The organism is Stenotrophomonas sp., from assembly GCF_035634915.1.
Classification (GTDB): Bacteria; Pseudomonadota; Gammaproteobacteria; order Xanthomonadales; family Xanthomonadaceae; genus Stenotrophomonas.
This window is the reverse complement of the sequence record NZ_DASQCB010000014.1, coordinates 1-110,748: the sequence shown is the minus strand read 5'-3', so window position 1 is coordinate 110,748 and position 110,748 is coordinate 1. Positions and strand designations below refer to the sequence as shown.

Annotated in this window: 101 protein-coding genes and 1 tRNA gene; 51 read left to right on the top strand and 51 right to left on the bottom strand. The window is 68.2% G+C overall.

The window, feature by feature from the left end:
* The first annotated feature begins 409 nt into the window (after window positions 1–409).
* The 3 genes from tilS to VER16_RS11950 are packed head-to-tail and all read left to right on the top strand — an operon-like array spanning window position 410 to window position 2,861.
* Window positions 410–1,696, top strand: coding sequence for a tRNA lysidine(34) synthetase TilS (gene tilS / locus VER16_RS11960; RefSeq protein ID WP_324808406.1), 1,287 nt, complete (start codon window positions 410–412; stop codon window positions 1,694–1,696).
* 36 nt (window positions 1,697–1,732) lie between these two features.
* On the top strand, window positions 1,733–1,993 hold the full coding sequence (locus VER16_RS11955) for an exodeoxyribonuclease VII small subunit (protein ID WP_006381978.1): 261 nt from the start codon (window positions 1,733–1,735) through the stop codon (window positions 1,991–1,993).
* Window positions 1,983–2,861, top strand: a complete 879-nt coding sequence (locus VER16_RS11950; RefSeq protein WP_324808404.1) for a farnesyl diphosphate synthase — start codon at window positions 1,983–1,985, stop codon at window positions 2,859–2,861. The genes VER16_RS11955 and VER16_RS11950 overlap by 11 nt, the downstream gene beginning before the upstream one ends.
* Before the next feature lie 69 nt (window positions 2,862–2,930).
* Here the strand turns inward: VER16_RS11950 and VER16_RS11945 are convergent, their stop codons facing one another.
* Window positions 2,931–3,293, bottom strand: coding sequence for a DUF4870 domain-containing protein (locus VER16_RS11945; RefSeq protein ID WP_324808402.1), 363 nt, complete (start codon window positions 3,291–3,293; stop codon window positions 2,931–2,933).
* Window positions 3,294–3,380: 87 nt separating this feature from the next.
* A complete protein-coding gene (gene pmbA / locus VER16_RS11940) occupies window positions 3,381–4,748 on the bottom strand; it encodes a metalloprotease PmbA (RefSeq protein WP_324808400.1) in 1,368 nt (455 codons plus the stop codon).
* 68 nt (window positions 4,749–4,816) lie between these two features.
* On the opposite strand from pmbA, the gene yjgA reads away from it, so the two are divergent.
* Window positions 4,817–5,404, top strand: a complete 588-nt coding sequence (gene yjgA, locus VER16_RS11935; RefSeq protein WP_324808398.1) for a ribosome biogenesis factor YjgA — start codon at window positions 4,817–4,819, stop codon at window positions 5,402–5,404.
* A gap of 41 nt (window positions 5,405–5,445) precedes the next feature.
* Here yjgA and tldD read toward each other — a convergent pair whose 3' ends face one another.
* The 4 genes from tldD to VER16_RS11915 all read right to left on the bottom strand — a co-directional run bounded on the left by tldD (window position 5,446) and on the right by VER16_RS11915 (window position 12,944).
* Entirely contained in the window at window positions 5,446–6,891 is a 1,446-nt protein-coding gene (tldD, locus tag VER16_RS11930) for a metalloprotease TldD (protein WP_324808395.1), read from the bottom strand.
* 64 nt (window positions 6,892–6,955) lie between these two features.
* A complete protein-coding gene (locus tag VER16_RS11925) occupies window positions 6,956–10,825 on the bottom strand; it encodes a YhdP family protein (protein ID WP_324808393.1) in 3,870 nt (1,289 codons plus the stop codon).
* Between the two features lie 30 nt (window positions 10,826–10,855).
* On the bottom strand, window positions 10,856–12,343 hold the full coding sequence (gene rng / locus VER16_RS11920; protein ID WP_324808391.1) for a ribonuclease G: 1,488 nt from the start codon (window positions 12,341–12,343) through the stop codon (window positions 10,856–10,858).
* A complete protein-coding gene (locus VER16_RS11915) occupies window positions 12,336–12,944 on the bottom strand; it encodes a Maf family nucleotide pyrophosphatase (RefSeq protein ID WP_324808388.1) in 609 nt (202 codons plus the stop codon). The genes rng and VER16_RS11915 overlap by 8 nt, the downstream gene beginning before the upstream one ends.
* 129 nt (window positions 12,945–13,073) lie before the next feature.
* Here VER16_RS11915 and VER16_RS11910 point away from each other — a divergent pair, with 129 nt between their 5' ends.
* The 4 genes from VER16_RS11910 (at window position 13,074) to arcD (ending at window position 19,285) form a co-directional block, all read left to right on the top strand.
* Window positions 13,074–13,811, top strand: a complete 738-nt coding sequence (locus VER16_RS11910) for an SIMPL domain-containing protein (protein WP_324808386.1) — start codon at window positions 13,074–13,076, stop codon at window positions 13,809–13,811.
* A 293-nt stretch (window positions 13,812–14,104) separates the two neighbouring features.
* The gene (locus VER16_RS11905) at window positions 14,105–14,764 is read left to right on the top strand and encodes a TonB family protein (RefSeq protein WP_324808384.1); all 660 of its coding nucleotides are present in this window, start codon (window positions 14,105–14,107) and stop codon (window positions 14,762–14,764) included.
* Between the two features lie 207 nt (window positions 14,765–14,971).
* Window positions 14,972–17,761: a TonB-dependent receptor gene (locus tag VER16_RS11900; RefSeq protein WP_324808382.1), complete on the top strand. Its 2,790-nt coding sequence runs from the start codon at window positions 14,972–14,974 to the stop codon at window positions 17,759–17,761.
* A gap of 102 nt (window positions 17,762–17,863) precedes the next feature.
* Window positions 17,864–19,285, top strand: coding sequence for an arginine-ornithine antiporter (arcD, locus tag VER16_RS11895; protein WP_324808380.1), 1,422 nt, complete (start codon window positions 17,864–17,866; stop codon window positions 19,283–19,285).
* Between the two features lie 115 nt (window positions 19,286–19,400).
* On the opposite strand, the gene VER16_RS11890 is transcribed toward arcD, so the two are convergent.
* From VER16_RS11890 to VER16_RS11855, 8 genes are all read right to left on the bottom strand, one after another.
* Window positions 19,401–19,477, bottom strand: a tRNA-Asn gene (locus VER16_RS11890).
* A 22-nt stretch (window positions 19,478–19,499) separates the two neighbouring features.
* On the bottom strand, window positions 19,500–19,970 hold the full coding sequence (gene rlmH / locus VER16_RS11885; RefSeq protein WP_324808378.1) for a 23S rRNA (pseudouridine(1915)-N(3))-methyltransferase RlmH: 471 nt from the start codon (window positions 19,968–19,970) through the stop codon (window positions 19,500–19,502).
* Between the two features lie 63 nt (window positions 19,971–20,033).
* The gene (gene rsfS, locus VER16_RS11880) at window positions 20,034–20,444 is read right to left on the bottom strand and encodes a ribosome silencing factor (protein WP_324808376.1); all 411 of its coding nucleotides are present in this window, start codon (window positions 20,442–20,444) and stop codon (window positions 20,034–20,036) included.
* Window positions 20,445–20,514: 70 nt separating this feature from the next.
* Window positions 20,515–21,183 carry a nicotinate-nucleotide adenylyltransferase gene (gene nadD, locus VER16_RS11875; RefSeq protein ID WP_414716045.1) on the bottom strand — a complete coding sequence of 223 codons (669 nt, stop codon included), beginning with the start codon at window positions 21,181–21,183 and terminating at the stop codon, window positions 20,515–20,517.
* Window positions 21,184–22,221, bottom strand: coding sequence for a DNA polymerase III subunit delta (gene holA, locus VER16_RS11870; RefSeq protein ID WP_324808372.1), 1,038 nt, complete (start codon window positions 22,219–22,221; stop codon window positions 21,184–21,186).
* Between the two features lie 13 nt (window positions 22,222–22,234).
* Entirely contained in the window at window positions 22,235–22,819 is a 585-nt protein-coding gene (gene lptE / locus VER16_RS11865) for an LPS assembly lipoprotein LptE (RefSeq protein ID WP_324808370.1), read from the bottom strand.
* 133 nt (window positions 22,820–22,952) lie between these two features.
* Window positions 22,953–25,595: a leucine--tRNA ligase gene (gene leuS, locus VER16_RS11860; RefSeq protein WP_324808369.1), complete on the bottom strand. Its 2,643-nt coding sequence runs from the start codon at window positions 25,593–25,595 to the stop codon at window positions 22,953–22,955.
* A gap of 105 nt (window positions 25,596–25,700) precedes the next feature.
* The gene (locus VER16_RS11855) at window positions 25,701–26,300 is read right to left on the bottom strand and encodes a DUF998 domain-containing protein (RefSeq protein ID WP_324808367.1); all 600 of its coding nucleotides are present in this window, start codon (window positions 26,298–26,300) and stop codon (window positions 25,701–25,703) included.
* Window positions 26,301–26,462: 162 nt separating this feature from the next.
* On the opposite strand from VER16_RS11855, the gene trxA reads away from it, so the two are divergent.
* From trxA to VER16_RS11835, 4 genes are all read left to right on the top strand, one after another.
* Window positions 26,463–27,323 (top strand): thioredoxin, encoded by an 861-nt coding sequence (gene trxA, locus VER16_RS11850; RefSeq protein ID WP_324808365.1) that lies wholly within the window; start codon window positions 26,463–26,465, stop codon window positions 27,321–27,323.
* 106 nt (window positions 27,324–27,429) lie between these two features.
* Window positions 27,430–29,130: a FecR family protein gene (locus VER16_RS11845; RefSeq protein ID WP_324808363.1), complete on the top strand. Its 1,701-nt coding sequence runs from the start codon at window positions 27,430–27,432 to the stop codon at window positions 29,128–29,130.
* Complete coding sequence (locus VER16_RS11840) at window positions 29,127–30,752, top strand: CHASE2 domain-containing protein (RefSeq protein ID WP_324808361.1); 1,626 nt, start codon at window positions 29,127–29,129, stop codon at window positions 30,750–30,752. The genes VER16_RS11845 and VER16_RS11840 overlap by 4 nt, the downstream gene beginning before the upstream one ends.
* Window positions 30,753–30,933: 181 nt before the next feature.
* Window positions 30,934–31,398 carry a DUF4442 domain-containing protein gene (locus VER16_RS11835; RefSeq protein ID WP_324808358.1) on the top strand — a complete coding sequence of 155 codons (465 nt, stop codon included), beginning with the start codon at window positions 30,934–30,936 and terminating at the stop codon, window positions 31,396–31,398.
* 1 nt (window position 31,399) lies between these two features.
* Here the strand turns inward: VER16_RS11835 and VER16_RS11830 are convergent, their stop codons facing one another.
* On the bottom strand, window positions 31,400–32,677 hold the full coding sequence (locus VER16_RS11830) for a hypothetical protein (protein WP_414716044.1): 1,278 nt from the start codon (window positions 32,675–32,677) through the stop codon (window positions 31,400–31,402).
* A gap of 75 nt (window positions 32,678–32,752) precedes the next feature.
* On the opposite strand from VER16_RS11830, the gene VER16_RS11825 reads away from it, so the two are divergent.
* From VER16_RS11825 to VER16_RS11785, 9 genes are all read left to right on the top strand, one after another.
* Window positions 32,753–33,436: a DUF502 domain-containing protein gene (locus VER16_RS11825; protein WP_324808355.1), complete on the top strand. Its 684-nt coding sequence runs from the start codon at window positions 32,753–32,755 to the stop codon at window positions 33,434–33,436.
* Complete coding sequence (locus tag VER16_RS11820; RefSeq protein WP_324808353.1) at window positions 33,433–34,227, top strand: queuosine precursor transporter; 795 nt, start codon at window positions 33,433–33,435, stop codon at window positions 34,225–34,227. The genes VER16_RS11825 and VER16_RS11820 overlap by 4 nt, the downstream gene beginning before the upstream one ends.
* Window positions 34,228–34,321: 94 nt before the next feature.
* Window positions 34,322–36,265, top strand: a complete 1,944-nt coding sequence (locus tag VER16_RS11815) for a DUF885 domain-containing protein (protein ID WP_324808351.1) — start codon at window positions 34,322–34,324, stop codon at window positions 36,263–36,265.
* Window positions 36,262–36,669: a VOC family protein gene (locus VER16_RS11810; RefSeq protein ID WP_324808349.1), complete on the top strand. Its 408-nt coding sequence runs from the start codon at window positions 36,262–36,264 to the stop codon at window positions 36,667–36,669. The genes VER16_RS11815 and VER16_RS11810 overlap by 4 nt, the downstream gene beginning before the upstream one ends.
* A gap of 276 nt (window positions 36,670–36,945) precedes the next feature.
* Window positions 36,946–37,395, top strand: a complete 450-nt coding sequence (locus tag VER16_RS11805) for a DUF2147 domain-containing protein (RefSeq protein WP_108750662.1) — start codon at window positions 36,946–36,948, stop codon at window positions 37,393–37,395.
* A gap of 102 nt (window positions 37,396–37,497) precedes the next feature.
* The gene (gene metG, locus VER16_RS11800; protein ID WP_324808346.1) at window positions 37,498–39,579 is read left to right on the top strand and encodes a methionine--tRNA ligase; all 2,082 of its coding nucleotides are present in this window, start codon (window positions 37,498–37,500) and stop codon (window positions 39,577–39,579) included.
* 76 nt (window positions 39,580–39,655) lie between these two features.
* Window positions 39,656–40,246, top strand: coding sequence for an HAD family hydrolase (locus VER16_RS11795; RefSeq protein ID WP_324808418.1), 591 nt, complete (start codon window positions 39,656–39,658; stop codon window positions 40,244–40,246).
* 23 nt (window positions 40,247–40,269) lie between these two features.
* Window positions 40,270–40,683, top strand: a complete 414-nt coding sequence (rnfB, locus tag VER16_RS11790) for an Rnf electron transport complex subunit RnfB (RefSeq protein WP_324808344.1) — start codon at window positions 40,270–40,272, stop codon at window positions 40,681–40,683.
* Window positions 40,684–41,144: 461 nt separating this feature from the next.
* On the top strand, window positions 41,145–41,513 hold the full coding sequence (locus tag VER16_RS11785) for a hypothetical protein (protein WP_324808342.1): 369 nt from the start codon (window positions 41,145–41,147) through the stop codon (window positions 41,511–41,513).
* A gap of 54 nt (window positions 41,514–41,567) precedes the next feature.
* Here the strand turns inward: VER16_RS11785 and VER16_RS11780 are convergent, their stop codons facing one another.
* Window positions 41,568–41,915 carry a RidA family protein gene (locus VER16_RS11780; protein WP_313442627.1) on the bottom strand — a complete coding sequence of 116 codons (348 nt, stop codon included), beginning with the start codon at window positions 41,913–41,915 and terminating at the stop codon, window positions 41,568–41,570.
* Window positions 41,916–42,109: 194 nt separating this feature from the next.
* Here VER16_RS11780 and mprF point away from each other — a divergent pair, with 194 nt between their 5' ends.
* Window positions 42,110–44,674, top strand: coding sequence for a bifunctional lysylphosphatidylglycerol flippase/synthetase MprF (mprF, locus tag VER16_RS11775; protein ID WP_324808338.1), 2,565 nt, complete (start codon window positions 42,110–42,112; stop codon window positions 44,672–44,674).
* A gap of 79 nt (window positions 44,675–44,753) precedes the next feature.
* Here the strand turns inward: mprF and VER16_RS11770 are convergent, their stop codons facing one another.
* The 4 genes from VER16_RS11770 to VER16_RS11755 form a co-directional block, all read right to left on the bottom strand.
* Entirely contained in the window at window positions 44,754–46,100 is a 1,347-nt protein-coding gene (locus VER16_RS11770) for a virulence factor family protein (protein ID WP_324808336.1), read from the bottom strand.
* Between the two features lie 78 nt (window positions 46,101–46,178).
* Entirely contained in the window at window positions 46,179–46,796 is a 618-nt protein-coding gene (locus tag VER16_RS11765; RefSeq protein ID WP_324808334.1) for a DUF998 domain-containing protein, read from the bottom strand.
* Window positions 46,793–46,972, bottom strand: a complete 180-nt coding sequence (locus VER16_RS11760) for an oxidoreductase-like domain-containing protein (protein ID WP_324808332.1) — start codon at window positions 46,970–46,972, stop codon at window positions 46,793–46,795. The genes VER16_RS11765 and VER16_RS11760 overlap by 4 nt, the downstream gene beginning before the upstream one ends.
* 58 nt (window positions 46,973–47,030) lie before the next feature.
* Window positions 47,031–47,633, bottom strand: coding sequence for a hypothetical protein (locus tag VER16_RS11755; protein ID WP_324808330.1), 603 nt, complete (start codon window positions 47,631–47,633; stop codon window positions 47,031–47,033).
* Between the two features lie 228 nt (window positions 47,634–47,861).
* Here VER16_RS11755 and VER16_RS11750 point away from each other — a divergent pair, with 228 nt between their 5' ends.
* Window positions 47,862–49,013 carry a transglutaminase domain-containing protein gene (locus VER16_RS11750; RefSeq protein ID WP_324808328.1) on the top strand — a complete coding sequence of 384 codons (1,152 nt, stop codon included), beginning with the start codon at window positions 47,862–47,864 and terminating at the stop codon, window positions 49,011–49,013.
* Window positions 49,014–49,020: 7 nt separating this feature from the next.
* Here the strand turns inward: VER16_RS11750 and VER16_RS11745 are convergent, their stop codons facing one another.
* On the bottom strand, window positions 49,021–49,356 hold the full coding sequence (locus VER16_RS11745) for a zinc ribbon domain-containing protein YjdM (protein WP_324808326.1): 336 nt from the start codon (window positions 49,354–49,356) through the stop codon (window positions 49,021–49,023).
* A gap of 582 nt (window positions 49,357–49,938) precedes the next feature.
* On the opposite strand from VER16_RS11745, the gene VER16_RS11740 reads away from it, so the two are divergent.
* From VER16_RS11740 to VER16_RS11730, 3 genes are all read left to right on the top strand, one after another.
* Entirely contained in the window at window positions 49,939–51,300 is a 1,362-nt protein-coding gene (locus tag VER16_RS11740; RefSeq protein ID WP_324808323.1) for an Hsp70 family protein, read from the top strand.
* A gap of 229 nt (window positions 51,301–51,529) precedes the next feature.
* Window positions 51,530–51,823 (top strand): YkgJ family cysteine cluster protein, encoded by a 294-nt coding sequence (locus VER16_RS11735; protein ID WP_108747862.1) that lies wholly within the window; start codon window positions 51,530–51,532, stop codon window positions 51,821–51,823.
* A gap of 11 nt (window positions 51,824–51,834) precedes the next feature.
* The gene (locus VER16_RS11730; protein WP_108765867.1) at window positions 51,835–52,017 is read left to right on the top strand and encodes a hypothetical protein; all 183 of its coding nucleotides are present in this window, start codon (window positions 51,835–51,837) and stop codon (window positions 52,015–52,017) included.
* A gap of 48 nt (window positions 52,018–52,065) precedes the next feature.
* Here the strand turns inward: VER16_RS11730 and VER16_RS11725 are convergent, their stop codons facing one another.
* From VER16_RS11725 to VER16_RS11715, 3 genes are read right to left on the bottom strand one after another with little or no spacing between them, the layout of a single operon-like run.
* Window positions 52,066–52,944: a DUF4097 family beta strand repeat-containing protein gene (locus tag VER16_RS11725; protein ID WP_324808321.1), complete on the bottom strand. Its 879-nt coding sequence runs from the start codon at window positions 52,942–52,944 to the stop codon at window positions 52,066–52,068.
* Window positions 52,945–52,955: 11 nt separating this feature from the next.
* On the bottom strand, window positions 52,956–53,498 hold the full coding sequence (locus VER16_RS11720; RefSeq protein ID WP_324808319.1) for a hypothetical protein: 543 nt from the start codon (window positions 53,496–53,498) through the stop codon (window positions 52,956–52,958).
* Window positions 53,495–54,073: an RNA polymerase sigma factor gene (locus VER16_RS11715; RefSeq protein WP_324808317.1), complete on the bottom strand. Its 579-nt coding sequence runs from the start codon at window positions 54,071–54,073 to the stop codon at window positions 53,495–53,497. Before VER16_RS11715 ends, VER16_RS11720 begins: the two co-directional genes overlap by 4 nt.
* 122 nt (window positions 54,074–54,195) lie before the next feature.
* On the opposite strand from VER16_RS11715, the gene VER16_RS11710 reads away from it, so the two are divergent.
* On the top strand, window positions 54,196–54,375 hold the full coding sequence (locus VER16_RS11710) for a hypothetical protein (RefSeq protein ID WP_324808315.1): 180 nt from the start codon (window positions 54,196–54,198) through the stop codon (window positions 54,373–54,375).
* A gap of 35 nt (window positions 54,376–54,410) precedes the next feature.
* Window positions 54,411–55,004 (top strand): mechanosensitive ion channel family protein, encoded by a 594-nt coding sequence (locus VER16_RS11705; RefSeq protein ID WP_324808313.1) that lies wholly within the window; start codon window positions 54,411–54,413, stop codon window positions 55,002–55,004.
* A gap of 507 nt (window positions 55,005–55,511) precedes the next feature.
* Here VER16_RS11705 and VER16_RS11700 read toward each other — a convergent pair.
* Together VER16_RS11700 and VER16_RS11695 are read right to left on the bottom strand one after the other, a co-directional pair.
* Window positions 55,512–55,778, bottom strand: a complete 267-nt coding sequence (locus tag VER16_RS11700; protein WP_324808311.1) for a DksA/TraR family C4-type zinc finger protein — start codon at window positions 55,776–55,778, stop codon at window positions 55,512–55,514.
* Between the two features lie 87 nt (window positions 55,779–55,865).
* Window positions 55,866–56,423, bottom strand: coding sequence for a DUF2058 domain-containing protein (locus VER16_RS11695; RefSeq protein WP_324808309.1), 558 nt, complete (start codon window positions 56,421–56,423; stop codon window positions 55,866–55,868).
* 62 nt (window positions 56,424–56,485) lie between these two features.
* On the opposite strand from VER16_RS11695, the gene VER16_RS11690 reads away from it, so the two are divergent.
* The 3 genes from VER16_RS11690 to VER16_RS11680 all read left to right on the top strand — a co-directional run bounded on the left by VER16_RS11690 (window position 56,486) and on the right by VER16_RS11680 (window position 59,358).
* A complete protein-coding gene (locus tag VER16_RS11690) occupies window positions 56,486–56,986 on the top strand; it encodes a M48 family metallopeptidase (protein ID WP_324808307.1) in 501 nt (166 codons plus the stop codon).
* 47 nt (window positions 56,987–57,033) lie between these two features.
* Window positions 57,034–57,732 carry an RNA pseudouridine synthase gene (locus VER16_RS11685; RefSeq protein ID WP_324808305.1) on the top strand — a complete coding sequence of 233 codons (699 nt, stop codon included), beginning with the start codon at window positions 57,034–57,036 and terminating at the stop codon, window positions 57,730–57,732.
* Between the two features lie 81 nt (window positions 57,733–57,813).
* Window positions 57,814–59,358: a phospholipase D family protein gene (locus VER16_RS11680; RefSeq protein ID WP_324808303.1), complete on the top strand. Its 1,545-nt coding sequence runs from the start codon at window positions 57,814–57,816 to the stop codon at window positions 59,356–59,358.
* A gap of 3 nt (window positions 59,359–59,361) precedes the next feature.
* Here the strand turns inward: VER16_RS11680 and VER16_RS11675 are convergent, their stop codons facing one another.
* On the bottom strand, window positions 59,362–60,441 hold the full coding sequence (locus tag VER16_RS11675; RefSeq protein WP_324808301.1) for an HDOD domain-containing protein: 1,080 nt from the start codon (window positions 60,439–60,441) through the stop codon (window positions 59,362–59,364).
* Window positions 60,442–60,715: 274 nt separating this feature from the next.
* Between VER16_RS11675 and VER16_RS11670 the strand changes: the two genes are divergently transcribed.
* On the top strand, window positions 60,716–61,813 hold the full coding sequence (locus tag VER16_RS11670) for a Glu/Leu/Phe/Val dehydrogenase dimerization domain-containing protein (protein ID WP_324808299.1): 1,098 nt from the start codon (window positions 60,716–60,718) through the stop codon (window positions 61,811–61,813).
* A 68-nt stretch (window positions 61,814–61,881) separates the two neighbouring features.
* Here the strand turns inward: VER16_RS11670 and VER16_RS11665 are convergent, their stop codons facing one another.
* Window positions 61,882–64,728: a S8 family serine peptidase gene (locus VER16_RS11665; RefSeq protein ID WP_324808297.1), complete on the bottom strand. Its 2,847-nt coding sequence runs from the start codon at window positions 64,726–64,728 to the stop codon at window positions 61,882–61,884.
* Window positions 64,729–64,910: 182 nt separating this feature from the next.
* On the opposite strand from VER16_RS11665, the gene VER16_RS11660 reads away from it, so the two are divergent.
* The 3 genes from VER16_RS11660 to VER16_RS11650 all read left to right on the top strand — a co-directional run bounded on the left by VER16_RS11660 (window position 64,911) and on the right by VER16_RS11650 (window position 67,110).
* Window positions 64,911–66,086, top strand: coding sequence for a thiolase family protein (locus VER16_RS11660; RefSeq protein WP_324808295.1), 1,176 nt, complete (start codon window positions 64,911–64,913; stop codon window positions 66,084–66,086).
* Window positions 66,087–66,208: 122 nt separating this feature from the next.
* Window positions 66,209–66,550, top strand: a complete 342-nt coding sequence (locus VER16_RS11655) for a hypothetical protein (protein ID WP_108769575.1) — start codon at window positions 66,209–66,211, stop codon at window positions 66,548–66,550.
* Window positions 66,551–66,699: 149 nt separating this feature from the next.
* On the top strand, window positions 66,700–67,110 hold the full coding sequence (locus VER16_RS11650) for a hypothetical protein (RefSeq protein ID WP_324808292.1): 411 nt from the start codon (window positions 66,700–66,702) through the stop codon (window positions 67,108–67,110).
* A 279-nt stretch (window positions 67,111–67,389) separates the two neighbouring features.
* Here the strand turns inward: VER16_RS11650 and VER16_RS11645 are convergent, their stop codons facing one another.
* Window positions 67,390–69,030, bottom strand: a complete 1,641-nt coding sequence (locus tag VER16_RS11645) for an acyl-CoA dehydrogenase family protein (RefSeq protein ID WP_324808290.1) — start codon at window positions 69,028–69,030, stop codon at window positions 67,390–67,392.
* 113 nt (window positions 69,031–69,143) lie between these two features.
* Here VER16_RS11645 and VER16_RS11640 point away from each other — a divergent pair, with 113 nt between their 5' ends.
* The 4 genes from VER16_RS11640 to pdeM are packed head-to-tail and all read left to right on the top strand — an operon-like array spanning window position 69,144 to window position 74,833.
* Window positions 69,144–70,142 (top strand): ligase-associated DNA damage response exonuclease, encoded by a 999-nt coding sequence (locus VER16_RS11640; protein WP_324808288.1) that lies wholly within the window; start codon window positions 69,144–69,146, stop codon window positions 70,140–70,142.
* On the top strand, window positions 70,139–71,746 hold the full coding sequence (locus VER16_RS11635) for an ATP-dependent DNA ligase (RefSeq protein ID WP_324808286.1): 1,608 nt from the start codon (window positions 70,139–70,141) through the stop codon (window positions 71,744–71,746). The genes VER16_RS11640 and VER16_RS11635 overlap by 4 nt, the downstream gene beginning before the upstream one ends.
* Complete coding sequence (locus VER16_RS11630; RefSeq protein ID WP_324808284.1) at window positions 71,743–74,202, top strand: ligase-associated DNA damage response DEXH box helicase; 2,460 nt, start codon at window positions 71,743–71,745, stop codon at window positions 74,200–74,202. Before VER16_RS11635 ends, VER16_RS11630 begins: the two co-directional genes overlap by 4 nt.
* Window positions 74,192–74,833 carry a ligase-associated DNA damage response endonuclease PdeM gene (gene pdeM, locus VER16_RS11625; protein WP_324808282.1) on the top strand — a complete coding sequence of 214 codons (642 nt, stop codon included), beginning with the start codon at window positions 74,192–74,194 and terminating at the stop codon, window positions 74,831–74,833. Before VER16_RS11630 ends, pdeM begins: the two co-directional genes overlap by 11 nt.
* Window positions 74,834–74,860: 27 nt before the next feature.
* Here the strand turns inward: pdeM and VER16_RS11620 are convergent, their stop codons facing one another.
* The 8 genes from VER16_RS11620 to VER16_RS11585 form a co-directional block, all read right to left on the bottom strand.
* Window positions 74,861–75,130: a hypothetical protein gene (locus tag VER16_RS11620; RefSeq protein WP_324808280.1), complete on the bottom strand. Its 270-nt coding sequence runs from the start codon at window positions 75,128–75,130 to the stop codon at window positions 74,861–74,863.
* Window positions 75,131–75,306: 176 nt separating this feature from the next.
* Window positions 75,307–76,575 carry an NAD(P)/FAD-dependent oxidoreductase gene (locus VER16_RS11615; protein WP_324808278.1) on the bottom strand — a complete coding sequence of 423 codons (1,269 nt, stop codon included), beginning with the start codon at window positions 76,573–76,575 and terminating at the stop codon, window positions 75,307–75,309.
* A gap of 82 nt (window positions 76,576–76,657) precedes the next feature.
* Entirely contained in the window at window positions 76,658–76,864 is a 207-nt protein-coding gene (locus VER16_RS11610) for a cold-shock protein (RefSeq protein WP_005410590.1), read from the bottom strand.
* Window positions 76,865–76,950: 86 nt separating this feature from the next.
* Entirely contained in the window at window positions 76,951–77,697 is a 747-nt protein-coding gene (locus VER16_RS11605) for an S-methyl-5'-thioinosine phosphorylase (protein ID WP_324808276.1), read from the bottom strand.
* A gap of 91 nt (window positions 77,698–77,788) precedes the next feature.
* A complete protein-coding gene (locus VER16_RS11600; protein ID WP_079222740.1) occupies window positions 77,789–78,343 on the bottom strand; it encodes a hypoxanthine-guanine phosphoribosyltransferase in 555 nt (184 codons plus the stop codon).
* Window positions 78,343–79,350 (bottom strand): beta-N-acetylhexosaminidase, encoded by a 1,008-nt coding sequence (gene nagZ, locus VER16_RS11595; protein ID WP_324808273.1) that lies wholly within the window; start codon window positions 79,348–79,350, stop codon window positions 78,343–78,345. Before nagZ ends, VER16_RS11600 begins: the two co-directional genes overlap by 1 nt.
* A gap of 159 nt (window positions 79,351–79,509) precedes the next feature.
* The gene (locus tag VER16_RS11590) at window positions 79,510–80,196 is read right to left on the bottom strand and encodes a DsbA family oxidoreductase (RefSeq protein WP_324808272.1); all 687 of its coding nucleotides are present in this window, start codon (window positions 80,194–80,196) and stop codon (window positions 79,510–79,512) included.
* 96 nt (window positions 80,197–80,292) lie between these two features.
* Window positions 80,293–80,778, bottom strand: coding sequence for a CYTH domain-containing protein (locus tag VER16_RS11585; protein ID WP_324808271.1), 486 nt, complete (start codon window positions 80,776–80,778; stop codon window positions 80,293–80,295).
* A gap of 92 nt (window positions 80,779–80,870) precedes the next feature.
* Here VER16_RS11585 and VER16_RS11580 point away from each other — a divergent pair, with 92 nt between their 5' ends.
* Entirely contained in the window at window positions 80,871–81,464 is a 594-nt protein-coding gene (locus VER16_RS11580) for a hypothetical protein (protein ID WP_324808268.1), read from the top strand.
* Window position 81,465: 1 nt separating this feature from the next.
* Here VER16_RS11580 and rlmD read toward each other — a convergent pair whose 3' ends face one another.
* On the bottom strand, window positions 81,466–82,800 hold the full coding sequence (gene rlmD, locus VER16_RS11575) for a 23S rRNA (uracil(1939)-C(5))-methyltransferase RlmD (RefSeq protein WP_324808266.1): 1,335 nt from the start codon (window positions 82,798–82,800) through the stop codon (window positions 81,466–81,468).
* A 128-nt stretch (window positions 82,801–82,928) separates the two neighbouring features.
* Between rlmD and VER16_RS11570 the strand changes: the two genes are divergently transcribed.
* Window positions 82,929–83,651: a response regulator gene (locus tag VER16_RS11570; protein WP_324808414.1), complete on the top strand. Its 723-nt coding sequence runs from the start codon at window positions 82,929–82,931 to the stop codon at window positions 83,649–83,651.
* Between the two features lie 483 nt (window positions 83,652–84,134).
* On the opposite strand, the gene recO is transcribed toward VER16_RS11570, so the two are convergent.
* From recO to rpoE, 9 genes are all read right to left on the bottom strand, one after another.
* Window positions 84,135–84,854: a DNA repair protein RecO gene (gene recO / locus VER16_RS11565; protein ID WP_324808265.1), complete on the bottom strand. Its 720-nt coding sequence runs from the start codon at window positions 84,852–84,854 to the stop codon at window positions 84,135–84,137.
* An 18-nt stretch (window positions 84,855–84,872) separates the two neighbouring features.
* A complete protein-coding gene (gene era, locus VER16_RS11560; protein ID WP_108765895.1) occupies window positions 84,873–85,769 on the bottom strand; it encodes a GTPase Era in 897 nt (298 codons plus the stop codon).
* Window positions 85,766–86,446 carry a ribonuclease III gene (gene rnc / locus VER16_RS11555; protein ID WP_324808262.1) on the bottom strand — a complete coding sequence of 227 codons (681 nt, stop codon included), beginning with the start codon at window positions 86,444–86,446 and terminating at the stop codon, window positions 85,766–85,768. The genes era and rnc overlap by 4 nt, the downstream gene beginning before the upstream one ends.
* Window positions 86,436–86,819 carry a DUF4845 domain-containing protein gene (locus VER16_RS11550; RefSeq protein ID WP_324808261.1) on the bottom strand — a complete coding sequence of 128 codons (384 nt, stop codon included), beginning with the start codon at window positions 86,817–86,819 and terminating at the stop codon, window positions 86,436–86,438. The genes rnc and VER16_RS11550 overlap by 11 nt, the downstream gene beginning before the upstream one ends.
* 33 nt (window positions 86,820–86,852) lie before the next feature.
* Window positions 86,853–87,647, bottom strand: coding sequence for a signal peptidase I (lepB, locus tag VER16_RS11545; protein ID WP_324808260.1), 795 nt, complete (start codon window positions 87,645–87,647; stop codon window positions 86,853–86,855).
* A gap of 55 nt (window positions 87,648–87,702) precedes the next feature.
* Entirely contained in the window at window positions 87,703–89,496 is a 1,794-nt protein-coding gene (gene lepA, locus VER16_RS11540) for a translation elongation factor 4 (RefSeq protein WP_324808412.1), read from the bottom strand.
* A gap of 181 nt (window positions 89,497–89,677) precedes the next feature.
* On the bottom strand, window positions 89,678–91,216 hold the full coding sequence (locus VER16_RS11535; RefSeq protein WP_324808259.1) for a DegQ family serine endoprotease: 1,539 nt from the start codon (window positions 91,214–91,216) through the stop codon (window positions 89,678–89,680).
* Window positions 91,217–91,290: 74 nt separating this feature from the next.
* A complete protein-coding gene (locus VER16_RS11530; RefSeq protein ID WP_324808257.1) occupies window positions 91,291–92,163 on the bottom strand; it encodes a sigma-E factor negative regulatory protein in 873 nt (290 codons plus the stop codon).
* Window positions 92,160–92,780, bottom strand: coding sequence for an RNA polymerase sigma factor RpoE (gene rpoE / locus VER16_RS11525; protein WP_079222753.1), 621 nt, complete (start codon window positions 92,778–92,780; stop codon window positions 92,160–92,162). The genes VER16_RS11530 and rpoE overlap by 4 nt, the downstream gene beginning before the upstream one ends.
* Window positions 92,781–93,015: 235 nt before the next feature.
* Between rpoE and VER16_RS11520 the strand changes: the two genes are divergently transcribed.
* The 4 genes from VER16_RS11520 (at window position 93,016) to VER16_RS11505 (ending at window position 98,047) form a co-directional block, all read left to right on the top strand.
* Window positions 93,016–95,079, top strand: coding sequence for a 3-hydroxyacyl-CoA dehydrogenase NAD-binding domain-containing protein (locus VER16_RS11520; protein WP_324808255.1), 2,064 nt, complete (start codon window positions 93,016–93,018; stop codon window positions 95,077–95,079).
* Window positions 95,080–95,697: 618 nt separating this feature from the next.
* Complete coding sequence (locus tag VER16_RS11515) at window positions 95,698–96,561, top strand: pirin family protein (RefSeq protein WP_324808410.1); 864 nt, start codon at window positions 95,698–95,700, stop codon at window positions 96,559–96,561.
* A gap of 111 nt (window positions 96,562–96,672) precedes the next feature.
* On the top strand, window positions 96,673–97,392 hold the full coding sequence (gene aqpZ, locus VER16_RS11510) for an aquaporin Z (protein WP_324808254.1): 720 nt from the start codon (window positions 96,673–96,675) through the stop codon (window positions 97,390–97,392).
* Between the two features lie 196 nt (window positions 97,393–97,588).
* Window positions 97,589–98,047, top strand: coding sequence for a hypothetical protein (locus VER16_RS11505; RefSeq protein ID WP_324808251.1), 459 nt, complete (start codon window positions 97,589–97,591; stop codon window positions 98,045–98,047).
* 60 nt (window positions 98,048–98,107) lie between these two features.
* Here VER16_RS11505 and VER16_RS11500 read toward each other — a convergent pair whose 3' ends face one another.
* A complete protein-coding gene (locus VER16_RS11500; protein WP_324808249.1) occupies window positions 98,108–98,959 on the bottom strand; it encodes a pirin family protein in 852 nt (283 codons plus the stop codon).
* Window positions 98,960–99,192: 233 nt separating this feature from the next.
* Between VER16_RS11500 and VER16_RS11495 the strand changes: the two genes are divergently transcribed.
* Both VER16_RS11495 and VER16_RS11490 read left to right on the top strand, forming a co-directional pair.
* Entirely contained in the window at window positions 99,193–101,274 is a 2,082-nt protein-coding gene (locus tag VER16_RS11495; RefSeq protein WP_324808247.1) for a carbon starvation CstA family protein, read from the top strand.
* Window positions 101,274–101,498 (top strand): YbdD/YjiX family protein, encoded by a 225-nt coding sequence (locus tag VER16_RS11490; RefSeq protein WP_324808245.1) that lies wholly within the window; start codon window positions 101,274–101,276, stop codon window positions 101,496–101,498. The genes VER16_RS11495 and VER16_RS11490 overlap by 1 nt, the downstream gene beginning before the upstream one ends.
* A 444-nt stretch (window positions 101,499–101,942) precedes the next feature.
* Here the strand turns inward: VER16_RS11490 and VER16_RS11485 are convergent, their stop codons facing one another.
* Window positions 101,943–103,193, bottom strand: coding sequence for a DUF819 domain-containing protein (locus VER16_RS11485; protein WP_324808243.1), 1,251 nt, complete (start codon window positions 103,191–103,193; stop codon window positions 101,943–101,945).
* Between the two features lie 166 nt (window positions 103,194–103,359).
* Between VER16_RS11485 and VER16_RS11480 the strand changes: the two genes are divergently transcribed.
* Window positions 103,360–103,746, top strand: coding sequence for a VOC family protein (locus VER16_RS11480; RefSeq protein ID WP_324808408.1), 387 nt, complete (start codon window positions 103,360–103,362; stop codon window positions 103,744–103,746).
* Window positions 103,747–103,833: 87 nt separating this feature from the next.
* On the opposite strand, the gene VER16_RS11475 is transcribed toward VER16_RS11480, so the two are convergent.
* Together VER16_RS11475 and VER16_RS11470 are read right to left on the bottom strand one after the other, a co-directional pair.
* Complete coding sequence (locus tag VER16_RS11475) at window positions 103,834–105,120, bottom strand: HAMP domain-containing sensor histidine kinase (protein ID WP_324808241.1); 1,287 nt, start codon at window positions 105,118–105,120, stop codon at window positions 103,834–103,836.
* Window positions 105,104–105,814: a response regulator transcription factor gene (locus VER16_RS11470; RefSeq protein WP_324808240.1), complete on the bottom strand. Its 711-nt coding sequence runs from the start codon at window positions 105,812–105,814 to the stop codon at window positions 105,104–105,106. Before VER16_RS11470 ends, VER16_RS11475 begins: the two co-directional genes overlap by 17 nt.
* A gap of 132 nt (window positions 105,815–105,946) precedes the next feature.
* Between VER16_RS11470 and VER16_RS11465 the strand changes: the two genes are divergently transcribed.
* The 3 genes from VER16_RS11465 (at window position 105,947) to VER16_RS11455 (ending at window position 110,175) form a co-directional block, all read left to right on the top strand.
* Complete coding sequence (locus tag VER16_RS11465; RefSeq protein WP_324808238.1) at window positions 105,947–107,650, top strand: ArnT family glycosyltransferase; 1,704 nt, start codon at window positions 105,947–105,949, stop codon at window positions 107,648–107,650.
* A gap of 111 nt (window positions 107,651–107,761) precedes the next feature.
* Window positions 107,762–108,529 (top strand): phosphatase PAP2 family protein, encoded by a 768-nt coding sequence (locus VER16_RS11460; protein ID WP_324808236.1) that lies wholly within the window; start codon window positions 107,762–107,764, stop codon window positions 108,527–108,529.
* Complete coding sequence (locus VER16_RS11455; protein WP_324808234.1) at window positions 108,526–110,175, top strand: phosphoethanolamine--lipid A transferase; 1,650 nt, start codon at window positions 108,526–108,528, stop codon at window positions 110,173–110,175. Before VER16_RS11460 ends, VER16_RS11455 begins: the two co-directional genes overlap by 4 nt.
* Window positions 110,176–110,748: the final 573 nt, after the last annotated feature.

Genomic DNA, 110,748 nt, shown 5'->3' with positions numbered 1-110,748 from the left:
GCTGATGGTGGGTGCCGACCGTTGGTCGGCACATCTGTCGGATATCGAATGAATTCATCCACGCATGGCGTGGATCTACTGGGACGCGCGGCTGTTGGTAGGTGTCGACCTTGGTCGACACATCTGTCAGATATCGAATGAATTCATCCGTGTCGACCAAGGTCGACACCCACCAGAGCAGAACGCCGTTCCGACAGATCGCAGAAAACTGTCGAAGGCGGAGTGGGTCCGGTTGAGGGGGGGGGTGAGCGGCATGGATGCCGCGACCAAGCCCCCATGGATGGGTTTACGGCGTCCCCCTCAACCGGACCCACCCCGCCATCCCTCAGGAAACCCGCTTCTGCTGTTGCTTCGGCTTCGGCAGGTGCAGGGCGCAGCCCTGCCAGACACCCCCCGTATACTTCCCGCCGTGAGTACCTTTCCCACTCTGGTCACGCTGGAATCCCCGCTGCTCGTCGCCTACAGCGGCGGCCTGGACTCGACCGTGCTGCTGCACTGGCTGCGGCGCTGCGCCCACGCCAGCGGCACGCCGCTGCGCGCCGTGCACGTGCATCACGGCCTGCAGGCCAGCGCCGATGCCTGGGTGCAGCACTGCCAGCAGCAATGCGATGCGCTGGGCATCGAACTCGCCGTGCATCGCGTGCAGGTCGACACCGCTGCCGGCCTGGGCCTGGAAGCAGCAGCGCGTCAGGCCCGTCGCGCAGCCTTCGCCGCTGAACTGCGTGACGGCGAATCACTGGCGCTGGCCCAGCACCAGGATGACCAGGCCGAAACCTTCCTGCTGCGCGCCCTGCGCAGCTCCGGCATCGATGGCCTGGCGGCAATGGCGGTCGACAGCACCCTGCACGGCCACCGCCTGTGGCGGCCGCTGCTGCACACCGCGCGCGACGCGCTGCGCGACTACGCGCAGACGCATGCCCTGCGGTGGATCGAAGACCCCAGCAACGCACGCGACGACGCCGACCGCAACTTCCTGCGCCTGCACGTGATGCCGCTGCTGCGCCAGCGCTGGCCGCACGCAGCCGCAGCGCTGGCCGGCAGCGCCGACCATTGCGCGCAGACCCGCGCGTTGCTGGACGAGGAAGATGCCGAACTGATCGCCCATCTCGAAGTGGCGCCCCGCGTGCTGTCGCTGGAACTGCTGCGCCAGGTGTCGCCTGCGCGCGGTGCGCGCGTGCTGCGTACCTGGGTGCGCGCGCATGGCGCCGCACCGCTGCCGGCCACGGTGCTGCGGCAACTGCAGCAGGAACTGCTGGAAGCATCCAGCGATCGCCAGGCGCAGGTGCGCTGGCAGGCCCACGCCATCCAGCAATGGCGCGACCACGCCTACCTGTTGCCGGCACACCTGCCCGCCCTGCCCGCGGACTGGCAGGCCGCGTGGGATGGCCGTGGGCCTCTGCCGCTGCCCGATGGAGGACAGCTGCGCCTGCTGGGCGGCGCGGGCTTCGACCGACCCCTGCAGGTGCGTGCGCGGCAGGGTGGCGAACGCATCCTGCTGCCCGGGCGCACCCATTCACACGCGTTGAAGGACTGCCTGCAGCGCGAGCACCTGGCGCCCTGGCGTCGCGCGCAGCTGCCGCTGCTGTTCGATGGCGCGCAGCTGCTGGCCGCGGCCGACGTGGTCGTTTCCGCGCCGTTGCAGGCGTGGCTGCAGGCGCACGATGCGCAGCTGCAGTGGCGACCCGGCGGCTGGTGAATTGACCCCCGGGCGGCAGCCGTCCACACTTGTCGCATGGCCAAGAAGTCCCCCGAAAACGCCTCCCCCGTTGCCCAGTTCGAGCAGTCGCTCGAATCGCTGGAACAGCTGGTGGAGCAGATGGAAACCGGCGAGCTGAGCCTGGAAGCGTCGCTCAGTGCTTACGAACGCGGCGTCGGTCTGTACCGCCAGTGCCAGCAGGCGCTGGAGCAGGCCGAACTGCGCGTGCGCCTGCTCAGCGATCCCGCCCAGCCCGAAACCGCAGAACCCTTCGATCCGCCCAGCCATGACGGCTGAAGCGCAGTTCGCCCGCTGGCGCGACCGTATCGAAAGCCAGCTCGACGCCGCCCTGCCCTCGCCGGCCGACGCGCCACAGCGCCTGCACCAGGCGATGCGCTATTCGGTGCTGGGTGGTGGCAAGCGCATGCGCCCGCTGCTGGTGTATGCCAGCGGCCAGCTGTTCGGCGCACCGCTGGACCAGCTCGATGCCGCTGCCATGGCGGTAGAGATGGTCCACGCCTATTCGCTGGTGCATGACGACCTGCCGGCGATGGACGACGATGCCCTGCGCCGCGGCAAACCGACCACCCATATCGCGTTCGACGAGGCCACCGCGATCCTCGCCGGCGACGCCCTGCAGACCCGTGCGTTCGGCCTGCTGGCCGATGCGCCGCTGCCGGCCAGCCTGCGCGTGGCCTGCCTGCAGACCCTGGCCCACGCCTCCGGCGCGTCCGGCATGTGCGGCGGCCAGGCGCTGGATATCGATGCCACCGGCCGGCAGCAGTCGCTGGCCGCGCTGACCCGCATGCACGCCCTGAAGACCGGCGCGCTGATCCGCGCGGCGGTGCGCATGGGTGCGCTGTGCGGCCACGCCCCCGAGACACAGCTGGCCCAGCTGGATGACTTCGCCGATGCGCTCGGCCTGGCCTTCCAGGTGCGCGATGACATCCTCGATGTCGAAGCCAGTTCGGAACAGCTGGGCAAGACCGCCGGCAAGGACCAGGCACAGGACAAGAGCACCTTCCCGGCGCTGCTGGGCATGGACGGTGCCAAGGCGCAGCTGCGCGAACTGGCAGCACGCATGCAGTCGGTGCTGGCCGGGTACGGTGAAGAGGCCGACGCGCTGCGTGCGCTGGCGACGCTGGCGGTGGAACGCGATCACTGAGTGCAGCCGGTGACGCAGACAAAAACGCCCGGCAATGCCGGGCGTTTTCGCGATCAAAGGCGGCTGATCTTACTTGATCAGGCGCAGCGCGAACGGGTAGCGGTAGGCTTCGCCGTTGTTGGCCTTGACTGCAGCGATGATGCTGAAGACCAGGCTGAGCAGGCCGACGATCGGGGCCAGGATGGCGCCGATGATCACGAAGGTCAGGATGATGCAGACGAACAGCGCGATGGCGATGGTGATCTGGAAGTTCAGGGCTTCCTTGGCCTGGTCGGTGACGAAGGCCTTGCTGGCGTCATCCTTGTTGATCAGCCAGATGATCAGGGCGCCGATGAAACCGGTGAAGATGCCCAGCAGGTGCGCGGCCAGCGCCATGGTGCGCTGGTCGCTCGGCACGCTCGAGGCGGCCGGCACGTTTTCGAAATCGCTCACGACAAAACTCCTTTTTTTTGGGTGGTCTTGACTGACCGGCGGCGAGCCGGTCGCGTCAGGCGCGCATAGCTTACGCCATCAATGGCATCAATCATTACCGGCGATGGTCATCCGCCCGACCAGGATCGAGCCGGTGCGGATGTGCGAGCGTGGGTCCACGTCGCTGCCGACCGCTTCGATGGCGCTGAACATGTCCCGCAGGTTGCCGGCAATGGTGATGCCGTCGACCGGGTACTGGATCTCCCCGTTCTCCACCTTGAAACCGCCAGCGCCTCGCGAGTAATCCCCGGTCACCCCGTTCACGCCCTGCCCCATCAGCTCGGTCACCAGCAGGCCCTGGCCCATCTGCCGGGCAATCTCCTGCAACGGACCGGCATTGGCGGCCAGCTGCAGGTTGTGCACGCCGCCGGCATTGGCCGTGGTCTGCAGGCCCAGCTTGCGCGCTGAATAGCTGCCCAGCACATAGCGCTGCAGGACACCGTCGCGGACCAGGGCCGAAGCCCGGGTGGCCACGCCGTCACCGTCGAAGGCGGCCGAACGCAGGCCGCGGCGCAGGTGCGGCAGTTCCTCGATCTGCATCCAGTCGGGGAACAGCTGCTGGCCCACGCTGTCAAGCAGGAAGCTGGCCTGGCGGTACAGGGCGCCACCGGACACCGCCGACAGCAGGTGACCCACCAGGCCGCGCGCCACTTCCGGGGCGAACAGCACCGGCATGCTGCCGGTCGGCAGCGAACGCGGCTGCAGGCGCGCGACGGTGCGCTCGGCGGCGCGGCGGCCCACGTAATCGGCCGCCTCCAGATCCTCGCGGGCCAGGCCGCCGGTGTACCAGCCGTCGCGCTGCATGCCATCGCCGCTGCCGGCGATCAGGGCGCAGCCGACCGAATGATGGGTGCCGCGCTCACGGCCGATGAAACCATGTGAATTGGCGTAGACCGAGACGCTCTGCATGCTCGACACCGAGGCGCCGTCGGAATTGCTGATCCGCGGGTCGGCCTCGCGGCCGGCCGCTTCGCAGGCCAGGGCCAGGTCCACGGCCTCGTCGGCCTGCAGCACCCACGGGTGCCAGCTGTCCAGGTCGGGGAAATCGCGGGCCATCAGCGCCGCGTCGGCCAGGCCGGCGGCCGCGTCATCCTCGGTGTGGCGGGCGATGGCGCAGGCCTGCTCGACGGTGGCCGCCAGGCTTGCCTCGTTCAGGTCGGCGGTACTGGCGCTGCCCTTGCGCTGGCCGAAATAGACCGTCACCGCGATGCCGCGGTCGCGGGTGGACTGCACGGTCTCGACCTCGCCGAGACGGACGTTCACTTCCATCCCGCGGTCTTCGCTGCAGCTGACTTCGGCCTGGCTGGCGCCCAGCGCGCGGGCGCGCTCCAGCAGCTGCTGGGAAAGGTCGGCCAGGCGTTCCAGGCGGGCCGGGCTGTCGTCGCCGACGGCCACTTCAGGGGCGATCACGTTCAATGCTTTATCCTGTGCGGGTTGGGCCCGGCATCACGCCGGGCGACTTTTTTTGAGATCAGGTAGGGACGATGCGCGGACGCGACGAAGAAACCGGTGAATTCCACGACAAGAGCCGCAGCCAGAACCGGCGGGACGCGCTCGATGTCCTGGCCCTGGGCGAGAAGCTGGTGTCGCTGACCCCGGCCCAGCTGGCGCGCCTGCCGATCCCGGAAGACCTGCTGCCGCATATCGCCGAGTGCAAGCGGATCACCGCCCACATCGCCCACAAGCGGCAGCTGGCGTTCCTGGCCAAGCACATGCGCCGCGAAGAGGACGCCACGCTGGACGCGATCCGCGATGCGCTGGACGCCAACAGTGAAACCGGCCGCCGCGAAGTGGCGATGATGCACCGCGCCGAAGACTGGCGCGAACGCCTGCTGGCCGAGGGCGACAAGGCGCTGGCCGCCCTGCTCGACGATTACCCGCAGGCCGACCGCCAGCAGCTGCGTACGCTGGTGCGCAACGCGCAGGCCGAAAAGGCCAAGAACAAGCCGCCGCGCGCCTACCGCGAGATCTTCCAGGTGCTGCGCGCACTGATGCTGCCGGCGGCACTGGGCCTGAAGGCCGCGACCGATGAGGCCGACGACGTCGAGACCGACGAAGCCGACGAGGACTGAGTCCGCGCCGGCCCGGGCGGTGGCGCTGGCCATCGCCCGGCTCAGGCCTGGGTACCGCCGACGGTGATGCCTTCGATCAGCAGCGAGGGCTGGCCCACACCCACCGGCACGCTCTGGCCATCCTTGCCGCAGATACCCACGCCTTCATCCAGGGCCAGGTCGTTGCCGACCATGCGCACCTTCTGCATGGTTTCCGGACCGTTGCCGATGAGGGTCGCGCCCTTCACCGGCGCGGTAATCCGGCCATCCTCGATCAGATACGCCTCGGTGGCCGAGAACACGTACTTGCCGCTGGTGATGTCGACCTGGCCGCCACCGAAGTTGACCGCATACAGGCCCTTCTTCACCGACCGGATCATTTCCTGCGGGTCATGCTGGCCGGCACGCATGTAGGTATTGGTCATGCGCGGCATGGTCAGGTGCGCGAACGACTCGCGACGGCCGTTGCCGGTCGGCGCCACGCCCATCAGGCGGGCATTGAGGCTGTCCTGCATGTAGCCGACCAGGATGCCGTCCTCGATCAGCGTGGTGCACTGGCTCGGGTGGCCCTCGTCATCGATGTTGAGCGAACCGCGGCGCCCGTCCAGGGTGCCGTCGTCGACGATGGTCACGCCCGGCGCGGCCACGCGCTCGCCAATGCGGCCGGCGTAGACACTGGTGCCCTTGCGGTTGAAGTCACCTTCCAGGCCGTGGCCCACCGCTTCATGCAGCAGCACGCCGGGCCAGCCCGGGCCGAGCACCACCGGCATCACCCCGGCCGGGGCCGGTACGGCATCCAGATTCACCAGTGCCTGGCGCAGCGCCTCGCGGGCGAAGGCTTCGGGGCGACCATCGGCGAACAGTTCGGCATAGCCATAGCGGCCACCGCCGCCGGCATAGCCCGATTCACGCCGGCCGTTCTGCTCGACGATCACCTGCACGTTCAGCCGCACCAGCGGCCGCACGTCGGCGCCCAGCACGCCGTCGGTGCGCGCGACCAGTACGGTGTCCACGCCACCGGACAGGCTGACCATCACCTGCTTCACCCGCGGGTCGGCAGCACGCAGGTAGCCGTCCAGGCGCTTGAGCACCTCGACCTTGGCCTCGTTGCCCAGGCTGTCGATCGGGTCCAGCGTCGGGTACAGCGCGCGCGCGTTGCCACGCAGCAGCGAACGACCGGACTGCGCGCCGCCCTCGCGCGAAATCGCGCGGGCCGACTGCGCGGCGGTCAGCAGGGCATCGGCATGGATGTCATCGGAATAGGCAAAGCCGGTCTTTTCACCGGCGATGGCGCGCACGCCCACGCCCTGTTCGATGGAATGGGCGCCGTCCTTGACGATGCCGTCTTCCACGCTCCAGCTTTCGCGCCGGGCATGCTGGAAATACAGGTCGCCGAAGTCCACGCCCGGGCCCAGCAACTGGCCGAAGGTGCGCTCCAGGCCGGCGGTGTCCAGGCCACCGGGGCGCAGCAGGCGGTCCTGGGCAAGCGTCAGTGCGTTATCAGTCATGGTCTCGATCTGGGGGTCTGGAGGCGGCCAGGCAAGGCCGCCGGATGAACAGAGGCCGCAGCGCTCAACGCGGGCGCGGCAGGTCGGTGACACTCGGTGGTACGGCCGGGGCCGGCGCAGGCGCGCGCGGTGGGGCCGGGGTACGGTCGCGGCTGCGCTCGATCACCTCCACCTTGGGCTCCTTCCACGGGCCGGTCACCCGGTAGGTGCGGGCGCCGATCTCACCCAGCGGCTTGGACAATACCGCATTGGTGGCCGCACCCAGCGCCGCGCCGACCGGCCCGCCAGCCACCGCGCCGACCACGGTCAACAGATTGCCCGCACGCGGGTTGACGTCGATGGTCTGGTCGAACTGCTGCTCGCGCAGGTCGGTCTGGCCGCGGATGGTGATGTTGGCCGCCGGGCCTTCGATCAGCACCTTGTCGGTACGCGCCATGCCGTCGGCGAAGCGCATGCCGCCTTCGATATGGTTGAAGGCGAAGCCCTTGGAGAAGAAGTCGCGGAAATCGAACATCAGGCGACGCGGCAGCTGCGCCACGCTGAGCAGGCCCAGCACGCGGCCAGCACCGGGATCCAGTTCCAGCAGCTGGCCGTTGCGCGCATCGATGTCGAGCGTGCCCTGCAGGTTGCCCAGCTGGAAATCCGACGGGCCGCCGGCCCAGCCCGCCTGCAGCTGCGCCTGGCCGGAGCCGCCACGCAGCTGTCCGGCGTAGTCCAGGTTCTGCATCAGGCCGCCCAGGTCCTCGCTGCGCACGTTCGCGGTCAGTTCGGTCCGCGCGCCCGCGCCCTTGCCCAACCAGCGGCCGGTGATGTCGATCTCCTGGTCCGGCGCGCGGAAGCGCAGCTGGTCCACGCTCAGGCCGTTGCCCAGCGGCCGCGTACGCAGCACCGCCTGGCCCAGCACCACCTTGCCGAATTTCAGGTCGGCGATGTCCAGCGCGAACGGCGGCAGCGTCGCCGGGTCCATGTCATCGGCACCGGTCTGCGGCCGCGCCGCAGCCACTGCCGTGTCAGCGCCCGGCGTGGCCGGTGGCGACTGCCAGTGCACGCGGTCGAGCTGGCCACTGATGGTGCCGCCGTCGGCATTGGGCACGCTCAGGTGACCGGCCAGCGAAGGGCCGTCCAGGCGCACGTCCAGTGCCTGCGCACCCGGCCGCAGCTGCAGGCGGGTCTGTTCGAAAATGCCGCCGATCAGCATCAGCCGGCCGACCTGCACGTCCACCGCGCGCAACGGCATCGGGTCGCCGTCGCCGCCTGCACCACGGGCCAGGCTGATCCATTCCAGCGCGTCCAGGGTCGGGCTGTGGCCGTTGATGGCCAGTCCGCTGGGCGGCGGATCGCGGTCCACGCGGTCGCTGCCCATCGTCACCTGCACGCCGGTCTGGTTGTTGTGGCTGCGCGCGGCCAGGGCCAGGCGCTGGCCAAAGGCCACGTCGATGCGGCCATTGCCCATCGGCAGCTGCGCCGACACCGTGGTGGCCAGCGGGTCAGCGGCCGGCTTGTCCAGCGGCGCTGGCAGATCCAGGCGGGTTCCCACCAGATCCGAATGCAGGCGCAGCTCGCTCGGCGGTGCCGGTGCCCCCGGAGCCGCCCTGGGCAGGTTGACCGCGATGGTCCAGGCCGAGGTGCCATCCAGGTAGGGCTTCAGCCAGGCCATTTCCGGCGCGCGGTCGATCAGGACCTTTGCATCCAGGTGGGCGGACAGTTCCGACTCGAAGGCCAGCGCCGGGTTGCGTACATAGCCGCCAGCACGCAGGCTCAGGCGGCCGTCCTGGCCGAGGTGGCGCACGGCCAGCTCCTCTGCGGCGAAGCCACCGCTGCCGTAGCGGGCCTGGCCCTGCATGGCGTCGAATTCCAGATCGAAGCGCTTGTCCACCAGCTTCACACCGGCCAGGTCGACTGTGCCCTGCAGGTGCCCGCCGCCCTCGTCGTGGTGCAGCGGCTGCAGCAGATCGAAGTGCACGTTGGCCGGACCGCTGGCCACCAGGTTGTCGAGGGTGTCGCCGTACTCCTTGTGCAGGCCGCTCTGCCGCAGCATCGCCAGCAGCCGGCCGGCCTCGCTCTGGCTGTCGGCGCGCACGTACAGCGGCTGCTGGCCGAAATCGGCAATGCCCGCCTCGAACTTCTGCACCGCCACGCCGGCCAGATCGCCGCGGCCCTGCATGTGGAAGCCGGGCCCGATGAAGGCGATATCCGCATCGACCTGGCCCATGACCGGCCAGTCGTGCTGGAAGCGGATGTCGCCATTGCTGATGTGGCCGGTGGCTTCGAAGCGGCCATCGTTGTTGTCGAACGGCCAGTCGTCCAGGTCGCCGCTGACCAGACCGATGCCGCCGCGCACCTGGCCGCCCACCAGGGCGGCATCCAGCCAGTCGGTGGCGCCCTTGCTCATCTTGGAATGGATCCAGAACCGCTTGGCGGCGGTCATGGGCACGTCGTCCAGCTTGGCCGCCAGCTGCAGCCACGGGCGCGTGCCGTCGCCCTGGAACCAGACGCCGCCACGTACGTCGGCCGCATAGTTGGTGCCTTCCACGCGCATGGCCGGAGTGCCGATGCGCCAGCCGCCCGCTTCATCGCGCCAGCCGACGATCTGCCCAGCCAGGTGCAGGTCGTGGCGCTCGCCGAAGCCGGTCGGCCAGTCGAACTGCAGTTCCTGCTGTGGCTTCAACTGCAGGCTGAAACCATCGGCATCGCCTTCGAAACGACCGCCCAGGCCGCGCACGCCCGGCGCGTCGCCAACGCTGGCAAAGCCCAGCGCCTGCAGTTCACCCTGCGCCCACAGCGGGCCGTCGCGCTCGCCCTGCACCTGCAGCGTCTGCACGTCCAGCTGCGGCGTGGACAGGTACAGCCAGTGGCGCAGGCCCGCGTCCAGGAGGTCGCTCAGGGCCATGGCGCGCAGCGCGGTCCCGGCCTGCACCGGCCCGCTGCTGATCCGCAGCTGCTTGCCCATCTGCACCTGCAGGCCATCAAGCTGTTGTTCGTCCGCTCCGCTGCGCAGGCGCAGCCGTGGCACCTGCAGCGCCCAGCCGTCGCCCTGGCGCTGCCAGCGCAGGCGCGCCTGCACGCGCTGCAGCTGCAGGCCGGGGGTAGCCTCGCCCGGCATCGGCGCGCCTTCCACGTGCACCTCGCGCAGGTCCGAGTCGGTCGTGAAGGCCACCGGCGCGAAATCGCGCAGGGTCAGCCACAGGTTCAGCTCGCCCTTGCCCTCGCGCAGGCGCAGGCCACCGGCCGCCAGCAGCGGCGACCAGGCATGGAAATCCACAGGATCCGCGCCCAGCCAGGCCTGGCCGTTGCCATGGCGGCGGTCCAGATCCAGCACCGCGGTCAGCGGCAGCGCGTCGGTCTGCGCCCAGGCGCGCACGCCCACCCGCAGGCGGTTGCCATCCACGCGCAGGCGCAGGTCGATGCGCGGCAGGGTGGCATCCACGCCCAGGCCGGGCGCATGCACGCCCAGGCGGCCACCGATCACCTGCAGCTCGCCCAGCCGGCGCAGCGCATCCAGCGGGTCGCCACCGCTGCTGGACTGCGGCAGGCCACGCACCGACCAGCGGCCATCGGTGTCCTGCTGCAGGTCCAGGGCCAGGCCGCGCAGGCGCAGCTCGGTCAGCGAACGGCCGGGCAGCAGGCCGCTGTACATCGACACCAGCACCTCGGCCTCGCCGATGGCCAGGCCCTGCCCCGCGCCGATGCGCAGGCCCTTGAGCTGCAGCAGCGGGCCACGCCGGGTCCAGGCGGTGTCCAGCTGTTCAAAACGCACCGGCTGCCCGGCACGTTCACTCAGCCACGCAGCGATGGCCTCGGGGTGGCGCTCGGCCAGCGGCAGCAGCTGGCTGAGCGTCCCCACCAGCAGGGCCAGCACGACCAGGCCCACCGCGCACGCGGCAATGAAATGACGGCGGATCCTTCGCAGTCTCAGGCGCGGCGGCGCGCTCATCGGCCTCGACCGGTGCCCGGCCCGTGCCGCTCAGAGCAGAACGACATCGAACTGCTCCTGCAGGTACTGCTCATCGGCCTGGAAGCGGATGCTCTTGCCGAGGAACTCCTCCAGCTCGGCCACCGCCGCCGATTCCTCATCGGTGATGCGCGCCACGACCTTGGTCGAGGCGATCACCAGCAGGCGCGCCGCATCGAACTGGCGCACTGCGCGGGTGATCTCGCGGAAAATCTCGTAGGTCACCGTTTCGGTGGTCTTGATCGAGCCACGCCCGCTGCACTGCGGGCAGGTTTCCGACAGCTGCCGCTCCAGGCTTTCCACCGTGCGCTTGCGGGTCATTTCAACCAGGCCCAACGGCGAGAAGTCGTACACCGTGGTCTTGGCATGGTCGCGGGCCAGCGCTTTTTCCAGCGTGCGCAGCACCTGGCGGCGATGCTCGGCATCATCCATGTCGATGAAATCGATGATGATGATGCCGCCCAGGTTGCGCAGCCGCAGCTGCCTGGCCACCGCCTGCGCGGCCTCCAGGTTGGTGCGGAACACGGTTTCTTCCAGGTTGCGCTGGCCGAGGAACGATCCGGTGTTGACGTCGATGGTGGTCATCGCCTCGGTCTGGTCGATGACCAGGTAGCCACCGGATTTCAGCGGCACCTGCTTGTCCAGCGCGCGGCCGATCTCGTCCTCCACGCCGAACATGTCGAAGATCGGCCGGTCGCCCGAATACAGTTCCAGCTTTTCGGCCAGCACCGGCATGTACTTGGCCACGAAGGCCTGCAGCTGGGCGAAGGTTTCCTTGGAATCCACCTTCACCTTGTCCACGTCCTTGCGGATCAGGTCGCGCACCGAGCGCAGCGGCAGGCTCAGGTCTTCATAGATGTTGCTGCACGAGGGTGCCTCGCGGCCACGACGCTCGACCACGTTCCAGACGCGCGACAGGTAGGCCACGTCCTCGGCAATGGCCTCGGCCGGCTGCCCTTCGGCATTGGTGCGCACGATGTAGCCGTAGCCACCGTGCTGGGCCGACAACTCGGTCACCAGCGCCTTCAGCCGCGCGCGCTCGCCTTCATCCTCGATGCGCGCCGACACGCCCACCACCTTGGACTGCGGCAGCAGCACCATGTAGCGCGAGGGAATGCTGATCTGCGTGGTCAGGCGTGCGCCCTTGGTGCCGATGGGGTCCTTCACCACCTGCACCACGATGTCCTGGCCATCACGCAGCAGCTCGACGATGGGCACGCTGGACGGCGGCGGCAGGGTGGTGTTCTCGGTATCGGCACTGGCCACCGGGGCCGGCCGTACCACGTCGTTGGCGTGCAGGAACGCGGCGCGCTCCAGCCCGACCTCGACGAAGGCCGCCTGCATGCCGGGCATGACCCGCTGCACCTTGCCCTTGTAGATGTTGCCGACCACGCCGCGGCGCCAGCCGCGTTCGATATGCAGCTCCTGCAGCATGCCGTTTTCGATCACCGCGACCCGGGTCTCGCGCGGGGTCACATTGACCAGGATTTCCTCAGACATCGGCAGCCTCCCTCGCGGCATCGGCAATGGGGGCCGGCACGCCGCAGCGCGCCAGCAGACGATCGGTATGTAGCAGCGGCAGCCCCATCACGCCGGAGTAGCTGCCGGAAAGGTGTTCGATCCAACGCTCGGCCCCGCCCTGGATGGCATAGGCACCGGCCTTGTCCAGCGGCTCGCCGGTGGCCACGTAGGCCGCGATCTCAGCAGCGCTGATCGGTGCAAAAGTGACTTCGGACACGACCAACTCACTGTCCAGCCCGTCAGCGCCCACCACCACCACGGCGGTCATCACCTGGTGGGTGCGCCCGGCCAGCCGCGCCAGCATGGCCCGCGCGTCGGCGGCATCGGCCGGCTTGCCGAACACCTCGCCGTCCAGCACCACCTCGGTGTCCGAGCCCAGTACCCGCGCCTTTGGGTCCGTGGCCAGGACCGCGGCGAGGCCGGCGCGCGCCTTGTCGGCCGCGACGCGGCATACATAGTCTTCGGCGCTTTCAGCTGCCGCACGCTGCTCGGGCACCTCCAGGTCGAGGGCCTGGAAGGGGCGTCCGAGTCGGGCCAGCAGCTGGTTGCGTCGGGGGGAGCGGGAAGCAAGATAGAGCATCGGCACAGCATAACCTGAGGGCGCTGCCTGAATCGTCGGCAACCCTTCCCGATGCACGTGCAACCCCGAACGGACTCACAGCGCGTTCATCGCTACGACACCACCCTCACGGCACAACAAGGAGATCCCATGCGCCGCACCGCCACCCCGCTGCTGCTCGCCCTGTCCCTCGCTCTTGGAGCCTCGATGACCGCCCACGCCGCCCCGTCGTCGCCGTCGATCGCCGCCCCGGCCGAAGGCACCCTGCTGAACATCTCGGCCAATGCCGAGGCCACCCGCGTGCCGGACGTGGCCACCCTGTCGGCCGGCGTGGTCAGCCAGGCCGCCGACGGCAACAGCGCCATGCGCCAGAACGCCCAGCAGATGGACAAGGTGCTGGCCGCGATCAAGGCCGCCGGCATCGCCGAGCGTGACGTGCAGACCAGCGGCGTCAGCCTCAACCCGCAGTATCGCTATGCCGACAACGAAGCGCCGAAGATCACCGGCTACCAGGCCAGCAACACCGTCAGCCTGAAGGTGCGCGACATCGCCAGGCTCGGCAAGGTGCTCGACGCGCTGGCCGCGCAGGGCGCCAACCAGATCAACGGCCCGCAGTTCGAGATCGACCAGCCTGAGCCGGTGTATGACGAAGCCCGCCTGGCCGCGCTGAAGAAGGCCCAGGCCCGTGCCCAGACCTATGCGAAGTCGCTGGGCCTGCAGGTGCGCCGCATCGTCAGCATTTCCGAGAACAGCAACGGCGGCTTCCGCCCGATGCCGATGATGCGGGCCATGGCCGCCAATGCGGCGATGGACAAGGCCACCCCGGTGGCGCCGGGTGAATCGACCGTGTCGGTCAACCTGGACGTCGTATTCGAACTGGGTCGCTGACGGCGCGCGCCAACGCTGGCAACAGTAGATGCCAACCTCCCAGAGGTAGATGCCAACCTTGGTTGGCAGTACCTGCCCAAAGCGCCAACCAAGGTTGGCCACTACCGGGATACAAGGCGGGGCCAACGCAGGTTGGCCCCGCTTTTTTACATGAAGCCCAGCCCAACGACGTCGCCCCTGCCTCTAGGCAGTGGTCGGGGAGTGGCGCTAATGATTGACTGCCAGCCGCGTGCGGCAACCCCGTTGGCGGCCCTGGTGCGTTGAGGACTTCGTCACTGGCATGGAGGTGGACCATGGTTCGTACGTATCCCGTAGTACCGCTGCAGTTTGATCCCGCCCGCGTCGCCGCCTGGAGCGCGGCCATCGCCCTGCACCTGCTGGCCTTCCTGTTGCTGCTGATCCCGGCAACCTACCAGGCCATCACCGCCCTCCCCCGCGACACCACCGAGGTGAGGCTGATCCCCAAGGAACAGCCGAAGCCGCCGGAGCCGTTGCCGGTGGACCCGAAGCCGGAAGTCGCCAAGGTCGTGCCCAAGCCACAGGCCGCGCCGACCGTGGCCCCCCCGCTGCCCGCCCCCACTGCAACGCTGGAAGAGGCCCAGGGCATCATCCTGCCCGCCGCCGAACCCGCGCCGGTACAGGCGGCTCCGAGCCTGGCCCCGTCCGCGCCGGTCGCCGGGGTGCAGCTGCAGTACCGCAGCGCACCGCCGCCGGCCTACCCGATCCAGGCCCTGCGCAATCACGAACAGGGCACCGTGCTGCTGCGGGTCGAGGTGGATACCAGCGGCAAGCCAGTGAACGTCAGCATCGAGCGCAGCAGTGGCTCACGCAGCCTGGACCAGGCCGCCCGCCAGCAGGTGCTGCGCCAGTGGCGCTTTGTGCCAGCCGAACGTGACGGCGTGGCAGTACCGGCCATTGGCATGGTGCCGGTGCAGTTCTCGCTTCCTGGTTGAGGCAGTGTGCCGGCCCGGGCTGCTACCGGGCCGGCACAACCATGTCAATTGCCAAATGCGTCAAAACATTTCGCTTCGGTCTAAACTTCGTTACGAATTCAGTAAAACTTCACGGCTTCGTCACCGCCTGGAAACCTAGATTGATACGTCCCGGTACACACCGGATGACGCCCTCAATGCTCGAGTTTTCCAGTCAGGAGAGAAGCTGTGAAACACCCGATCCAACGGCCCGCCAGCCGCCGCCATAATCACCTGGCATCGTCCATCACCCACATCCTTGCCGGCGGCACGCTGCTGCTGGCCGGCGCCGTGGCCTCCTCGTCCGCTTTCGCACAGGAACAGGCCACCAACCTTGACCGGATCACGGTCACCGGTTCGAACATCCCGCGCACCAATACCGAAACGCCGTCGCCGGTGCAGGTGGTGACGCGCCAGGAAATCGACCGCACCGGCAAGACCACGGTCGCCGAGTACCTGCAGACGCTCACTGCCGATGGCGCGGGCTCGATTCCCAAGACCTTCGGCAACGGCTTTGCCGGTGGCGGCGCGGGCATTTCGCTGCGCGGCCTCGGCGCCGGTTCGACCCTGGTCCTGTTGAATGGCCGCCGCATGGCGACCTATGGCCTGGCCGATGACGGCCAGAAGGTGTTCACCGACCTCAGCACCATCCCGCTTGACGCCGTCGAGCGCGTGGAAGTGCTGAAGGACGGCGCATCGGCCATCTACGGTTCGGACGCCATCGCCGGCGTGGTCAACATCATCCTGCGCAGCGACTTCCAGGGCGCGATCCTGCGCGGTTCCTACGGCGTGTCCGGTGATGGCGACGGCGATGCCAAGAAGGCCACGCTGACCGCCGGCACCGGCGACCTCTCCAGCGATGGCTGGAACGCCTTCTTCAGCCTGGACGTCGGCAAGACCGACCGCATCCAGATCAGCGACCGCAAGAACCGCAAGTGGATCGGTACCGGCGATATCCGTCGCTGGGGCTACGATGCCGCCGATGCGCAGTTCCTCGGTGGCGCCTACCTGTCTGGCGGCACCGCCGGCGGCACCGGCCCGAACGGCTCGGTGTTCGACAACACCGGGCACCTGGTCGCACTGCCGGGCTGCGCCGGCGTGACCACCATTCCGGGCCAGAACGATGCCACCGCCCAGGCCCAGGGCTGCCTGTGGGACCCGGCACAGCTGTACCGTGATCTGAGCCCGGAAGAGAAGTACGTCAACGTGTTCGGCCGTGCCAGCTTCGCATTCGGTGAAGGCGGCGAGGTCTACACCGAGATCGGCTACTCGAAGAAGGAAACCATCTTCAGCAACACGCCGTCCGGCGTCTCCGGCGGCTGGGGTTACCCGGGCGGTCCGGTCAACGCCAACAGTGGCGCCGGCGCCACCATGCTGTACGCCGGCCACCCGGACAACCCGCTGCCCTACGCGGCGCGCCTGCGTTACAGCGCCTGGGACGTCGGCCCGCGCGTGACCGACAACACCAACGAGTTCAACCGTTTCCTGGTGGGCGTCAAGGGCAACTGGGGTGAGTGGAGCTACGACACCGCCTACCTGCATTCGGGCACCGACCTGGTCAACAAGCGCACCGGCTTCCTGAACTACGACGCCGTGCGCTGCGTGCTCGGCAACCCGGCCTGCCCGTATGGCACCTGGCGCATCGGTGACAACGCGTCGCTGACCCCGCAGTCGGTCTACGATGCGATCAGCCCGACCATCAGCGCCCGCGCCAAGTCCAGCCTGGACATGTTCGACTTCACCATCTCGCGCAGCCTGATGGACCTCAAGGGCGGCCCGCTGGGCCTGGCCTTCGGTACCGAGTGGCGCAAGACCAGCAACAGCCTGACCCCGCAGACCTTCACCGACGTGGGCCAGATCATCGGCCTGGGCTACTCGGCCTATGACGGCACCCAGAACGTGTACGCCGGCTACGCCGAACTGTCCGCCCCGGTGCTGGAATCGTTGGAACTGTCGGGCGCCGTGCGTTACGACAAGTACGAAAGCGGTGAAGGCAAGGCCACGCCGAAGCTGGGCGTGAAGTGGACCCCGGCCGACTGGATCGCCCTGCGCGCCAGCTACGCCGAAGGCTTCCGCGCGCCGAACCCGGCCGAGAACGGTGACGGTGGCCTGGCCGCCTTCTCCAACGCCCGCGATCCGGTGCGCTGCGCCATCGATCCGGCCAACGAGTGCACCGCGCGTTCGGTGGCGATCATCACCCGTCCGAATCCGGATCTGAAGCCGGAAGAGTCCAAGAGCTACTCGGTGGGTATCGTGCTGCAGCCGACCTCCACCACCTCGCTGACCGTGGACGCCTGGGAAATCAAGCGCACCAACGAAATCGCCCAGGGCAGCACCGCCGATGCGATCGCCGCCGGCAACGTGCTGCGTGACTCCAACAACATCGGCGGCGTGGCCAACAGCGGCACCATCCTGGCGGTCAACACGGCGTACGTGAACGCCAACTCCTCGCGTGTCCGCGGCATCGACACCGACGTGCGGCAGACCTTCGACCTCGGTCCGGGCCAGCTGGAAATGGACCTGCAGTGGAGCCACATCCTCAAGTTCGAGCGTACCGAGGGTGACACCACCGTCGACTACGTCGGCACCCACGGCAACTGCGACGTGACCAACTGCATCGGTACGCCGCAGGACAAGATCAACTTCGGCACCACCTGGAAGCAGGGTCCGTGGAGCGTCAGCGGTGTGGTGAACTACATCGACAGCATGGAGAACAAGGACCGCCGCGGTGGCGATTACCTGGCCTTCTACGAAGACGGTACGCCGGTGGAGAAGATCTCCTCCTTCACCACCTTCGATCTGTCCGGCCGCTGGAACATCACCGATGCCTTCGAACTGAACGCCTCGGTGCAGAACGTGTTCGACCGCATCGCCCCGCTCGACCCCAGCACCTACGGTGCGGTCAACTACAACCCGCTGCACTTCAGCGGTGCGATTGGCCGTTACTTCACCGTCGGCGCCAAGTACACCTTCAAGTAATCGAAGGTGCGTCACCGCAAAGGCCCGGGCTCCTGCCCGGGCCTTTGCTTTTCCGCTCACATCGCAGCGGTAGGATGTAGACCCTGCCCGAGGGAGTGGCACATGGCGGCGCGTTCGCAACGACTTGGCCTGGCTGCACTGACCGCGCTGGTGGTCGGCTCGATGGTCGGCGCCGGCATTTTCTCGCTGCCACAGAACGTCGCCCGCAGCGCGGGGCCGGCCGCCGTGCTGATCGGCTGGGCGCTCAGTGGCGCCGGCATGCTGATGCTGGCCTTCGTGTTCCAGGCCCTGGCCAACCGCCGCCCCGATCTGGACACCGGCATCTACGCCTATGCCCGCGAAGGCTTCGGCAACTACATCGGCTTCTCCGCGGCGTGGGGCTACTGGGTCGCCTCGGTGCTGGGCAATGCCAGTTTCTTCGTGCTGATCTTCAGCGGCCTGGGCCACTTCATGCCGGTCTTCGGCGAGGGCAACACTGCGGCTGCCGTGGCGGCGTCGTCACTGCTGCTGTGGACCGTGCATCTGCTGGTGCTGCGCGGCCTGCGGACTGCCGCGCTGGTCAACAGCCTGGTGACGGTGGCCAAGCTGGTGCCCATCGCCCTGTTCCTGGTCCTGGCCGCCGGCGCATTCCGCATGGATATCTTCAAGGCGGATTTCTTCGGTGGGCCGGCCCTGGGCGACCTCGGCACGCAGCTGCGCGGGATGATGCTGGTCACCGTATGGGTGTTCATCGGCATCGAAGGGGCGAGCATCTATTCGCGGCGCGCTGCTCGCCGTGCCGATGTCGGCCGCGCCACGGTGATGGGCTTTACCGGCGTGTGGCTGCTGCTGGTGCTGGTCAGCGTGCTTTCGATGGGCGTGCTGTCGCAGACGGAACTGGCGGGCCTGCCCAATCCGTCGATGGCCTACGTGCTGCGCGCCATCGTCGGCGAATGGGGGGCGACGGTCATCATCATCGGCTCGATCATTTCCGTGCTGGGCGCGTTGCTGGCCTGGGTGCTGCTGTGTGCCGAAGTCCTGTATGCCGCCGCCGGCGATGGCACGATGCCGGCCTTTCTCGGCCGGGAAAACTCACGCGGCGTGCCAGCCAATGCGTTGTGGTTGAGCAATGGCCTGATCCAGCTGTTCCTGCTGCTGGTGCTGTTCAATGCCGGCAGCTACACCAGTCTGGTTCTGCTGGCCGCGTCGATGAGTCTGGTGCCGTACTTCCTGTCGGCGGCGTTCGGCGTGCAGCTGGCCTGGCGTGGCGTGGCCTATGCGGGCCAGCCGGTCGTGCGCTGGCGCGATTTCGGCGTGGCCCTGCTGGCCAGCGTCTATGCGTTGTGGCTGGTGTATGCCGGTGGCCTCGACAACCTGCTGTTGTCCGTGCTGCTGTACGTGCCCGGCGTGGCACTGTTCGCACTGACCCGCCGCCAGCATGGGCAGCCGGTATTCACGCGTTGGGAATGGCTGCTGTTCGGCGCGATCCTGGCCGTGGCGATCGTCACGCTGGTGGCATTCTGGCGTGGGACATTGGCCCTGTAGCGTCGAGCTTGCTCGACTGGCGTGTTCCGTCGCGTCGACCAAAGCCGTTGAGCAAGCTCGACGCTACAAAAAGCAAAAGAAAAAACCCGCATCTCGCGATGCGGGTTTTCAAAAGTGGCGCCCGAAGTTGGACTCGAACCAACGACCCCCTGATTAACAGTCAAGTGCTCTAACCGGCTGAGCTATTCGGGCAGACGAACAGTATAACCACTCTTCACGCGCGATGGTAGGGGTGATTGGCAATCATTGCCGCCGCCCGATACAGCTGCTCGGCCACCACCAGCCGCACCAGCATGTGCGGCAGGGTCAGCGGCCCGATCGACCATTTCTCATCAGCCAGCGCCGACACGTCCGGCGAGTGTCCTTCCGGGCCGCCGATCAGGAAGGCCAGATCCCTGCCCTGCCCGCGCCAATGTTCCAGGCGCTGCGCCAGCTGTTCGGAACTGAGCTGGCGGCCCGGCACGTCCAAGGCCACCACATAGGCATTCTTCGGCAGCGCGGCAATCACCCGCTTGCCTTCGTCCTCGGTAGCACGGCGCGCATCGCGCCCCTTGCCACGCAGGCCCGGCTCGATCTCCACCAGCTCGAACGGCAGCCAGTGCGACAGCCGCTTCTGGTACTCGGCAAACCCCTGCGCGACCCAGCTGGGTGCGCGCTCACCGGTGGCGATCAGGCGGGCTTTCATCGTGCAGTCTCCAAAACGTCGACGGCGCCATCGGCGCCGTCGAAGGGTGCATCACCGCGTGGCTCAGGCCACTTCGTCGTCGCTCGGCGGCGGCTGGTCGCCGACGGTCCACAGGCGCTCGAGCGCGTAGAACTCACGCACGCGCGGCAGCATCACATGAACGATCACATCGCCCAGGTCAACCAGCACCCATTCGGCTTCGCGCTCGCCTTCCACGCCCAGCGGCATCACGTCGATGTTCTTGGCGAAGCGCACGACTTCATCGGCAATCGACTTGACGTGGCGGGTCGAGGTGCCCGAAACGACGATCATGTAATCGGCAACGCTGGACCGGCCGCGCACGTCGATCTCGACCAGGTCCTTGGCCTTCAGGTCTTCGGTGGCTTGGCGGACGCTGGCCAGCAGGTCCGGCACGGAGGGCGGCGGGCTGGGCAGTTCGACCTTGATGGTCTGGGGCTGGGTCTGGTTGCTCAAAGTGGATCGACTCGATAAACGTGGGGGCGATTATACGGGCAAGCCGCGCCGACGCCATTCACGGCGCCGTTCATGGCGTCGTGATGCGGTACAGGTGCTGTTCGGCCACATAGTCGGCCACGGCCGGCGGCAACATCGCCCGCCAGGGGCCGGCCGCGGCAATCTGCGCGCGCACGGCACTGGCCGACTCGCTGCGCAGCGGCTGGTGCAGGCGCAGCACGCGCCCGGCCGGGCTGGCAAACAGGGCCTGCTCGCTGTCGCACCAGCGCCCTTCCAGGGCTTGGCCCAGCTCGCCAGCCACCGCATCACGCAGCGGGCTGCCCGGGCGCTCGGCCACGATGAAGTGGGCCAGCCCCAGCAGCGCCTGCCATTCATGCCAGGCCGGCAGGGCCAGCAGGCTGTCGGCGCCGACCAGCCAGGCCAGGGGCCGGCTGGGGCCAAGTTCCGCGCGAAGCTCGCGCAGGGTGTCCACCGTATAGGACGGGCGGCCGGGGTGACGGGCGGCCCGGTCCAGCTCGCGCCGGTCCAGCACCAGGCCCGGCTCGTCACCGATGGCCAGCGACAGCATGCGACAACGTTGTTCAGCGGTCGCGCCCGGTACGGCGCGGTGCGGCGGGTCGGCGGCCGGCAGCATGCGCACGGCCACCTGCAGTTCGTCGCGGGCAGCCCGCGCGATGGCCAGGTGGCCCAGGTGCACCGGATCGAAGGTGCCCCCGTAGTAGATCCGCAGGCTCATCACTCAGGCCCGCGCGAGCAGGCGCACGGCACGGGCTTCAGCCACGGCCACCAGCAGGCGTTCCAGGGCCAGCCAGGCGTCACCGTCGGCGCGCCCCTTGGCGATGCGGTCGACCAGACCGGCCTCGGCCACGAAACGTTCCCAGCGCTTGCCTTCCGGGTGCCGCTGCAGCGCGCGCTTGTAAGGCGCCTGCCGCGATTCCCAGATGCCGCGCGATTTCATCTCGGCGGCCAGATTGCCCCCCCGGGCCTGTACCCGCGCCAGGGCGGCACCGGCCAGCAGCTCGCGGATCACGATCGGCATCAGCGCGGCCACTGCCTCGCCTTCGCCGCGCAGGCCGGCCAGCATGCGCAGCACGGCCTGGGGCTGGCCCGAGAAGGTCGCCTCGACCAGACGGAACACGTCGTAGCGGGCGGCATCGGCCACCAGCGATTCCATGCGCTCCACGTCCAGTGGCTGGCCGTCGGCCAGCAGCGCCAGCTTGTCGATCTCCTGCGCGGCAGCCAACAGGTTGCCTTCCACGCGCTCGGCCAGCCGCTGCACCGCGGCGCCGTCGGCACGCAGGCCCTTGCTGCGCAGGCGGCGCTCGATCCAGTCCGGCAGCTCATGCGGTTTGATCGCCCAGGCCACCGACAGCACGCCGACCCGGCTGACCGCCTCGGCCCACTTGCCCTGGTGGGCCTTGCTCCATTCGTTGGCGGTGATCAGCAGCACCACGTCCGGCGCCGGGTCGGCGCAGAACCGGCTGATGACCTCGGCGCCGTCCTTGCCCGGCTTGCCGCTGGGCAGGCGCACTTCCACCAGGCGCCGCGCACTGAACAGGCTGGGCGCATTGAAGCTGGCGTCGAGCTGGTTCCAGTCGAAGTCACGGCCGTCGGCGTCGAACACCTCGCGCTCGTCCACGCCGCTGGCACGGGCGCGTGCGCGCACCGCATCGGCCGCTTCCAGCACGCGCAGGGTTTCCGGGCCAGCGATCAGGTATACCGGCGCCAGCGCGGTATCACCGCCCTGGCTGGCCAGCTGCTCCGGTCGCAGTTCCATCGTCGGCGGCAGCTCAGGGCTTGACCGGCGCCGGCACCGCGGCCGGTTCGCCATCGACCGGCAGCGCCGGCTTCGGCGCGGACAGGCTGCCACCGCGCTCGACTTCGGCGCGCACCACACTGTCGATGCGGCGGATGATCGAGGCGGACATTTCCCGGCGCAGTTCGTCGGCCAGGATCTCGCGTTCGGTGGTGGTACCGGTGGCGTCGGTTGGCGGCGACACGTAGTCGCGCGACAGTTCGATCACCTGCTGCGGCACCAGCTCGCTGCCATCCTCGCGGCGGAAGATGAAGATGACCGCGTAGCGCAGGCTGTATTCCTGCGCACGGCCCTGTGCGTCGATGGCGATGGGCAGGTCGCCCCAGCGCTCGGACAGCACCTGCAGCTGTGCTGCCGGATCCTTGCTGTCCTCGTCGGCCAGCTTCGCACCGGAGGCCAGCAGGCTGCGGTTCAACAGCTTGACCAGCTCGCTGTAGGGCGCGGTGGACACCACCTTCACCGGCGCGGTGTCGGTCGGCAGCATCAACTTGTTGCGCAGGTGGAAGCCGCAGCCGGCAAGGCCGAGGACAAGGACGAGGGCAAGCAGGATTCGGGTCATGGGAACAGTCTGGCGGAGCCGGGCGATCACGGCAACAGACAGCGTGCCCGACGACGCGTGAACGCAGGGCCATCGGCCGGTGGCCGTGGCGACAACGCACCGGCCGCCTGCACGGCGGCCGGTGCCGGGTACATCAGGCAGCGACGATGTTCACGATCTTGCCGGGGACGATGATGATCTTGCGCACCGTCAGGCCTTCCATGAACTTGGCCGTGTTCGGCTCGGCCAGCGCCAGCGCCTCCACCTGCTCGCGTGCGGCATCGGCGGCCACCTCGATCGTGCCACGCAGCTTGCCATTGACCTGCACGGCCAGGGTCAGCGCATCACGCACCAGCGCCGCACTGTCGGCCTGCGGGAACGGCTGGTCTTCCAGCAGCGTCTGGCCGTGGCCCAGCACCTGCCACAGCGCGTGGCTGGCATGCGGGGTGATCGGGTTCAGCAGCAGCACGACGGCCTGCAGCGCTTCCTGGCGTACCGCGCGGCCCTGCTCGCTGGCGTCGTCGAACTTCGCCAGCGCGTTCATCAGTTCCATCACCGCGGCAATGGCGGTATTGAAGCTGTGGCGGCGGCCGTAGTCATCGCCGACCTTGCCGATGGTCTCGTGGGTCTTGCGGCGCAGCGCCTTCTGGTTGGCATCCAGCGCGGCCACATCCAGCGCCGGGGCGGCACCGTCGGCAGCGTGCTTGTGCACCTGGGCCCACAGGCGGCGCAGGAACCGGGCCATGCCATCCACGCCGGCTTCGTTCCACTCCAGCGACTGTTCCGGCGGCGCGGCGAACATCGAGAACAGGCGCACGGTGTCGGCGCCGTACTTGCCGACCATCGCCTGCGGGTCCACGCCGTTGTTCTTCGACTTGGACATCTTCTCGGTGCCACCGACCACCACCGGCTGGCCGTCGGCGATCAACGTGGCGCCGGTGATGCGGCCGCGCTCGTCGCGCTGCACGTCCACGTCGGCCGGGTTGATCCAGTCCTTCGAGCCATCCGGGTTAGGGCGATAGTAGGTTTCGGCGATCACCATGCCCTGGCACAGCAGGTTGCGCGCCGGTTCGTTGCTGTCCACCATCCGCGCGTCACGCAGCAGCTTGTGGTAGAAGCGGAAATACATCAGGTGCAGGATCGCGTGCTCGATGCCACCGATGTACTGGTCCACCGGCAGCCAGTAGTTGCCGCGCTTGTCGACGGCATCACGGGCACCCGGCGAGGTGTAACGGGCGTAGTACCAGCTCGACTCCATGAAGGTGTCGAAGGTGTCGGTCTCGCGCTCGGCCGCACCGCCGCAATCCGGGCAGGTGGTCTTGCGCCATTCCGGGTCGGTCTTGATCGGCGAACCGGTACCCGAGAACGCCACGTCCTCCGGCAGCACCACCGGCAGCTGCTCTTCCGGCACCGGCACCGCGCCGCACTTGGCGCAGTAGATCACCGGAATCGGGCAGCCCCAGTAACGCTGGCGGCTCACGCCCCAGTCGCGCAGGCGGTAGTTCACGCGGCGCTGGCCCTGGGCCTTGCGCTCGAAGCGTTCGGCCAGCGCTTCGAAGGCGCCCTGGAAATCCAGGCCATCGAATTCGGCCGAGTTGACCAGCTCGGTCTGGCGGCTCTTGTCGCTGTACCAGTCCTGCCAGCGGGTGGCGTCCCAGGTGCGCTCATCATCGTTGCGCGCATCCTTCAGGGCGATGACCTGCACGATCGGCAGACCGTACTTGTTGGCCACCTCGTTGTCGCGCTGGTCGTGGCCGGGAACGGCCATCACCGCGCCGGTGCCGTAGCCCATCAGCACGAAGTTGGCGACCCACACCGGCACCTGCTCGCCGGTGACCGGGTGCACGGCGCGCAGGCCGGTGTCCATGCCACGCTTTTCCTGGGTTTCCAGTTCGGCTTCGGACACGCCGCCCTGCTTCAGGTCGGCCAGCAGTGCAGCCAGTTCCGGGTTGTTCTTCGCCGCGTGCAGCGCCAGCGGGTGCTCGGCGGCAATCGATACGAAGGTCACGCCCATCACCGTGTCCGGGCGGGTGGTGAACACGCGCAGCGGATCCAGCGCGCTGCCGTCGACATCGCGCACGTCGAACTGGATTTCCAGGCCTTCGGAGCGGCCGATCCAGTTGCGCTGCATGGTCTTGACCGATTCCGGCCAGCCGTCCAGCTCATCCAGGCCGTCCAGCAGTTCCTGTGCGTAATCAGTGATGCGCAGGAACCACTGCGGGATCTCGCGCTTTTCCACCAGCGCGCCGGAACGCCAGCCGCGGCCGTCGATGACCTGCTCGTTGGCCAGCACGGTCTGGTCGACCGGGTCCCAGTTCACCACTGCGTTGCGGCGGTAGGCCAGGCCCTTGCGCATCAGGCGGGTGAACATGCGCTGCTCGTGGACGTAATAGTCCGGGCGGCAGGTGGCGAACTCGCGCGACCAGTCGATGGCATAGCCCAGCGACTGCAGCTGGCTGCGCATGTGGTCGATGTTCTTGTAGGTCCACGCCGCCGGCGCGGTCTTGTTCTTGATGGCCGCGTTTTCCGCCGGCAGGCCGAACGCGTCCCAGCCCATCGGCTGCAGCACGTTGTGGCCGGTCATGCGCTTGTAGCGGCTGATCACGTCACCGATCGTGTAGTTGCGCACGTGGCCCATGTGCAGCGCACCAGACGGGTACGGAAGCATCGACAGGCAGTAGTACTTCGGCTTGTCCGAGGATTCATCGACCTCGAAGGCACGGGTGGCGTCCCAGAAGCTCTGGGCGGCGGATTCAACCTGCTGCGGGTCGTAGGCGATGGGTTCAGCGCTGGTCATGGAACACGCGGTTGCGGCGGCAAAGCGGTACAGCGTACCGCAGTGCGGCAAACGTCTCCAATCCCGGGCCGGAAAGCCCCGTGCGACGGTGGCCCGGCCCCGGTCTCAGCGCGCCCGCGACAGAGGCAGGGCCAGCGCCAGCCAGGCCGCCCAGCAGGCAAAGGCCAGCCGCTGCGCCAGCGGTGCCGGCAGCACGCCCTGCAGGACAAAGGCGGCCAGGCCAGCCAGCGCGCCGCAGGCCACGGCCAGGCAGGCCATCGCGCGCCCCTGCCCCGCACCCAGGCGCGCGATGCCCAGCATCAGCGTGCCAACCACGAAACCCAGCACCCACACCATCCACGCGCTGGCATGCAGCTGGCTGGCGCCGCCATGCAGGTCCTCCGGGTCCAGCGGCAGCAGGCCCATGGCCGCGAAGGCCAGACCCGCCAGCAGCAGCATCTGGCTGCCGACCCGCGGCGCCCAGCCCGCCCCCACCGGCAGCTGCCGGCGCAGGCGCTCGGCCACGACCATTGCCATCGCCCCCGGCAGCACCAGGCCCAGCAGGTTGAATGCCAGCGCATGCGGCACGCCTTGGGCACCCAGCAGCGCCACCGGATGCATTGACTGCGCGTAGCCGGCCAGCCCCGCGCCGAAGCCAACCACCGCCAGCACGAACAGCGCCGCCGCCAGCAGCCCTACCCAACGATCAAGCCAGAGCACGGACATCGCGCGGATCCACCTGTAATGAAAGACTGCTGCATTGTCGCGGCAGGCGTAGAAACCGCCAAGCTGCGTCGCGTCTGCCCGTACCCGCGATGAGGAGAGGGTTGAGACCGACATGGATCGACACCATAGAATCTGTCTCCCGTTGCCAGGCGATACCTCCCCATGACCGAGACGACGACCCACGTATTCGACGCCACCACCGCGACCTTCGAGGCCGAAGTCCTGCAGAAGTCGCTGCAGACGCCGGTCCTGGTGGACTTCTGGGCCACCTGGTGCGGCCCGTGCAAGACCCTGGGCCCGATGCTGGAAAAGCTGGCGGCCGAGTACAACGGCGCCTTCGAGCTGGCCAAGGTCGATGTCGACGCCGAACAGCAGATCGCCGCCGCCTTCCAGATCCGCTCGGTGCCCACCGTGTTCCTGGTCAAGGGCGGCCAGCTGGTGGACGGCTTCCCCGGCGCCATTCCCGAAGGCCAGCTGCGTGAGTTCCTCGCCCAGCACGGCATCGTGCCGGCCGACATCGGCGACACCGTCGCCGAAGATGAAGCACCGCTGGACCCGCAGGCGCAGGTGGACGTGCTGCGTGCACAGATCGCCGCCGAGCCGGACAAGGACGAACTGAAGCTGGACCTGGCCCTGGCCCTGCTGCAGGTGGGCGGCGTGGACGAGGCCGGCACCCTGATCGATGCCCTGCCCGCCAACCTGGCCACCGATGACCGTGCGGTACGCGCCCGCGCCCGCCTGGCTTTCGCCACCGCGTTGAAGGATGCGCCTCCGGCAGACGCCCTGGACGCACGCATCGCCGCCGACGGCAAGGACCTGCAGGCCCGTCACCTGCGCGGCGTGCAGCTGCTGCTCGGCGGCCACGACGAAGCGGCGCTGGAACAGTTCCTGGAGATGCTGCGGGTCGACCGCACCTTCTCCGAAGGGCTGCCGCGCAAGGTGCTGATCGATGCCTTCAACGTCATCACCGACGAGGACCTGGTCGGCCGCTACCGCCGGAAGATGGCCTCGCTGCTGTTCTGAACGACGGCGGCTTTGTTCAGAAACCCTGCACTGAGCGCGGGCAATAATGTGATCGGTAGCGGCTTTTCGGCCGCTACGATCCATTCGGGGGGATGAGGTCGGGGCCATGGGGTCTTGCAGCTGCGCCCCCGCACAGCCGGGACAGCACGCCGTGACCGTTGGCCGTTCATCGTCTTTCCTTCCTCCCAGGATCGCCGCACTGCTGTGCGCCCTGCTCCTGCTGCCCGCACTGGCTGCCGCACAGGACTGGAACTACCGGGTCCGCCCCGGCGATACCCTGTGGGATCTGGGCGGCCTGTACCTGAAGGCGGACGTGCCGTGGCAGCAGCTGCAGCAGCACAACCGCATCGACAACCCCTACCGCCTGCCGCCCGGCGGGATGCTGCGCTTCCCGGTCAGCTGGCTGCGGGTCGAACCCGCCCCGGTCCGGGTGCTGGCCGTGCGTGGCACCGTGCAGCTGGTCGCCGCCGATGGCAGCGCCACGCGCGGCCTGCTGGCCGGCGAGCTGCTGCATAGTGGCGACACTGTGCAGACCGCCGCCGATGCCAGCGTCACCCTCGAATTCGCCGATGCCTCGCGCCTGCAGCTGCGCGAGCATTCGCTGCTGCGCCTGGACCGGCTGAGCCGCTACGGCCGTACCGGCATGGTCGATACCCGCATGCGCCTGCAGCAGGGCCGCGCCAGCAACCGGGTAACGCCCGCACGCGGCCCCGCCTCGCGCTACATCATCGATGCCCCTGCTGCCACCAGCAGCGTGCGCGGCACGGTGTTCCGGGTCAGTGCCGGCGATGGCGCGCAGGTCGGCGCCACCGAAGTGCTGGAAGGCCGGGTACAGGTCGGCAACCGCCACGGCCAGCGCCTGGTCCGCCCCGGCCAGGCCAGCCGCAGCGACAGCGCCGACACGGCGCCCGGGGCGGCGTCGGCGCTGCTGCCAGCGCCGCTGCTGCACAGCGATGCCACCGCGCTGGCACCGCTGCCGGCGCGCCTGGCGTGGGCCCCGGTGGCCGGTGCCGACCATTACCGCATTGAGGTGGTGCCGGCCGCCACGCCGGAGATCCTGCTGTTCGCGGCCACCACCCGCGACACCTCGCTGGTCATCGACGACCTTCCGCCCGGCGCCCTGCGCCTGCTGCTGCGCGCCGTCGATGCGCAGGGCGTGGAAGGCCTGGATGCCAGCGCCGATTTCCTGCTCAGCGACCAGCCGCCACCGCCGCTGACCGTGTCGCCCCTGCACGGCCAGGCCGTCAACAGTGACCGCCCACGATTCCGCTGGACCCAGGCCCCGGGCGCGAGCAGCAGCGTGCTGCAGATCGCCGCCGAGCCTCGCTTCCTGCAGCCGCTGCAGCAGCAGGCCAGCACCGGCACCGACCTGCGCCTGGCCACGCCGCTGCCGCCCGGCCAGTACTTCTGGCGCGTCGCCTCGCGCGATGGCCAGGGCCACCAGGGCCCGTTCGGCCAGGCCCTGCCGCTGCAGCTCACCGATGATCCGGTCGATCCGGCCCTGCAGCCCGCCGAAGCCGCACGGGGTGAACTGACCCTGCGCTGGCAGGCCGGCAGCGAAGGCCAGCGCTACCGCGTGCAGGTCGACCGCCGTGGCGACTTCCGTGCACCGCTGGTGGATGAAACGCTGGCGCAGCCGCAGGTGAGCTTCAAGCGGCCGTGGCGCGGCACCCTGCACGTGCGCGTGCAGTACATCGACGACGACGGCCACCCCGGCCCGTTCTCGCCCGCCCAGCAGGTCACCCTGCCCTGCCGCCTGTGCTACGGCGCCAGCGGGGGTGCCCTGCTGCTGTGGCTGCTGCTGTGAGGCGTTCGCCGCTGCCGTGGTCGCGCCGCATGCTGCTGGCCCTGCTGGCCGGCATCTGCACGGCCGTGGTCAGCCATGGCCAGTCCCTGTGGCGCCAGGATGAGGCGGCCTACGACCTGATGGTGGGCGACTGGGACTACCGCCCTGACCCCAGCGTGCTGATCGTGGCCATCGATGAGGACAGCCTGCAGCGCATCGGCCAATGGCCGTGGCCGCGTTCGCTGCACGCACGCCTGCTGGACCGGTTGACCGATGCCGGTGCCGAACGGGTGGCGCTGGACCTGATGCTGTCCGAACCTGACCGCCGCGATGCGCGCCAGGATGCCGCCCTGGCCGCAGCCATCCGTCGCAATGGCCGCGTGGTGCTGCCCGTACTGGCGGCGCCGGCGGCGGGCGACCGTCTGGCCGAGGAACTGCTTCCCATCCCGCTGATCGCTGCCAGCGCTGCGGCCATCGGCCACAGTGATGTCGAAGTCGATGCCGATGGCGTGGCCCGTGGCGTCTATCTGCGCGCGGGCATCGGCCAGGCGCACTGGCCGGCGATGGGGCTGGCCCTGGCCGGCATCCCGGCTGAGCGCGTGCATGGCCTGGCCGACCCGGAGCCGGCGCTGGAATCACCCTATCAATGGCGGCGCGATGACTACGTGCGTGTGCGCTATGCCGGTCCGCCCGAGCGCCTGCCGCAGGTGTCCTACGCCGACGTGCTCGATGGCCAGGTAGACGCGTCGCTGCTGCGCGGCCGCCGCATCGTCGTGGGCATGACCGCCAGCGGCATCGCACCGCGGCTGCTGACCCCGACCACCCGCGAGTACTGGATGAGCGGCAGCGAGTACCAGGCCAACATCGCCTCGATGCTGCTGCAGGACAAGCAGATCAACGTGATGCCACGCATCGTGCAGGATCTGCTGTCCGGAGCAGTAGCGGCGCTGTGCGTGCTGCTGCTGGGGCTGCGCCTGCCGTGGCTGGCAGCCCTGTGCTCGCTGCCGCTGGCACCGCTGCTGGCGTGGCTGCTGCTGCGCGCGGGCAACCTGTGGTGGGCACCGGCCAGTGCTCTGCTGGGCGTGCTGCTGGTGCTGGTCGTGTGGGCGGTGTGGCGCATCTCCGCCTGGCACCGCCAGGCCAACCGCGATGCGCTGACCGGGCTGGGCAACCGCCTGCGTTTCGAACAATCACTGCAGGAGGAATGCGATGCCGCGCGGCGCAGCGGCAAGCCGTTGAGCCTGGCCCTGATCGACGTGGACCACTTCAAGCAGCACAACGACCGCCACGGCCACCAGGTGGGTGACGGCGTGCTGCGCGACGTGGCCCGGCTGATTGCCGCGCACGCGCGGCGCCCGCGTGACATCGCCGCGCGCTACGGCGGTGACGAATTCGCACTGGTGCTGCCAGATACACCCAGCGACGGCGCGCGCCAGGTGATCGAGGACCTCATTGCCAGCGTGCGTGCACTGCCGCGCCCGGGCGACGGCAGCGGCGCGGGCATCACCCTCACCATTGGCGTGTACACGCGCGTACCCGACGGCACACTGCAGCCACATCACTTCGTGGAAGGCGCCGACGCCGCCCTGTACCGCGCCAAGGACAATGGCCGCGACGGGTACGTGATGGGCGGTGACCCGTAGCGCACGCGGGCCAGGCTGGCCGTACCGTGACGCCCGTAGAGTCGAGCTTGCTCGACTGGTTTTCCCTGACACCGCGCCGAAAGCAGTCGAGCAAGCTCGACTCTACGACGGACAGACCGGGGTTCAACATACGCATGCGAATGGTTAGACTCGAATCCTCGCCCCTGCGTCCCGCCTTCCGATGAAAGCCAGCACCTTCCGCCTTGGCATCAATCTGTGGCCGCCGTTCCTGTTCACCGGCATCCACGTCACCCGCATCACCCCGGACTACCGGCAGATCGAGGTGGAGCTGCGGATGCGCCCCTGGAACCGCAACTATGTCGGCACCCACTTCGGTGGCAGCCTGTTTGCGATGACCGATCCGTTCTGGATGCTCGGCCTGCTGCATACCCTGGGCCGCGACTACTACGTATGGGATCGCGCCGGCGCCATTGAATTCCTCAAGCCCGGCCGCGGCACCGTCCGCACTGCCTTCCATATCGATGAAGCGGTGCTGGATGAACTGCGCGGCGAGGCGGCCAACGGCGAAAAAGTCCTGCGCTGGTTCAGCAACGACGTGGTCGATGCCTCCGGCGAGGTCGTCGCCCGCGTGCGCAAGCAGGTCTACGTGCGGCTGAAACCGCAGGCGCGCGGCAACGCGGCCTGACCTACAACGGCACCGACAGTACGGACTCGCCCTTGGCATCGATGTCACGCGCACGCCGCGGCACCTGCAGGCGCGTGCCATCGGCAGACAGCACCGGCGTGCGTGTGGATGAGCGCCATTGCGCAGGCAGCCGCTGCAGCGCCTGTTGCGGGCCATCAGGCTGCTGGCGCAGCCAGCGCTGCGCCCCCAGCAGCCGCAGCAGCGCGGCCACGTCCTGGCTGCGTGCGGCGTAGTCCTGGTAGGCCGGCGCCGCAATGTCGGTCAGCGTGCAGCCGACCATGTTGGACAGACAGCCGACATCCCAGCCGACGACGCGGCTCGCCACCGGCGGCTGGTCGGCCTCCAGCAGGCGGTCATTGGCGGGGTCGCACGCCCATCCCAGATTCGACGCCATGCGGCCAAGGGTGTGCTCGCGCCCCAGCGTCAGCACGGCGCCGGTCTGCTGCAGCGAGCTGTCGATGGCGGCCCTGCTGATCGCGAACTCGCCCTGCATGGCCCTGCACAGGCGCTGGTCAGCAGCATCCATTGGCTGCAGTGCGCTTTCGCAGGCCGCCGGCAACACCTGCCCAGGTGGCAGTTCCGCCAGCATCTCTGCCAGCAGATGCACATTGGTGCGCACCATCGCGGCGCCGATCATGCTGTCAATCAGCGTGTTGCCATCGCGCATCAGCCGTCGGCCCAGCCGCACCGAACGGCAGCTGCCGGCCAGCGCCGCAGGAACATCGCCCTGCACGAAGGCCAGCGCGTGCACGCCACTGCCATCCATCAGCGTCCGGTAATGCGGCATGGGGAACAGCCCGGTGGCACCGTCAGGCCGGAACGGGCTGTCGAAGCGATCAGCATCGGCCAGCGCGTCCAGGCGTTCATGCAGGCCCTCATGCCCGGCGTGGGCGGCAACGAACGGCTGCGCATCCGCGCGCACCCTGGCCAGGCAGCTCTCGCCGGTGGGCCGGCAGTACCCCTGGCTGTCGACCTTCACCACCGGGTGCGTGGCCGCCAGAGCCGAATCCACATTGCCGGGCGTGGCCCCGGTCTGCCAACGCCGCACATCCTCCACCAGCGCGGCCTCGCGCTGGGCCGGGTCCAGCCCGTCAAAGGGCAGCGTCCACAGCAGCGCGAAAGCATTTTTCCCCGGCAGCGGCCGAACATCCTCCAGCCAACGCACCTGTTGCCGCTGCGCGCCTGGCAGCGGCCAGAACCGCGACAGCGTCCACAACAGGACCACCAGCACCAGCAACCCCAGCAGGGCCCAGCCCGCTCCACGCAGAATCCTCAACACAGCGTCCCTTCCCTGTCTGGCACTCCGCCTGGCTGTCCAGCGTAATCGAGCACCGGCGGCCGCTACAATGCGCGGATGTCGCTCGAAGCCCCCGCCCTGGTCCCCCGCCCTTCCCTGCAGCGCCTGTTCCTGACCGGCCTGCTGACCCTGCTGCCGATCTGGCTGACGTGGGTCGTGGTGAAGTTTGTCTTCGTCCTGCTGTCGGGCATTTCCAGCCCGCTGGTGGTGCCGCTGTCCGAGCAGATCGCGACCAACTTCCCGCATTACCTGGGGTGGGTGCGCGCCGAGTGGATCCAGGACACCATCGCCCTGCTGGCCACCCTGCTGGTCATCCTGGCGGTGGGCGTGGCCAGCCGCCGCGTGGTCGGCCAGCGCCTGCTGCGCTGGGTCGGTGCCATCATCAAGCGCATCCCGCTGGCCAGCATCATCTACGACAGCGCCAAGAAGCTGCTGGACATGCTGCAGACCGAGCCGGGCAGTACCCAGCGCGTGGTCCTCATCGATTTCCCGCACCGTGACATGAAGTCCGTCGGCCTGGTCACCCGGGTCATCAAGGAACACGGCACCGACCGCGAACTGGCGGCGGTGTACGTGCCGACCACGCCCAACCCGACCTCGGGCTACCTGGAAATCGTGCCGGTGGAACTGCTGACCCCCACCGACTGGACGGTGGACCAGGCGATGAGCTTCATCATTTCCGGTGGCGCCGTCGCCCCGGCCAGCGTCCCGTTCACCCGCGCCGGCGAACGCGCCGAGTGACCGCAACGACGCCCACGCCGCACGCACGCCCGCTGCAGGATCGTGCGGTCCTCCTGTTCATCATCCTGGCCACGTTCTTCTGCGGCAACGCAGTGCTGGCCGAGTTGATCGGGGTGAAGATCTTCGCCTTGGAAGACACCCTGGGCATCGAGGCCCTGAACTGGAATCTGTTCGGCCAGACCGGTTCGCTCAGCTTCACCGCTGGCACGCTGCTGTGGCCGGTGGTGTTCATCATGACCGACACCATCAACGAGTTCTTCGGCAAGCGCGGCGTGCGCTTCATCTCGTGGCTGGCCGTGGTGCTGATCGCCTACGGGTTCCTGTTCGCGTTCGCGGCCATTTCGCTGGCCCCGGCCAGCTGGTGGGTCACCTCGATGGAGGCGCACGGTGTGCCCGATTACCAGGCGGCGTTCGCGGCGGTGTTCGGCCAGGGCATGTGGACCATCGCCGGTTCGCTGGTGGCCTTCCTGGTGGGCCAGTTGATCGACGTGGCCGTATTCCATCGCATCCGCCAGGCCACCGGCGAGCGTCACGTCTGGCTGCGTGCCACCGGCTCGACCGCCGTTTCGCAGCTGGTGGACAGCTTCGTGGTGATCTGGATCGCCTTCGTGCTGGGCCCGCAGAAGTGGCCGACCTCGCTGTTCCTGGCGGTGAGCAGCGTCAACTATGTGTACAAGATGGGCTTTGCAATCGCCCTGATTCCCTTGCTGTACCTGATGCGCCGCGCGATTACCCGCTACCTGGGCGAACAGCGCGCCGCCGATCTGCGGGCTGCTGCCGCGGCTGACTGAAGCCCCAGCGGCAGCAACCTGACTGCGCCTTCACGCTGGCCGTACGCGCGCGGATCGTGCAAGCTCCACGGTCTGTGTTCCACGGAAGCTCCTGATGCCGTATCCCACCCGCGCCCTGGCCGCTGCCATCGCCGCGTTGTTCCTGTTCAGCGCCGTGCCCTCGGCCGAAGCAGCGAAGAAAAAGGCCAGCCGCCCCGCCGCCGCGCAGACCCGGCAGGCCGCCAAGCCGAAAGCCAAGCCCGCACGCGCCACACCGGCACGCAGCAGCACCGCACGCCGCGCCGCAGCGCGCCCGGTGGCCCCGGCCCGCGCCGTGCCCAAGCAGGTGCAGCTGGAGCGCCTGTACGATGAATACTGGGACGCCTCGATGCGGTTGAACCCGCTGCAGGCCACGTTCCAGGGCGAGGCCCGCTACAACGACCAGCTGCCCAACATCCTGTCAGCCGCATGGCGCCAGCAGTCGCACGATTTCACCACGCAATGGCTGGGCAAGGTCGAGAAGGTCGGCAGCGACGGCCTGCAGGGCCAGGACCTGCTCAGCTACGAGATCTTCGTGCGCGATGCACGCGCCTCGCTGGCCGCCGAGCGCTACCCGAGCTGGATGATGCCGATCAGCCAGTACTACAACATCGGCAGCATCATGGCGATCCTCGGCGCCGGTGCCGGCGCGCAGCCGTTCAACACGGCCAAGGATTACGACACCTGGTCGCGCCGCTCGCTGGGCATCCCCGACCTGTTCAACCAGGCCATCGACAACATGCGCCAGGGCATGAAGGCCGGTGTCGTGCAGCCGCGTGACCTGATGGAAAAGGTGCTCCCGCAGCTGGACGCGGTGATCACCCCCACCGCTGAAGAAAGCATCTTCTGGTCGCCGATCCGTACCATGCCCGAGAGCATTCCGGCTGAAGAAAAAGCACGCATCAGCGCCGAGTACAAGCGCGTGATCGAGCTGCGCATCATGCCGGCCTACCGCGCCCTGCGCGGCTTCATCGCCACCGAATACATGCCCGCCACCCGCAGCAGCAGCGGCCTGGGCGCCCTGCCCGATGGCCAGGGCTGGTACGCCAACCTGATCGTGCAGACCACGGCCAGCGACCAGACGGCCGCGCAGCTGCACGCGCTGGGCGAGCAGCGCGTGCAGGAGCTGAACGCGCAGATCGCCACGGTGATGAAAGACAACAAGCTGCGTGGTTCGCAGGCCAAGCTGCTGAAGAGCATGCGCAGCGACCGCCAGTTCCAGTACGCCGATGCCAACGCACTGATCAACCGCTACCGCCAGCTGCAGCAGCAGGTGGATGCGCGCCTGCCGCAGATCCTGGACACCCTGCCGAAGGATCGCCTGGAAGTACGCGCGGTCGAGCCGGAGCGCGCGATGACCGCTGCCGCTGCGGCCTACCAGCCTGGCCAGCCAGGGCAACCCGGCGTGCTCTACATCAATACCCGCGACCTGCCCAGCCGCAAGCGCTGGAGCGTGCCGGTGCAGTACCTGCATGAAGCCATTCCCGGCCACCACGTGCAGCTGGGCCTGCAGCAGGAACTGGCCAAGCTGCCGCGCTTCCGTCGCCTCGGCGGCGACCTCGCCTTCGTCGAAGGCTGGGGCCTGTATGCCGAAACCCTGGGCGACGATCTGGGCGTCTACAACGATCCGTACGACCGCATCGGCTATCTGTATTCGCGTCTGCTGCGCGCAGCGCGCGTGGTGGCCGACACCGGCGTGCATGCACAGGGCTGGAGCAAGCAGCAGGCAGTGAACTACCTGCAGAAGACCGTGGACATGAGCGAGGACGACGCCAACGCCGAAGTGGAACGGATCATGGCCCAGCCCGGGCAGGCGCTGTCGAACGTGGCAGGCCTGAGCACGATCCTGGCCCTGCGTGACAAGGCCAAGGCCCGCCAGGGCGCCGCCTTCGACCTTCGGCGTTTCCACGCCGAAGTGCTGAAGGACGGCTCGATGCCGCTGGACGTGCTGTCGCACAAGGTCGATCGCTGGCTGGAACAGCCGGCATCGGCATCGGCATCGGCCTCGCCCACGCCATGAGCAGCGCAGCGACCGGCGGCCTGCTGGGCATCCACCATGCCGCCGTGATCTGCAGCGATTACGCACGTTCGAAGGATTTCTACGTGCGTATCCTCGGCCTGCGCGTGCTGGCCGAGAATCACCGTGCCGCGCGCGACTCGTGGAAGCTGGACCTGGCCCTGCCCGACGGCGGCCAGCTGGAACTGTTCTCCTTCCCCGCCCCGCCGCCGCGCCCGAGCCGCCCCGAGGCCCAAGGCCTGCGCCACCTGGCCTTCCGGGTGGCCGCGCTGGAACCGTTCATCCAGCGCCTGGCCGAGTGCGGTGTGGCCTGCGAACCGATCCGCGTGGACGAATACACCGGCGCCCGCTTCACCTTCTTCGCCGACCCCGACGACCTGCCGTTGGAGCTGTACGAGGTCGGCTGATCCGGGGTTGGATCCCGTGTCGACCAAGGTCGACACCTACCAACAGCCGCGCGTCCCAGCAACCCAGCAAAGGCTACATGGACGGGATCACGGCGTCCCCGCAAACCCACAGTGCCCCGCCATCCCACGGAATGCCGCTGTTGCTGTTGCTTCGGCCCCTGCAGGTGCAGGGCTGCAAGCCCTGCAAATCCTCCCCCCCCTTCCCCATACCCCGCCGAATGGGTATACAGTCGCCCTGTACCGGCAACCTGCCGGAATGAACCCTGGGAGGGGACCATGCGCAAGACCTTCAAGACCCTGCTGCTGGCACTGCCGCTGTGCCTGGCCGCCCTGTCGGCCCAGGCCGCCGACAGCGCCGCCGGCCGCTGGAAGACCATCGACGACAAGACCGGCAAGGTGAAGTCGATCGTCGAGATCACCCAGGCCGCCAACGGCACGCTGTCTGGCAAGGTGGTCGACATCCTGCATTCGGACAAGGGCCCCAACCCGGTCTGTGACGGCTGCGAAGGCGCCAACAAGAACAAGCCGGTCAAGGGCATGACCATCCTGTGGAACCTGTCACAGGACAAGGGCAGCCACAGCAAGTGGTCCGGCGGCACCATCCTCGACCCGGCCAACGGCAAGACCTACAAGTCCAAGATCGAACTGCAGCCCGGCGGCGGCAAGCTGGATGTGTCCGGCTGCATCGCCTTCATCTGCCGCGCGCAGACCTGGGTCCGCGAGTAACCTCACCCCCCCGCGGCGTACCCCCGTGACCCGGCCCCGGCCGGGTCACCTCGTTGCAGGCATGCGATAATCTGCGGTTCCCCTCGGCTGCACCCCGCGACCATGACCCGTACCGCGCTTGTCACCACCGCCCTGCCCTACGCCAACGGCCCCCTGCACCTGGGCCATCTGGTCGGCTACATCCAGGCTGACATCTGGGTGCGCGCGCGGCGAATGAGCGGCGGCAAGGCCTGGTTCGTCTGCGCCGACGACACCCACGGCACGCCGATCATGCTGGCGGCGGAAAAGGCCGGGGTCACCCCGGAAGCCTTCATCGCCAACATCCAGGCCGGCCATGAGCGCGATTTCGCTGCCTTCGGCGTGGCCTTCGACCACTACGACTCGACCAACTCGGCGGCCAACAAGGCGCTGACCGAGCAGTTCTACCTGAAGCTGGAAGCGGCCGGCCACATCAGCCGTCGCTCGGTGGCGCAGTTCTACGACCCGGCCAAGGGCATGTTCCTGCCCGACCGCTACATCAAGGGCATCTGCCCGAACTGCGGCAGCGCCGACCAGTACGGCGACAACTGCGAAGTCTGCGGCGCCACCTACAACCCGACCGACCTGAAGGACCCCAAGTCGGTGATCTCCGGCGCCACGCCGGAAATCCGCGATTCGGAACACTTCTTCTTCGAGGTCGGCCGCTTCGAAGGCTTCCTGCGCACCTGGCTGGCCGGCGATGTCGCCCTGCCCGGCGTGAAGGCCAAGCTGATGGAATGGCTGGACGCCGACGGTGGCCTGCGCGCGTGGGACATCTCGCGCGATGCGCCGTACTTCGGCTTCGAGATCCCCGGCCAGCCGGGCAAGTACTTCTACGTCTGGCTGGATGCGCCAATCGGCTACCTGTCCAGCTTCCAGACCCTGTGCGGCACGCTCGGCGAAGACTTCGAATCGCACCTGCGCGAAGGCACCAGCACCGAACTGCACCACTTCATCGGCAAGGACATCGTCAACTTCCACGGCCTGTTCTGGCCGGCAGTGCTGCACGGCACGGGCCACCGCGCGCCCACCCGCCTGCACGTCAACGGCTATCTGATGGTCGACGGCGCGAAGATGAGCAAGTCGCGCGGCACCTTCGTGATGGCGCGTACCTTCCTCGACACCGGCCTGGAACCGGAGGCCCTGCGTTACTACTACGCGGCCAAGACCAGCGGCGGCGTGGACGACCTCGACCTGAACCTGGGCGACTTCGTGGCGCGCGTGAACGCCGATCTGGTCGGCAAGTTCGTCAACCTGGCCAGCCGCTGCGCCGGCTTCATCAGCAAGCGCTTCGACGGCCTGCTGGCCGCGCAGCTGCCCGATGCGGCGCAGTACCAGCGTTTCGTCGATGGCCTGGCGCCGATCCGTGAAGCCTACGAGCGCAACGACCCGGCTGCCGCCATCCGCCTGACCATGACCCTGGCCGACGAAGCCAACCGCTACATCGACGAGGTCAAGCCGTGGGTCATCGCCAAGCAGGAAGGCGCCGACGCGCAGCTGCAGGCGGTGTGCAGCCAGGGTCTGAACCTGTTCCGCGTGCTGGTCACCGCCCTGAAGCCGGTGCTGCCGGCCACCGCCGCACAGGCCGAGGCCTTCCTTGCTGCGCCGGTGAACGACTGGACCGCACTGGCACAGCCGCTGCTGGGCCACCGCATCGCTGAGTACACCCCGCTGTTCACCCGTATCGACCCGAAGAAGATTGACGCCATGATCGACGCCTCCAAGGACACCCTGCAGCCCGCCGCCGCTGCCGCCCCCGCCGCGAAGGCGGAAACCGTGAAGCCGGCTGCCCCGGCCCCGGCCAAGGACGAAGCGAAGAGCGCCGATGCACCGGCCTTCATCGGCATCGATGATTTCGCCAAGCTCGACCTGCGCATCGGCAAGGTGCTGGTGTGCGAATTCGTGGACGGCTCGGACAAGCTGCTGCGCTTCGAACTGGATGCCGGTGAACTGGGCAAGCGCCAGATCTTCTCCGGCATCCGCGGCAGCTACGGCGAACCGGAAGCACTGGTCGGCCGCAGCGTGGTGTTCATCGCCAACCTGGCCCCGCGCAAGATGCGCTTCGGCCTGAGCGAAGGCATGATCCTGTCGGCCGGTTTCGACGGTGGCGCGCTGGCGCTGCTGGACGCCGACAGCGGCGCGCAGCCGGGCATGCCGGTCCGCTGATGCCCTGTGGGCGCGGCCGCGGCCGCGCCCCTTCACGCAGACCGCCACGGAAGGCACCGCCATGGGAGAGAGCAGGATGGAACTGGCGCTGTTCGATTTCGACCACACCGTCACCACCTGCGATACCTATGGCCGCTTCCTGCGCCGCGTGGCCACGCCCGAACAGCTGGCGCGCGCGTGGTGGAAAGTCGGCCCGTGGCTGCTGGCCTACCGCCTTCGCGTCATCTCCGCCGAACGCATCCGCGCCCGCGTCACCCGCCTCACCTTCAGCGAGCGCCACGCCGATGACATCGCCACGCTGGCGGCCGGTTTCGCCCGGGACGTGCTGCCCGGGGTGGTACGCCCGGAAATGCTGGAGCAGATCCGCTGGCACAAGGAACAGCAGCACACCGTGGTGATCGTGTCCGGTTCGCTGGATCTGTACCTGCGGCCGTGGTGCGAACAGCTGGGCCTGCAGTTGATCTGCAACCGGCTGGAAAGCCAGCAGGGCCGCCTGACCGGGCGCTATGCGGGCGGTGATTGCGGCCCGCGCAAGGTCGAGTACATCCGCCGCCAGTTCGACCTGTCACGCTACCTGCGCATCCACGCCTACGGCGACAGCTACGAAGACCGCCCGATGCTGGCCCTCGCCCACGAGCGCTGGTACCGCGGCAAGCCCCTGAAGTAACCAACGCGCAGCCTTCGCCACGCATGAGCCTGATCCCGCCCCTGACCGAACGCCTGGACCGCTTGCTGCCGCAGACCCAATGCGGGCAATGCGGCTTTGATGGCTGCCGCCCCTATGCGCAGGCCATGGCCCGCGGGGACGCAGGCGTGGACCGCTGCCCACCCGGTGGCGATGCGGGCGCGCGGGCGCTGGCGCAGGTGCTGGGCGTACCGGCCCTGCCGTTCGACCGCACGCGCGGCGAGCACAAAGCACCGCAGGTGGCGGTGATCGTGGAAGCGGACTGCATCGGCTGCACCAAGTGCATCCAGGCCTGCCCGGTGGACGCCATCGTCGGCGGTGCCAAGTACATGCACACGGTGATTGCCGACCTGTGCACCGGCTGCGAGCTGTGCATCCCACCGTGCCCGGTGGACTGCATCGAGCTGGCACCACGGTAAAGGGCTCTGACCCGCGGCCGAAACCAAGTCGTAATCGACCCATTCGGCGCCATCACCCACCCTGCCAAACACGACACCTGTCGCAGATTACCCGTGCGTTGCCGGGCCCTGCGGCAGCAGGCGGTGGGCCGCCTCAACCGCATGCAACAATTCTGAAATTGGCCTGCACAGGTTCGAAATACAACAAACCTCATTGGCGATGCGCAGCAGCGGAGTTACAGATGTCGAGCCACCAGAAAAAGGTGGCCGGGTGTCGAAAACCCGCGACGTAAACCGTTGTTGCACGTGCCAGCCGGCGTCACGTTTCGTGGCATCGGCTGGCATTCCGTCTGCCGGCCATGGCGGGCGGAGCGTGGGGGCCTTCGGGCCCACCGGTTTCGGTTTGCGTCCCGGTTTTCGAGCCACGTTCCGCCCGCCACCCTTCCGTGGCGGCTACCGATTGCCTTGAATGGAGCACTGCCATGAAACGTCCGGACATCCGCCGCCCCTACGCCACGTCGACCGGCGCCGAGAATGACGACGCCGCAGACGACATCGCCCGCGACCCCAACCGCATGATCGCCCTGTTGCGCCGGATCGGTAATGGCGCGGCAGCCGACGGCCTGACGTGGCCTGACGGCGCGCCGCCGCCCGGCCGTCGCTTTGCCATGGCCGATGCCGACTGCGCACTGGCCGGCCTGCGCGTGGTGCAGGACATCATGCTCGCGGCAGAGCGCACGCGGCAGAACGGCAACGACGAAGAATACGTCGGCGACCGGGTGATGGACGGCCTGATGCTGGCCTGCATCGGCCTGTGTGCGTATGCAGGCATGCAGATCCGCCCGCACTGAACCACACAGGGGTCAGAGCCCTTCCCTGCGGAAAGGGATCTGACCCCGTTCCGATTACGGCACGGCCGCCGTGATCACGATCTCGACCTTCCACTCCGCGTGCGCCAGCTTGGCTTCAAACGTCGCGCGGGCCGGGGTCGCACCGTCCACCACCCACTCATCCCACGCCTTGTTCATGCCGTCGAAATCGGCGATGTCGGCCAGGAACACTTCCGCGCGCAGCACGTGCTGGCGATCACTGGCCACCAGCGCCAGCAGCTTGTCGATCTCGGCCAGCACCTGCCGGGTCTGCCCGGTGATGTCCTGGCTGGTGTCTTCCGGAATCTGCCCGGAAAGATAGGCAACCTTGTTGTGCACGGTCATTTCGGACATGCGCGGTCCGACGTCGTAACGCTCCATCATGGGCGTGGCTCCTGCAGGGTGGACAGGCCCTCATTCTCACCCAGCGGCGCAGGAAAATGTGGCCTCCGGCAGGGCGGATCGTTGCCGCCAATCCCCGCACAGTGCCGGTGCTGGTCAAACGCCAGCGACAGGCGCACGATGCGCCACGTTCACGTTGACACCACGCTCGCCCCTGCTGCCGCACCCTTGCGCCGATGACCCCAGCCAACGATCCCACCACCGCTTCGCATACCCCTGCATGGAAGCGGGTCATGACCATCGTCGTCCCGCTCCTGATCCTGTCGCTGGCCCTGCACGGGCTGGCCAGTGAATTCGACGAGCATGGCTACCGCGCCATCCGCGACGCCTTCCACAAGCTCAGCGGCGCGCAGATCGCGCTGACCGTTCTGCTGGGCCTGGCCAGCTACGCCTGCCTGATCGGTTTTGATGCCATCGGCCTGCGCCGCAGCGGCATCCGCGTGCACCCCGCGCGCGTGGGCATCACGGCCTTCCTCGCCCACACGCTGGGCCAGACCGTCGGCTTTGCGGCCCTGACCGGGGGCGCGGTACGCCTGCGCGGCTACCGCAGTGCCGGCCTGGATCTGGCGCAGATCGGCCAGGTGGTGCTGATGAGCACGCTGGGCTTCGTGTTTGGCGCGTGGCTGCTGATCGGTTTCGCGCTGTGCATGGAACCGGCCGCCGCCGCGCTGGCCCTGCCGCTGGACCCGGCCGCGGTGCGCGTGGTCGGCATTCTCGCCCTCCTCGCCTACGCCGCCACCGTGCTGCTGGTCGGCCGCAACGGGCGCCAGTTCCACATCTTCGGCCATGGCCTGTGGCTGCCCGACCGTCGCACCATGCTCGGCGTCACCGCACTGAGCGTCATCGAACTGGTGCTGGCCAGTGCCGCGTTCTACGTGCTGCTGCCCGACTCGACGCCTACCGGCCTGCCGGGCTTCGTCGGCCTGTACCTGGTGGCCGTGCTGGCCGGCCTGGTCTCGACGGTGCCGGCCGGCCTGGGGGTGTTCGAGTGGAGCCTGCTGAAGCTGCTGCCGCAGGTGGCGCCGGCCGCCGTGCTGGCCGCCGCACTGATCTATCGCGTGACCTATTACGTGCTGCCGCTGCTGCTGGCCACCCTGCTCGCCCTCGCCCCGGCGCTGCGCCAGCCGCTGCAGGCCAGCGCCGGGGCCACCCGCGCCGGCTGGCATGCGCTGCGCCCCTGGCTGCCGCAGATCATCGCCCTGGCGGTGTTCAGCATCGGCGCGGCGCTGGTCATCGATGGCACGCTGCCGACGCCGCGCCGCCATCTGCTCAATGCCTCGCTGCCCATCCTGGAAACCTCGCACCTGATCGGCAGCCTCGGCGGTGTCGCCCTGCTGCTGATCGGCCAGGGCCTGGCGCGGCGCAGCCATGCCGCATGGGTGCTGGCGATGGCGGTATGCGTGATCACTCCCCTGCCCTTGTGGCTGCGCGGTGGCCAACTGCTGATCGCGTTCTCTGCGGTGCTGGCGGCGATGGCGCTGTGGGCCGCACGTCGCGAGTTCTACCGCCAGGGCGCGCTGCTGGACGAAGCCTGGTCGTGGCCGTGGCTGCGCAACCTCGGGCTGGTGCTGGTGGCCGTGACCTGGCTGCTGTTCTTCACCTACAGCCACGTGGAATACCAGAACGAACTGTGGTGGCAGTTCGCGGTGTCCGGCAATGCGCCGCGTGCCCTGCGCGCCTTGCTGGTGGTGGCCATCGCGCTGGTGATGTTCGGCCTGGCACGCCTGCTGCACAGCACGCGCAGCCCACTGCCGGCCGCCGACGAGGCCACGCTGCAGGCGCTGGCACCGGTGCTGGCCGGTGCCACCGACACCCAGGCCTGCCTGGTGCTGACCGCCGACAAGGCCGTGCTGCGCGACGAAGCACAACAGGGCTTTGTGATGATGCAGCGCTACGGCGGTTCGCTGATCGCCATGGGTGATCCGGTCGGGCCGCCCGACGTGGCGCGTGCGCTGATCTGGCGCTTCCGCGAGGAAGCTGATCGTCTGGGCCTGCGCCCGGTGTTCTACCAGGTGGGCGAGGCGTACTGGCAGACCTATCTCGACCTCGGCCTGGGCCTGGTCAAGCTGGGCGAGGAAGCCATCGTGCCGCTGCACGATTTCGGCCTGGAGGGTCGCGAGCGCGCCGATCTGCGCCAGGCCTGGAACCGCGGCAAGCGCAGCCAGCTGTCATTCCGGGTGGCGCCGGTGGAGGAGATTGCCGATCTGCTGCCGCGCCTGCACGCCATTTCCAATGCCTGGCTGGACGACAAGGCGGGCGATGAAAAAGGCTTTTCGCTGGGCAGCTTCGATCCCGATTACCTGATGCGCTTCCCGGTGGCACTGGTCGAAGCCGAGGGAGAGATCGTGGCCTTCGCCAACCTGTGGCAGGCACCGGCCGGCGCCGAGCTGTCGGTGGACCTGATGCGCCACGTCAACGAGGCCCCCAAAGGCACGATGGATTTCCTGTTCATCGAGCTGTTCCTATGGGGCCGCGCCCAGGGCTATGCGCGCTTCTCGCTGGGCATGGCGCCGCTGTCCGGGCTGGCCCAGCACCGCTTGGCCGGTCGCTGGAACCGCCTGGCCGGGCTGCTGGCGCGGCATGGCGAACGCTTCTACGGCTTCAGTGGCCTGCGCCGCTTCAAGTCGAAGTTCGATCCGCAGTGGCGCCCTCGCTATCTGGCTGCACCCGGTGGCATGCACCTGCCGGCGGCGCTGCTGGATGCCACGCGGCTGATTTCGCTGGACCCGCGCCGCGGGTGATCGCTCCCCCTGGTGGGTGCGAACCGTTGGTTCGCACGCTCTCCGCCAGGCAGGGCCCGGCGCTACCGGTGAATGCCGCCTACGCGCCGCCCTTGAGGATCACTTCAGCCAACCGGTCGTAATCACCGTTGAAGTGATGGTCGCCCGGCAGCTTGATCTTCTGCACACCGTCATTGGCCGGCAGATCCGGACACAACGCATCCTCATCCTTCTGGCCATAGACGCACAGGGTCTTCGCCGCCGGCAGTCGGGCCACCTCCGGTGCGATCGGCAGACCATTGCCACCGCCGCCCAGCCAGTTGCTGACGTGGAACTCGAAGTCGGCCTTCCTGCCCACCGACAGCAGCACGATGCGATCCAGCGCCTCGCGGGTGGCTGGCGGCAGCTGGTTGATCGAGGCCGGCAGCACGTCGGCGCCCTGCGAGAAACCGATCAACATGACCTTGTCGCGGTGCCACTGCTGCGTGTAGTGGTCGATGATCTTCTGCAGGTCTTCGGCAAAGCCCTTCGGCGTACGCTCGCTCCAGAAGTAGCGCAGGGAATCGATGCCGACCACGGCCACGCCCTGCCCGCTCAGCGAGGCGGCGACGTTCTTGTCCAGGCCGGCCCAGCCGCCGTCACCGGATACGAAGATCGCCAGCGTGTCGCCGCTGCCGCTGGCCGGTACCTCCACTACCGGCAGGCCCTTCAGTGCGGTCGGCGGTGGCGCCAGGCTCACGCCCGCCTGCGCCCCCATCACCCGCGCGGCCGCCACCAGCCCCGGTGAAGCATCGCCACGCCCGGTGCGCCTGAACTCACGCGCCATCGCCACCTGCTGCACGAACGCGCTGGCCTGGCCGGCCTTGCAGCTGGTGCCACCGGCCGCACTCAGCCAAGGAAAATTCAGTTCGGCCGGCTGCAGCCGGTTGTGCTTCACACCATCGCCGCAGACCATCCGCTCGTGGCTGTGGTCAGGGCAGAAGCCGGTGGTGAGCAGGCCAGCAAACACCTGGGTGTCGGCCTGCGCGGCCAGCGTGTAGGCCATCTCGGCGCCCTCGCCATCGCCGCCGACCAGCGGCAGGTGATAACCCGGAAGGTGCAGCGAGGCCTGCAGCCAGCGCGAGAAATTCTCGACGTCGCCAGCACCGAACGAACAGGTCGGGTTGCCCTCGCGCTTGAGCACGCCACGCAGATGGCTGATGTCCACCGCAGCCACCAGCGCACCATCGCTGCGCAGCGCCTCGATCGGCAGGCGGCTGGTGTCACCGCCGGCACCGGGCTCATGGAACCAGATCACCACCCGCTGCGGCGTTCCCGCCGGCAGGTGCACCGGAACCTGGTCGAAGCGCCCGTGGCTGAACTGCTGCACGTTCGCCGCTGCCATGGCCGGCAACGCCGCCAGCGCCAGCACCATCCCCATTGCCACGCCCAGCCCTGCTCGCTTCATGTCGCATCCCCGATGGAATGCGCACACGATACGCCGCCACCGCGTGCACGGCACGTACCCGTGCGGGCCGTTGGCGCTTCAGCCCACGTGGGTGCGACGGCCGCGCCGGTACATCGCTACCGCCAACCACAGCAGCCAGCCGACGATGATGACGATCACGGTCTTCTGGCCCAGGCCACGCGGCGGGCCCGCGCGCCACAGTACGTGCAGCCACAGCAGGGCGAACGCCAGCCATGCCCAGGCCCACAGCAGGGTGGCACTGCGCTGCCAGCCGGGCTCGCGACGCAGGTACCACGCCTGCAGCAGCATGCCGACGCTGGCACAGAGGAAGGCGGTGTTGGCCGCAAGGCCATGCACCAGCGGTGCGAGCAGGGGCGTCGCCTCGGGCAACCAGCTGTCGCCGATGGATACGGTGGCCAGCCCAAGCGCGGCCACGGTGAACAGCAACGGTGCCGCCGCACTGCGGCGCGGACCGACGCTGTGCCGGTAGAGCGCGATGCCGAGCAGGGCGATGGCCAGTGCCAGCAGGCAATAGGCGCTGCGCAGCGCCAGCCCCCAGGGACCGTGCAGATAGAGGCTCAAGGTCGCCTGCACCCAGTCCAGATCGGTGCGGGCGAACTGGGTCCACACGGCGGTGGCAATGAACAGCAACAACGCGACGACAGCCAGCGCAGCGGCCGGCCGTGCGCGGGTCATGGCGCCTGCTCCGGGTGGCGCGCCTTCCATTCGGCCAGCGCCTGGCGGTAACGCTGCAGTTCCTCCGAGTAGAGGTCGAGCACGCACAGCGGGCAGCCGCTGCCGCAGCATTCATTGGGGCCGGGTTCTTCCGGCGGCAGCGGGCGCGGATCGGGATCGGGCGGGGCGGCGGACACAGGGTCGGTCACAGGCAGGCACGGCGTTGCAGACAGGCGCCCAGTGTAACGGCAGCGCTCAGGCGTCCAGCTGACGCCGCAGGTTGGCGCGGGCGGCTGCATCCAGCCGCTGGTGGAAGAAGTCGCTGAGGAAGATGCGCGGTGCGCGCAGCAGGCCCTGCAGGAACCGACGGCGGCCCGCTCGGTAGAGGAAACCGGGCACCACGCCGCTGTACTCCTCGGCCACGCCGCGATCATAGGCGGCGAACACGGCTTCGGGCGCAGCGAGGATGGCCATGTCGCAGTCCAGGAACAGGGCGGCCTCGGCATCCACATCCTCCGGCCCCAGTCCGCCGTGGCGCGCGGTCAACAGGATCAGCTCCTGCACCCGCGCCGCATCCACCGCGGCCAGTTCTGGCGCGTGCGAGATGGCCTGCACGGCCAGTGCCGCCGAACGCGCTTCGTTGTCCTTGCGCCCGGCCTGGTAGATCGCATCGTGGTACAGCACGGCCAGGTACACCTCGGCCGGCTGCTGCCAGCCTGGGCCGTCGGCCACCTCCTGGCAATGCTGCAGCACCGCGCGCACATGGCCGAAGTGATGGTAGGCGCGCGGCGGGGTCGCATAGGCCTCCTGCAACGTCTGCCACTGTGCAGCTGCAAGCGGGATGGGAGAAAAATCCATGCAGCGATCATCCCGCCGCTGGCGGCTGCGGGCAAGCTGGACATTTTTTCACCAGGCACTCACATCACTTGCCGGGCAAGGCTGGCGTGGAGTTGTCCACAGCTTTGCCGAAGGCTGGTCCACACCCTGTGTGGATGAGCGCATGCCGCCGACCAATGGTCGTTCCCCTCACCCGCGCAGATCTACACTGCCAGCAGACGGGACGTCCCGCCGCCGCAGGTAGCCGCCATGCGCCGTCTTGCTGCGTGTTGCTTCGCTTCATTGCTGGCAGCGGCGGGTGCGTGGGCGGCGCCGGCCCAGGATCCCCCTGCACCCGGCCCGTACCGGGCACCGCCCACGCCGGTGGCGGTGGCCAGCGTACCGGCGCCCGGCCAGGTGCTGGCCGTTCCCCAACCCCTGCGGCAGATGCTGCGGGAACGCGTGATGGCCCGCCACAGCGGGCGCGGGCAGCGCCTGCAGGCCCTGGTCGAAATGATCTTCGGCACGCAGGCGCTGGACCTGCAGTACGACCCCCTTGCGACCTACACGCTTGCGGAAATCTGGCAGACGCGGCGTGCCAACTGTCTGGCGTTCACGCTGCTGTTTGCCACGCTGGCGCGCGAGGCCGGCATCCAGGCGCGCGTGCAGGAAGTGGACCGCGTGGTGTCCTGGTACCAGGACCAGAACCAGGGCGTGGTCTACAGCGTGGGCCACGTCAACGTGGGCGTGCTGGTGGACGGACGCAGCGGCACCGTCGACCTGGACCGCAACATCCTCTACGACCGGCGCGGCCCGCAGCCGATCAGCCTCGACCGGGCGCTGGCGCATTTCTACAACAACCGTGGTGCCGAGCGGATGACCGTCGGCGACACCGTGGGCGCTCGCGCGTTCTTCAACGCCGCACTGGCGCAGGCGCCGGAGTTCGCGCCCACCTGGAACAACCTGGGTGTGCTGGACAGCCGCCAGGGCGATCTGGCCGGCGCGCGTGCGGCACTGGAAACGTCACTGAGACTGGATGCCCGCGGGGACTCGGCGCTGACCAACGCCAGCGTGCTGTACCGCCGCCTGGGCCTGGTGGCGCAGGCGCAGGCGCTGGAACGGCGCCTGAAGGCGGTGCAGCGCGATGATCCATTCGCACAGTACATGGCCGGTGCAAGTGCGGAACGCAGCGGCGATCTGGCCACGGCGATCCGCTATTACCGGCGTGCGGTGCAGCTGTATGACAGCGCGCACCAGTTCCACTTCGGGCTGGCGCGCGCGTACTTCCTCAGTGGACAGATGGCCCGGGCCGACCACGAGCTGATGCGTGCACGCGCGCTGGGGGGCAGCAGCAACGCGCAGCGCTACCAGGCCAAGCTGGATGGCCTGGCCCGCCTGCGCACGCAGCAGGCCAGGCGCTGATGCCGGCTCAGGCCTTTTTCAGGAAGCAGGTCTTCAGCACCAGGCCCTTGATCTTGTCCGAGTTGCCTTCGATGTGCTCGGCGTCGTCCTCGACCAGGCGGATGTTGCGGATGACGGTGCCCTGCTTCAGCGGGATGGACGAGCCCTTGACCTTCAGGTCCTTGATGACGGTGACCGTGTCGCCGGCCTGCAGGGTGTTGCCGTTGCTGTCCCGCACGACCAGGGACGAACCAGCGCCTTCTTCAGCGGTCCACTCGAAACCACAGTCGGCGCAGATCCACAGCGCGCCATCGGCATAGGTATTTTCCAGGGTGCACTGCGGGCAGGCGGGAGCGGAAGACATCAGCAAGTACCTCAAAATGAATCAACAACCGCCATTGTAACCGGCGGGTCCGTGCTTCCATTTTTTCCCGCGTGTGGCGCCTCTGTTGATATCGGTTTGAGGCAGAGGGGCGGGCTGGCCAAGACACGCCGTAAACCCATCCATGGGGGCTCGATGGCGCCATCCATGGCGCCAACGGTCTTGGCCAGCCCGCCCCTCCGCCTCCGGACAGTTTCCCGCGCCGGCGGCCAAGGCAATCAAAAGTAGAAGCTGTGCTCTGCCGTTTGCTGCCGCGCCCAGGGAAACTGTCGAGAGCCGAGGGGGCGGCCGGAGCAGGACCGCAGGCGCCATGGGCCCGAGGCATGCCTCGGGCGGGTTGGGCAGGACGCCCAACCCCGGTCTTGCCGTGTGCGCAGGACAGCGCACTCGAGCAAGGCGCCTACGAGCCCCCATGGATGGGTTTACGGCGTGTCCTGCTCCGGCCGCCCCCTCGGCTGAACACGGAGCAGGGAGGCGCTGAACCCAACCGAAGCCACCAGGAACTTGCAGGAATACCCGAACTGCAGCAGAGTGCGCGGCCCCCGCCCGCCCCCGGACCGCCCCATGCGCCTTGGCATCGACTTCGGTACCAGCAACTCCGCCGCCGCCATCGTCCGTGATGGACAGCTGCTGCCGATCCGCTTCGGCGACGCCGAACAGTTCCGCACCAGCGTGTATTTCCCCGGCGTGGTGCCCGACCCGGACGACTTCCAGCTCGACGCCGGCCAGGAACACGAACTGCAGCAGATGATCGACAGCGCCGCGCGGGCCGCCCGCGCCGCCGGCCAGGAGCGCCCCCCGCAGGCCCTGCGCCGCGAAGCCCTGCGCGCCCTGCGCCGCGAATGGATGGAGGCCCGCGCCGGCAAGGAACGCAGCGCCAGCGACCTGCTGCAGAACGCCGTCTACGGCGACGACGCGCTGGAAGCCTATTTCGAGGAACACGAAGGCAACCTGGTGCAGAGCCCGAAGTCGATGCTGGGCTACAACCTGCACCCGCGCGCGCGCCAGACCATCACCGGCATCGCCGCGCACATCCTCGAACACATCCGCCTGACCGCCAGCGCCCAGCTCGGCCAGCCGCTGCGCGCGGCCCTGCTCGGTCGCCCCGTGCAGTTCCGCAGCTCGATCGGCGCCGCCGGCAACGACCAGGCGCTGGATATCCTGCGCGAGGCGGCCACCCAGGCCGGCTTCGACCAGATCGACTTCCTCGAGGAACCGGCTGCGGCGGCCATGCACTACCACGCTGAAAGCCGTGAGCGGCACCAGGCCGTCATCGTCGACATCGGCGGCGGCACCACCGATATCGCCCACGCCGAAGTGGGCGGCGATGCCGCCCCGCGCATCCACCGCGCCTGGGGTATTGCCCGTGGCGGTACCGATATCGACCTGTCGCTGAGCCTGTCCAGCTACATGCCGCTGTTCGGCCGTGGTGTCACCCGCGTGCCCGCACACCATTACGTGGAAGCGGCCACGGTGCAGGACATGACCCGCCAGCGCGACTTCCGCCAGCACAGGTACGACCATGTCGACGAACCGTACGGCTCGCGCCTGCAGGCGCTGCAGGACACCGGCAACACCGCGCGCCTGTACCGCGACGTCGAACGCGCCAAGATCGCCCTGAGCGGCAGCCCCAGCCACCGCAGCACGCTGGACTACATCGCCCGCGACCTGCATGCCGACAGCAGCACCGAAGGCCTGGCCAGCGCCGCGTCCGGTTACCTGACCCAGATCCGCGAGTTGCTGGCCGAGGTCCGCAGCGACATCGGTGGCGACCCGGATGCGGTATTCCTGACCGGCGGCATGTCCCGCGCCGGCTACCTGCGGCGGGCCGCCGCCGAGGCATTTCCGGGCGCCCGCATGGTCCATGGCGAGCCCTCGCTGGGCGTGGTCCAGGGCCTGGCGCTGGCAGCAGCCAGCCGGGATTAACAAAACGTTACGCGGAGTTTGCTACCCTCGGTAGGCTTGATAGGGCTCTACCCTCCGCCGGCTGCGCCGGTGTGTGTCCCCGGGGTATGGCCTGGCCCGCGCAGCGGGCCTTGCGGCCATGCCTTCTGGCTCGTTCATGGTCCGCGTACTACCCGAGCCGCCATCGAGACCCGCTTTGGGCACCCGCCTGGCCCCTGTGGCCGCACAACCTGAAGAAGCACCTGCACCCATCGACTGCCGCCGTTGTGACGCGGTCTGTTGCCGGTTGCCCGTGCTGCTGCAGGCCGGCGATGACGTGCCCCGCCAGTATACCTCGCGCGACAGGCACGGCCGTGCCGTGATGGCGCGCAATGATGAGGGCTGGTGCGCGGCGATTGATCCCTATCACCTGCGCTGCACGATCTATTCGCAGCGCCCGGCGATCTGCCGCCAGTTTTCGATGGGCGGCGATGACTGCCGCCGCGAGCGGCAGGATTACCTGCGCCAGGCCGATGCCTGGTCGCTTTCCTCCCCTTCCACCTGACAGGAGCAACCATGCCCCGCAAGGCAAAGACCCCCGCGAAGGCTACCAACAGCATCCGCAGCGAACGCAAGGGCGCGGCCGCCAGCACCACGGTCAGCAGCGATTCGATTGCGTCCGATCTGGCCGCGTTCCGCAAGAGTGGTGGCAAGATCGAAGTACTGGGCACCACCTGGTCGCTGAAGAAAGCCAGCTGACCTCCCCTGACCGCGGCGGCACTGCCGCCGCGGCCTGACGGGCCGCGTTCAGCGGTCCAGGCGCACCCGCACGCTGCCCGAATGCGACTCGATGCGGATATCACCGTCTCCGCTGCCCAGCTTTGCGTCCAGGCTCCTGCCCGGCCCATAACGCGGCCGTTCGACGGTGCCGGCATCACTGTTGATCGAGCCGGAGAAGCTGTTCACTGACAGCTGCGCCGAGACCTTGGCCGGCAACCGCAGGTTGACCGACGCACTGACCGACTCGACGTTGATGCGACCGCCCGGGGCCAGCCCGGAGGCGGACAGATCGATGCCGCCGGAGACCGTCTCCACCGCCAGGCGCTGGATCCGGCCTGCATCCACCCCGACCCTGCCGGACACCGTCTGCGCGTCGATATCGCCGGATACACCGCCACCGGCCTCGATGCGGCCACTGACCGTATTCACGTCCAGCCGCGGGGTCTGCAGCCTGGCGATGACGTCGCCGCTGACCGTGTTGAGCTTGCTGTCGCCACTGCGGCCAGCCGCGTTGAGGTTGCCACTGACCGTACCGGCCTGCAGGCGGCGCACATCGATGCCGCTGATGTCCTGGTCGGCGCTGACCGTGCTGAGCAGCAGCTCCGAAGCGCGCGGCACGTTCAGCACCAGGGTGGCACCACCATTGTTGTGGCGGCGCGGATACTCCACTTCCCAGCGCACGCGGTTGGCGCTCTTTTCCTGGCGCAGCTGCAGGCCATCGCTGAGGCTGCCGGTCAGCTGCACCTCGTTGCGGTCCCAGCCGCGTACGGTGACCTTGCCGGCCACATTGCTCAGTTCGATGCGGCCGCCGCTGGACAGCGTGTGGCGCTCATCGACGCGCGTGTCGGCCAGGGCCAACGAGGGCAGCAGCAGCAACGCAGCGCAGAGCGGGAAAAGGGTTCGCATGGGGTGTCTCCTCAGGTTGTCATTCCGGCCGCGGCGGCCTGGGCCGCCTGCCGGGTCAGTTCCAGCCGCAGCGTGTAGGTCCGCTTGAGCTGTCCAAGCAGGTGCGGCGCGCGTGGGTCCTGTGCCAGCGCGGCGCGGATCTGTGCCGCACTTTCATCCAGTTCGTGCAGCGCCGGCTGCCATGCCGGCGCACGGCCGCCGGGCAGCGATGCCACGGCCTGCTGGTATTCCTCGGTCATCGCTGCGGCCTGCAGCTGCAGGGTGGTGGCCGCCGGGGCTTCCACCGGTGCCTGGCGCCAGGGGGCCAGCGCATAGACCGCCAGGCTGGCGGCCAGCGCTGCGCCGACCGGCAGCCACCCGCGATGGCGCGGACGCCGCGGCAGGGCGACCACGTTGCCTGCCGTTGCCGCCGCGGACGGTGCTGCCTCGCGCGGCGGCAACTGCGCGGCCAGGCGTGCCCAGCCATCCGCCGGTGGCATGCGCTGGCCAGGCAGTGCGCGCAGCCGCGCCTGCAGAGCGTGGTCGTGGTCGTGGTCGGAATCGTGCGTACTCATGTCATGTCTCCCAGACGCGCGCGCAACAGACTCCGCGCGCGGTGCAGCTGTGCCTTGGAACTGCCGACCGCCATCTGCAGCTGTTCGGCGATCTCCTGGTGTTTCCAGCCTTCGATGTCGTGCAGCACCAGTACCGCACGGGCGCGGGGCGGCAGTGTGGACAGCGCGCGCTCCAGGTCGCGCTCGGTGCCGGCGCAGCGGTCGTGCACGGCCAGTTCCTGCAGGCCGCCGTCGACCTCATCCAGGCTGTCGTGGTCCTGTCCTGCAGCGCGGCCGCGCAGCTCCATCAGCGCCGCGTTCACGCCCAGCCGGTGCAGCCATGTGGACAGGCTGCTTTCAAAACGGAACCCCGGCAGTGCCTTCCAGGCCTGCAGGAAGGCTTCCTGCAGGGCATCCTCGGCGCGCGCCTGCTGGCCCCCACACAGCCGCCACAGCACGGCGAACACGCGTGGCGAATGGCGCCGGTAGAGCTGTTCGTAGGCGGCCATGTCGCCGGCCGCCGCAGCCCGCACCAGGGCGGGTTCGTCGACGGCGTCGTTGGCGGCAGGCAGCGCGGGCATGGTGGTGTCGAGCATATCGCTTGGATGCGGCGACCCGGGAAAAGGTTTAAGGCCGATTGACGGCGGCTGCGATGCAACCTTTTCGGCACTGGCTGCATCCATGCAGGGTCCTTGGTGAAAATCCCCGGAGTCCCGCCATGTCCAGCCCCTCCTGCGCCGCCCTGCTGGTGATCCTCGCCTGCGTTGTGCTGCAGTCGCTGGACCTGTCACTGCAGCTGCGCACCGACAGCCGCGAGGCCTGCCTGCAACAGCATCGCCAGGTGCTGGTCTGCCTTGCCTGGCCGGATCCGGTCGAAACCCCGGCAGTCGACGGGTAACATCAAGGGCCGTTACCGCCACGTATTGTCGCCCCATGATGTTGTCGCTGAAGGATCACCTGCCCGCCTGGAGCCATCCGTGGCTGAACTACATCGGCATCGCTCTGCAGATCGTGCTGGTGCTGGTGGTTGCTTGGCTGCTGCGGGTACTGGCCCGCCGCCTGATCCGTCGTTTCGCCGAGCACTACACGCTGCCGCCGGAGATGGCGATGGGCGCACGCCGGATCACCAGCTTCGTGGTCTATTTCAGCGCGCTGCTGTACATCCTCAGCCTGCTTGGCGCATCGCCGTCAGTGCTGTGGACGGCCTTCACCGGCTTCGCCGCCGTGGGCGCGGTAGCGTTCTTCGCGGCATGGAGCGTGCTGTCCAACATCTTCTGCACGCTGCTGATCTTCACCACGCGCCCGTTCCGCCTGCATGACTACATCGAGGTGCTGGAAAACGGTGAGAAGCCCGGCCTGAAGGGGCGGGTGATCGATGTGAACCTGATCTACACGACGCTGCAGGAAACCGGCAACGGCCACGAGGGCACGGTGCTGCAGCTGCCGAACAATCTGTTCTTCCAGCGCACGGTGCGACGCTGGCGCGATCCCTCGCATGCGCCGGGTGGCATCCAGGGCGACGGCTGAGGGGCGTTTTTCTTTGCAGGGCTTGCAGCCCTGCACCTGCTCAACGTCAACGTCAAAAGCCTGCATTCCGTGGGTTGGCGGGGTGGGTCCGGTTGAGGGGGCGCTGCAAGTACGTCCATGTAAGCTCGGTCGCCGCATCCATGCGGCTCACACCCCCTCAACCGGACCCACCCCGCCTTCGACAGACGTCCGCGATCTGTCAGAACGGCGTTCTGCTCTGGTGGGTGCCGACCTTGGTCGACACGAATGAATCCATTCGCTATCTGACAGATGTGTCGACCAAGGTCGACACCTACCAACAGCGGCGACCAACTGTCAGAGGCGGGGCGGTGTGGGCTTGCAGGACCGTTGGCGCCATCGATGGCGCCATCGAGCCCCCATGGACGGGTTTACGGCGTGTCCTGCAAGCCCACACCACCCCGCCATCCCACGGAATGCCGCTCTTGCCTCGGCTGTTGCCGTTGCCTTGAGCAGGTGCAGGGCGCAGCCCTGCAATAAAAAACCCTCTTACCTCAGCTGGCTGTCTTTGCTGCCGCGCCGGTTGTAGCCGGCATGCGCCTGCTCGTCGTCGTCCAGCGCCTGCTGGCAGGCCACGCACAGGCGGACGCCCGGCACAGCCTGACGCCGCGCCAACGGAATCGGCGCGTCGCATTCCTCACAGTGTTCAAGACCCGGCCCCTGGCGCAGCTGGCGCCGCGCGCGGGCAATCGCATCGTCCACGGTGGCGTCGATCTGGTCCTGGACCGCGCCGTCTCCCGCCCAACCGGTGGCCATGGCCATCCTCCGCAGGTGTGTCGCCTGATATGGGGACGATACACCCGCCAAAAAGGGGACTTGATCCCCTCCGTCCCCTTTCTGGCGTTACCAGACCAGGTCGTCGGGGACCTGGAACTGGGCGTAGTAGGCGTCGTCCTCGGCGTTGCCGGTGGAGATCTCGGCGGTCGAGCCCGGCTGGCCATGGTCGACGATGATGGCTTCGGGAGCACGTTCCCGCACCTTCTCAGCGGCGGCACGCGGCAGCAGCGCATAGCCTGATCCGTTGGCCACGATGACCAGCACACCCACCGACAGCGCCTTGCGCAGCTTGGGGTCGATCAGCAGGGTGCGGATCGCTGCGCCGTCGCTGAATCGGTACTCGTCATCACCCTTGTGGGGCACGGCATGAGCCGTGATGATCTGCTTCGCCTGCGCCTTCTGTTCAGCCAGCCTGGCCTGGGCGTTGCGCTCGGCGGCCAGCGCACGATCACGTTCGACCTTCTCCGCGCGGGCTCGTTCAGCTTCCCGCTGGACCTCGGCCGAGGTCGATTCGGCCTTGCCCTGGCGGGCCTTGGCCTGCGCGCTGGCGGCGGCGCTTGCCTGCGACTTCCTGGCCAGGCCGGCCTTGAGCAATTGTTCCTGCAGCGCGTTGGGCTTTGCCATGGTCGTTGCGTACCGCGTGTAATCTTGGATGCCCCATTCTACCGACGCCCCGCCGCCCCTGCATGGCTGTCCTGAAGTACCTCACCGGCTATCCCGAACCCCTGGTCGCCCAGGTCAGCGAACTGCTGGCCCAGGGCAAGCTCGGCCCCTGGCTCCAGCAGCGCTACCCCGATCCGCACGAGGTGCGCAGCGACCGCCAGCTGTACGACTACACCCAGGACCTGAAGGACCGCTACCTGCGCAAATCGGTCCCGCTCAACAAGGTCTGCTACGACAACACGCTGGAAGTCATCAAGCATGCGCTGGGCACCCATACCGCCATTTCCCGCGTGCACGGAGGCCGGCTCAAGGCCAGCCGCGAGATCCGCATCGCCACCGTGTTCCGCCAGGCGCCGGCCGCCTTCCTGCGCATGATCGTGGTGCATGAACTGGCCCACCTGAAGGAGGCCGACCACAACAAGGCCTTCTACCAGCTGTGCCAGCACATGGAGCCGGAGTACCTGCAGCTGGAATTCGATACCCGCCTGTACCTGACCGAGCTGGCCAACCGCGGCCAGCGCTGACCGGCCGCAGCAGCTACACTGCGCGCCCCCTGACCGACCTGCCCGCCATGGAACCGACCCGTCTCGACAAAGCCCTGTCTGCCCTGCTCGGCATCCCGCGCGGCGAAGCGCGCCGCTACATCGAGGGCGGCTGGGTGACGGTCAATGGCGAAGTGGTCGAACAGCCGCAGCGCCCGGTCGATGAGCGCGCGGTGATCGTGATGGCCGAACAGGCCGAAGACACCAAGGCCGAGCGGGTCACCATGCTGCTGCACAAGCCGGCCGACGTCGCCGCCGAAACGCTGTGCGCAATGGTGAGCAGCGCCACCCGCAGCGAGCTCGATGCCAGCGACATCCGTCCGCTGCAACGTCATTTCCATGGGCTGCAGCTGGCGGCATCGCTGCCGGCGGCCGACAGCGGCCTGGTCGTGGTCAGCCAGGATCCGGCCACCCTTGCCCACCTGCAGCGCAACCTGGGGCGAACCGAGCAGGAATACCTGGTGGAAGTGGCCGAAGGCGGCCCCGAGCGCGGCCCATGGCTGATGGCCCGGCTGCAGCAGGAATCCGGCGGTGCCAAGGTCAGCTGGCAGAACGAGCAGCGCCTGCGTTTTGCCGGCAAGGGTTTGACGGCCAAGGGCCTGCGGACGGCAGTGGGCAACGCCGGGCTGCAGGTGGCCGCGGTGCGCCGCCTGCGCATCGGCCGTGTCGCGCTGGGGCCGTTGCCGCCCGGGCAGTGGCGCTACCTGGGCAGCGACGAGCGGTTCTGACCCCACAAGCGCCATCCACGCATGGCGTGACCGTGCCCAGAACGCCATCCACGCATCGCGTGGATCCACTAGCATGGTGGCATGAGCCTGCTGCGTATCGTTGCCATCATCGTTGCTGCGCTGGTGCTGCTGGTGCTTTCCGGCCTGCTGCTGGCCGACCGCCTGACGCCACAGGCGCGTGGGCCGGCTTCGCATGTGCTGCCGCTGCAACCGGCGCAGACCGCCATCGACCGCCAGCTGGTGCCTGAGCAGGCGGCCCACCCCGGCCAATCAGGTGTCGCCTTCCTCAGCGATGGCATGGATGCGTTCGCCGCACGCGCGAAGATCACCGAACAGGCCGGGCGCAGCCTGGATCTGCAGTACTACATCTGGCACGACGACCTGGTGGGCCACCTGATGGCCAAGGCGTTGTACGACGCGGCCGAACGGGGCGTGCGCGTGCGCATCCTGCTTGATGACATGAACGCCAAGGACAAGGATGCGCTGATGATGGCGCTCGATGCCCACCCCAACATCGAGATCCGCCTCTACAACCCGTTCCACAACCGCACCGGTATCGCGCGCACGCTGGAAATGATCCAGCGTGCCTTCAGCGTCAACCACCGCATGCACAACAAGAGCTGGATCGCCGACGGCCGCGTGGCCATCGTCGGGGGGCGCAACATCGGCGAGGAGTACTTCAGCGCGCGCGACGACGTGAACTTCCAGGACCTGGACCTGGTGGTGGCCGGGCCTGCGGTGGAACAGGCCAACCGCATCTTCGATGACTACTGGAACAGTGCTGCGGCGGTTCCGATCGGTGCATTGGCCACCTACACCGATGCCCAGCTGCGCGCGCTGGTACGCCAGTCCGACCGCGATGCCCTGCACGCCAGGGCACGCCCCTACCTGCAGCGGGTCGCCGATTCGCGCGCGTTGCGCCAGCCGGGCCCGGACCCGCTGCACTGGAGCGCCCACGTACGCATCCTGTCCGACCCGCCGATGAAGCATCGCGACGATGCGCGCGATGGCTGGCTGGTCAGCGCACTGGCCGAGCAGCTGCAGTCCACCAGCCATACCGCGCTGCTGATTTCACCCTACTTCGTGCCTGGCGAGGAAGGTCTGCAGGGCCTGTCGGCGATGGCCGCGCGCGGCGTCCAGGTCGGCGTGGTCACCAACTCACTGGCCGCCAATGATGTGGCGGCGGTACACGGTGGCTACATGGGCTACCGGGTGCCGCTGCTGAAGGCCGGCGTGCAGCTGTACGAACTGAAGGCGTACGGCGGGCCCGGCGAATCCAGCCTGTTCGGCAGCAGCGGGGCCAGCCTGCACACCAAGGCCTTCGTCATCGACGACCGCCGCGGCTTCGTCGGTTCGTTCAACCTCGACCCGCGCTCGGCCTACCTCAACACCGAAATGGGCGTGCTGTTCGACGACCCGGTGCTGGGCGCGCGGCTGCGCGGGGAATACCTGCGCCTGGCCGACCCGCTGCACAGCTGGTGGCTGGCATTGGGGCCCACCGACGACCTGCGCTGGCTGGAACGGCAACCACCCCCCCATTGGGTGGGCCGCGAACCCGGCAGCAGCCTGGGCAAGCGCCTCACCGCCCGCGTGATCAGCTGGCTGCCGGTGGAATCGCAGCTGTAGCGCTCACGCCCCCAGCCCGCCGTGTGCGTCATCCAGGGCTTCATCGAGGGTTTCCACGTTGCGCCCGTGCAGGCGCCGCCAGATCCAGCGCAGCGCGTGCGGTGGCGCCGAGGGCAGCTGCTCCAGCAGCGCCAGCATGCGCGCCTGGGGGCCGTGGCCATGCCGGCACAGCAGGCTGGCCGCTGCGGCCGCGCTGCCCAGCCGCAGGCTGTCGGCCAGCGAACCTTCGGCGTCGGCGGCCAATGCGTGGTGCACCGGCTCGGGCAGGTCCCAGGCCGCAGCCACGCGCTGGGCCAGCGGCAGCGACCAGCGCTGCAGCAGATCCAGCGCCAGCGCCGGCTCCACGGCCTCGCCACGTGCCTGCGCTTCCTGCAGCAGCTGGCGCATCACCAGCGCCGCGCCCAGGCCCTGCACCAGCCCCAGCCACTGCGCGGCGAAGGCGTCGCCGAAGGTGACCGTGCGTGCGTGGTCGGCGGCCGCCCGCGAGGCCAGCAGCGCGTGTTCCCAGATGATGGCGCTGAACTGCGGAAATGCCTCGCACTGCACCTCCATCACCGGCTGCACCAGCACCGCGCTGATGATCTGCCGCACGCCCTCGGTGCCGACCAGGGTCACCGCGCGCTGCAGGCTGTCCACCGGCCGTTCGTGCACTTTGTAGACCGGGCTGTTGGCAATGCGCAGCAGGTTGCCGGTCAACACCGGGTCCTGGCCGATGATCGCCGCCATCACCCGCGCCGAGGCGACGTCGTCATTGACCGTCTGGATCAACTGCGGCAACAGCTGCGGCCGACGCGGCAGCTGCCGGGTCGCCCAGCCGCGGTCCTGCAGGGCACGGTCCACCGCCTCGGCCAGCGCACTGGTACCCACCTCTTCCGCTTCGCCGGCCAGGTGCGGGTACAGCGCCAGCGCATGCAGGCCGCGCTGCAGGTGGGCGGCCACCTCTGCCGGCGGCATGGTCTCGCCCTGCAGGCTGGCCGCCGCAGCGGCCACAGCCTGCCGCGGCGCCGCTGCCAGCCGCGACGGATCCGTGCCGGCCTGCCGGAACAACCACCCCACCAGCGTTTGCCACCAGGCCGGCATCATCCGGGTCGGCCCTGTCGTTGCACTGCTGCTGCCACTGACTGCCCCTGCGCGTTCTTCACATCGGCCACCTGCCGTCGACGCTGCATCGGCCGCACTTTCATCTTCTTTAACCCGGACCGCTCGGATCTGCACGGCAGATGCCGGGGGAATGGACTAGAATGGCGCCGCGCGACCCGTCCCCCAGCCAAGACGACGTCGCTTTTTTTGTTTTGGGACCCTACCGTTCATTGGCAGTTCGCTGCAGTTCGCCGCTGATCGCGCCATCGGAGACGCCATGCTATTCGAAACCCTCGCCACCACCGGCCACGAACAGGTGGTGTTCTGCCACAACCACGACGCCGGCCTGAAGGCGATCATCGCCATCCACAACACCACCCTCGGCCCGGCCCTGGGCGGCGTGCGCATGCGCCCCTACGCCAGCACCGACGAGGCGCTGGCCGATGCGCTGCGGTTGAGCCGGACGATGACGTACAAGAATGCACTGGCCGGTCTCAATGTCGGTGGCGGCAAGGCGGTCATCATCGGCGACCCGAAGGTGGACAAGACCGAAGTGCTGTTCCGCGCCTTTGGCCGCTACGTCGATTCGCTGGGCGGGCGCTACATCACCGCCGAAGACGTTGGCACCGACGTCAACGACATGGAAAACATCTACCTGGAAAGCCAGTTCGTGACCGGCGTGCACCAGGTCCACGGCGGCTCGGGCGACCCGGCCCCGTTCACCGCCTACGGCGCCCTGCAGGCGCTGATGGCCTCGCTGCGCTTCAAGTTCGGCCACGAGGAAGTGGGCAAGACCAGCATTGCCGTGCAGGGCCTGGGCCACATCGGCATGGAACTGGTGAAGCTGCTGCGCGACCGCGGGGCCAAGCTCTACGTGACCGACCTGGACAGCAGTCTGGTCGATCGGGCGGTCAGCGATTTCGGTGCCGAGGCGGTCAAGCCGGACGAGATCCACGAGGTCAATGCCGACGTGTTCGCCCCGTGCGCGCTGGAAAGTGCGATCAACGCCGACACCCTGCCGCGCATCAAGGCGAAGATCATCTGCGGTACTGCCAACAACCAGCTGTCCAGCCTGGACATCGGCGACGAACTGCATGCGCGCGGCATCCTGTACGCGCCCGACTATGCGGTCAACGCCGGTGGCGTGATGAACGTGTCGCTGGAGATCGACGGCTACAACCGCGAACGCGCGATGCGCCTGATCCGCAGCATCTACCACAACCTCACCCGCATCTTCGAGCTGTCCCAGCGCGAGAACATCGCGCCGCAGCGCGCGGCGGACCGCATCGCCGAAGCGCGCATCCTGTCCATCGGCAAGCTGAAGATGCCGCTGGGCCGCAGCACCCCGCGCCTGGGCAACCTGCGCGGCGGTTGATCCGCCCGCGAACGGTCACAGGATGCCGGCCAGCGGCCGGCACTGCCTGCATTCCCTGCATTCCCTGATCAGAAAGCGGTGCTGTAGCGCAGCGCCACCTGGCGCAGGTCCCCGCGTGGACCGAAGCGCTGGTCGTAGCCAAACGCAAGCCGCGTGTTGCGGCTCAACCACGATTCCACCGACACGCCGAACAGCCCCCCGGAACGCGCCGGTTGCAGGCCGGCCATCGGTGCCCAGGCGTCAACGCCGACGAAACTGGCGTCGGCCTCCATGCCCTGGCTGGACAGCAGCTGCTGCCACTCGGCATAGCCTCGCAGCGACCACATGCGCCACTGGCGCTCGGCACGCACCCCGGCCAGTGCCTGGGTGCGGCTGCTGATGCCACCCTGCGTACGCAGGCCGAAGCCCAGCCCGCCCTGCTCGCTGAAATGATCGCTGTCCACGCGCGCGTAGTCGGCCCCCACGTAGGGGGTCAGCGCGGCCGCAGCGGTACCGAAGCGGTAGCCACTTTCCACGCTGGCCGTGCTGAAACGGCCGCCATAGCGCGCGTTGACGCCATACTGCTCCGCGCCCAGCAACAGCTGGCGGTCGATCTGCCGGCTGAACTGACCCGCGCCGACCTGGCCCAGTGCGTAGGCGCCGCCACGGCTCCAGCCCGCGTACAGCTGTGCCTGCGACTGGCGGTCACGGCCGCGATCGCTGCCCCAGCTGCTGTTGCTGTAGCTGCGCAGTTCGCCGAAGGCGAAGCCCAGCACGCCATTGCCTGCCGTTGCCACATCCTGGCCCATCATCCAGCCACGGGTGTCGGTGCCACTGGCCGAGAAGCTGCCCGGGCCCGCATCGCCCAGTGCGTTCTGCCAGGCCCCGCCCAGCCGCGGCGCGCCCTGCACCTGGCCGAAGCGCGCCGACAGTGCACGCCGGCTCAGGTCGATGCTGTCGAAGGTGGCCGCCGTTGCCAGCGCATGGGCCTTGCCGGACAGGCTGTCCAGGCTGGCCTGCAGCGCCTGGTTGCCCTGCACGCGCTGCAGCGCGGCGGCGCCGTCGGCAAAGGAGGACGCGCCCACGCCGGCATCGAGCCACTCGAACGCCGATTCCACCCGCAGCGCTGACGCCAGCGCCGCGCCCGAGGCGCGTGCCGCAGTGGCGGCCTGGGTGACGTTGATGCGGTCGGTGACCAGCACGACGTCGTTGCTGCCGTAGGTCAGCGAGGCCTGCAGCAGGGTGCCCTGCGGCAGGCTGTTGCTGACCCCGTCGAACGTGCCGGTGACCCCCTGCCCTGCGTGCAGCACGGTCTGGGTGCGGCCATCGGCGGCCACGTAGCCGCTGACGATGCTGGCCACGTGCACATCGCCGCCCTGCAGGGTGGCGGTGCCGGTCACATCCAGCGGGTTGGAGCCCAGTGAGATGGTCAGCCGCGCGCCGGCGCGGTGCAGGTAGTTGCCCTCGATGGTGGCGCTGGTATTGGCGTTGCGCACGATCACGCTCGCGCCATTGTCGACGTTGCCCTTGATCCGGCTGCTGCCGGTCAGGAACTGCAGCGCGGCACTGTCCGGCGTGCTGGCCTGCGGCAGCACGACCACGTTGGAGGTGATGGACGCGCCATCACGCAGCGCCAGCGTGCCCTGCTCGATGCGGGTATCGCCGGTGTAGGTATTGGTGCCGGACAGCGTCAGCGAGCCGACGCCCTGCTTGACCAGGCCGCCGCTGCCACTGATGTCGTTGCTCCAGACCGACTCCAGGCCCAGCTGCGAAACGTTGACGGTGGCATTGCCCCAGTCGAACTTCGCCGGGCCGTTGATGGCCTTGGCGATGTTCAACAGGCCGTAGCCGAAGGTGCTGTCCACGCCCGGCGCACCGAGATCAGTCGCGGTGCCGAGCAGGGTCTGGCGCAGCAGATCGTTGCTGAAATACGGGTACTTCTGCCAGACCAGCGCCGCCGCACCGGAGACCAGCGGCGCCGCGAACGAGGTGCCGTAGTTCCACAGCAGGGTCGAGCCGGACGGATACTGCGGGTTGACGAAAATGGCGGCGCCCGGGGCGGCCAGGCAGTAGCTGGCGGCCACGCCGCAGGCATTGGCATAGCTGGCCAGCTTGCTCGGGTCGGTCGAATCAACCGCAGTCACCGCCAGCCAGCCGCGCTCGAGATCGGCCGCCGGACGCGAACCGCCCGTACCGGCCTGGCTGGGCAGTGCCGCCATGCTGGACGGATCGGCCTTGCTTTCATTGCCGGTGGCGAACACCACCAGGCCGTTGTTGCCGATGATGAAGGGCCGGTACTCGGCGGCGATGGGCGCGGTGGCGGCCGGATTGGTCCAGTACAACCCGCCCCACGAGTTGTTCATGATCTTCACGCCCTGGTTGATCAGGTCCTGGTGGATCGCGGCCAGGCCCAGAGCGCCGTCGACTTCATTGCCGTTGCCCGAGCCGTCATCGGTCGGCCGCGTGTCGGAAATGATCCGCGCCGAGACGATCTGCGCGTTGGGGGCGATGCCGCCCGGCCATGAGCCGAAGGCTTTGCCCGCCGCCAGTTCAGCGACGGCCGTGCCGTGCCCGACTACGTCGTCGTTGTTGAGATTGTTGGTGCGCGGATCGACGTAACTGTAGTTGGCCAAAACCCGCCCGGCCAGGGTGGGATGGTTGCGCTGCACGCCCGAATCGACGATGCCGATGCGCACGCCGCTGCCATCGAGCCCGGCGCTGCGCGCGGCATCGGCCTGGGTGATGGCCAGGTGCGCGTTGATGGCCGGTTCGGCTGGCTGGGTCGGGGTGACCGGCGGCGTTGTGGGAGGTGGAGTGGTGGGCGGCGTGGTCGGTGGCGGGTCGACGCGCGTATTGCCGCCCCCGCCGCCGCATGCCGTCAGTGCAACCACCAGTGCCGATCCCAGGACCGACCGTGCCATCGTCTTGCGTTCCATCGATTCCTTCCCATGAACGTTGGCCTGCCAAGCTCCCTGCAGGCATCAAGGGCTGCCCGGCGGCAGCCATCGCCGACCCTCTATACTTGGGCCGACCCCCACGCAGTCTGCCGGGAAACAGCGCTGCATCCAACAGCCGCCGTCTCCTTTCCGAACATTGCTCACGCATCAACGAGATTGCCATGTCCAACATCGTCATCGCCGCCGCCAAGCGCACCGCCATCGGCTCCTTCCTCGGCCAGTTCAACGGCGTGCCCACCCCGACCCTCGGCGCGGCCGCCATCGCCGCTGCCCTTGAGCAGTCCGGGGTACCGGCCAGCGACGTTTCCGAAGTCCTGATGGGCTGCGTGCTGCCGGCCAACCTCGGCCAGGCCCCGGCCCGCCAGGCGGCCATCGCCGCCGGCATCCCGCTGTCGGCCGGTGCCACCACGCTGAACAAGGTGTGCGGCTCGGGCATGAAGACCATCATGCTCGGCCATGACCTGATCAAGGCCGGTTCGGCCAAGGTGGTGGTGGCCGGCGGCATGGAATCGATGTCCAACGCTCCGCACATGCTGCCCAATTCGCGCACCGGCAACCGCTTCGGCAACTTCCAGGCGGTGGACCACATGGCCCACGACGGCCTGGTCAACGCCTACGACGGCAAGGCCATGGGTGAGTTCGCCGAATGCGCGGTGGACAAGTACCAGTTCACCCGCGAGGAACAGGACGCCTACGCCATCGAATCGGTGCGCCGTGCCCAGGTCGCGCAGGCCAATGGCGCATTCGCCGACGAGATCGTCGCGGTGAAGGTCGCCACCCGCAAGGGTGAGGTCGAGTTCGCCACCGACGAGCAGCCGGGCCGCTCGGACATCGCCAAGATCCCGACCCTGCGCCCCGCCTTCAAGAAGGACGGCAGCGTCACCGCCGCCAGCTCGTCCAGCATTTCCGACGGCGCCGCCGCCGTGGTCCTGCTGGCCGAGGAAGACGCGGCTGCGCGCGGCATCACGCCGCTGGCCCGCATCGTCGGCCATGCCACCCATTCGCAGGAGCCGGAGTGGTTCACCACCGCCCCGATCGGCGCCATCCATGCCCTGCTGGAAAAGACCGGCTGGACCCTGGACCAGGTGGACCTGTTCGAGATCAACGAAGCCTTCGCGGTCGTCGCCATGGCACCGATGCGTGAACTGGGCATCGCGCATGCGAAGATCAACGTGAATGGCGGTGCCTGCGCACTGGGCCATCCGATCGGTGCGTCCGGCGCGCGTCTGGTGGTGACCCTGGTCAACGCCTTGCGCACGCATGGCGGCAAGCGCGGCATTGCCACGCTCTGCATCGGCGGCGGCGAAGCAACGGCCATCGCCATCGAATTGATCTGAAAGGGATTAACGCTGATTTCGCAAAAATGAATGCGGGATCGCTTGACAGCCAAACGTGGCTTGTCATCATGTTGTCGGCGCGCAGTTGCGCGTTGCCTAATTCAACGACGAGGATTCACACAATGAGCATCAACAAGCTGCTGGTCGCGATGTCCCTGGCCCTGGCCCTGGCCGCCTGCTCGAAGCAGGAAGCTGCCCAGGACGCCGCTGCTTCGGCCAACGAAGCCGCCACCGAAGCCCAGGCTGCTGCCGACCAGGCCGCCGCTGCTGGCGCCCAGACCGCCGACGCTGCCCAGCAGGCCGCTGACACCGCCGCCACCGCTGCCGACGCTGCGACCGACGCTGCTGCCCAGACCGGCGCTGCTGCTACCGACGCTGCTGCTGAGCAGGCCAAGGACGCTGCCAAGGCTGCCGAAGGCACCGCCGAGCAGGCCAAGGACGCTGCTGAAGAAGCCAAGAAGTAATCACTTCTTTCTTCACGCTGTTCTGGAAAAGCCGCTGGTTCGCCAGCGGCTTTTTCTTTGCCTGAAGGTTTGCCGCCGCACCACCACCGGGCCTTCACGAAGGCATGAATAGGCTGGCGTCCCCATCCATTGCAGCACTGGAGACCGCCATGAAGATCCGTCCGCTGACCACCACCCTGCTGGCCGCCTCCCTGCTGCTGGCCCTGGCTGCCTGCAAGGGCCCGGAAGCCGAACAGGCCAGGCAGGACGCTGCACAGGCCGCCGACAGCGCTGGCGCCGCCGCCCGCGAAGCGGTGGACAAGGCCGCCGCCGCCACCCGCGAGGCCGCCGACAAGACCGCTGAAGCGTCCGAGCACGCCGCCGCCGACACCCAGCGCGCGCTGGACAATGCCGCCGACGCCAGCGCCAATGCCGCCGACCAGGCCAAGGCCGCCGCCACCGACGCCGCCGCCCACGCCAGCGACGCCACCGCGACTGCCGCGCAGAAGGTGGCCGACAAGGCCCGCGACGTCGCCGCCGATGCCAAGGCCAACGCGGCCAAGGAAGAAGCCAAGCACTGAAGCGCCGCTGCGCTCGCCGGGCATGGCCCGGCGCTACAGGAAAAGCCGCGGCATTGCCGCGGCTTTTCTGCTTCTGCTTTTTCTGTTGATTCCGTGGTGGACGCGCCCGCAAACCGTCCGGGGCCGCGCGGGTGGGTTGCGCAGGGGCGTAAGCGCCATGGATGGCGCGCCCGAGCCTACACGGACGTATTCACGGCGTCCCCTGCGCAACCCACCCGCGCGGCCCGCCGCCGATCCAGACGCGGCGCGACCACCACGAGGGGCTCCGCCGTTGGCCGCCTACTGCGGCAGCGCCCGCGCCAGCATCGCCCCCACATCCACCCCCGCCGCCAGCGTCCCGAACACCAGCCCATGCTCGCCCTGCAGCCGGCTGCGCACGAACACCCCGGCCATCGGGCTGCGCGCACGCAGCAGCAATGCCGCCTGCAGCAGCAGCACCGTGCGCTCGCAGAACAGCCGCGCCTGTGACTCATCCGGCGCCGGTGCCGACGCCCAGCGCTGCAGGGCTGCCGCATACCCTGTGTCGCGATCGGCCACCGCCTCCAGCTCGGCCCGCAGCGCCAGCAGCACCTCCGGTTCACGCCCCAGCGCGCGCAGCACGTCCAGGCACTGCACATTGCCACTGCCTTCCCAGATGGAATTCAACGGCGCCTGCCGGTACAGCCGCGGCAACATCGACTCCTCCACGTAGCCGGCGCCGCCCAGACACTCCTGCGCCTCGTTGACGAAGGCCGCCGCACGCTTGCATACCCAGTACTTGCCCAGCGCGGTGCCCAGCCGCGCCAGCGCAGCTTCTTCCGGGTCGCTGCCTGCGCGGTCGACGGCGCGCGCGATGCGCATCGCCAGCACCGTCGCCGCTTCCGATTCCAGCGCCAGATCGGCCAGGACGTTGGCCATCAGCGCGTGTTCCACCAGCGGCTTGCCGAAGGTACGCCGGTGCCGCGCGTGGTGCAGCGCCTGGGCCAGCGCCATGCGCATTTCCGCTGCCGCACCCAGCATGCAGTCCAACCGGGTCATCATCACCATGCCGATGATGGTGGCCACACCCCGCCCCTCCTCACCCACGCGCCACGCCTGCGCACCACAGAATTCCACCTCGCTGGAGGCATTGGCCCAGTCACCCAGCTTGTCCTTCAGGCGCATGAGGTGGAACGCGTTGCGGTCACCATCGGCCAGCCGCCGTGGCATCAGCAGGCAGGTCAGCCCGCCCGGTGCCTGCGCCAGCACCAGGAAACCATCGGACATCGGTGCCGAAAAGAACCACTTGTGCCCGACCAGGCGGTAACGCTCGCCATCGATCGGCTCGGCACGCGTGCTGTTGGCGCGCACATCCGAACCACCCTGCTTCTCGGTCATGCCCATGCCCAGGGTGATGCCCGCCTTGTCGGCCACCGGCACGTCGCGCGCGTCGTACACCGGCGCGGCCGCCTTGCGCGCCCAGTCGGCCAGGTGCGGCTGGGCCTGCAGCACCGCCACCGCGGCGTGGGTCATCGTCAGCGGGCAGCTGGTGCCGGCCTCGGCCTGGTGGTGCAGGTAGCTCAATGCCGCCCGCGCCACGTGCGCGCCGGGCTGCGGCTCATGCCACGATAGTCCGGCCACGCCATGCCGCTTGGCCGTCTGCATCAGCTGGTGGTAGGCCGGGTGGAATTCCACCGTATCGATGCGATGGCCCTGCGCATCGTGGGTGCGCAGCCGTGGCCGATCGCGGTTGGCATCAAAGCCCAGCTGATACAGCTCGTTGCCGGCCAGCGCACCGTACACGGCCAGCCGCGGCGCGAATGCGGCACCGCCCTCACGCTGCACCGCCTCCACCAGGGCCGCGTCGTCGGTCCACAGCTGGCGGCCGGCAAACGGCGGCGGCTGGTTGAGCACCACATGGGTTTCAAAGGGCGCGCTGCTGCTGAAGCTCGGTCCGTTCATCGGTTCCATCCTGGCGGCGAGAAGGCTGCGCGCCGATTGTGCAGCATGCTCCGGCAACCCCGCGTTCAGGCCGGTTCTCGCCCTGTGCACGGCCCTCGCGCGACAGTGCAGGCATGGCAGTCAATGATGATCTGGTGGTGCTTCGCCCCGAAGGGCTGTACTGCGCTGCGGGCGATTTCCACATCGATCCGTGGCGACCGGTGCCGCGTGCGGTCATCACCCACGGCCATGGCGACCACGCCCGGCCCGGCATGGGCGAATACCACTGCAGCCCCGGCAGCGCACCGATCCTGCGCTGGCGGCTGGGCGAGGTGCCGCTGCAGGTGCACGCCGAAGGCCAGGCGTTCACCCTGGGCCAGGTGCAGGTCTCGCTGCATCCGGCCGGCCACGTGCTGGGTTCCTCGCAGGTGCGCATCGATGATGGCCGCCAGGTCTGGGTCGCCTCGGGCGACTACAAGCGTCAGCCCGACCCCACCTGCGCGCCGTTCGAAGTGGTGCCCTGCGATACCTTCATCACCGAAGCAACCTTCGCCCTGCCGATCTACCGCTGGCCCGATACGGCTGCGGTGGCCGCCGAGATCGTGGCGTGGCGCAGGGAATGCGCGCAGCGCGGTGAGGCCGCGGTGCTGCTGTGCTATTCGCTGGGCAAGGCGCAACGCGTGCTCGGCGAGCTGCTGCCGCTGGATGACACCCCCGCCTGGCTGCATGGCGCGGTGGCCAACGGTGTGGCGGTGTACCGCGAGGCGGGCATCCCGATGCTGGAAACGCTGACCGTAGCCGAACAGGGCCGGCAGCCGGATGCGGCGGGCAAGCTCATCATCGCCCCGCCCTCGGCGGCGGGCACGCCCTGGCTGCGCCGCTTCGGCCGCCACCAGCTCGGCTTCGCCTCGGGTTGGATGCAGCTGCGCGGCAACCGCCGCCGTCGCAACGTCGATCGTGGCTTTGTGGTGTCCGACCATGCCGACTGGCCCGCCCTGCTGCAGACCATCGCGCAGACCGGTGCCAGCCGGGTGATCGCCACCCACGGCAACACCGATGCACTGATTCCCTTCCTGCGCGAACGCGGCGTGGCCGCCGAAGCCTTCCGCACCGATTTCGGGAGCGAGGAATGAAGGCGTTCGCCGCGCTCTACCAGCGGCTGGACCGCAGCACCGCCACGCTGGACAAGCGTGCGGCGCTGGTCGACTACTTCGCCCATGCCGACGCGCATGACGCGGCCTGGGCGTTGTACCTGCTCAGTGGCGGCAAGGTCGGCGGCGCGCGGCGGAAGATCGCTGCCAGCGGCGAGCTGCGCGCCTGGGTGAGCGAGGAATCGGGAATGCCCGCGTGGCTGGTCGAGGACAGCTACGCGCAGGTGGGCGACCTGGCCGAAACGCTGACCCTGCTGCTGGATGATCCGGCGCAGCCAGCGCTCGACCGTCCGCTGGCCGAATGGATCGAACAGCATCTGCTGGTCGTGGCCAACCAGCCCGAGGATGTGCGTCGCGCTGCCGTGGTCAGCGGCTGGCGGCAACTGCCGGCCAGCCAGCGCCTGGTATTCAACAAACTGCTGACCGGCGCGCTGCGAGTGGGCGTTTCGCAGCGGCTGGTGCAGCAGGCGCTGGCCGAATGGTCCGGCCTGGACATCGCCCGCATCGCCCAGCGCATGCTCGGTGAGTGGGTCCCCTCGCCCGGCCTGCTGTCACAACTGCTGTCACCGGAGGAACTGCCGCTGGACCGCCAGCAGCCCTACCCGTTCTTCCTCGCCTCGCCGCTGGAAGGAGAGCCGCAGGAACGTCTGGGCGCGATCGATGACTGGCTGCTGGAATGGAAGTGGGACGGCATCCGCCTGCAGCTGCTGCGCCGCCAGGGCGAAGTGGCGCTGTGGTCGCGCGGCGAGGAACGGCTGGATGGGCGCTTCCCCGAGATCGAACAGGCGGCCGCGGCGCTGCCCGAGGGCTGCGTGATCGATGGCGAACTGCTGGCCTGGGATGAGGATGACGACGCGCCGCGTGCATTCACCGCGCTGCAGACGCGCATCCAGCGCCGCAAGCCCGGTGCAGCGACGTTGCGCAATACACCTGTGCGCGTGCTGGCCTACGACCTGCTGGAACGCGATGGCCAGGATCTTCGCGGACAACCGCTGCAGCAGCGGCGTACACAGCTGGCCGAGCTGATCGGCGCACTCGGTGATGCGCGCATCCAGCTCTCGCCCGACGTGCACGCCGACGATTGGGCGCACGCTGCGCGGCTGCGCGAGGCATCGCGCGAGCGCGGCGTCGAAGGATTGATGCTGAAGCGCCATGATTCGATCTACCAGGCCGGCCGCCGCCGCGGCGACTGGTGGAAGTGGAAGGTCGAACCGCTGACCATCGACGCGGTGCTGCTGTACGCGCAGGCCGGCCACGGCCGCCGCAGCACGCTGTACACCGACTACACCTTCGGCGTCTGGGATGGCGACACGCTGGTGCCGGTGGCCAAGGCCTATTCCGGCCTGGACGACAAGGAAATCGCGACGCTGGACCGTTGGATCCGCGCCAATACGCGCGAGCGTTTCGGGCCGGTGCGCAGCGTGCGCGGCGAACAGGTGTTCGAGCTGGGCTTCGAGGCGGTCAACCGCAGCACGCGGCACAAATCCGGCATTGCCGTACGTTTCCCGCGCATCCTGCGCTGGCGCCACGACAAACCCGCCAGCGAAGCAGACCAGTTGGCGACCCTGCAGGCACTGGCACGATGAAGCGCAGCGATGCGCTGCAGCGTCTGCAGGCCTGGTTCGGCAGCCGCGGCTGGAAGCCCCTGCCGTTCCAGCGCACGATGTGGCGGCACTACCTGGCCGGTGCATCGGGCCTGCTGCACACCCCTACCGGCAGCGGCAAGACCCTGGCGATGTTTGGCGGGCCGTTGCTGCAGGCGATGACCGATCCCCCGCCCACACCGCTGCGGGCCAATGCGGTGCGCCCGCTGCAGGTGTTGTGGGTCACCCCGCTGCGGGCGCTGGCCAGCGACACCGCCCGCGCCCTGCAGGCACCCATCGAGGGCCTGGGCCTGGGCTGGAAGGTCGGCCTGCGCAGTGGCGACGCCAGCAGCCGCGAACGCCGCCTTGCACGCGAAGGCCGCATCGACGTGCTGGTGACCACGCCCGAATCGCTGGCGTTGCTGCTGAGTTATCCCGATACGCTGGAACGCATGCGCCAGCTGCGCTGCGTGGTCGTGGACGAGTGGCACGAACTGATGGGCAACAAGCGCGGCGTGCTGCTGCAGCTGAACCTGGCGCTGCTGCGCGATACGGCACCGGCACTGCAGCTGTGGGGTCTGTCGGCCACGCTGGGCAATCTGCCGCAGGCGCGCGATGTGCTGCTGCCGGGCGTGCCCGGCGCATTGCTGGTGGAAGGCGCGCGCCAAAGGCCGGTAGCGATCAGCAGTGTGCTGCCGTCCGGTGGCGAACGCTTCCCGTGGGCCGGGCACCTGGGCTTGGGCCAGCTGGCGCGCGTGCTCGATGCGCTGATGAGCGCGCGCAGCAGCCTGCTGTTCACCAACACCCGCGCGCAGGCCGAACTGTGGCACCAGGCGCTGGCAGCGGTGTGGCCCGAGGATGCACAGACCCTGGCCCTGCACCATGGCTCGCTCGATCCCACCCTGCGCCAGCAGGTGGAAGACGGCCTGCGCGCCGGGACGCTGCGCTGTGTGGTGGCCACGTCCAGTCTGGACCTGGGCGTGGACTTTCCGGAAGTGGACCAGGTGCTGCAGCTGGGCAGCCCGAAGGGCGTGGCGCGCCTGCGCCAACGTGCAGGCCGCGCACGGCATCGGCCCGGCGCGAGCGGCAGCGTGCTGTGCGTGCCGACCCACGCGCTGGAACTGGCCGAGTACGCGGCCGTGCGCCGTGCATTGCGCAAGGGCATCACCGAACCGCGCACGCCGCCCACGCTGTCACTGGATGTGCTGGCCCAGCATGCGGTCAGCCGTGCGCTGGCCGGCGGTTTCCAGGCTGATGCACTGCTGGCGCAGGTGCGCCGTACACATGCCTTCGCCGCGTTGCAGGACACGCAGTGGCAGGACGTGCTCGCGTTCATCGTGCAGGGTGGCCGCGCCCTGGCGCAGTACCCCGAGTACCACAAGGTGGTGCTGGACGAAGATGGCCGCTACCGCATGCATGATCGCCGCCAGGCGCTGCGCCACCGGCTGTCGATCGGCACCATCAGCAGCGATGGCAGCGTGCGTGTGCAGTTCCTGCGCGGTGGTGGACTGGGCGCGGTGGAGGAACAGTTCGCCAGCCGACTGCGCCGCGGCGATCGCTTCCAGTTCGCCGGCCGCCTGCTGGAACTGGTGCAGCTGCGCGACATGACCGCCTACGTGCGCCTTGCACGCGGCAGCGGCAACGGCGTGGTGCCACGTTGGCAGGGCGGCCAGCTGCCCCTGTCGATGGCCTTGGGCCGCGAACTGGAGACGGTGCTGTCAGGTGCCGACAACAGCCCCGAGGCGCGCTGGCTGGCGCCATTGCTTGGGCTGCAGGATGCGCTTTCAGAACGTCCCGCGCCCTCGCGGCTGCTGCTGGAGGATGTACGCCGTCGCGAAGGCCAGTTCCTGTTCGTCTATCCCTTTGCAGGCCGCCACGTGCACGAGGCGCTGGCGGCACTGCTGTCGCTGCGCTGCACGCGCCTGCAACGCAACAGCATCGGCTATGCGGTCAATGACCACGGCCTGGTGCTGGCCCCGGCAGACACGATCACGCTGGACGCTGCCGCGTGGCGTGCCCTGTTCGATCCTGCCGATCTGCTCGATGATCTGCGTGCGGCAGTGAACCTGGGCGAGCTGGCACGCCGGCAGTTCCGTGGCATCGCCCGCGTCGCAGGCCTGCTGGTGCCGAGCCTGCCCGGCGGCATGCCACGTTCGCTGCGCCAGCTGCAGGCTTCGGCGGGGTTGCTGTACGACGTGCTGCGCGAACATGACCCCGGCCACCTGCTGCTGGCCCAGGCCGAACAGGAAGTCCTCACCGATGCACTCGACCTGCCCGGACTGCAGCAGGCACTGCAACGCATCGACGCGCAGGTACTGTCACTGCAGCATCCGCCGACGCTGACGCCGCTGGGGTTCCCGCTGTGGGCCGAACGCCTGCGCGGGCAGTTCAGCAACGAGGACTGGCGCACCCGCGTGCAGCGTGCGGCACAGCAGCTGGAGCGCCGCCATGGCCACTGAATTGCCGGTGCAGCTGGGCGGCGAACCGATGTGCCTGCTCGGCGCGCGTGCGTTGTGGTGGCCGGCACGCCAGGCGCTGCTGATCGCCGACCTGCACTTGGGCAAGGCCGATGTGTTCCGTCGTGCCGGCATCGCCCTGCCATGCGGCGGTACCAAAGACGACCTGCAGCGCCTGCAGGCGCTGGTGCAGCAGCATGCATGCCGCGAACTGTGGATCCTCGGCGACATCCTGCATGGGCCGGCGCATCGCGCGGCCTGGCATCGGCAATGGCTGGGCTGGCGCGAGCAGCATGCTGCGCTGGACGTACATGTGGTGCGCGGCAACCATGACCGGCAGCTGCCGCATGCGGCGCTGCAGGTGCAGATCCACGACGACCTGCGGCTTGGACCGTTCCTGCTCTGCCACGAGCCGCGGCAGGTCGACGATGCCCATGTAATCGCTGGCCACGTGCATCCGCAGGTTGCCCTGCCGGCTTTGCGGCGGCGCTTTCCTGCATTCTGGCTGCGGCAGGCACAGACCGTGCTGCCCGCGTTCTCGGCATTCACCGCCGGCGTGGTGCCGCCGCGGCGGAGCGGCGAACAGTGGATCGCCTGCGTGGAAAACCAATTGGTTCCGCTGCCCGCGCGCTGACCGCGGACGGGCGGACCTGCAACGGATTCAGGCCGGGCGCGCGAGCAGCTCCGGCATCACCTGGAAATCTGCGCTGCGCTCGCTGCTGTGGCGTGGCAGTGCCTGGATGGCGACCAGCATTTCCCGCGCGCAGGTACGGATGCGCGCATGGTGCGCCGGTGCCGAATGGCTGATCAGGCTGCCCACATGGAACTCGAAGACATCTTCCAGGACGTCGGGCTGGTCCTCGTGGAGCATCTGCAGCAGGCCCCTCAGCTTGCAGATTTCCGATTCCAGCTCATCGACCGCGAACAACATGGCATCCTCCTCGAATACTGCGGCGCATCCGGGCCGCAACAGGCCGCGACGGCGGTGCCGCCCGGCCACGCGCGATAGTCGATCACGGAAAGGAAAACGGGCGACGCGCCAATGGCGTGCTCCCTCTTCTCGCATATCCGGGGTGATGTGTTCGTTAATTGCCGTGACGAAGCGGTTCAGGCACGCAGCGGAATCGGGCTGATCGGCAGGCCTGCCGGGGCCTGTGCAAGCGCGTCGATGAAAGCCGGATCCAGCGGCATCGCACCGAACCAGCCGTGCTGGGTGCCACTGAGCACGCGCAGCATGTGGCCACGCCCGCCGGGCATGCGTCCCATCGGGCCGAGCAGCACATCGCGCGCCTTGGCCCACACATCGCGGTCGGACTGGAACAACGGCGTCAGCCAGCGGCTCCAGCGCTGGTAGACCGCCACGTGTGCGCGGCGCTGCGCCTGGTAGGCCTGCAACGCGCCCTCACCGCCTCCGTGCGTGCGCAGCGCATCGCGCAGGGCCAGCGCATCCAGCAGGGCCATGTTGACGCCCTGCCCCAGCTGCGGGCTCATCGCATGGGCCGCGTCGCCGGCGAGCACCAGGCGGCCCTGATGCCAGCGCTTCATCACCGCATCGCGATAGACCGCGCGGGCCAGCTGGCCGGCATCCTGCAGATGGGCGAAGCGTGCACTGGCCTGCGGCCACAGCGCATGCAGTTCTTCCAGCCACGGTGCCATGCCATCGGCCTGCCAGCGTTCGAAATCATCGCGCGGCAGGCTCCAGAAGAAACTCAGGCGCGGCGTGGTGTCACCCGGACAGGTACCGACCGGCAGCAGGCCGATCATTTTGCGCGCGGCCACGTAGCGCTGGCGCAGTTCGCTCATGTGCGGCCAGTCTTCCGCCGGCAGCAGGCACCACAGCGCACCCCACGGGTAGACCCGGTCCAGCGCGATGCCCTGCTCGACGCCGCTGCGCAGCGTGGACGCCGCACCATCGGCAGCCACCACCAGGTCGAACGGGCCGTGCGTGCGTCCTTCGCTGTCGCGCAGGCGGCCTTGCGCGGCATCCACCGAAACAATGGGAGTGCCGACATGCAGCTGGCCGGCGCCTTCGCGTGCCTGGTCCAGCAGTGAGAACAGCGCCCCGCGCTGCATGCCCAGCCCATGCAGGCGTGCATCCAGGCCGGCATAGCCCATGTCCATCACCGCGCGCTCGCAGGGGGTATCGCCATACAGGCGGTGTACCGGTGCCGCATGCGCACGCACCGCATCCAGCAGGCCCATCTGCCACAGCACCTGCAGGCCGCTGGGCTGCAGGAGGAAACCGGCGCCGACCGGGCCGGGCGTGGGCACCCGTTCGAAGATCTCCACCGCATGCCCATCACGGGTGAGCAGGATGGCCAATGCCTGGCCGGCGGTGCCGTAGCCGATCACGGCGATGCGCAGTCGTTCCTTCATGCCCGCATTGTGCCCGGCAGCCGATGCCGTGCGCAAAAAAAAACCCCGCCGGAGCGGGGTTTTCAACGCACTGTCGAGTGGATCACTCGGCCGGCGTGATGTTCGAAGCCTGGGCACCCTTCGGGCCCTGGGTCACGTCATAGGTGACACGCTGGCCTTCCTGCAGGCTGCGGAAGCCCTTGGAGTTGATGGCGGAGAAGTGCGCGAACACGTCGGCGCTGCCATCCTCCGGCGAGATGAAGCCAAATCCCTTGGCGTCGTTGAACCACTTGACGGTACCGTTCGGCATGAAATGCGAGACCTTTGCAATGAATGGGTGGTGTACGCTGAACCCGCGTACCGGCTGAGTATGCAAAGCTTGCCCGAGGATGACAATCACCCCCGCGCCAATTCGCCGACCAGTTCCGGAAGTCCGTTGCTGGCGGCCTGCACATTGGCCAGCACTTCGGCCATGGTGATCTCCTCGCCGTCACCGCAGCCTGCGGCCCAGTTCGCCACGATCGCCAGGCAGGCGTAATCCAGCCCCAGCTCCCGCGCCAGCGCGGCTTCCGGCATGCCGGTCATGCCCACCAGATCGCAGCCGTCACGGCGCATGCGGGCGATTTCGGCGATGGTTTCCAGGCGCGGGCCCTGGGTGGCGCCGTAGCAGCCGCCGTCGTGCACCTTCACACCGGTCACCTTCGCTGCGGCCAGGATTTTGCTGCGCAGCATCGGCGTGTAGGGGTGGCCGAAGTCCACATGTACCACGTCGGTGCCCTCTTCTTCACAGATGGTGCTGATGCGGCCCCAGGTGTAATCGATTACCTGGTCCGGGCAGGCCAGCACGCGCGGACCGAAATCATCACCGATGCCGCCCACGGTGTTCAGCGCCAGCACCCGCTGCGCGCCGATCTGCTGCAGCGCGGCCAGGTTGGCGCGGTAGTTGATCTTGTGCGGCGGCAGCGAATGGCCCTCGCCATGGCGCGCCAGGAACGCCACGCGGTGGCCGAGCAGCGTGCCCACGCGCACCGGGCCGGACGGGCGACCAAAACGGGTCTCGACCTCGTGCGTCTGCACGTCGTCAAGCTTGGCCAGGTTGTAGACACCGGTACCGCCAATAACGGCCAGGGCAATCTGTTGCATGCAAAGCACTCCAGGAAAGACAAACGCCGGCACCCGAAGATGCCGGCGCAGGACAGGACAGGGACAAGAACAGGCCGCGGACGGCCTGCCGTTATTCCTTCATCGCGTAGATGGCCGGCACGCAGCGCAGGGTTTCGTTGACGTCCATGCCGAAGCCGAAGACATAACGGTCAGGCAGTTCGATGCCGGCGTAGTCAGCGGTGACGTCCGGCAGGCCACGGTCGTGCTTCTTCACGGTCATCGCGGCGATGCGCACGTCGGTGGCGCCCTGTTCCAGGCACCAGGTACGCACGCCCTGCAGGGTGTAGCCCTCGTCGAGGATGTCGTCGACCAGCAGCACGCGGCGGCCGAACAGCGCGGTGGCCGGCTTGTGCTTCCATACCAGGTCGCCGCCGGTGGTTTCACCGCGGTAGCGGGTGGCATGCAGGTAATCGAACTGCACGTCCTGGCCGCGCGCGCCCAGTTCCAGCGCCAGCTGGCCGGCGAACGGCAGCGCGCCGTGCATGATGGACAGGAACAGCGGGACCTCGCCCTCGTAGTCGCGTGCGATCGCGTCGGCGATGCTGGCGATGGCCTTGTCGATGGTGGGACGGTCGACCAGCAGGTCGGCCTGGGCCAGGGCCTGGGAAATGGTGAGGTTCGGCATCAGACGGTTCTTCCAAGGGTGTGGAGCAAACGGGATTGGGTGTCGCCATGGCGGGTATCGGCCAGCAGGCCATCCCAGCCAAGCGCGCCGCGGCCAAGCAGGCCCAGCAGCGCAGCGGTATTGAGGGAACGGCCCTGCACCGCGTGCAGGGCTTCATCGACCAGTTCGGGGTGGCAGACCAGCACCACGTCGCAGCCGGCATCCAGGTGCGCGTGCACGCGGGCGGGCACGCCACCGGCGCTGTGCGAGGCGGCCATGCCGATGTCGTCGGAAAACACCACGCCGCGGAAGCCCAGCTCGCCGCGCAGGATGTCCTGGATCCAGCGCGGCGAATAGCCGGCCGGTTCGGCCGCCACCTGCGGGTAGATCACGTGCGCCATCATCACCGCATCGGCACCGGCAGCGATGCCGGCACTGAACGGGACCAGGTCCTGCGCGCGCAGTTCATCCAGCCCGCGCGGGTCGATGGCGGTATCGACGTGGGTATCTTCCAGCACGGTGCCGTGGCCGGGGAAATGCTTGAGGGTGGCGGCCATGCCGGTGGCGTGCATGCCGCGCACGTAGGCGGCGGTGAACGCTGCCACCACCTGCGGGTCTTCGCTGAAGGCACGGTTGCCGATGGCGCGGTTGCCGCGGCCGAGGTCGACCACCGGGGCGAAGCTGAGGTCCAGGCCACTGGCGCGCACCTCGCTGGCCATCAGCCAGGCGTGCTGTTCGGCCAGGGCCAGGGCCTGTTGCGGGTCACGGGCGTACAGTGCACCGATGTCCTGCAGCGGCGGCAGATCGCTGTAGCCTTCACGGAAGCGCTGCACACGGCCGCCTTCCTGGTCCACGCAGATCAACTGTGGACGCGGGGCGGCGGCGCGGATGGCCGCGCTCAGATCGGTGACCTGCTGGCGCGAGGCGAAGTTGCGCTTGAACAGCACCACCCCGGCCACGGCATCGTGCTGCAGCCAGTCGCGTTCCTGGGCGGTCAGTTCAGTGCCGGCAACGCCGATCAGCAGCATGGTCGATCTCCACTACGGGCGCCCGCATGGCGCAGTGCCGCATTGTCGCAGAACCGGCCGGCAGGCGCAGTGTTCGGGGCAATTGGAGGTGGGGGTCAGAGCCCCTGCGGGGATCTGACCCGGGGTCGGATCCCCAAAGGGGCTCCGACCCCAGCTGGCTTAGACCTTGCAGCCGTCCGGGCCGCAGGCCTCGTCACCGGCAGCGGCGGCGCCCTGCTCGGCGGCGATCTGGCGCAGCGCGTTGGCGAAGGCTTCGGGCGGCTGTGCACCGGAAATGGCCCAGCGGCCGTCGATGACGAAGGTCGGCACCGAGGAAATGCCCAGTGCGTGGGCCTGGGCCAGCTTGGCGTCCACTTCGGCCAGACCGCGGCCGGATGTCAGCATCTGTTCAATCTCGGCGCCGTCCAGGCCACCGGCCACGCCGGCCTTCACCAGCACGGCGGTGTCGGCCAGGTTCTGGCCATGCTCGAAGTGGGCACGGAACAGCGCCTCGCCCACCGCGTCCTGCACTCCGTGTTCGCCGGCCAGCCACAGCACGCGGTGCGCCGGCAGCGTGGTCACCCGCACCTGGCCTTGGCTGAAGTCCATCGGCAGGCCTTCGGCCCGCGCGGTGGTCTGGGTCTGGCCGAGGATCTGCTCGGTACGTTCGGCACCGCCGAACTTGGCCGCATAGGCCTGGCGCAGCGGCACCGGGGTTTCACCAGCGTCAGGATCCAGCTGGAACGGCTGCCATTGGATGTCGAGTTCAGGCGCATCGGCGCCCAGCAACTGCACACCCTGCTCGAATCGATGCTTGCCGATCCAGCACCAGGGGCAGACCACGTCGGAGTAGATATCGATCTTCATCCCGTCCACATGGGGACCGCCGCCAGCGAAAAAAGGGGACGGAGGGGATCAATTGGATTAATCCCCTGCGTCCCCTTTGCGCGCCCCCTTTTCAGTTCACCACTGTGAATACGGGTGGCTGGCGAGGGCGACGTTGTAGTAGCGGGTGTCGTCGGTCACTTCGGCACCGGCCCAGTCCGGCAGGTCGATGGCCTGGTCGGCGCTGTCCAGCTCGACTTCGGCCACCACCAGCCCGGCGTTGTCGCCGAGGAATTCATCCACTTCCCAGGTCAGGCCGGCGTGCTCGACCAGGTGCCGGCGCTTGTCGATCAGCCCGCCCACGCACAGGGCAAGCAGCTCACGCGCGTCCTGCACCGGGATCGGGTAATCGAACTCCTGGCGGGTGTGGCCGATGGTGCGCGATTTCAGGTTCAGCGCGGCATGGTCGCCTTCGATGCGCACCCGCACCGAGGCATTCTGGGTGCCGCGGTCGAGCGACCCCATGTCGTTGATATAGCCCTGCGCCATCGGAATCACCGTGTGCGCGGCGGCACGCCAGCCATCGTGGGTGACGAGGAATTTGCGTTCGATTTCTATGCCCATGCCCGCATTATGCGCGATCGCTGTGACCACGCCGGTACGGCACCTGGCGCGGAGGCCTACAATGGCGCCCCCTCCTGCATGGATGCCGGTCGATGCGTCGTCTCCTGTTCCTGATGTACTGCTGCCCACCTGCGCTGGCCCTGGCAGCCCCCTTCCCCGATCTGCAACAGGTGCAGGCCGCGCTGGCCGCAGAAATGGATGCCGGACTGCAGGGCAGGAGCACGGGCACCCAGGTCGCCGCTGCGATGTTCGCACCGCGCTTGAATGCCCTTCCCTGGTGCGTGCCGGCCGAGGACGGCGCGGTCGACTGCAGCGTCGGCTACGAGCGGGGCATCCAGCAGCGCCACCGGATGATGCGGCTGTCGCCACAGGGCGATGCCTGGCGGCTGCAGTCGACGCGGCTGCAGCCGCCACAGCCGGCCCTGGAAGCGCTGTCGCCACAACTGCAGGCCCGCATCGAAGAAGCCGTTGCCGCCGGTGCCGACGCGTCGGAACGCGAAGGACTGCGCGCGGATTTCGATGGCATGCGCCTGACCGCTGTGGACGGCTGTGACCTGGCCCAGGCCAGCGGCCAGCTGCAGTGCGATCTGCTGCTGGCCTTTGACAGCGGCCGCGATGGCCGGATCAGGGTGGGGCTGCAGCGGGCCGGCGACCAGTGGCGCCTGGACCCGCTGCCGCTGAACTGACTCAGCGCTTCTCGAACACCGCGATGCTTTCCACATGCGCGGTGTGCGGGAACATGTCCATCGCACCAGCGCTGACCAGGGTGAAGCCCTGCTCGTTGACCAGGTAACCGGCATCGCGGGCCAGCGAGCCCGGGTGGCAGCTGACATAGACGATGCGCTTGAACTGCTTCAGCGGCAGCTGCTGCAGCACTTCGATGGCGCCCGAACGCGGCGGGTCCAGCAGCAGCTTGTCGAAGCCCTGGCGCATCCAGGAGGTGCTGCGCTGGTCCTGGGTGAGGTCGGCACTGAAGAACTGTGCGTTGGCCAGGCCGTTGCGCTCGGCGTTCTCGCGGGCACGCGCGACCAGGCCGGCGTCGCCTTCCACACCGACGACCTCACGCACGCGGCGGGCCAGCGGCAGGGTGAAGTTGCCCAGGCCGCAGAACAGGTCGAGCACGCGCTCGTCCTCGCCCGGCGCAAGCAGGTCCAGGGCGTGAGCGATCATCTTTTCGTTGAGCTTGGCGTTGACCTGGATGAAGTCCAGCGGACGGAACGCCAGCTCCACATCCCACGGCGCCAGCCGGAACGACAGCGGCACGCCCTGCCCGTCCAGCGGATGCACGGTGTCCACGCCGCCCGGCTGCAGGTAGATGGCGAACCCGTGCTGCTGGCCGAAGGCGGTCCAGGCCTCACGATCGGCATCGCTGAGCGGCTGCAGGTGGCGCACGGTCAGGGCGATGGCGTTGTCGCCACCGATGAACTCGATCTGCGGGATGTCGCGTTTGCCATCCAGCGATTCGATGAAGGTCGACAGCGCCTCGACCTTGGTACCGATTTCCGGGATCACGGTCAGGCACTGGCTGAGATCGGCCACGAAGCGCGGATCCTGTTCGCGGAAGCCGACCAGGGTCTTGTCCTTCTTCTCGACGCGGCGCACCGAGAAGCGGCCCTTGCGGCGGTAGCCCCAGCTGTCGCCGACCAGCGGCGGCAGCACGGTGCCGGGCTTCACATGGCCGATGCGCTCCAGGTTGTCCATCAGCACGCGCTGCTTGGCGACAATCTGCTGGTCTTCGTCCAGATGCTGCAGCACGCAGCCGGCGCAGGTACCGAAGTGCGGGCACTTCGGCGTCACCCGCTGCGGCGAGGCCTGCAGCACCTCCACGGTACGCGCCTCGTCGAAATGGCGGCTGCGGGCGGTCTGTTCAGCCATCACCACTTCGCCCGGCAGGGCGCCACTGACGAAGGTGACCTTGCCGCCCTCGCCTTCACGGCGGGCGACGCCACGACCATCATGGCTGAGGTCGAGGATCTCGGTCTGGAACGGAGTACGGTCGATGCGGGAGCGGGATCGGGCCACGTGGCAACAGGCTGCGGGCAAAAATGGGTGCGTATTGTCGCAGATCCGGAACGAGGGGGCCCCATGGCCGCTTGCGCCCGCTGCCCGCGTGCTTGATGATGGACGCAGCTGACATGGAGGCAGCCCTGATGCAGATGACCCCGCGGGCCAGCCGGCCACGCTTCCTGCTTGTCGAGGATGACATCATCAGCCGCGGTTTTTTCAAGGCGGCGTTGGAAACGTTACCGGCGGATGTGGACACCGCTGACTCACTTGCAAGTGCCTTGGCCCGCGCCGAGCCCGGCGCCCATGACCTGTGGCTGATCGACGTCAACCTGCCCGATGGCAATGGCGCGCAGCTGCTGCATGAGTTGCGCCGCTCGCATCCGGACACTCCTGCCCTGGCCCACACCGCCGATGGCGACGTGAGCATCCACGCGCGCCTGCGCGAGGCCGGCTTCAGCGACACCCTGGTGAAGCCACTGGGCCGCGACCAGCTGTTGAAGGCGGTACGCCGCGCACTGGTCAACAGTCCTGCCGGTGCGACCCCGCCGCCAGCGGCGATCGAGCTGGCGGTGGAAGACTGGGACGAGACGGCGGCACTGGCGGCGCTCAATGGCCAGCGCAGCCACCTGATCGCCCTGCGCGAGCTGTTCCTGGCCGAGCTGCCGGGCGTGCGTGATGCGGTGGAACAGGCGGTGGAGCAGCACGATGCGTCGAGCCTGCGCAACCAGTTGCACCGGCTGCAGGCCAGTTGCGGCTTCGTGGGTGCGGCGCGGTTGGCGCGCGCGGTGCGGCAGCTGCATCACGCGCCGGAGTCGGTGCCGGCGCAGGCCGGGTTCCGGGCGGCGGTGGCAGCGCTCCTGCACTGAGGGACGGTTCGGCAGGGCTGCGCCCTGCACCTGCCGAAGCTAGAGCCAGAGCAACGTCAAAAGCCTGCATTCCGTGGGATGGCGGGGCACTGTGGGTTTGCGGGGACGCCGTAAACCCACAGTGCCCCGCCTTCGATAGTTGGCCGGTGGCCAGTAGATCCACGCCATGCGTGGATGAAACTCGATTGGAATCGAATATCTCGAATCGAATTCGAAAACCATCCACGCATGGCGTGGATCTACTGTCGACCAAGGTCGACACCTACCAGAGCAGATTGCCGTTCTGACAGATCGCGGGAAGCTGTCGAAGGCGGGGTGGGTCCGGTTGAGGGGGCGTGAGCCGCATGGATGCGGCGACCGAGCTTACATGGACGTACTTGCAGCGTCCCCCTCAACCGGACCCACCCCGCCATCCCAGGGATAGCCCGCTTTTGCCGTTGACGTTAAGCAGGTGCAGGGCTGCAGGCCCTGCCGAACACCCCCTTACCTCCGGGGCGTGAGCTGCTCGAGGAGTTCCCAGGATTTGAGGCCTTTGGCCCCCAGATGGTGGGCCAGCACGCGCCGCATCGGCAGGCGCAGGCTGGCCAGATCTGTCGCATTTGGCTCATCGTCCGCCGCCAGCGCCAGCAGCGCCGAGCCCGTGGCCGCCGCCCGGCGCTCGCCGCCGCGCTCGCTCAACAGCCGTAGCGGCCCCTCCTGCGGATCCAGTTCATAGCGTGCGGCCGGGTCCACCGGCTGGCCGTCGCTGGCCGTGTCCAGTTCGAATCCCAGCCCCAGCGCCGCCAGCAGCTCACGCTCGAAACGCCGCAGCGTCCAGGCCAGGCCCGCGCCCACGGCCAGCCGCGCGCGCGCCTCGCCATAGGCCAGGTACAGCTCCGGCAGCGGGTCCTGGCGCGGGGCCAGGCGCAGGGTCAGTTCACTCAGGTAGAAACCGGCCAGCATCGCCTGGCCAGCCAGGCGCGGGGCTGCATCCAGTGCCTCGGCACCGCGCAGCTGGGCCAGTTCACCGCGCTGCAGGGCACTGAAACGTATCCACTGCAGCGGCTGCAGGGCCGCACGCAGCACCTGGCCCTTGGCCGTGGACACCCCGCGCGCCAGCAGGCCGATGCGGCCGTGCTGGGCACTCAGTACTTCGACCAGCAGGCTGGTCTCGCGGTAGGCCCGTGCATGCAGCACGAACCCGGTGTCGTCCTCGATCAGCATCGAAGCGACTGCCGTGGCTTATTCGTAGCCGAAGGCCTTCAGTGCGGCCTCGTCATCGGACCAGCCTTCACGCACGCGCACCCAGGTTTCCAGGAACACCTTGGCCCCGAACAGACGTTCCATCTGCAGGCGGGACTTGGCACCGATCTCCTTCAGGCGGGCACCGCCCTTGCCGATGACGATGGCCTTCTGGCCTTCGCGCTCGACCCAGATGACCGCGCCGATGCGCAGCAGGTTGCCGTCTTCGGTGAAGCGCTCGATCTCCACCGTGGTGGCGTACGGCAGCTCCTCGCCGAGCTGGCGCATCAGCTGTTCACGTACCAGCTCGCCAGCCAGGAAGCGCTGGCTGCGGTCGGTGATCTCGTCCTCGCCGAACATCGGCGGGGCTTCCGGCAGCAGGGCCAGCACGTCGCGGACCAGGGCGTCCAGGCCGTTGCGCTTCTGCGCCGAAATGGGGTGCACGGCCGAGAAATCGCGGCCTTCGGTCACCTGCTGCAGGAACGGCAGCAGCGCGCCCTTGTCCTTCAGGCGGTCGATCTTGTTGACCACCAGCACCACCGGGATGCCGGCGTCGCGCAGCACGTTGAAGGCCAGGCTGTCCTCTTCGTCCCAACGGCCGGCTTCGATCACCAGCAGGCCGGCGTCGACGCCTTCCAGCGAGCCACGCGCGGCGCGGTTCATCACCCGGTTCATCGCCCGCTTCTGCACCTTGTGCAGGCCGGGGGTGTCGACCAGCACCAGCTGGCCTTCCGGGTAGGTGGCGATGCCCAGCAGGCGATGGCGCGTGGTCTGCGGCCGGTTGGACACGATGCTGACCTTGGCGCCGACCAGGGCGTTGGTCAGGGTCGACTTGCCCACGTTCGGGCGGCCGATGACGGCCACGCTGCCGCAATGATGGGGGGTTTGTTCGCTCACTTGGAATCCAGTTGTTCTAGGACGGCAGCAGCCGCTTGTTGTTCGGCAAGCCGGCGCGAGGGGCCTTCACCCTCGATGCTGGCGGCAGGGTCGGCGACGTTGCAGCGTACCCGGAAGTGCTTGGCGTGGTCGTCACCGGATTCTGACACCAGTTCGTACTGCGGCAATGCCTTCTGTCGGGCCTGCAACCATTCCTGCAGGCGGGTCTTGGGGTCCTTCTCCGGCCGGCCGGTGGCCGGCAGGGCGTCCATCGAGGCAGCGAACCAGGGCATCACCACCGTCCGGCAGGCCTCGAAGCCCGCATCCAGGTAGATCGCGGCCACCACCGCCTCCAGGGCGTCGGCCAGGATCGAGTCGCGACGGTGGCCGCCGGACTTCATTTCGCCGGCGCCCAGGGTCAGCCGCTCGCCCAGTTCCAGCGTCCGGGCGATCACGGCCAGGGACCCTTCGCGCACCAGTTCGGCGCGGGCGCGGGTCATGGCGCCCTCGTCGGCCTTGGGCCAGCGCTGGTACAGCGCCTGGGCGACCATCATGTTGACGATGCTGTCACCGAGGAATTCCAGGCGCTCGTTATGCGGCGCGCCGGCACTGCGATGGGTCAGCGCCTGCTTGAGCAGGGCTGGATCGCTGAAAGCGTGACCGATCAGGTCACTACGTTGGATGAATTTACTGGGCACCGCTACGAACGAGGTCCTGGGATGATTCGAACTTGCCGACCACGTCGAGGTTGCCCACCAGCGGGCGACGCACTTCGTAGTTGACGTTGAGGGTCCAGCCGTTGTCACGACGGTTGAACTTGACGTTGGACGGCTTCACGTTGTCCGAGTAGTTGATGTACAGGCGCTTGAAGAACAGATCCTGGATCTGCGCCGGGGCCATGGTGCCCACCCCGGGCTCGTTGGCCAGGCTCTTCATTGCCGAGCGCACGGCGTAGTACTCCTGGTACATCGGGAACAGCTTCATGCCGATGTAAAGGAAGAAACCCACCACGATCAGGACCACCAGGAAGGAGGTCAAGGTCATGCCGCGCTGCGTGTTCATCGTCTTCATTGCGTTCTCCCCAGATACGCGTGGAATGTGAAGTCAGTTGATGCCCGAGCCGATCCGCGACGGCTGGAAGCCATCCTTGCAGAACCAGCCTTGGCAGTTGAGCCAGATCAGGAAAGCACGGCCGCGCAGGTTCTCTTCCGGCAACAGCCCCCAGAAGCGGCCGTCATCGCTGTTGTCGCGATTGTCGCCCATCACCAAGTATTTGCCAGCCGGCACGGTCCACTGGCCCTGGCCGCGCGGGTAGTCGGTCTCCAGCACGGTGTGGGTACGGCCCGGCAGGTGCTCGACCAACAGGTTGGCGCCCTCGCCCTGGCCCTTGTCGCCGGCGTAGATGCCCTTGTTGTCGTACTTCAGCGGCTCGCCATTGAGGATGACGCTGTCGCCCTCGAAGACCACGGTGTCGCCCGGCACGCCGATGACGCGCTTGATGAAGTTCTCGCCCTTGGCCGGATCGTTGTCGCCGTGGCCGGGGAAGTGGAACACCACCACGTCACCCCGTGCCGGCTCGCCCAGCGGGACGAACTTGGTATTGGTGATGGGCAGGCGCAGGCCATAGGAGAACTTGTTGACCAGGATGAAATCACCGATCAGCAGGTTCGGCATCATCGAGCTGGACGGGATCTTGTACGGCTCGGCGATGAAGCTGCGCACGATCAGCACCACCACCAGCACCGGGAAGAATGCGCGTGAGTAGTCCACCAGCACCGGCTCGGTATCGAGCAGGCCTGCGCGCTGGGCGCGGCGCTTGGCCAGGTACAGCTTGTCCGCCAGCAGGATCAGGCCCGAGGCCAGGGTCAGTACGACCAGGAGGATCTCAAACACTTTCATTCAGGGTCCTTTGCAACGTCACCGGACGAACGGCCCCGGAAGGGCCGCTGCGGGCTTACTTGTTGTCCATCTGCAGCACGGCCAGGAAGGCTTCCTGCGGAATTTCCACGCGGCCGACCTGCTTCATGCGCTTCTTGCCTTCCTTCTGCTTTTCCAGAAGCTTCTTCTTGCGCGAAACGTCGCCACCATAGCACTTGGCCAGCACGTTCTTGCGCATGGCCTTGACCGTGGTGCGGGCAATGATCTGCGAGCCGACGGCGGCCTGGATGGCCACGTCGAACTGCTGGCGCGGGATCAGGTCCTTCATCTTCTCGCACAGCTCGCGGCCGCGGCGGTCGGCATGGCTGCGGTGCACGATCAGCGACAGGGCATCAACCTTGTCACCGTTGATCAGCACGTCCACGCGCACGAACGGGCCCGCGTCGAAACGCACGAAGTGGTAGTCCAGCGAGGCATAGCCACGGCTGACCGACTTCAGCTTGTCGAAGAAGTCCAGCACCACTTCGGCCATCGGCAGCTCGTAGCTGATCTGCACCTGGCTGCCCAGGTAGTTGATGCCGATCTGGCTGCCGCGCTTTTCCTCGCACAGCTTGATGATGTTGCCGATGTACTCTTCGGGGGTGAGCACGTTGGCGCGGATGATCGGTTCGCGGATCTCGTCGACATGGTTGACCGGCGGCAGCTTGGCCGGGTTGTCCATGCTGATGATGGTGCCGTCGGTCTTGAGGACTTCATACACCACCGTCGGTGCGGTGCTGATCAGGTCCAGGTTGTATTCGCGCTCCAGGCGCTCCTGCACGATTTCCATGTGCAGCATGCCAAGGAAGCCGCAGCGGAAGCCGAAGCCCATCGCCTCGGAGCTTTCCGGCTCGAAGCGCAGCGCGGCGTCGTTCAGGCGCAGCTTGTCCAGCGCCTCGCGCAGGTCCGGGTAATCCTCGGCGTCGACCGGGAACAGGCCGGCGAACACGCGCGGCTGCATTTCCTGGAAGCCCGGCAGCGGTTTCGGTGCCGGGTCGGCGGCCAGGGTGAGCGTATCGCCGACCGGCGCACCGTGGACATCCTTGATGCTGGCGGTGACCCAGCCCACTTCACCGGCACGCAGCGCCGGCAGCACCTTGCGCTTGGGCGTGAACACGCCGACGTTGTCGACCTGGTGGGTGCGGCCGGTGGACATGACCTGCAGCTTGTCGCCGGCCTTGATCTGGCCCTGCATGACGCGCACCAGCGAGACCACGCCCAGGTAGTTGTCGAACCAGGAATCGATGATCAGCGCCTGCAGCTTGTCGGTGTCGCGCGGCTGCGGCGGCGGAATGCGGTGCACGATGGCTTCCAGCACGTCCTGCACGTTCAGGCCGGTCTTGGCGCTGACCGGCACGGCGTCGGCCGCGTCGATGCCGATGACGGCCTCGATCTCGGCCTTGGCGCGCTCGATGTCGGCGGTGGGCAGGTCGATCTTGTTGATCACCGGCACCACTTCCAGGCCCTGCTCGACGGCGGTATAGCAGTTGGCCACCGACTGCGCTTCCACGCCCTGGGCGGCATCGACCACCAGCAGCGCGCCTTCGCAGGCGGCCAGCGAACGGCTGACTTCATAGGAGAAGTCGACGTGGCCGGGGGTGTCGATGAAGTTCAGGTGGTAGGTCTGCCCATCCTTGGCCAGGTACGGCAGCGAGACCGACTGGGCCTTGATGGTGATGCCACGCTCGCGCTCGATCGGGTTGGAATCGAGCACCTGCGCTTCCATCTCGCGGGCCTGCAGGCCGCCGCAAAGCTGGATGATGCGGTCGGCCAGCGTGGACTTGCCGTGGTCGACGTGGGCAATGATGGAGAAGTTGCGGATGTTCCGCATCGAATCAGAAGACATAGGTGGCGGCGGCGCGCGGCGTCGTCAGGGTAACGGTCGATTATCGCATGCCCGGGGCCCGGCCGCGAAAGCGGCCTGATCGGGCCGGGCCCGGAACGGCCGAAGCCCCACCGGGGCGGGGCTTCGGAGGGAGTGAAAGGGCCGCCCGGGGGCGGCCGTGAAGGTCTTACTGGCCTGCCTTGACCGCCACGAAGGCGCTGTTGCCGCTGCTGGCACGGACCAGCAGCAGGACCACATCGCCCTTCCTGTAGCCGGACAGCGCGCGGTCGAGCGCACCGACACTGCCGACCGGGGTGTTGCCGACGCGCAGGACGACCATGCCCGGGGCCAGGCCGGCGTCACGGGCACCCTCGCCCTTGACCCCGGTGATGCGCACGCCTTCGCCCGATTCCAGGCCCAGCTGCTTGCGCTGCGGCGCGGTCAGCTCGGTCACGTCCAGGCCCAGCAGGGCATTGGCACCGGACTGCGGCGCGGCGTCGGCATTGGCCGCGGACGGGCCGCGGGCGCTGTCCTGGCCATCTTCGGTCAGTGCCGTCAGGGTGGCGCTGAGTTCACGCGGCTTGCCATCGCGGTACACGACCAGGCTGACCTTGCTGCCCGGGGCCATCGCACCGATCAGTGGCGGCAGGTCGGACCAGCTGTTGACCGTGCTGCCGTTGACCGAGCGGATCACGTCGCCCAGCTGCACACCCGCCTTGGCGGCGGCGCTGCCGGGGACGATCTGGTTGACCAGCGCGCCACGGCTGTCCGGCAGGCCCAGCCCCTGCGCCTTCAGCGAATCGATCGGCTCGACCACCGCGCCCAGCTGGCCACGGGTGACCTTGCCGGTCTTCTTGATCTGCTCCACCGCACTCATCGCCAGATCGATCGGGATCGAGAAGCTGATGCCCATGTAGCCGCCGGAAGCGGAGTAGATCTGCGAGTTGATGCCAACCACTTCACCGCGGGTGTTCAGCAGCGGGCCACCGGAGTTGCCCTGGTTGATCGCCACGTCGGTCTGGATGAAGGGCACGTAACGCTGGTCCGGGCCACCGGTGCTGCGCCCCAATGCGCTGACCACGCCGGCGGTGACCGAATGATCGAGGCCGAACGGCGAGCCGATTGCGACAACCCACTGGCCCGGCTTGAGGGTGTTGGAATCGCCCACGCGCACGGTCGGCAGGTTCCTGCCGTCGATCTTCAGCAGGGCCACGTCGTACTGCTGGTCGCTGCCGACCACCTTGGCGGTGAACTCGCGGCTGTCGCCCAGCTTGACCTTCACCTCGCTGGCGTCGGCCACCACGTGGTAGTTGGTCAGCACGTAGCCATCGGGCGAGATGATGAAGCCCGAGCCCATGCCACGGCCCTTGATGCTGGGGCCGCCGTCCTGGCCGCCCTGGCCCTGCCCCGGCATCGGGAAATCAGGGCCGAAGAAGCGGCGGAAGAACTCGGGCATGTCGTCGTCGCCCATCGGGCCGCGCGCGGCCTGGCGGTTGTTGCGGACGATGGTGACATCGACGTTGACCACGCCGGGGCCGACCTGTTCGACCAGGTTGGTGAAATCAGGCAGGCCGCTGACCAGCGGCTGCGCCGGCGCATGCGGCGCGGCCGCGGCGGGGGTGGCCGCCTGCGGTGCGGCAGCCGGTGCGGCGGGCTGGGCACAGGCCACCAGCGGCAGGGTCAGGGCGAGCAGGCCCATGGCCTGCGTGCGGAGTCGGTGAGTCATCGGACGGCAACCTCCGGATCGGATGGAGAGGGGAAGGAGGGCCCCGCCAGTGGCGGGGCAAGGGCCCGCACGCGTCAGTCGCGCGGGCGCGGCGGCGCTGGCAGTTCTTCCTGCAGGCGCGGCTCGAACGGGTAGAACGTCGCACCGCCGGAGGCGGCCGGGAAGCTGGCGTTGAGGGCGCCGCCGGCGGCCGGGGCCAGGCTGGATTTCGGCCACGGCCGTGCCTGCAGGGCGCCGACATCACCAAAGGGCAGGTTGCGGGCGGTACCGGCCGGCATGCTCGGGGTCAGCGACGGCTGCGCCGTGGCCACGGCACGCTGCGGCGCATCGTCACGCTGGGCCACGCGGGCGGCCTGCTGGCTGCGGGTGGCGCTGGCGCGACGGGCATCCTGGCGGCGGCTGGCCGCCATCGCCACGGCCGGGGCCGCTGCCACCGCCATCGCTGCCGTGTCGACCGAAGCCTCGGTGACCGGGCTCTGCGCAGGGGCAGGCGCCAGTTCGGCCTGGCTGGCCACCACCTGCGGCGGCGCCTCGGCGGGGCTGGCCTCCTTCAGCTTTTCGCCGCCCATGAACAGCGCCACGGCAGCGACCGAAGCGGCCAGCGCGGCACCACCGCCCCAGGCACGCCAACCGCTGCGGCGTATCTGCCGGCGCGGTTCGGCCTGCGGCGCCGGTTCGGCGGCGATGGCGGCCGCCACGGCGGCACTGAAGCCAGTCGGCGCCAGCAACGAGGCCTGGCCACGCATCACATCGCCGAGCAGCTGCCAGCGCTCCTGGCAGCCGGACAGCTCCGGATCGTGCTCCATGCGGCGCAGCAGGAAGCGCGCCTCATCGGCACCCAGCTCGCCATCGACCAGGGCCGACAGCTGTTCGCGGTGGCGCTGGTCCAGGCGCTGCCCGGCGGGAGATTGGTGGTTCTGCGATTCGTTCAACGGACTGTGGGTCATACGCGGCTCTTCTCGCGGGTGGCGCTGCCGATGTCCAGCAGCGGCCGGAGTTCAGTGTCGATCGCCTCGCGCGCCCGGAAGATCCGGGACCGCACGGTGCCGATCGGGCACCCCATCTTCTGCGCGATTTCCTCGTAACTCAGGCCTTCCACCTCGCGCAGGGTGATCGCTGACCGGAGTTCTTCCGGCAGCGCGTTGACGGCCTTCATCACCGTCTGTTCCAGTTCCTGGCGCATCAACTCGCGTTCGGGCGTGTCGGTGTCGCGCAGGCGGGTCCCGGTATCGAACTGCTCGGCGTCACCGATGTCGATGTCATCGGTCGGCGGGCGTCGGTTGTGTGAAGCCAGGTAGTTTTTGGCAGTGTTCACGGCGATCCGATGCAACCAGGTGGAAAACTGGGCATCGCCCCGGAAACTTCCAATCGCGCGGTAGGCGCGGATGAACGTGTCCTGTGCGACGTCCTGACATTCGCTCCAGTCGGCGATGTAGCGACCGACCAGACCCACGACCCGGTGCTGGTACTTGCGTACCAGGACATCGAAGGCCGCGCTCTCGCCGCGCTGCACGCGCCGGACCAGTTCCAGATCCAGCTCCTGTGGTGTTTCAACATCGGCCATGAGGGGCCGCACTCCTGTCAGCCCAACCGACGTCGGGCAATGAGACTGCCAATCCCGGGAAAAGTTCAGTCGCCGATCACCTGGCGCCGCACCAGCTTTTAACCACCGTTCCGCTAGCGTCCCGGTCACTGGCCATGGATCCGGGGTCGCCACTCCCCAGCTATAGGGATTTGACGCGGGGGAAACAACCTCTGGATCATAGCCGCTTCTCCATACACAACCGGATGGAACGTCCATGCTCTCAGGCTTCGATGGTCTCCGCTTCAGCCACTGGCACCCCGAGATCCGCGATGACGGCGTGGTCGTGCTGTCACTGGATCGTCAGGACAGCAGTGTCAACGCCATGTCGCAGGACGTGCTGCTGGAGCTGGGCGACCTGCTCGAGCGCATCGCTCTGGACCCGCCCAAGGGCGTGGTCATCCAGTCGCTGAAGAAGGCCGGCTTCATCGCCGGGGCGGACCTGAAGGAGTTCCAGGAGTTCGACCGCCGCGGCACCGTGAACGACGCGATCCGCCGCGGCCAGTCCACCTACCAGAAGCTGGCCGAGCTGCCCTGCCCCACCGTGGCGGCCATCCACGGCCACTGCCTGGGCGGCGGCACCGAGCTGGCCCTGGCCTGCCGCTACCGCGTGGCCTCCAATGACAGCAGCACCCGCATCGGCCTGCCGGAGACCCAACTGGGCATCTTCCCGGGCTGGGGCGGCAGCGCGCGCCTGCCGCAGCTGGTGGGTGCACCGGCGGCGATGGACATGATGCTGACCGGGCGCACCCTGTCGGCCTCGGCCGCCCGCGGCATCGGCCTGGTCGACAAGGTCGTGGCACCGGCGGTGGTGCTCGATACCGCCGTGGCGCTGGCCCTGTCCGGCACCACCCGCCCGTTCAAGCAGCGCGCCACCGCCTGGGCCACCAACACCTGGCTGGCACGCAAGCTGCTGGCTCCGCAGATGGTCAAGCAGGTCGCACGCAAGGCCAAGAAGGACCAGTACCCGGCGCCGTACGCGCTGATCAGCACCTGGCAGCGCACCGCCGGCAAGCCGGTACAGGCGCGCCTGGACGCCGAGCGCCGCGCCGTGGTGAAGCTGGCCAGCACACCGACCGCGCGCAACCTGATCCGCATCTTCTTCCTGACCGAGCGCCTGAAGGGCCTGGGCAGCGGTGATGCCGGCATCCGCCACGTGCACGTGGTCGGCGCCGGCGTGATGGGTGGCGACATTGCCGCCTGGGCGGCCTACAAGGGCTTCGAGGTGACGCTGCAGGACCGTGAGCAGCGCTTCATCGACCCGGCCATGGAACGCGCGCAGGCGCTGTTCGCCAAGAAGGTGCGCGACGAGAGCAAGCGCCCGGCGGTGGCCGCGCGCCTGCGTGCCGACCTGGAAGGCAACGGCGTGGCCGAGGCCGACCTGGTCATCGAGGCGATCATCGAGAACCCGGAAGCCAAGCGTGCGCTGTACCAGACGCTGGAACCGAAGATGAAGCTCGATGCGCTGCTGACCACCAACACCTCGTCGATTCCGCTGGTGGAACTGCGCGACCACATCCAGCGCCCGGCCCAGTTCGCCGGCCTGCACTACTTCAACCCGGTGGCGCAGATGCCGTTGGTGGAAATCATCCACCACGATGGCATGGCGCCGGAGACCGAGCGCCGGCTGGCCGCCTTCTGCAAGGCGCTGGGCAAGTTCCCGGTGCCGGTGGCCGGCAGTCCGGGCTTCCTGGTCAACCGCGTGCTGTTCCCGTACATGCTGGAAGCGGCCACCGCCTATGCCGAAGGCATTCCGGGCCCGGTGATCGACAAGGCGGCGGTGAAGTTCGGCATGCCGATGGGCCCGATCGAGCTGATCGACACGGTGGGCCTGGACGTGGCCGCCGGCGTGGGCCGCGAGCTGGCACCGTTCCTGGGCCTGCAGATTCCGGCGGCGCTGCAGTCGGTCGACCCGGCCAAGCGCGGCAAGAAGGACGGCCAGGGCATCTACACCTGGGAAAACGGCCGGGCGAAGAAGCCGGACGTGGCGCGCGACTACCAGGCCCCGGCGGACCTGGAAGACCGGCTGATCCTGCCGCTGCTGAACGAGGCGGTGGCCTGCCTGCACGAAGGCGTGGTGGCCGATGCGGACCTGCTGGATGCGGGTGTGATCTTCGGTACCGGTTTCGCGCCGTTCCGCGGTGGTCCGATCCAGCACATCCGCGCGGTGGGGGCCGATGCGATCGTGGAGCGCCTGAAGGCGCTGCAGCAGCGCCACGGCGACCGTTTCGCCCCGCGCCCGGGCTGGGACAACCCGGTCCTGCGCGAACCGGTGGTGTGAGTATGTCGGCCGGGCCTGCGGCCCGGCACCCGCTGGATCCAAATCCAAATCCAAATCCAAAGCCAGAGCCGGAGCAACAGCCGGCTCTGGCTTTTCTGTTTGTTGGGCGGGGCGGTGTCGGGTTGCGGGGACGCCGTAAACCCGTCCCTGGGGGCTTGGCCGCGGCATCCATGCCGCGGACACCCCGCAACCCGACACCGCCCCGCCCCTGACAGCTTCCCGGTGACGGTGGGTGAATTCCGATTCCGGCAGGTGTCGACCTTGGCTGCCGCAGTAGATCCACGCCATGCGTGGATACGAGCGAAGCGACCGGCGTTTGATCTTGATTTTCTTTTTTCTTTTCCGTGGCTGACGCGCCCGGAAACTGTCGGGGGCCGGGCGGGTGGGTTGCGCAGGACCGTTGGCGCCATGGATGGCGCCATCGAGCCCCCACGGACGGGTTTACGGCGTGTCCTGCGCAACCCACCCGCCCGGCCCAATCACATGCCCCCATCCAGCAACACAGCCACGAGGGGCTGCGCCGTTGGCTGGAACAACCTGTTACCCGCATGGGGCATGTGCCCGCCACGACCGCATGCCATGCTGGCGCCCTTGATCCCTGCCAGCGAGAACGCCCGCATGACCACCATCATCGCCCCGCGCGTCCACGACATCGGCGGCCTGCAAGTGCGCCGCGCCGTGCCCACCCTGCAGGCCCGCAGCATCGGCTCGTTCGTGTTCGTCGACCAGATGGGGCCGGCGATCATGCACCCCGGCACCGCCATCGACGTGCGCCCGCACCCGCATATCGGCCTGGCCACCGTCACTTACCTGTGGTCCGGCGCCATCGGCCACCGCGATACGCTGGGCTCGGACCAGGTGATCCGCCCCGGCGACGTGAACTGGATGACCGCCGGCCGCGGCATCGCCCATTCCGAACGCACGCCGCCGCCGGACCGTGACCACGACAACCCGATCCACGGCATGCAGACCTGGGTCGCGCTGCCGAAATCGCACGAGGAAATCGAGCCGGCGTTCTACCACCATGCCGCCGCCACCCTGCCCGAGCAGCGCCGCAATGGTGCGTGGCTGCGCGTGATCGCCGGCCGTGCCTATGGCGAGGAGTCGCCGGTGAAGGTGTTCGCCGACACGCTCAACGTGGCCATCGACCTCGACCCGGACGCGGAGATCGACATCGACAACGGCCATCGCGAACGCGCGTTGTACATCCTTGAAGGCCAGGCGCAGCTGGATGGCGTGGACATCCCGGCCCAGCACCTGGTCATCCCCGAGGCCGGCGCCATTGGCCGCCTGCGCGCGAAGACGCCGGTGAAGGCGATGCTGTTCGGCGGCGAGCCGCTGGATGGCCCGCGCCACCTGTGGTGGAACTTCGTGTCCAGTTCGAAGGAACGCATCGAGCAGGCCAAGCACGATTGGGAAGCCGGTCGTTTCGGCACCATTCCCGGCGACGACAAGGAATTCATTCCGCTGCCGCAGTATTGAGGTCAACGGCAGTCGAGCAGGCTCGACTCCACGCATCGTATACGCGGCCATCACCTGCCGTGCACTCCAATGCGACCGCACGCATCCGCGCGCCTCACTGGAGTGCACGTCATGGGCATGGGCAAGCGATTGGCCGCCGAGTTCCTCGGCACGTGCTGGCTGGTACTGGGTGGTTGTGGCAGCGCGGTGCTGGCTGCGAAATTCGGCGGTGATGGCAACCCGCTGGGCATCGGTTTTCTTGGCGTTGCGCTGGCCTTCGGCTTGACCGTGGTCACCGGCGCGTACGCGTTCGGCCATGTCTCCGGCGCGCACTTCAACCCGGCCGTCAGTGTCGGCCTGTGGGCCGGTGGCCGTTTCCCGGCACGCGATCTGGTGCCCTACATCATTGCCCAGTGCGCGGGCGGCCTGCTGGCCGGCTTCATCCTGCTGCAGATCGCCTCCGGCGCGCCCGGCTTCGCCATCGACGGCAGCCAGGCGGGTGCATTCGCCAGCAACGGCTATGGCGTGCTCTCGCCGGGTGGCTACAGTGTGGCCGCCGCCTTCCTGTGCGAAGTCGTGCTGACGGCGGTGTTCCTGGTGGTCATCATGGGCGCCACCCACGGCAAGGCCCCAGCCGGCTTCGCCCCGCTGGCCATCGGCCTGGCCCTGACCCTGGTCCACCTGATCAGCATCCCGGTCACCAATACCTCGGTGAACCCTGCCCGCTCCACCGCCGTGGCCTTCTTCGCCGGCAGCGGCGCGACCAGCCAGTTGTGGCTGTTCTGGGTCGCACCGCTGCTGGGCGGCATGATCGGCGGGATGATCTACAAGTGGGTCGGCAACGACCACTGAGCACTGCCCCGGCCATTGCGGCCGAGCACGGGCCGCAATGGTTACGGTTGAAACCGCAATTTGTGCGATTGCTCACGTTCCGTTAAGGTCGGCTTGACCGTCCGTACACCTGCGGACGGCCCGGCATCCGGGGATGGGATGCCACGGCCGCCGGCAGCCCCGGCGGAGTCTTACGACACGCCACCTTGGGGGATGCATGAAGTTCGCGCCTGTTGTGTTGTCGAGCCTGCTGTTGGTCGCCGCCCAGGCCGCCGCGCAGGCCCCGGTCCAGTGCCCGTCGTTGCCGGCCAGCAGTGGCCTGCAGTGGCAGGAGCAGCCACAGTCCGGTTTCGTGGTGTGCCGCGCCGCGACCGAAGATGGCCGCGAGGTGCTGAGCCTGATGCTCAGCCAGCGCGACCCGGGCATTCCGTTGACCCGTTCGCTGCGCCAGGAAAAAGGCAGCTTCGGCGGTGAGTCGATGTACTGGTACCAGCCCGACCTGGGCGGTCAGCAGCCCCCGGGCTACGCCGAACGGCGCATCACCGTGGTCAAGCTCGACAAGGGCCGTTACGCGCAGATCGCGCTGTACCCGGGCAGCACCCAGGAACTGGGCAGCCTGCAGCAGTTGGCGCAGGGCATGAACCTGACCCCGTCGGCCGTGGCCGACGGACGCTGAGTGAACACGGGGATGACTGCCTTGCAGCATCCCCGCACGTCAACATCGAACGGTAGCGCCTCAGAACCGGCCTTCCTGGAAATCGACGAAGGCCTGCATCAATTCCTGCCGGGTGTTCATCACGAACGGACCATGGCGCATGACCGGTTCGCGCAGCGGACGGCCTGCCACCAGGATCAGGCGCGCGCCTTCGCGCCCGGCCGAGAGGTGCAGCTGCTCGCCACCACCCAGCACCGCCAGTTCCTGGCGCGCCACGTCGCGCGCTGCGTCCTGCTCACCCACCGTCACCGCGCCTTCGAAGACGTAGGCGAAGGCGTTGTGCCCTTCCGACAGCGTATAGGTCCAGGCGCAGTCGGCGGCCAGTTCGATGTCCAGATACAGCGGATCGGTGGCCGGCTGGGTGATCGGGCCGACCGTGCCGTCGACGGTTCCGGCGATCACCTTCACCTGCACGCCCGCCGCCGGCTGCACCACCGGAATGCGCTCGGGCGCGAATTCCTGGTACTTCGGGTCGGTCATCTTCTCGCGCGCCGGCAGGTTCACCCACAGCTGGAAGCCGCGCATGCGCCCGCTTTCCTGCTCGGGCATTTCCGAGTGGACCAGGCCGCGGCCAGCGGTCATCCACTGCACGCTGCCCGGGGTCAGCAGGCCTTCGTTGCCGTGGTTGTCGCGGTGGCGCATGCGCCCGTCGAGCATGTAGGTGACGGTCTCGAAGCCACGGTGCGGGTGTTCCGGGAAGCCGGCGATATAGTCCTCGGCACGGTCGGTACCGAACTCGTCCAGCAGCAGGAACGGGTCAAGATCCGGCAGCGTCGGGCCGCCGATGACACGGGTCAGGCGCACGCCGGCACCGTCGGAGGTGGGCATGCCACGGATGGTGCGCTGCACGCGGACCGGTTCGGGAAGGCTCATGGCGACTCCTGTTGGATGGATGCCCGTGAAGATGGACGCCGCACGCCGCAACGCCAATGGCCGGCGCCGCAACCGATTGTTCCATCACTGGTGTTCGCTGCGCGTCATGTCCGCCGCGCGGCGGCGCCTGCGTTGTGTTCGACCAAAGTACTACCGCAGAAAGGTTCCGTACCGATTGACCGTGCACAGGTCACGCGGGACCCTTTGAACATCTTTCCGGGAGAGAGCACCTCATGAAAGGGTTTTCCAAAATAGGCTGGGCGGCCCTCGCCCTGCTGGGCGCGTTCTGTCTGGGCACCGTGGCCCTGCGCCGCGGTGAACACATCAACGCCTTGTGGATCGTAGTCGCAGCGGTTTCGCTGTACCTGGTGGCGTACCGCTTCTACAGCCTGTTCATCGCCAACAAGGTGATGCAGCTCGACCCGACCCGGGCGACCCCGGCGGTGATCAACAACGATGGCCTGGACTACGTCCCGACCAACAAGCACGTGCTGTTCGGCCACCACTTCGCCGCCATCGCCGGCGCCGGCCCGCTGGTCGGCCCGGTGCTGGCCGCGCAGATGGGCTACCTGCCCGGCCTGCTGTGGCTGGTGGTGGGCGTGGTGCTGGCTGGCGCAGTGCAGGACTTCGTGGTCCTGTTCCTGTCCAGCCGCCGCAACGGCCGTTCACTGGGTGACCTGGTGCGTGAGGAAATGGGCCAGGTACCCGGCACCATTGCCCTGTTCGGTGCCTTCCTGATCATGATCATCATCCTGGCGGTGCTGGCGATGGTGGTGGTGAAGGCACTGGCCGAGAGTCCGTGGGGCATGTTCACGGTGATCGCGACGATGCCCATCGCGATCCTGATGGGCGTCTACATGCGCTACATCCGCCCCGGCAAGATCGGCGAAATCTCGGTGGTCGGCCTGATCCTGCTGCTGGCTGCGATCTGGTTCGGCGGCAAGGTGGCAGCCGACCCGACCTGGGGCCCGGCCTTCACCTTCACCGGCACCCAGATCACCTGGATGCTGATCGGCTACGGCTTCGTCGCCTCGGTGCTGCCTGTGTGGCTGCTGCTGGCCCCGCGCGATTACCTGTCCACCTTCCTGAAGATCGGCACGATCATCGCCCTGGCCATTGGCATCCTGGTGGTCATGCCGGAACTGAAGATGCCGGCACTGACCCAGTTCGCCGCCAGTGGCGACGGCCCGGTGTGGAAGGGCGGCATGTTCCCGTTCCTGTTCATCACCATCGCCTGCGGCGCGGTGTCCGGCTTCCACGCACTGATTTCCTCGGGCACCACGCCCAAGCTGCTGGCCAATGAAGCGCACATGCGCTACATCGGCTACGGCGGCATGCTGATGGAATCGTTCGTGGCGGTGATGGCGCTGGTGGCGGCCTCGATCATCGATCCGGGCATCTACTTCGCGATGAACAGCCCGGCCGCGGTGATCGGTGCCGATGCGGCGTCGGCGGCGCACTTCATCACCAACACCTGGGGCTTCACCATCAGCCCGGAACAGCTGACCGCCACGGCGGCGGCCATCGGTGAACCGACCATTCTGCACCGTGCCGGTGGCGCACCGACGCTGGCGGTAGGTATCGCGCAGATCCTGCACGAGGCGATCCCGAGCAGCAGCGACGCGATGATGGCCTTCTGGTACCACTTCGCCATCCTGTTCGAAGCATTGTTCATCCTCACCGCAGTGGATGCCGGTACGCGTGCCGGCCGCTTCATGCTGCAGGACCTGCTGGGCAACTTCATTCCGGCACTGAAGAAGACCGAGTCGTGGACGGCCAACATCATCGGCACCGCCGGCTGCGTGGCACTGTGGGGCTACCTGCTGTACACCGGCGTGGTCGATCCGTTCGGTGGCATCCAGACGCTGTGGCCGCTGTTCGGCATCTCCAACCAGATGCTGGCCGGTATCGCGCTGATGCTGGGTACGGTGGTGCTGTTCAAGATGAAGCGTGACCGCTATGCATGGGTGACCGCGCTGCCAGCGGTGTGGCTGCTGATCTGCACTACCTACGCCGGCTTCATCAAGATCTTCGACAGCAACCCGGCGCAGGGCTTCCTGGCGCAGGCACACAAGTTCCAGGCGGCCATCGCCAGCGACACGATCACCGCGCCGGCCAAGTCGGTGGCGCAGATGCAGCAGATCGTGGTCAACGCCTACGTCAACACCGGCCTGACCGCGCTGTTCCTGCTGGTGGTTGCTGCGGTGCTGGTGTATTCGATCAAGACCATCCTGGCGGCGCGCCGCAACCCGCAGCGGACTGACCGCGAGACCCCGTACGTGGCGCTGAAGCCGCACGAAATGGTGGATCTGTAATGAGCACTCAACTGGTTCCCGTCGGCCAGTACCAGACGCACCGCCGCATCTGGCGGCGTCTGGTGCAGACCGCACGGCTGTGCTGTGGGATTCCGGATTACGACAACTACGTCCGGCACATGCTGGAAAAGCATCCGGACCAGCAACCGATGGACTACAAGACGTTCTTCCGCGAACGCCAGGAAGCGCGGTACGGCGGTCGCAACGGCGGTCGCTGCTGCTGAGGTTCCAAGGTGGGTGCCGGGCTTGCAGCCCGGCGCCCGCAGAGGCCGGAGCAACTGCAACTGCAACTGCAACTGCAAGAGCGTCGGCTCTGGGTTTCTGTTTGTTTGGCGGGCGGTGTCGGATTGCCGGTGACGGCGAGACACATGCGGGGTCAGATCCGTTTTCCGAAGGAAGACGGATCTGACCCCATTTTGTTTATCGACATCTGACAGATTTCATCCACGCATGGGGTGGATCTACTGGCCACCGGCCAACTGTCGAAGGCGGGGTACTGTGGGTTTGCGGGGTGTGAGCCGCATGGATGCGGCGACCAAGGCTACATGGACGTACTTGCGCCGTCCCCGCAAACCCACAGTACCCCGCCAACCCACAGGAAGCCTGCCTTTGCCATTGCTTTGGCTTGCAAGCTTCAGCGGGTGCCGGGCGCCGCCCGGCTGGCCCCGTCAGCCGGTGGCCATCCACTTCAGGATCAGGCCGGTGACATACGCCAGGCCGGTACCGGTGGCATAGCCCACCGTGCCCAGCAGCACGCCCACCGGTGCCAGCGAAGGATGGAACGCCGCCGCCACCACCGGGGCCGACGCCGCCGCACCGATGTTGCCCTGCGAGCCGATGGCAAAGAAGAACAGCGGCGCGCGCAGCAGCTTGGCCACGATCCACAGCACCAGCACATGGACCGACATCCAGATCGCTCCCAGCAGGAACAACCACGGGCGATCCAGAAGCGACAGCAGGTTCATCTGCATGCCGATGCAGGCAATGAGGAAGTACAGGAAGACCGTCCCCAACCGCGACGCACCGGCCGCTTCCAGCCGACGTGCGCGGGTGAAGCTCAGGCCCAGGCCCATCGCGGTGGACAACAGGATGACCCATACGAACTGGCTGTCCAGGCTGAACTGGCTGGCCCAGCTGACATTGGCCTTGAACCAGCCGGCCAGCGGCGCGGCGATGGCGTGCGCCAGGCCCACGCCGCCCAGCGCCACGCCGACGATGACCATCAGGTCGGTCATGCTCGGAATGCGCGCATTCTGCGCATCGTAGGCACTGATGCGCGCCTTCATCTCGTCGATTGCGCGGGTATCGGCACCGTTGCGGGTATCGATCTGCTGCGCGCGGTTGGCCAGGAACAGCAGGATGGCCATCCACAGGCTGGCGCAGGCGACGTCGACCACCGCGAACTGGCCGAAGGTGGTGGCATCGGTGCCGAACACTTCACGCATGGCCACCATGTTGGCGCCGCCGCCGATCCAGCTGCCCGCCAGCGCGGCCATGCCTGCCCAGGTATCGCCGGCCACCGTTTCCGGGTGGATCAGCTTCATGACCTGGAAGGAGACGATGGCGCCGAGCATGATGCCGGCGGTACCGGCACAGAACACGATCAGCAGCTTCGGGCCAAGCTTGGCGATGCCCTTGAGATCGATCGACAGGGTCAGCAGGACCAGTGCGGCCGGCAGCAGCACATCGCGGGCCACCGGGTTGTACAGCGCGGTGTTGTGGCCATCGATGATGCCGGCCGTGTTGTAGATGGCGGGAATGAAATAGCACAGCAGCAGGGCCGGCACCCAGGCGAAGATCTTCTTCAGCAGCGGGGTCGGGCCGCTGGCGGCCCAGAAGATCAGGGCGAGCGTGGCAGCAATCAGGCCCAGGCCAACAATGTCGTTGCTGATCAGGGCGGTAGCGGGTTCGGTCGGCATGGGATCCTCTGTCGATCGAAAGGGCGGAAAAAAAACGCCGCAGGATGCGGCGTTGCCCGAGATTAACATCGCCTTCACGCCGGGTCATGCTGCGCCGCTTGCCGCGCTCGGGTCTCCTGAGCAGAATCGGAACATCCTCAACGGCGCATCGCCATCGGAGCGGGTCATGCAACTGGGTGCCTTTTCGGTCAGCCTGTCAGTGAAGGATCTGGCCGCTTCGCGCGCGTTCTACGAGGCACTCGGCTTCGTGGCTACCGGCGGTGATGCTTCCCGCAACTGGCTGGTGCTGCGCAACGATGGCATCGTGATCGGCCTGTTCCAGGGCATGTTTGAAGGGAATCTGCTGACTTTCAACCCGGGCTGGGACCAGTACCGGCAGGAGCTTGGCGAGTTCGAGGATGTGCGGGAGCTGCAGGCCGCCCTTGACGCCCAGGGCATCGAGCTGTCGGCGCGCACCGATCCTGACGGCGAAGGTACCGGCTACTTGCAGCTGGCCGACCCCGATGGCAACGTGATCCTGATCGACCAGCACGTGGAGCGCCCGCTCCGGTAGGCGTCGACCTTGGTCGACGTAATGCCTGCCAACCAAGGTTGGCATCTACCGGGGCGAAGGCATGCCAACCAAGGTTGGCATCTACGGTCAGCCGGGACGCGACGCGCCGAAGTCGAGCGTGACCAACGTGCCGCGCGGCTGCACAGGCTGCAGCTGCAGGGTCCAGCCCAGGTGCTCGCACAGGCGGGCAATCAGGTCCAGGCCGATGCCACCGCGGTCGGCGCGCTCCCCCCTGGCCATGCGTGCATGGATGGCGGCGATCTCCTCCGGTGCCATGCCATGGCCCGGGTCCTGCAGGGTCAGTACCGCCTGCGGGCTCAGCTGCAGCTGGATGTGGCCACGCCCGCTGTTCTCGATGGCATTGCGCAGCAGGTTGCCGATCGCGGCCTGTACCACCGCCAGCGGCGCGATGATGTCCACCGGTGCGGCCTGGATGCCGATGCTCAGATCCTTGTCACCCAGCAGGTGGCGATGGTCATCGACGATCTCCGGCAGCAGCTGGTCCAGTGCGATGCGCTCGGCGCGCGCGGCCAGCCGGGCCGGATCGCGGGCCAGCACCAGCAGCAGCTCGATCAGCTGCTCCACGCCCTGTGCGGTGCGCAGCACGCGCTGCATCTGCTGGCGCGCACGCTCTGGCAGGCCCGGCTGTTCCAGGGCCAGCTCGGCCGCGCCGGTGATCACCGCGATCGGGGTGCGCAGTTCATGGCTGGCGGTACTGATGAACACCCGCTCGCGCTCGACGAACTGCTCGTTGCGGTCCAGGTAGTCGTTGAGCGCATCGGCAATCGTGTGCAGTTCCGAACTGCCACGCGGGTCGACGTCGATGCGCTGGCCCTGATCGCCCGGCCGCAATGCGCCGATGCGCTGGGCGAGCAGGCTGAGCGGGCGCACCACCCGTTCCATGCCGAAGGAGGCCATCAGCACGGTGACGAACACCATGATGATGCCGGCCAGCATCACCCAGCGCGTGGCGAACTGTTCGAGGTCGTGGAAATCGGAGATGTCCAGTGCCAGCGCCACCCGCCCCATCGCGCCGGTGTCACGCACCATCACCGCGGTCTCGCGCTCGCCCACCATCACCCCGTCATGCAGGCCAGGATGCAGGTCGCGCAGGGTCGCAGGCATGTCCGCTTCATCAAAACGGTACAGGCTGAGGGTGTCCGAATCCTGCCAGTGGTACTGCGGCTCGCGCTCTGTGTGCTCGACGATGCTGTCCAGTTCGGAATTGAGCAGCGCGCGCCAGGCGGCATGCTCGGCGTGCTCGTGCACGTAGTTGCCCACGCTGAACACCGCCAGCGAGATCAGCGCCAGATAGCCCAGCAGCCAGCCGATCACGCGCCGGTACAGCGGGCCCGGCTTACGCGCCCTCTTCATCGGTGCCACTGCCTGCATTGCCGCTGACCGCCAACCGGTAGCCCACGCGCGGCAGGGTATGGATCAGCTTGTCGTTGAAAGGGCCATCCACGCTGCGGCGCAGCTCGTAGACGTGTGAACGCAGCAGGTCGCCATCGGGCGGCTCGTCGCCCCACAGGGCGAATTCCAGCTGCTGGCGGGTCACCGCGCCGGGGCTGGCCCGCATCAGCACCTCCAGCAGCTTGCGGCAGGCCGGGTACAGGTGCAGCGCCTGGCCGCCGCGCTGGGCTTCCAGGGTGGCCAGGTCCAGCACCAGGTCGGCCACCTGCAAGCGCTTGCGCGGGTTGCGCCCTTGTGCGCGCAGCAGCAGGGCCTCCAGCCGCACTTCCAGTTCGGGCAGGGCGAAGGGCTTGGTCAGGTAGTCATCGGCGCCGGCGCGGAACCCGGCAATCTTGTCCGGCAGCTCATCGCGGGCGGTCAGCATGATCACCGGCACCTCCGAACCCTGGTCCGCGCGCAGGCGGCGCAGCACTTCCGGCCCTTCCATGCGCGGCAGCATCCAGTCCAGGATGACCGCGTCGTAGGGCTGGCTGCCGGCCAGGTGCAGGCCGGTGATACCGTCGGGGGCCACGTCCAGCACGTGCCCGCGCGACTCGAAATAGTCGAACAGGTTGGCCACCAACTGGCGGTTGTCCTCGATCACCAACAGGCGCATGCACGGAATGTCCACGGAAGTCCGTACCATGGTAGCGCTGCCCATGTCGGAATGCGGTCGCCCTGCGCCCAGCTCCGACGCCTTTCCCACGCCTCGATCCCCACAATGGCCGTTTTGTCCCCGGAGCCCGCTGTGCCCGTAGCCCTGCCCCGCCGCTGGTTCCTGCCCCTGCTGTGGGTGCTGATGATCGTCTCGCTGGGCGCCGGCATCGGCCTGCGCCAGCCGCAGCCGCCGGACGAGCCGCGTTTCGTGCTGGCTGCGCGGACCATGGTTGAAAGCGGGCAATGGCTGCTGCCGCACCGTGGCAGCGAGCTTTACGCTGAAAAGCCACCGGTGTTCATGTGGCTGCAGGCGGTGGCCCACCAGCTGGTCGGCAGCTGGCAGTGGTCGTTCCTGCTGCCCTCGCTGCTGGCAGCCCTGCTCAGTCTGTGGCTGGTTTCCGACCTCGCCCGCCGGCTGTGGTCGCCACGGCATTCGCTGTACGCCATGGCGGCGCTGTTCTGCACACTACAGTTCGGGCTGATGGCCAAGCGCGCGCAGATCGACATGGTGCTGGTGGGGATGACCACGGTAGCCCTGTGGGGCCTGCTGCGCCATCTGGCCGAACGCCGCAACCTGCCGGCGCTGTGGCTGGCCGGCTTCGCCGCAGGCCTGGGCACGGTGACCAAGGGCGTGGGCTTCCTGCCGCTGCTGATGGTGCTGCCGTGGTTCGGCTGGTGGCTGTACCAGCGCCGCCGCGGATACGCCGCGCCCGGTCCGCACCCGGCCACCCTGCTGTGGCTGCTGCCGGCGTTCCTGCTGGGTGTGGCCGTCTGGCTGGCACCGCTGGGCTGGGCCCTGCTGCACGAACCGAGCGCATCGCTGCAGTCGTATGCGCACGAGCTGCTGTTCAAGCAGACCGGCACCCGTTACGCCAACGCCTGGCACCACCGGCAGCCGGTCTGGTACTACCTGCAGGTGATCCTGACCCTGTGGCTGCCCGGCAGCCTGCTGCTGCCGCTGCTGGCCAGGCCCTGGTGGCGCCGTCTGCGCCGCGGCGACCGCCGCCAATGGCTGCTGCTGGGCTGGGCCCTGCTGGTGCTGGTGTTCTTCAGTGCCAGCCCGGGCAAGCGCGAGGTCTACGTGCTGCCGATGCTGCCGGCGATGGCGCTGGCTGCGGCGGCGCTGTTGCCCTGCCTGCTGCGCCGGCTGTGCGTGCGGCGTTACCTGTTCGGCTACAGCCTGGTACTGATGTTTGCTACCGGCACGCTGGGCGTGATGATGATGACCGACAGCCACTGGGTACAGGCGCAGCTGGCACGGCGGGCGATGCCCGATTCGCTGCTGCCCACGCTGGGCAATGGCCTGCTGGTCTTCGCCATTGCCGTAGCCACCCTGGCGGTCTGGCTGCGTGTACGTCGTGCCGCGCTGCTGGTGCTGCTCACCCACGGCATGCTGTGGATGCTGTACGGCCTGGTGCTGATGCCCACGCTGGATCCCTACGCCTCGGCATCGGCGCTGATGCAGCGGGTCGGCAAGCGGATCGGTCCGGATGCCGAACTGGCCCTCGTGGCCTGGCGCGAACAGAACCTGCTGCAGGCCGACCGGCCGGTGCGCGAGTTCGGCTTCAAGCGCCCCTGGGCCGAGCAGTGGCACGATGCCGGCCCGTGGCTGGGCGAGGCTCCGGACAAGCGTTGGGTGCTGGTGCTGGACAAGGCCATGAGCCCCTGCGTGGATCCGGCCCAGGTCATCGACATCGGCATCGCCAACCGGAACCGCTGGCAACTGCTTCCTGGCACCGCCTGGGACGCCAGCTGCCATGCCGAACGTGCCGGTGCATCGGAAGAAGAAGACTGAACGCTGGCTCGCGCCGGGGCTGCGTTAACCCGGCGCGAACAGATGTACGACCCTTCTCCGACATGAAGGTGACGAGCATGGCCGCGGATTCCTGCCATGGCCCCTTCCCGCATGCCCGCTCGTCCCCTTGTCCCGGCCCTTGCCCTCACCCCTTCGTGGCTGGCATCGCGATTCGCTCTGACGCATCTGCTGCTGCCACTGGCCGTCGGCCTGCCGTTGTTCGTCCTGTTGATGGGCTTCGGTGGTGACCAGTGGCTGGCCGACCATCTGTTCCGTTGGGAAGGTGGCCACTGGGCGCTGCAGGACGCCTGGCTGACCCGCGCGGTCGTGCACAAGGGCGGCAAGTGGCTGAGCACGGCAGCGGCACTGGTGGCGATGCTGCTGTGCTTCCACCATTGGCGCCGCTGCCGCGACCGCACCCTGCGCTGGGCACTGCTGTACGTGGTGGTTGCGATGGCGCTGGGGACCGGGGTGATCTCGTTGCTCAAGGCCGTCGTGCCGATGGACTGCCCCTGGGACCTGCTGCGCTACGGCGGCCACCAGCCCTTCATCGGCCTGTTCAACAGCCGCCCGCACGACATGGGTGCACCGGCCTGCTTCCCGGCCGGCCACGCCAGCGCCGGCTATGCCTGGGTCTGCCTGTACTTCTTCGCCCTGCTCTGGCGCCCGGCGTGGCGTTGGGCCGGGCTGGGGATCGGCCTCGGCAGCGGGCTGGTGTTCGGCATCAGCCAGCAGCTGCGGGGTGCCCATTTTCTTTCGCATGACGTTGCCACGGCGCTGATATGTTGGCTGCTGTCGCTGGGCCTGTTCCTGTTGACCCAACGCCTGGTGTCGCGCAGCACGCTGGAACGTCCGAGCCGCCAGGAGGCAGGCGCATGAGTGCATCGGTCCAACGTTCGTTCCGCCTGCCGGCGCTGGCCAGCCTTCGCCGCTGGCGTCCGCAGCTGTCCACCGAAGCGCTGATCGCGCTGACCAGCCTGTTCTTCGCCGTGGCCGGCAACGGCCTGTTCTGGCACAGCGCCATGGCCAGCCACCCCGGCAGCCTGCGCTATGCGCTGTCGCTGTTCCTGCTGCTGCTCGGCGCGCACGGCGTGCTGCTGGGCATCCTGGTATGGCGCTGGAACGCCAAGGTGGTGACCAGCGTGCTGCTGCTGGTGACCGCCTTGGCGGCGCACTACATGAGCCAGTTCCACATCTACCTGGATGCGGACATGCTGCGCAACGTGCTGGCCACCGACCCGAAGGAAAGCCGCGAGCTGATGACGGCCTCGCTGGTCTGGCCGATGCTGCTGCTGGCGGTGCTGCCGATGGTGCTGCTGTGGCGGGTGGAACTGCGCCGCCGCAGCTGGGGCCGCACGCTGCTGTGGCGCGTGGGCTTTCTGCTGGTAGCGGCGGTCACTGCGGTGGGTGGCGCACTGATTTCGTTCCAGGATGTGTCGGCGCTGATGCGCAACCAACGCGAAGTGCGCTACCTGGCCACCCCGGCCAACGTGCTGCTGGGCATGCCGCGTGCGCTGCGCAGCGACAACCCGGTGCAGCGCGCGCCGAAGCTGCCGATCGGCACCGATGCCAAGGCCACCCCGCGCGCGCCGACCAGCAAGCCACGACTGCTGGTGATCGTGATGGGCGAAACCGTGCGTGCGCAGAACTGGGGCCTCAACGGCGGGCGCAACACCACTCCGGAACTGGCGCAGGCGCCGGTGATCAATTTCCCCGACATGCATTCGTGCGGCACCAGCACCGAGGTCTCGCTGCCCTGCATGTACTCGCCGTGGGGCCGTCACGACTACGACGAGAAGAAGATCCGCGCGCACCAGTCGCTGCTGCACGTACTGAACCGCGCCGGCGTCACGCCGCTGTGGCGTGACAACCAGTCCGGCTGCAAGGGCGTGTGCGAGGGCCTGGACTTCCAGTCGCTGTCCGACGCGACCACCCCGGGCCTGTGTGCCGATGGCCGCTGCATGGACGAGATCCTGCTGCAGGACCTGGCTGCGCAGGTACGTGCCAGGCCGGGCGACCGGGTGGTGGTGCTGCACCAGCTGGGCAACCATGGCCCGGCCTACTTCGAGCGCTACCCGGCCGCCTTCGCGCGCTTCAAGCCGACCTGCGATACGCGTGACATCGGCCGCTGCTCGCGCGAGGAGATCACCAACAGCTACGACAACGCCGTGCTGTACACCGACCACTTCCTGAGCAGGACGATCGGCACGCTGCAGGGTCTGCAGGATTACGACACCGCGATGATCTACCTGTCCGACCACGGCGAATCGCTGGGTGAGAAGGGCCTGTTCCTGCATGGCGTGCCGTACGCGATCGCCCCGGCCGAGCAGACCAGTGTGCCGATGACGATGTGGTTCTCGCCGGGCTTCGCCCGCAGCCGCGGGCTGGACCTGCAGTGCCTGCGCAAGCGTTCGGCGGCGTACACCGACCATGACAACCTGTTCCCGTCGGTGCTGGGGCTGATGCAGGTGAAGACGGCACTGTACGAACGCGACCGCGACCTCTTCGCCAGCTGCGAGAGCTGAGGGATGGCTTTCGGGCAGGGCTTGCAGCCCTGCACCTGCTGACGTCAACGTCAAAAGCCGGTTTGCTGAGGGTTGGCGGGGTGGTTCCGGTTGAGAGGGACGCCGTAAATACGTCCATGTAGGCTCGGTCGCCGCATCCATGCGGCTCACGCCCCCTCAACCGGACCCACCCCGCCTTCGACAGTTTTCCGCGATCTGCCGGAACGGCATTCTGTTCTGGTGGGTGTCGACCTTGTCTGGTAGGTGTCGACCTTGTCTGGTAGGTGTCGACCTTGGTCGACACAGTAGAGCCACGCCATGCGTGGATGATTTCATTCGATACCTGACAGATTTCATCCACGCATGGCGTGGATCTACTGGCTCCGACCCCATTTGAATATCGATATGTGACAGATGTGTCGACCAAGGTCGACACCTACCAAAAGCAGCGCATCGCCGTTGCCAACAGCCGCGTGAACCTGTCGAAGGCGGGGCACTGTGGGTTTGCGGGGTGTGAGCCGCATGGATGCGGCGACCAAGCCCCCATGGACGGGTTTACGGCGTCCCCGCAAACCCACAGTGCCCCGCCATCCC

Bases quoted from the DNA above. Each gene is read 5' to 3' on its own strand.
- lepB (WP_324808260.1), bottom strand. From the start codon at position 87,647: ATGAAAGTGTTTGAGATCCTCCTGGTCGTACTGACCCTGGCCTCGGGC.
- VER16_RS11460 (WP_324808236.1), top strand. From the start codon at position 107,762: ATGCCCGCTCGTCCCCTTGTCCCGGCCCTTGCCCTCACCCCTTCGTGG.
- VER16_RS11810 (WP_324808349.1), top strand. From the start codon at position 36,262: ATGAGCAGCGCAGCGACCGGCGGCCTGCTGGGCATCCACCATGCCGCC.
- VER16_RS11725 (WP_324808321.1), bottom strand. From the start codon at position 52,944: ATGCGAACCCTTTTCCCGCTCTGCGCTGCGTTGCTGCTGCTGCCCTCG.
- VER16_RS11910 (WP_324808386.1), top strand. From the start codon at position 13,074: ATGCGCCGCACCGCCACCCCGCTGCTGCTCGCCCTGTCCCTCGCTCTT.
- VER16_RS11715 (WP_324808317.1), bottom strand. From the start codon at position 54,073: ATGCTCGACACCACCATGCCCGCGCTGCCTGCCGCCAACGACGCCGTC.
- VER16_RS11655 (WP_108769575.1), top strand. From the start codon at position 66,209: ATGAGCATCAACAAGCTGCTGGTCGCGATGTCCCTGGCCCTGGCCCTG.
- VER16_RS11475 (WP_324808241.1), bottom strand. From the start codon at position 105,120: ATGAAGAGGGCGCGTAAGCCGGGCCCGCTGTACCGGCGCGTGATCGGC.
- VER16_RS11585 (WP_324808271.1), bottom strand. From the start codon at position 80,778: ATGGGCATAGAAATCGAACGCAAATTCCTCGTCACCCACGATGGCTGG.
- VER16_RS11665 (WP_324808297.1), bottom strand. From the start codon at position 64,728: ATGGAACGCAAGACGATGGCACGGTCGGTCCTGGGATCGGCACTGGTG.
- VER16_RS11690 (WP_324808307.1), top strand. From the start codon at position 56,486: ATGGCTGTCCTGAAGTACCTCACCGGCTATCCCGAACCCCTGGTCGCC.
- VER16_RS11645 (WP_324808290.1), bottom strand. From the start codon at position 69,030: ATGAACGGACCGAGCTTCAGCAGCAGCGCGCCCTTTGAAACCCATGTG.
- aqpZ (WP_324808254.1), top strand. From the start codon at position 96,673: ATGGGCATGGGCAAGCGATTGGCCGCCGAGTTCCTCGGCACGTGCTGG.
- recO (WP_324808265.1), bottom strand. From the start codon at position 84,854: ATGCTGATCGAGGACGACACCGGGTTCGTGCTGCATGCACGGGCCTAC.
- VER16_RS11505 (WP_324808251.1), top strand. From the start codon at position 97,589: ATGAAGTTCGCGCCTGTTGTGTTGTCGAGCCTGCTGTTGGTCGCCGCC.
- VER16_RS11780 (WP_313442627.1), bottom strand. From the start codon at position 41,915: ATGATGGAGCGTTACGACGTCGGACCGCGCATGTCCGAAATGACCGTG.
- VER16_RS11500 (WP_324808249.1), bottom strand. From the start codon at position 98,959: ATGAGCCTTCCCGAACCGGTCCGCGTGCAGCGCACCATCCGTGGCATG.
- VER16_RS11695 (WP_324808309.1), bottom strand. From the start codon at position 56,423: ATGGCAAAGCCCAACGCGCTGCAGGAACAATTGCTCAAGGCCGGCCTG.
- VER16_RS11515 (WP_324808410.1), top strand. From the start codon at position 95,698: ATGACCACCATCATCGCCCCGCGCGTCCACGACATCGGCGGCCTGCAA.
- VER16_RS11740 (WP_324808323.1), top strand. From the start codon at position 49,939: ATGCGCCTTGGCATCGACTTCGGTACCAGCAACTCCGCCGCCGCCATC.
- nagZ (WP_324808273.1), bottom strand. From the start codon at position 79,350: ATGCTGCTGATCGGCGTTGCCGGCACTGAACTGACCGCCCAGGAACGC.
- VER16_RS11955 (WP_006381978.1), top strand. From the start codon at position 1,733: ATGGCCAAGAAGTCCCCCGAAAACGCCTCCCCCGTTGCCCAGTTCGAG.
- leuS (WP_324808369.1), bottom strand. From the start codon at position 25,595: ATGACCAGCGCTGAACCCATCGCCTACGACCCGCAGCAGGTTGAATCC.
- VER16_RS11925 (WP_324808393.1), bottom strand. From the start codon at position 10,825: ATGAGCGCGCCGCCGCGCCTGAGACTGCGAAGGATCCGCCGTCATTTC.
- VER16_RS11650 (WP_324808292.1), top strand. From the start codon at position 66,700: ATGAAGATCCGTCCGCTGACCACCACCCTGCTGGCCGCCTCCCTGCTG.
- VER16_RS11630 (WP_324808284.1), top strand. From the start codon at position 71,743: ATGAAGCGCAGCGATGCGCTGCAGCGTCTGCAGGCCTGGTTCGGCAGC.
- yjgA (WP_324808398.1), top strand. From the start codon at position 4,817: ATGCGCGGACGCGACGAAGAAACCGGTGAATTCCACGACAAGAGCCGC.
- lptE (WP_324808370.1), bottom strand. From the start codon at position 22,819: ATGACCCGAATCCTGCTTGCCCTCGTCCTTGTCCTCGGCCTTGCCGGC.
- VER16_RS11620 (WP_324808280.1), bottom strand. From the start codon at position 75,130: ATGTTGTTCGCGGTCGATGAGCTGGAATCGGAAATCTGCAAGCTGAGG.
- VER16_RS11745 (WP_324808326.1), bottom strand. From the start codon at position 49,356: ATGTCTTCCGCTCCCGCCTGCCCGCAGTGCACCCTGGAAAATACCTAT.
- VER16_RS11950 (WP_324808404.1), top strand. From the start codon at position 1,983: ATGACGGCTGAAGCGCAGTTCGCCCGCTGGCGCGACCGTATCGAAAGC.
- VER16_RS11685 (WP_324808305.1), top strand. From the start codon at position 57,034: ATGGAACCGACCCGTCTCGACAAAGCCCTGTCTGCCCTGCTCGGCATC.
- VER16_RS11550 (WP_324808261.1), bottom strand. From the start codon at position 86,819: ATGAAGACGATGAACACGCAGCGCGGCATGACCTTGACCTCCTTCCTG.
- VER16_RS11670 (WP_324808299.1), top strand. From the start codon at position 60,716: ATGCTATTCGAAACCCTCGCCACCACCGGCCACGAACAGGTGGTGTTC.
- metG (WP_324808346.1), top strand. From the start codon at position 37,498: ATGACCCGTACCGCGCTTGTCACCACCGCCCTGCCCTACGCCAACGGC.
- VER16_RS11905 (WP_324808384.1), top strand. From the start codon at position 14,105: ATGGTTCGTACGTATCCCGTAGTACCGCTGCAGTTTGATCCCGCCCGC.
- VER16_RS11605 (WP_324808276.1), bottom strand. From the start codon at position 77,697: ATGCAACAGATTGCCCTGGCCGTTATTGGCGGTACCGGTGTCTACAAC.
- VER16_RS11455 (WP_324808234.1), top strand. From the start codon at position 108,526: ATGAGTGCATCGGTCCAACGTTCGTTCCGCCTGCCGGCGCTGGCCAGC.
- arcD (WP_324808380.1), top strand. From the start codon at position 17,864: ATGGCGGCGCGTTCGCAACGACTTGGCCTGGCTGCACTGACCGCGCTG.
- VER16_RS11675 (WP_324808301.1), bottom strand. From the start codon at position 60,441: ATGATGCCGGCCTGGTGGCAAACGCTGGTGGGGTGGTTGTTCCGGCAG.
- VER16_RS11755 (WP_324808330.1), bottom strand. From the start codon at position 47,633: ATGGATTTTTCTCCCATCCCGCTTGCAGCTGCACAGTGGCAGACGTTG.
- VER16_RS11530 (WP_324808257.1), bottom strand. From the start codon at position 92,163: ATGACCCACAGTCCGTTGAACGAATCGCAGAACCACCAATCTCCCGCC.
- VER16_RS11495 (WP_324808247.1), top strand. From the start codon at position 99,193: ATGAAAGGGTTTTCCAAAATAGGCTGGGCGGCCCTCGCCCTGCTGGGC.
- VER16_RS11795 (WP_324808418.1), top strand. From the start codon at position 39,656: ATGGAACTGGCGCTGTTCGATTTCGACCACACCGTCACCACCTGCGAT.
- VER16_RS11750 (WP_324808328.1), top strand. From the start codon at position 47,862: ATGCGCCGTCTTGCTGCGTGTTGCTTCGCTTCATTGCTGGCAGCGGCG.
- VER16_RS11825 (WP_324808355.1), top strand. From the start codon at position 32,753: ATGTCGCTCGAAGCCCCCGCCCTGGTCCCCCGCCCTTCCCTGCAGCGC.
- VER16_RS11770 (WP_324808336.1), bottom strand. From the start codon at position 46,100: ATGAAGCGAGCAGGGCTGGGCGTGGCAATGGGGATGGTGCTGGCGCTG.
- VER16_RS11855 (WP_324808367.1), bottom strand. From the start codon at position 26,300: ATGTCCGTGCTCTGGCTTGATCGTTGGGTAGGGCTGCTGGCGGCGGCG.
- trxA (WP_324808365.1), top strand. From the start codon at position 26,463: ATGACCGAGACGACGACCCACGTATTCGACGCCACCACCGCGACCTTC.
- VER16_RS11490 (WP_324808245.1), top strand. From the start codon at position 101,274: ATGAGCACTCAACTGGTTCCCGTCGGCCAGTACCAGACGCACCGCCGC.
- rnfB (WP_324808344.1), top strand. From the start codon at position 40,270: ATGAGCCTGATCCCGCCCCTGACCGAACGCCTGGACCGCTTGCTGCCG.
- VER16_RS11730 (WP_108765867.1), top strand. From the start codon at position 51,835: ATGCCCCGCAAGGCAAAGACCCCCGCGAAGGCTACCAACAGCATCCGC.
- VER16_RS11805 (WP_108750662.1), top strand. From the start codon at position 36,946: ATGCGCAAGACCTTCAAGACCCTGCTGCTGGCACTGCCGCTGTGCCTG.
- VER16_RS11660 (WP_324808295.1), top strand. From the start codon at position 64,911: ATGTCCAACATCGTCATCGCCGCCGCCAAGCGCACCGCCATCGGCTCC.
- rpoE (WP_079222753.1), bottom strand. From the start codon at position 92,780: ATGGCCGATGTTGAAACACCACAGGAGCTGGATCTGGAACTGGTCCGG.
- VER16_RS11720 (WP_324808319.1), bottom strand. From the start codon at position 53,498: ATGAGTACGCACGATTCCGACCACGACCACGACCACGCTCTGCAGGCG.
- VER16_RS11580 (WP_324808268.1), top strand. From the start codon at position 80,871: ATGCGTCGTCTCCTGTTCCTGATGTACTGCTGCCCACCTGCGCTGGCC.
- VER16_RS11610 (WP_005410590.1), bottom strand. From the start codon at position 76,864: ATGCCGAACGGTACCGTCAAGTGGTTCAACGACGCCAAGGGATTTGGC.
- VER16_RS11785 (WP_324808342.1), top strand. From the start codon at position 41,145: ATGAAACGTCCGGACATCCGCCGCCCCTACGCCACGTCGACCGGCGCC.
- VER16_RS11520 (WP_324808255.1), top strand. From the start codon at position 93,016: ATGCTCTCAGGCTTCGATGGTCTCCGCTTCAGCCACTGGCACCCCGAG.
- VER16_RS11590 (WP_324808272.1), bottom strand. From the start codon at position 80,196: ATGAAGATCGATATCTACTCCGACGTGGTCTGCCCCTGGTGCTGGATC.
- VER16_RS11615 (WP_324808278.1), bottom strand. From the start codon at position 76,575: ATGAAGGAACGACTGCGCATCGCCGTGATCGGCTACGGCACCGCCGGC.
- VER16_RS11680 (WP_324808303.1), top strand. From the start codon at position 57,814: ATGAGCCTGCTGCGTATCGTTGCCATCATCGTTGCTGCGCTGGTGCTG.
- VER16_RS11470 (WP_324808240.1), bottom strand. From the start codon at position 105,814: ATGCGCCTGTTGGTGATCGAGGACAACCGCCAGTTGGTGGCCAACCTG.
- VER16_RS11635 (WP_324808286.1), top strand. From the start codon at position 70,139: ATGAAGGCGTTCGCCGCGCTCTACCAGCGGCTGGACCGCAGCACCGCC.
- VER16_RS11815 (WP_324808351.1), top strand. From the start codon at position 34,322: ATGCCGTATCCCACCCGCGCCCTGGCCGCTGCCATCGCCGCGTTGTTC.
- VER16_RS11485 (WP_324808243.1), bottom strand. From the start codon at position 103,193: ATGCCGACCGAACCCGCTACCGCCCTGATCAGCAACGACATTGTTGGC.
- VER16_RS11710 (WP_324808315.1), top strand. From the start codon at position 54,196: ATGTCCAGCCCCTCCTGCGCCGCCCTGCTGGTGATCCTCGCCTGCGTT.
- VER16_RS11835 (WP_324808358.1), top strand. From the start codon at position 30,934: ATGAAAGCCAGCACCTTCCGCCTTGGCATCAATCTGTGGCCGCCGTTC.
- VER16_RS11600 (WP_079222740.1), bottom strand. From the start codon at position 78,343: ATGCCGAACCTCACCATTTCCCAGGCCCTGGCCCAGGCCGACCTGCTG.
- holA (WP_324808372.1), bottom strand. From the start codon at position 22,221: ATGGAACTGCGACCGGAGCAGCTGGCCAGCCAGGGCGGTGATACCGCG.
- VER16_RS11570 (WP_324808414.1), top strand. From the start codon at position 82,929: ATGCAGATGACCCCGCGGGCCAGCCGGCCACGCTTCCTGCTTGTCGAG.
- rlmH (WP_324808378.1), bottom strand. From the start codon at position 19,970: ATGAAAGCCCGCCTGATCGCCACCGGTGAGCGCGCACCCAGCTGGGTC.
- mprF (WP_324808338.1), top strand. From the start codon at position 42,110: ATGACCCCAGCCAACGATCCCACCACCGCTTCGCATACCCCTGCATGG.
- VER16_RS11700 (WP_324808311.1), bottom strand. From the start codon at position 55,778: ATGGCCACCGGTTGGGCGGGAGACGGCGCGGTCCAGGACCAGATCGAC.
- VER16_RS11915 (WP_324808388.1), bottom strand. From the start codon at position 12,944: ATGCTCTATCTTGCTTCCCGCTCCCCCCGACGCAACCAGCTGCTGGCC.
- rng (WP_324808391.1), bottom strand. From the start codon at position 12,343: ATGTCTGAGGAAATCCTGGTCAATGTGACCCCGCGCGAGACCCGGGTC.
- VER16_RS11535 (WP_324808259.1), bottom strand. From the start codon at position 91,216: ATGACTCACCGACTCCGCACGCAGGCCATGGGCCTGCTCGCCCTGACC.
- VER16_RS11845 (WP_324808363.1), top strand. From the start codon at position 27,430: ATGGGGTCTTGCAGCTGCGCCCCCGCACAGCCGGGACAGCACGCCGTG.
- lepA (WP_324808412.1), bottom strand. From the start codon at position 89,496: ATGCGGAACATCCGCAACTTCTCCATCATTGCCCACGTCGACCACGGC.
- VER16_RS11765 (WP_324808334.1), bottom strand. From the start codon at position 46,796: ATGACCCGCGCACGGCCGGCCGCTGCGCTGGCTGTCGTCGCGTTGTTG.
- VER16_RS11705 (WP_324808313.1), top strand. From the start codon at position 54,411: ATGATGTTGTCGCTGAAGGATCACCTGCCCGCCTGGAGCCATCCGTGG.
- VER16_RS11640 (WP_324808288.1), top strand. From the start codon at position 69,144: ATGGCAGTCAATGATGATCTGGTGGTGCTTCGCCCCGAAGGGCTGTAC.
- pdeM (WP_324808282.1), top strand. From the start codon at position 74,192: ATGGCCACTGAATTGCCGGTGCAGCTGGGCGGCGAACCGATGTGCCTG.
- tldD (WP_324808395.1), bottom strand. From the start codon at position 6,891: ATGACTGATAACGCACTGACGCTTGCCCAGGACCGCCTGCTGCGCCCC.
- VER16_RS11480 (WP_324808408.1), top strand. From the start codon at position 103,360: ATGCAACTGGGTGCCTTTTCGGTCAGCCTGTCAGTGAAGGATCTGGCC.